The sequence below is a fragment of the Pseudomonas sp. NPDC087358 genome (assembly GCF_044900785.1).
Classification (GTDB): Bacteria; Pseudomonadota; Gammaproteobacteria; order Pseudomonadales; family Pseudomonadaceae; genus Aquipseudomonas.
Map to the genome: position 1 here is coordinate 583,109 of NZ_JBJDOA010000001.1, position 108,999 is coordinate 692,107.

Annotated in this window: 103 protein-coding genes, 1 tRNA gene and 1 pseudogene; 31 read left to right on the forward strand and 74 right to left on the reverse strand. The window is 60.1% G+C overall.

The features are described from left to right. The 4 genes from trmD to ffh all read right to left on the reverse strand — a co-directional run. A partial coding sequence (trmD, locus tag ACI2KS_RS02585; protein ID WP_404616877.1) for a tRNA (guanosine(37)-N1)-methyltransferase TrmD occupies positions 1-580 on the reverse strand: 580 nt, incomplete at its 3' end. A gap of 3 nt (positions 581-583) precedes the next feature. Beyond that, positions 584-1,120, reverse strand: coding sequence for a ribosome maturation factor RimM (rimM, locus tag ACI2KS_RS02590; protein WP_404616879.1), 537 nt, complete (start codon positions 1,118-1,120; stop codon positions 584-586). 5 nt (positions 1,121-1,125) lie between these two features. After that, positions 1,126-1,377 carry a 30S ribosomal protein S16 gene (gene rpsP, locus ACI2KS_RS02595; RefSeq protein WP_037012442.1) on the reverse strand — a complete coding sequence of 84 codons (252 nt, stop codon included), beginning with the start codon at positions 1,375-1,377 and terminating at the stop codon, positions 1,126-1,128. 248 nt (positions 1,378-1,625) lie between these two features. Beyond that, positions 1,626-3,002, reverse strand: coding sequence for a signal recognition particle protein (gene ffh, locus ACI2KS_RS02600; protein WP_404616881.1), 1,377 nt, complete (start codon positions 3,000-3,002; stop codon positions 1,626-1,628). Positions 3,003-3,243: 241 nt separating this feature from the next. On the opposite strand from ffh, the gene ACI2KS_RS02605 reads away from it, so the two are divergent. From ACI2KS_RS02605 to ACI2KS_RS02615, 3 genes are all read left to right on the forward strand, one after another. Further along, a complete protein-coding gene (locus ACI2KS_RS02605) occupies positions 3,244-4,056 on the forward strand; it encodes an inner membrane protein YpjD (protein WP_404616883.1) in 813 nt (270 codons plus the stop codon). 12 nt (positions 4,057-4,068) lie between these two features. Next, positions 4,069-5,307, forward strand: a complete 1,239-nt coding sequence (locus ACI2KS_RS02610; protein ID WP_404616885.1) for a CNNM domain-containing protein — start codon at positions 4,069-4,071, stop codon at positions 5,305-5,307. A gap of 303 nt (positions 5,308-5,610) precedes the next feature. Then, positions 5,611-6,933, forward strand: coding sequence for an MFS transporter (locus ACI2KS_RS02615; protein WP_404616886.1), 1,323 nt, complete (start codon positions 5,611-5,613; stop codon positions 6,931-6,933). A 164-nt stretch (positions 6,934-7,097) separates the two neighbouring features. Here ACI2KS_RS02615 and purT read toward each other — a convergent pair whose 3' ends face one another. The 4 genes from purT to ACI2KS_RS02635 all read right to left on the reverse strand — a co-directional run bounded on the left by purT (position 7,098) and on the right by ACI2KS_RS02635 (position 9,946). Continuing rightward, positions 7,098-8,279, reverse strand: a complete 1,182-nt coding sequence (gene purT / locus ACI2KS_RS02620; protein ID WP_404616888.1) for a formate-dependent phosphoribosylglycinamide formyltransferase — start codon at positions 8,277-8,279, stop codon at positions 7,098-7,100. Between the two features lie 239 nt (positions 8,280-8,518). Continuing rightward, the gene (locus ACI2KS_RS02625; protein WP_404616890.1) at positions 8,519-8,737 is read right to left on the reverse strand and encodes a DUF1289 domain-containing protein; all 219 of its coding nucleotides are present in this window, start codon (positions 8,735-8,737) and stop codon (positions 8,519-8,521) included. Next, on the reverse strand, positions 8,737-9,261 hold the full coding sequence (locus ACI2KS_RS02630) for a gamma carbonic anhydrase family protein (RefSeq protein ID WP_404616892.1): 525 nt from the start codon (positions 9,259-9,261) through the stop codon (positions 8,737-8,739). Before ACI2KS_RS02630 ends, ACI2KS_RS02625 begins: the two co-directional genes overlap by 1 nt. 73 nt (positions 9,262-9,334) lie before the next feature. Further along, on the reverse strand, positions 9,335-9,946 hold the full coding sequence (locus ACI2KS_RS02635) for a CoA pyrophosphatase (protein WP_404616894.1): 612 nt from the start codon (positions 9,944-9,946) through the stop codon (positions 9,335-9,337). A gap of 148 nt (positions 9,947-10,094) precedes the next feature. Between ACI2KS_RS02635 and ACI2KS_RS02640 the strand changes: the two genes are divergently transcribed. The 7 genes from ACI2KS_RS02640 (at position 10,095) to nagE (ending at position 18,855) form a co-directional block, all read left to right on the forward strand. Further along, the gene (locus tag ACI2KS_RS02640; RefSeq protein ID WP_404616896.1) at positions 10,095-10,646 is read left to right on the forward strand and encodes an NUDIX hydrolase; all 552 of its coding nucleotides are present in this window, start codon (positions 10,095-10,097) and stop codon (positions 10,644-10,646) included. A gap of 49 nt (positions 10,647-10,695) precedes the next feature. Further along, the gene (locus ACI2KS_RS02645) at positions 10,696-11,259 is read left to right on the forward strand and encodes a murein L,D-transpeptidase family protein (protein WP_404616898.1); all 564 of its coding nucleotides are present in this window, start codon (positions 10,696-10,698) and stop codon (positions 11,257-11,259) included. 402 nt (positions 11,260-11,661) lie between these two features. After that, positions 11,662-12,393 carry a GntR family transcriptional regulator gene (locus ACI2KS_RS02650; protein WP_404616900.1) on the forward strand — a complete coding sequence of 244 codons (732 nt, stop codon included), beginning with the start codon at positions 11,662-11,664 and terminating at the stop codon, positions 12,391-12,393. Between the two features lie 51 nt (positions 12,394-12,444). Continuing rightward, complete coding sequence (gene nagA, locus ACI2KS_RS02655) at positions 12,445-13,554, forward strand: N-acetylglucosamine-6-phosphate deacetylase (protein WP_404616902.1); 1,110 nt, start codon at positions 12,445-12,447, stop codon at positions 13,552-13,554. Further along, entirely contained in the window at positions 13,532-14,554 is a 1,023-nt protein-coding gene (locus ACI2KS_RS02660) for an SIS domain-containing protein (RefSeq protein WP_404616904.1), read from the forward strand. Before nagA ends, ACI2KS_RS02660 begins: the two co-directional genes overlap by 23 nt. A gap of 38 nt (positions 14,555-14,592) precedes the next feature. Further along, entirely contained in the window at positions 14,593-17,139 is a 2,547-nt protein-coding gene (gene ptsP, locus ACI2KS_RS02665) for a phosphoenolpyruvate--protein phosphotransferase (protein WP_404616906.1), read from the forward strand. A gap of 30 nt (positions 17,140-17,169) precedes the next feature. Further along, the gene (nagE, locus tag ACI2KS_RS02670; protein ID WP_404616908.1) at positions 17,170-18,855 is read left to right on the forward strand and encodes an N-acetylglucosamine-specific PTS transporter subunit IIBC; all 1,686 of its coding nucleotides are present in this window, start codon (positions 17,170-17,172) and stop codon (positions 18,853-18,855) included. Positions 18,856-18,885: 30 nt separating this feature from the next. On the opposite strand, the gene ACI2KS_RS02675 is transcribed toward nagE, so the two are convergent. Then, the gene (locus ACI2KS_RS02675; RefSeq protein WP_404616910.1) at positions 18,886-19,197 is read right to left on the reverse strand and encodes an NGG1p interacting factor NIF3; all 312 of its coding nucleotides are present in this window, start codon (positions 19,195-19,197) and stop codon (positions 18,886-18,888) included. A gap of 6 nt (positions 19,198-19,203) precedes the next feature. Further along, entirely contained in the window at positions 19,204-23,103 is a 3,900-nt protein-coding gene (gene purL, locus ACI2KS_RS02680; protein WP_404616912.1) for a phosphoribosylformylglycinamidine synthase, read from the reverse strand. 214 nt (positions 23,104-23,317) lie between these two features. Between purL and mltF the strand changes: the two genes are divergently transcribed. Beyond that, positions 23,318-24,778, forward strand: a complete 1,461-nt coding sequence (gene mltF / locus ACI2KS_RS02685) for a membrane-bound lytic murein transglycosylase MltF (RefSeq protein ID WP_404616914.1) — start codon at positions 23,318-23,320, stop codon at positions 24,776-24,778. A 127-nt stretch (positions 24,779-24,905) separates the two neighbouring features. On the opposite strand, the gene tadA is transcribed toward mltF, so the two are convergent. Together tadA and ACI2KS_RS02695 are read right to left on the reverse strand one after the other, a co-directional pair. Then, a complete protein-coding gene (tadA, locus tag ACI2KS_RS02690) occupies positions 24,906-25,388 on the reverse strand; it encodes a tRNA adenosine(34) deaminase TadA (RefSeq protein WP_404616916.1) in 483 nt (160 codons plus the stop codon). Continuing rightward, positions 25,388-26,761, reverse strand: coding sequence for a multicopper oxidase family protein (locus ACI2KS_RS02695; protein ID WP_404616918.1), 1,374 nt, complete (start codon positions 26,759-26,761; stop codon positions 25,388-25,390). Before ACI2KS_RS02695 ends, tadA begins: the two co-directional genes overlap by 1 nt. A gap of 205 nt (positions 26,762-26,966) precedes the next feature. Here ACI2KS_RS02695 and ACI2KS_RS02700 point away from each other — a divergent pair, with 205 nt between their 5' ends. Then, a complete protein-coding gene (locus ACI2KS_RS02700) occupies positions 26,967-29,666 on the forward strand; it encodes a dermonecrotic toxin domain-containing protein (protein WP_404616920.1) in 2,700 nt (899 codons plus the stop codon). A 148-nt stretch (positions 29,667-29,814) separates the two neighbouring features. Here the strand turns inward: ACI2KS_RS02700 and guaA are convergent, their stop codons facing one another. The 4 genes from guaA to ACI2KS_RS02720 all read right to left on the reverse strand — a co-directional run bounded on the left by guaA (position 29,815) and on the right by ACI2KS_RS02720 (position 34,493). Further along, the gene (gene guaA / locus ACI2KS_RS02705) at positions 29,815-31,392 is read right to left on the reverse strand and encodes a glutamine-hydrolyzing GMP synthase (protein WP_404616922.1); all 1,578 of its coding nucleotides are present in this window, start codon (positions 31,390-31,392) and stop codon (positions 29,815-29,817) included. Positions 31,393-31,492: 100 nt separating this feature from the next. Beyond that, positions 31,493-32,962: an IMP dehydrogenase gene (guaB, locus tag ACI2KS_RS02710; protein ID WP_404616924.1), complete on the reverse strand. Its 1,470-nt coding sequence runs from the start codon at positions 32,960-32,962 to the stop codon at positions 31,493-31,495. 126 nt (positions 32,963-33,088) lie between these two features. Next, positions 33,089-33,637 carry a sugar ABC transporter ATPase gene (locus tag ACI2KS_RS02715; RefSeq protein WP_404616926.1) on the reverse strand — a complete coding sequence of 183 codons (549 nt, stop codon included), beginning with the start codon at positions 33,635-33,637 and terminating at the stop codon, positions 33,089-33,091. A 70-nt stretch (positions 33,638-33,707) separates the two neighbouring features. After that, a complete protein-coding gene (locus ACI2KS_RS02720) occupies positions 33,708-34,493 on the reverse strand; it encodes a sulfite exporter TauE/SafE family protein (protein ID WP_404616928.1) in 786 nt (261 codons plus the stop codon). Between the two features lie 228 nt (positions 34,494-34,721). On the opposite strand from ACI2KS_RS02720, the gene xseA reads away from it, so the two are divergent. The 3 genes from xseA (at position 34,722) to leuA (ending at position 39,088) form a co-directional block, all read left to right on the forward strand. Next, positions 34,722-36,101 (forward strand): exodeoxyribonuclease VII large subunit, encoded by a 1,380-nt coding sequence (gene xseA, locus ACI2KS_RS02725; RefSeq protein ID WP_404617254.1) that lies wholly within the window; start codon positions 34,722-34,724, stop codon positions 36,099-36,101. A 3-nt stretch (positions 36,102-36,104) separates the two neighbouring features. After that, positions 36,105-36,947 carry a peptidoglycan DD-metalloendopeptidase family protein gene (locus tag ACI2KS_RS02730; protein WP_404616930.1) on the forward strand — a complete coding sequence of 281 codons (843 nt, stop codon included), beginning with the start codon at positions 36,105-36,107 and terminating at the stop codon, positions 36,945-36,947. A 455-nt stretch (positions 36,948-37,402) separates the two neighbouring features. After that, positions 37,403-39,088, forward strand: a complete 1,686-nt coding sequence (leuA, locus tag ACI2KS_RS02735; RefSeq protein ID WP_404616932.1) for a 2-isopropylmalate synthase — start codon at positions 37,403-37,405, stop codon at positions 39,086-39,088. 191 nt (positions 39,089-39,279) lie between these two features. Here leuA and ACI2KS_RS02740 read toward each other — a convergent pair whose 3' ends face one another. From ACI2KS_RS02740 to trmJ, 23 genes are all read right to left on the reverse strand, one after another. Beyond that, the gene (locus tag ACI2KS_RS02740; protein WP_404616934.1) at positions 39,280-39,684 is read right to left on the reverse strand and encodes a hypothetical protein; all 405 of its coding nucleotides are present in this window, start codon (positions 39,682-39,684) and stop codon (positions 39,280-39,282) included. Positions 39,685-39,802: 118 nt separating this feature from the next. Continuing rightward, the gene (locus ACI2KS_RS02745; protein WP_404616936.1) at positions 39,803-40,249 is read right to left on the reverse strand and encodes a hypothetical protein; all 447 of its coding nucleotides are present in this window, start codon (positions 40,247-40,249) and stop codon (positions 39,803-39,805) included. 58 nt (positions 40,250-40,307) lie between these two features. Beyond that, positions 40,308-41,099: an amidohydrolase gene (locus ACI2KS_RS02750; RefSeq protein WP_404616938.1), complete on the reverse strand. Its 792-nt coding sequence runs from the start codon at positions 41,097-41,099 to the stop codon at positions 40,308-40,310. Then, the gene (locus tag ACI2KS_RS02755; protein ID WP_404616940.1) at positions 41,087-42,235 is read right to left on the reverse strand and encodes a pyridoxal phosphate-dependent aminotransferase; all 1,149 of its coding nucleotides are present in this window, start codon (positions 42,233-42,235) and stop codon (positions 41,087-41,089) included. Before ACI2KS_RS02755 ends, ACI2KS_RS02750 begins: the two co-directional genes overlap by 13 nt. Before the next feature lie 118 nt (positions 42,236-42,353). Beyond that, entirely contained in the window at positions 42,354-43,823 is a 1,470-nt protein-coding gene (gene der / locus ACI2KS_RS02760) for a ribosome biogenesis GTPase Der (protein ID WP_404616942.1), read from the reverse strand. Between the two features lie 152 nt (positions 43,824-43,975). Continuing rightward, positions 43,976-45,127: an outer membrane protein assembly factor BamB gene (bamB, locus tag ACI2KS_RS02765; protein WP_404616944.1), complete on the reverse strand. Its 1,152-nt coding sequence runs from the start codon at positions 45,125-45,127 to the stop codon at positions 43,976-43,978. After that, the gene (locus tag ACI2KS_RS02770; protein ID WP_404616946.1) at positions 45,120-45,761 is read right to left on the reverse strand and encodes a YfgM family protein; all 642 of its coding nucleotides are present in this window, start codon (positions 45,759-45,761) and stop codon (positions 45,120-45,122) included. Before ACI2KS_RS02770 ends, bamB begins: the two co-directional genes overlap by 8 nt. Before the next feature lie 36 nt (positions 45,762-45,797). Next, entirely contained in the window at positions 45,798-47,087 is a 1,290-nt protein-coding gene (gene hisS / locus ACI2KS_RS02775; protein ID WP_404616947.1) for a histidine--tRNA ligase, read from the reverse strand. 21 nt (positions 47,088-47,108) lie between these two features. Continuing rightward, entirely contained in the window at positions 47,109-48,218 is a 1,110-nt protein-coding gene (gene ispG / locus ACI2KS_RS02780) for a flavodoxin-dependent (E)-4-hydroxy-3-methylbut-2-enyl-diphosphate synthase (protein ID WP_404616950.1), read from the reverse strand. Positions 48,219-48,221: 3 nt separating this feature from the next. Next, on the reverse strand, positions 48,222-49,250 hold the full coding sequence (locus ACI2KS_RS02785; protein WP_404616952.1) for a RodZ domain-containing protein: 1,029 nt from the start codon (positions 49,248-49,250) through the stop codon (positions 48,222-48,224). Next, positions 49,250-50,008, reverse strand: coding sequence for a type IV pilus biogenesis/stability protein PilW (gene pilW / locus ACI2KS_RS02790; RefSeq protein ID WP_404616954.1), 759 nt, complete (start codon positions 50,006-50,008; stop codon positions 49,250-49,252). The genes ACI2KS_RS02785 and pilW overlap by 1 nt, the downstream gene beginning before the upstream one ends. 26 nt (positions 50,009-50,034) lie before the next feature. Beyond that, positions 50,035-51,183, reverse strand: coding sequence for a 23S rRNA (adenine(2503)-C(2))-methyltransferase RlmN (gene rlmN, locus ACI2KS_RS02795; RefSeq protein ID WP_404616956.1), 1,149 nt, complete (start codon positions 51,181-51,183; stop codon positions 50,035-50,037). A 27-nt stretch (positions 51,184-51,210) separates the two neighbouring features. Further along, positions 51,211-51,636 (reverse strand): nucleoside-diphosphate kinase, encoded by a 426-nt coding sequence (gene ndk / locus ACI2KS_RS02800; protein ID WP_074752836.1) that lies wholly within the window; start codon positions 51,634-51,636, stop codon positions 51,211-51,213. Between the two features lie 90 nt (positions 51,637-51,726). After that, on the reverse strand, positions 51,727-51,927 hold the full coding sequence (gene iscX, locus ACI2KS_RS02805; RefSeq protein ID WP_404616958.1) for a Fe-S cluster assembly protein IscX: 201 nt from the start codon (positions 51,925-51,927) through the stop codon (positions 51,727-51,729). 13 nt (positions 51,928-51,940) lie between these two features. After that, complete coding sequence (fdx, locus tag ACI2KS_RS02810) at positions 51,941-52,282, reverse strand: ISC system 2Fe-2S type ferredoxin (protein ID WP_404616960.1); 342 nt, start codon at positions 52,280-52,282, stop codon at positions 51,941-51,943. Positions 52,283-52,285: 3 nt separating this feature from the next. Then, entirely contained in the window at positions 52,286-54,148 is a 1,863-nt protein-coding gene (gene hscA / locus ACI2KS_RS02815) for a Fe-S protein assembly chaperone HscA (protein ID WP_404616962.1), read from the reverse strand. Between the two features lie 45 nt (positions 54,149-54,193). Then, positions 54,194-54,712, reverse strand: a complete 519-nt coding sequence (hscB, locus tag ACI2KS_RS02820) for a co-chaperone HscB (RefSeq protein ID WP_404616964.1) — start codon at positions 54,710-54,712, stop codon at positions 54,194-54,196. A gap of 8 nt (positions 54,713-54,720) precedes the next feature. Then, positions 54,721-55,044, reverse strand: coding sequence for an iron-sulfur cluster assembly protein IscA (gene iscA / locus ACI2KS_RS02825; protein WP_404616966.1), 324 nt, complete (start codon positions 55,042-55,044; stop codon positions 54,721-54,723). 51 nt (positions 55,045-55,095) lie between these two features. Beyond that, positions 55,096-55,482 carry a Fe-S cluster assembly scaffold IscU gene (gene iscU, locus ACI2KS_RS02830; protein WP_062383507.1) on the reverse strand — a complete coding sequence of 129 codons (387 nt, stop codon included), beginning with the start codon at positions 55,480-55,482 and terminating at the stop codon, positions 55,096-55,098. Positions 55,483-55,579: 97 nt separating this feature from the next. After that, positions 55,580-56,794: an IscS subfamily cysteine desulfurase gene (locus ACI2KS_RS02835; protein ID WP_404616968.1), complete on the reverse strand. Its 1,215-nt coding sequence runs from the start codon at positions 56,792-56,794 to the stop codon at positions 55,580-55,582. Between the two features lie 44 nt (positions 56,795-56,838). Then, on the reverse strand, positions 56,839-57,330 hold the full coding sequence (gene iscR, locus ACI2KS_RS02840; protein WP_404616970.1) for a Fe-S cluster assembly transcriptional regulator IscR: 492 nt from the start codon (positions 57,328-57,330) through the stop codon (positions 56,839-56,841). Between the two features lie 173 nt (positions 57,331-57,503). Continuing rightward, the gene (gene cysE / locus ACI2KS_RS02845) at positions 57,504-58,295 is read right to left on the reverse strand and encodes a serine O-acetyltransferase (protein ID WP_404616972.1); all 792 of its coding nucleotides are present in this window, start codon (positions 58,293-58,295) and stop codon (positions 57,504-57,506) included. Further along, complete coding sequence (trmJ, locus tag ACI2KS_RS02850; protein ID WP_404616974.1) at positions 58,295-59,068, reverse strand: tRNA (cytosine(32)/uridine(32)-2'-O)-methyltransferase TrmJ; 774 nt, start codon at positions 59,066-59,068, stop codon at positions 58,295-58,297. The genes cysE and trmJ overlap by 1 nt, the downstream gene beginning before the upstream one ends. 236 nt (positions 59,069-59,304) lie before the next feature. Here trmJ and suhB point away from each other — a divergent pair, with 236 nt between their 5' ends. After that, positions 59,305-60,120 carry an inositol-phosphate phosphatase gene (gene suhB, locus ACI2KS_RS02855; protein ID WP_404616976.1) on the forward strand — a complete coding sequence of 272 codons (816 nt, stop codon included), beginning with the start codon at positions 59,305-59,307 and terminating at the stop codon, positions 60,118-60,120. A 310-nt stretch (positions 60,121-60,430) separates the two neighbouring features. Here suhB and ACI2KS_RS02860 read toward each other — a convergent pair whose 3' ends face one another. The 6 genes from ACI2KS_RS02860 to queA form a co-directional block, all read right to left on the reverse strand. After that, complete coding sequence (locus ACI2KS_RS02860) at positions 60,431-60,976, reverse strand: glycine zipper 2TM domain-containing protein (protein WP_404616978.1); 546 nt, start codon at positions 60,974-60,976, stop codon at positions 60,431-60,433. 119 nt (positions 60,977-61,095) lie between these two features. After that, positions 61,096-62,007 carry a protein translocase subunit SecF gene (secF, locus tag ACI2KS_RS02865; protein ID WP_404616980.1) on the reverse strand — a complete coding sequence of 304 codons (912 nt, stop codon included), beginning with the start codon at positions 62,005-62,007 and terminating at the stop codon, positions 61,096-61,098. A 9-nt stretch (positions 62,008-62,016) separates the two neighbouring features. Then, positions 62,017-63,885: a protein translocase subunit SecD gene (gene secD, locus ACI2KS_RS02870; protein ID WP_404616982.1), complete on the reverse strand. Its 1,869-nt coding sequence runs from the start codon at positions 63,883-63,885 to the stop codon at positions 62,017-62,019. Between the two features lie 62 nt (positions 63,886-63,947). Continuing rightward, the gene (yajC, locus tag ACI2KS_RS02875) at positions 63,948-64,286 is read right to left on the reverse strand and encodes a preprotein translocase subunit YajC (protein WP_404616983.1); all 339 of its coding nucleotides are present in this window, start codon (positions 64,284-64,286) and stop codon (positions 63,948-63,950) included. Positions 64,287-64,341: 55 nt separating this feature from the next. Further along, positions 64,342-65,457 carry a tRNA guanosine(34) transglycosylase Tgt gene (gene tgt / locus ACI2KS_RS02880; protein WP_404617256.1) on the reverse strand — a complete coding sequence of 372 codons (1,116 nt, stop codon included), beginning with the start codon at positions 65,455-65,457 and terminating at the stop codon, positions 64,342-64,344. Positions 65,458-65,471: 14 nt separating this feature from the next. After that, the gene (gene queA / locus ACI2KS_RS02885) at positions 65,472-66,536 is read right to left on the reverse strand and encodes a tRNA preQ1(34) S-adenosylmethionine ribosyltransferase-isomerase QueA (RefSeq protein ID WP_404616985.1); all 1,065 of its coding nucleotides are present in this window, start codon (positions 66,534-66,536) and stop codon (positions 65,472-65,474) included. Between the two features lie 108 nt (positions 66,537-66,644). Between queA and ACI2KS_RS02890 the strand changes: the two genes are divergently transcribed. Then, positions 66,645-66,729 (forward strand) — tRNA-Leu (locus ACI2KS_RS02890). Positions 66,730-66,858: 129 nt separating this feature from the next. Here the strand turns inward: ACI2KS_RS02890 and ACI2KS_RS02895 are convergent. The 5 genes from ACI2KS_RS02895 to ACI2KS_RS02915 form a co-directional block, all read right to left on the reverse strand. Continuing rightward, entirely contained in the window at positions 66,859-67,362 is a 504-nt protein-coding gene (locus tag ACI2KS_RS02895) for a Bro-N domain-containing protein (protein WP_404616987.1), read from the reverse strand. A gap of 864 nt (positions 67,363-68,226) precedes the next feature. After that, positions 68,227-68,586, reverse strand: coding sequence for a hypothetical protein (locus ACI2KS_RS02900; protein WP_404616989.1), 360 nt, complete (start codon positions 68,584-68,586; stop codon positions 68,227-68,229). A gap of 19 nt (positions 68,587-68,605) precedes the next feature. Beyond that, complete coding sequence (locus ACI2KS_RS02905; RefSeq protein WP_404616991.1) at positions 68,606-69,451, reverse strand: RNase A-like domain-containing protein; 846 nt, start codon at positions 69,449-69,451, stop codon at positions 68,606-68,608. Positions 69,452-70,143: 692 nt separating this feature from the next. Beyond that, positions 70,144-70,515, reverse strand: coding sequence for a hypothetical protein (locus ACI2KS_RS02910; protein WP_404616993.1), 372 nt, complete (start codon positions 70,513-70,515; stop codon positions 70,144-70,146). 7 nt (positions 70,516-70,522) lie between these two features. Beyond that, positions 70,523-71,368 (reverse strand): RNase A-like domain-containing protein, encoded by an 846-nt coding sequence (locus ACI2KS_RS02915; protein ID WP_404616995.1) that lies wholly within the window; start codon positions 71,366-71,368, stop codon positions 70,523-70,525. Positions 71,369-71,717: 349 nt separating this feature from the next. Here ACI2KS_RS02915 and ACI2KS_RS02920 point away from each other — a divergent pair, with 349 nt between their 5' ends. The 4 genes from ACI2KS_RS02920 to ACI2KS_RS02935 all read left to right on the forward strand — a co-directional run bounded on the left by ACI2KS_RS02920 (position 71,718) and on the right by ACI2KS_RS02935 (position 75,125). Further along, a complete protein-coding gene (locus ACI2KS_RS02920; protein ID WP_404617258.1) occupies positions 71,718-72,365 on the forward strand; it encodes a substrate binding domain-containing protein in 648 nt (215 codons plus the stop codon). Positions 72,366-72,615: 250 nt separating this feature from the next. Then, positions 72,616-73,278 carry a hypothetical protein gene (locus ACI2KS_RS02925; protein ID WP_404616997.1) on the forward strand — a complete coding sequence of 221 codons (663 nt, stop codon included), beginning with the start codon at positions 72,616-72,618 and terminating at the stop codon, positions 73,276-73,278. A gap of 116 nt (positions 73,279-73,394) precedes the next feature. Then, on the forward strand, positions 73,395-73,985 hold the full coding sequence (locus tag ACI2KS_RS02930) for a DedA family protein (RefSeq protein ID WP_404616999.1): 591 nt from the start codon (positions 73,395-73,397) through the stop codon (positions 73,983-73,985). Positions 73,986-74,129: 144 nt separating this feature from the next. Beyond that, positions 74,130-75,125 carry an ATPase gene (locus ACI2KS_RS02935; protein WP_404617001.1) on the forward strand — a complete coding sequence of 332 codons (996 nt, stop codon included), beginning with the start codon at positions 74,130-74,132 and terminating at the stop codon, positions 75,123-75,125. A 24-nt stretch (positions 75,126-75,149) separates the two neighbouring features. Here the strand turns inward: ACI2KS_RS02935 and ACI2KS_RS02940 are convergent, their stop codons facing one another. From ACI2KS_RS02940 to hmpA, 11 genes and pseudogenes are all read right to left on the reverse strand, one after another. After that, a complete protein-coding gene (locus ACI2KS_RS02940; protein ID WP_404617260.1) occupies positions 75,150-76,013 on the reverse strand; it encodes a methyl-accepting chemotaxis protein in 864 nt (287 codons plus the stop codon). Beyond that, positions 76,005-76,787: pseudogene (locus tag ACI2KS_RS02945) on the reverse strand (MCP four helix bundle domain-containing protein); the annotation flags it as partial. The gene ACI2KS_RS02940 and the pseudogene ACI2KS_RS02945, both read right to left, overlap by 9 nt. Before the next feature lie 182 nt (positions 76,788-76,969). Then, positions 76,970-77,593 carry a CatB-related O-acetyltransferase gene (locus ACI2KS_RS02950; RefSeq protein WP_404617003.1) on the reverse strand — a complete coding sequence of 208 codons (624 nt, stop codon included), beginning with the start codon at positions 77,591-77,593 and terminating at the stop codon, positions 76,970-76,972. 45 nt (positions 77,594-77,638) lie between these two features. After that, complete coding sequence (locus ACI2KS_RS02955) at positions 77,639-78,496, reverse strand: glycosyltransferase family 2 protein (protein ID WP_404617005.1); 858 nt, start codon at positions 78,494-78,496, stop codon at positions 77,639-77,641. 288 nt (positions 78,497-78,784) lie between these two features. Continuing rightward, on the reverse strand, positions 78,785-79,675 hold the full coding sequence (cyoE, locus tag ACI2KS_RS02960; protein ID WP_404617006.1) for a heme o synthase: 891 nt from the start codon (positions 79,673-79,675) through the stop codon (positions 78,785-78,787). A 10-nt stretch (positions 79,676-79,685) separates the two neighbouring features. Then, positions 79,686-80,018: a cytochrome o ubiquinol oxidase subunit IV gene (gene cyoD / locus ACI2KS_RS02965; RefSeq protein ID WP_404617008.1), complete on the reverse strand. Its 333-nt coding sequence runs from the start codon at positions 80,016-80,018 to the stop codon at positions 79,686-79,688. Continuing rightward, on the reverse strand, positions 80,019-80,651 hold the full coding sequence (locus ACI2KS_RS02970; protein WP_404617010.1) for a cytochrome o ubiquinol oxidase subunit III: 633 nt from the start codon (positions 80,649-80,651) through the stop codon (positions 80,019-80,021). A 3-nt stretch (positions 80,652-80,654) separates the two neighbouring features. Continuing rightward, complete coding sequence (gene cyoB, locus ACI2KS_RS02975) at positions 80,655-82,673, reverse strand: cytochrome o ubiquinol oxidase subunit I (RefSeq protein WP_404617012.1); 2,019 nt, start codon at positions 82,671-82,673, stop codon at positions 80,655-80,657. A gap of 3 nt (positions 82,674-82,676) precedes the next feature. Then, complete coding sequence (gene cyoA / locus ACI2KS_RS02980; protein ID WP_404617014.1) at positions 82,677-83,612, reverse strand: ubiquinol oxidase subunit II; 936 nt, start codon at positions 83,610-83,612, stop codon at positions 82,677-82,679. A 469-nt stretch (positions 83,613-84,081) separates the two neighbouring features. After that, entirely contained in the window at positions 84,082-84,591 is a 510-nt protein-coding gene (locus tag ACI2KS_RS02985) for a disulfide bond formation protein B (protein ID WP_404617016.1), read from the reverse strand. A 393-nt stretch (positions 84,592-84,984) separates the two neighbouring features. Further along, positions 84,985-86,166, reverse strand: a complete 1,182-nt coding sequence (gene hmpA / locus ACI2KS_RS02990) for an NO-inducible flavohemoprotein (RefSeq protein ID WP_404617018.1) — start codon at positions 86,164-86,166, stop codon at positions 84,985-84,987. Positions 86,167-86,456: 290 nt separating this feature from the next. Here hmpA and ACI2KS_RS02995 point away from each other — a divergent pair, with 290 nt between their 5' ends. The 4 genes from ACI2KS_RS02995 to ACI2KS_RS03010 all read left to right on the forward strand — a co-directional run bounded on the left by ACI2KS_RS02995 (position 86,457) and on the right by ACI2KS_RS03010 (position 89,291). After that, a complete protein-coding gene (locus tag ACI2KS_RS02995) occupies positions 86,457-87,353 on the forward strand; it encodes a chemotaxis protein CheV (protein WP_404617020.1) in 897 nt (298 codons plus the stop codon). A gap of 41 nt (positions 87,354-87,394) precedes the next feature. Beyond that, on the forward strand, positions 87,395-87,856 hold the full coding sequence (locus ACI2KS_RS03000) for a GNAT family N-acetyltransferase (RefSeq protein ID WP_404617022.1): 462 nt from the start codon (positions 87,395-87,397) through the stop codon (positions 87,854-87,856). A gap of 54 nt (positions 87,857-87,910) precedes the next feature. Further along, on the forward strand, positions 87,911-88,234 hold the full coding sequence (locus tag ACI2KS_RS03005; protein ID WP_404617024.1) for a hypothetical protein: 324 nt from the start codon (positions 87,911-87,913) through the stop codon (positions 88,232-88,234). A 94-nt stretch (positions 88,235-88,328) separates the two neighbouring features. Next, a complete protein-coding gene (locus ACI2KS_RS03010) occupies positions 88,329-89,291 on the forward strand; it encodes a GlxA family transcriptional regulator (RefSeq protein ID WP_404617026.1) in 963 nt (320 codons plus the stop codon). 13 nt (positions 89,292-89,304) lie between these two features. Here ACI2KS_RS03010 and ACI2KS_RS03015 read toward each other — a convergent pair whose 3' ends face one another. The 7 genes from ACI2KS_RS03015 to ACI2KS_RS03045 all read right to left on the reverse strand — a co-directional run bounded on the left by ACI2KS_RS03015 (position 89,305) and on the right by ACI2KS_RS03045 (position 96,210). Further along, the gene (locus ACI2KS_RS03015) at positions 89,305-89,541 is read right to left on the reverse strand and encodes a hypothetical protein (protein ID WP_404617028.1); all 237 of its coding nucleotides are present in this window, start codon (positions 89,539-89,541) and stop codon (positions 89,305-89,307) included. Between the two features lie 108 nt (positions 89,542-89,649). Further along, the gene (locus tag ACI2KS_RS03020) at positions 89,650-90,642 is read right to left on the reverse strand and encodes a fimbrial protein (protein WP_404617030.1); all 993 of its coding nucleotides are present in this window, start codon (positions 90,640-90,642) and stop codon (positions 89,650-89,652) included. A 2-nt stretch (positions 90,643-90,644) separates the two neighbouring features. Further along, positions 90,645-91,406, reverse strand: coding sequence for a molecular chaperone (locus ACI2KS_RS03025; RefSeq protein WP_404617031.1), 762 nt, complete (start codon positions 91,404-91,406; stop codon positions 90,645-90,647). Next, the gene (locus ACI2KS_RS03030; RefSeq protein WP_404617262.1) at positions 91,403-93,847 is read right to left on the reverse strand and encodes a fimbria/pilus outer membrane usher protein; all 2,445 of its coding nucleotides are present in this window, start codon (positions 93,845-93,847) and stop codon (positions 91,403-91,405) included. The genes ACI2KS_RS03025 and ACI2KS_RS03030 overlap by 4 nt, the downstream gene beginning before the upstream one ends. A gap of 295 nt (positions 93,848-94,142) precedes the next feature. Beyond that, positions 94,143-94,895, reverse strand: a complete 753-nt coding sequence (locus tag ACI2KS_RS03035) for a molecular chaperone (protein ID WP_404617033.1) — start codon at positions 94,893-94,895, stop codon at positions 94,143-94,145. 60 nt (positions 94,896-94,955) lie between these two features. Then, the gene (locus tag ACI2KS_RS03040) at positions 94,956-95,540 is read right to left on the reverse strand and encodes a fimbrial protein (protein WP_404617035.1); all 585 of its coding nucleotides are present in this window, start codon (positions 95,538-95,540) and stop codon (positions 94,956-94,958) included. 340 nt (positions 95,541-95,880) lie between these two features. Next, positions 95,881-96,210, reverse strand: a complete 330-nt coding sequence (locus tag ACI2KS_RS03045) for a hypothetical protein (RefSeq protein ID WP_404617037.1) — start codon at positions 96,208-96,210, stop codon at positions 95,881-95,883. Positions 96,211-96,511: 301 nt separating this feature from the next. On the opposite strand from ACI2KS_RS03045, the gene ACI2KS_RS03050 reads away from it, so the two are divergent. The 4 genes from ACI2KS_RS03050 to ACI2KS_RS03065 are packed head-to-tail and all read left to right on the forward strand — an operon-like array spanning position 96,512 to position 102,860. Next, positions 96,512-97,684 carry an efflux RND transporter periplasmic adaptor subunit gene (locus ACI2KS_RS03050; RefSeq protein WP_404617039.1) on the forward strand — a complete coding sequence of 391 codons (1,173 nt, stop codon included), beginning with the start codon at positions 96,512-96,514 and terminating at the stop codon, positions 97,682-97,684. After that, positions 97,681-100,818 (forward strand): multidrug efflux RND transporter permease subunit, encoded by a 3,138-nt coding sequence (locus tag ACI2KS_RS03055; protein WP_404617041.1) that lies wholly within the window; start codon positions 97,681-97,683, stop codon positions 100,816-100,818. Before ACI2KS_RS03050 ends, ACI2KS_RS03055 begins: the two co-directional genes overlap by 4 nt. A 10-nt stretch (positions 100,819-100,828) precedes the next feature. After that, complete coding sequence (locus ACI2KS_RS03060) at positions 100,829-101,506, forward strand: heavy metal response regulator transcription factor (RefSeq protein WP_404617043.1); 678 nt, start codon at positions 100,829-100,831, stop codon at positions 101,504-101,506. Continuing rightward, entirely contained in the window at positions 101,496-102,860 is a 1,365-nt protein-coding gene (locus tag ACI2KS_RS03065; protein WP_404617045.1) for a heavy metal sensor histidine kinase, read from the forward strand. The genes ACI2KS_RS03060 and ACI2KS_RS03065 overlap by 11 nt, the downstream gene beginning before the upstream one ends. A gap of 334 nt (positions 102,861-103,194) precedes the next feature. Here ACI2KS_RS03065 and ACI2KS_RS03070 read toward each other — a convergent pair whose 3' ends face one another. Next, positions 103,195-103,533, reverse strand: a complete 339-nt coding sequence (locus ACI2KS_RS03070) for a zinc ribbon domain-containing protein YjdM (protein ID WP_404617047.1) — start codon at positions 103,531-103,533, stop codon at positions 103,195-103,197. Positions 103,534-103,687: 154 nt separating this feature from the next. Between ACI2KS_RS03070 and ACI2KS_RS03075 the strand changes: the two genes are divergently transcribed. Next, the gene (locus tag ACI2KS_RS03075) at positions 103,688-104,128 is read left to right on the forward strand and encodes a DUF1810 domain-containing protein (RefSeq protein WP_404617049.1); all 441 of its coding nucleotides are present in this window, start codon (positions 103,688-103,690) and stop codon (positions 104,126-104,128) included. A gap of 90 nt (positions 104,129-104,218) precedes the next feature. Here ACI2KS_RS03075 and ACI2KS_RS03080 read toward each other — a convergent pair whose 3' ends face one another. The 5 genes from ACI2KS_RS03080 to pmbA form a co-directional block, all read right to left on the reverse strand. Beyond that, positions 104,219-105,106: a ZIP family metal transporter gene (locus ACI2KS_RS03080; protein ID WP_404617051.1), complete on the reverse strand. Its 888-nt coding sequence runs from the start codon at positions 105,104-105,106 to the stop codon at positions 104,219-104,221. A gap of 27 nt (positions 105,107-105,133) precedes the next feature. After that, positions 105,134-105,745: a superoxide dismutase gene (locus tag ACI2KS_RS03085; protein WP_404617053.1), complete on the reverse strand. Its 612-nt coding sequence runs from the start codon at positions 105,743-105,745 to the stop codon at positions 105,134-105,136. A gap of 1 nt (position 105,746) precedes the next feature. Then, entirely contained in the window at positions 105,747-106,208 is a 462-nt protein-coding gene (locus ACI2KS_RS03090) for a hypothetical protein (protein ID WP_404617055.1), read from the reverse strand. A gap of 64 nt (positions 106,209-106,272) precedes the next feature. After that, entirely contained in the window at positions 106,273-106,668 is a 396-nt protein-coding gene (locus ACI2KS_RS03095; protein WP_404617057.1) for a FagA protein, read from the reverse strand. 245 nt (positions 106,669-106,913) lie between these two features. Further along, positions 106,914-108,260, reverse strand: a complete 1,347-nt coding sequence (gene pmbA, locus ACI2KS_RS03100; RefSeq protein ID WP_404617059.1) for a metalloprotease PmbA — start codon at positions 108,258-108,260, stop codon at positions 106,914-106,916. Between the two features lie 107 nt (positions 108,261-108,367). Here pmbA and yjgA point away from each other — a divergent pair, with 107 nt between their 5' ends. After that, positions 108,368-108,889 carry a ribosome biogenesis factor YjgA gene (gene yjgA, locus ACI2KS_RS03105; RefSeq protein ID WP_404617061.1) on the forward strand — a complete coding sequence of 174 codons (522 nt, stop codon included), beginning with the start codon at positions 108,368-108,370 and terminating at the stop codon, positions 108,887-108,889. The last annotated feature ends 110 nt before the right edge of the window (positions 108,890-108,999 follow it).

Sequence of the window (108,999 nt, forward strand, 5' to 3'; positions counted from 1 at the left end):
GCTGATCCGCATACACCTCCGGTCGGGTGTAGTGCGGGCAATCCAGCAGACCATCCGTGAAGGAATCTTCCTCCGCGGAATCCGCATGCCCTAAAGCTCCAGGCAGCAGTCGCGTAACCGCATCGATCAGGACCATGGCTGGCAGCTCGCCGCCAGACAACACGTAGTCTCCAATCGACCACTCTTCATCGACATGAGCTTCTATGAAACGCTCGTCAATGCCTTCATAACGACCGGCAATCAGGATCAGTGCCTGTTCCTGAGCCAATTCGCGTACCGCAGACTGATCCAGCTTGCGGCCTTGTGGCGACAGGTAAATTACCTTCGCCGCATCCCCGGCAGCCTGCCTGGCCTGAACCAGTGCATCTTCCAGAGGCTTGATCTTCATCACCATGCCAGGGCCACCGCCAAACGGGCGATCGTCCACAGTGTGATGCCGATCCGTGGTGTAGTCCCGCGGATTCCAACAAGTGAGCTGCAACAGCCCTTGTTTCACCGCACGGCTGGTAATGCCGTATTCGCTGATGGCGGAAAACATCTCGGGAAACAGACTGATGACTTCTATGCGCAGGCTAGCCATTGCTTAGAAATCCGCGTCCCAATCCACCTTCATCTCGCCTGCAACCAGGTCGACGGCCAACACGCATTGCTCCGTATAGGGCAACAGGCGTTCGCGATCATCCAGACTGCCAGCGCAGGGCTTGACCACCATTACATCGTTGGCGCCGGTTTCCAGAAGATGATCGACTTTCCCGAGCAACTGCCCGAGTTGATCAATGACCTTCAGACCTTCGAGCTGGTACCAGTAGTACTCGCCGTCGGTCAATTCAGGGAACAGGTTGCGTGGCACGCAGATCTCATAACCGGCCAGAAGACGAGCTTCTTCACGATCATCGAGACCCTTGAGCTTCGCGACCAGGAACTTATCGCTCCCACGTCCGCTGACCAGCTCAACCTGCTTGACATTGCCTTCGCGCTTGAGCGTCCAGGTTTTGTACTGCAACAGGTTTTCAGTCGGATCAGTAAAGGAATACACCTTCACTTCGCCGCGAACGCCATGTACAGAATAGATTTTGCCGATAACGATCAAGTCATCAGCAACGGCTGGCGTCGCGTTCATATTGCTCAGGCCGCAGCCTTAGCAGATTCCTTCAACAGCGAAGCAACACGCTCAGAAGGTTGTGCACCAACGCTCAGCCAGTAAGCCAGACGCTCTTGGTTCACGGACAGACGGATTTCCTGACCACGGGCAACCGGGTTGAAGAAACCGATTTGTTCCTTGTGCGAACCGTCGCGTGGGTTACGGCTGTCGGTCACAGTCAGGTGGTAGAACGGGCGCTTTTTGGAGCCGCCAAGGGCAAGACGGATTGTTAGCATTGAACAAAGTTCCTGTAGTCGGTGCTGCAAATCTAAGATGCACAGCGGGCATGGGTGCCCGAAAGGCCGCATATTCTAAGGAATATCCGGACTTTTGCAAATGACTTTTTCCGGCGTGAGCCGCAAGGCCATCAAGATTTGCCATGGAGCCGTCATCAACAACGGCCAGTGAGCGCCTGCGCAAGCAGGCCAGTGGGACAGTTGCCCCAAAGAAGGCCGCGCGGGAGAAGGCTCCCGCGCGTTGCAAATCACATCTTGGGCATGCCACCGCCGGGCAACATTCCGCCCATCCCGCGCATCATTTTGGCCATGCCGCCTTTGGTGGAGAACTTCTTCATCATCTTCTGCATCTGCTTGTGCTGCTTGATCAGACGCCCGATGTCCTGCACCTGGGTACCCGAACCCATGGCGATACGGCGCTTGCGCGAACCGCTGATCAGCTCAGGGTCGCGGCGCTCGGCCGGGGTCATGGAGTTGATGATGGCTTCCATCTGCTTGAATTGCTTCTCTGCGGCATTCTGCGCGTTACCCATCTGCGACAGGTTGACGCCACCGATGCTCGGCAGTTTGTCCATGAGCCCGCCGAGGCCGCCCATGTTTTTCATCTGTTGCAGCTGATCGCGGAAGTCTTCGAGATCGAAGCCCTTGCCCTTCTTCAGCTTCTTGGCCAGTTTGTCGGCCTTGTCCTTGTCGAGGGTCTGCTCGGCCTGTTCGATCAGGCTGAGTACGTCACCCATGCCCAGGATGCGCGAGGCGATACGATCAGGGTGGAAGGGCTCCAGCGCGTCGCTCTTCTCGCCCATACCGATGAACTTGATCGGCTTGCCGGTGATGGCACGCACCGACAGCGCGGCACCACCGCGGGCGTCACCGTCGACCTTGGTCAGGATCACGCCGGTCAGTGGCAACGCATCGCCAAAGGCCTTGGCCGTGTTGGCGGCGTCCTGGCCGGTCATGGCGTCGACCACGAACAGGGTCTCGGCCGGCTTGACAGCTGCGTGCAGGGCCTGGATCTCGCCCATCATCTGGGCGTCGATGTGCAGACGACCGGCGGTGTCGAGGATCACCACGTCGATGAACTTGAGCCTGGCTTCGCGGATGGCGGCTTCAGCGATGTCCACCGGCTTCTGGCTGATATCGGACGGGAAGAACGTCACGCCGATGTCGTTGGCCAGGGTTTCCAGCTGTTTGATCGCCGCAGGACGGTAGACGTCCGCAGACACCACCATCACGGTTTTCTTTTTGCGCTCTTTGAGAAATTTCGCCAGCTTGCCCGCAGTGGTGGTCTTGCCGGCACCCTGCAGACCCGCCATCAGGATGACCGCAGGCGGCGTGACGTTGAGGGTCAGCTCTTCGTTGGCCGCCCCCATCATTTCTTCGAGCTCGGCCTGGACGATCTTCACGAACGCCTGGCCCGGCGTCAGGCTGCGCGACACCTCGGTGCCGACGGCGCGTTCCTTGATGCGGTTGACGAAGTCTTTGACAACCGGCAAGGCGACGTCGGCTTCAAGCAACGCCATACGCACTTCACGCAGAGTGTCCTTGATGTTGTCCTCGGTCAGCTTGGCTTTGCCGGTGACCTGGCGCAGCGTCTGCGAGAGACGATCTGTCAGATTTTCAAACATGCGTGATCCTTTAGGTTCGTTCTGAACCCCGGTTGATACGGCACGGCCCTGTTCCGTGTGCGCCGTGGGCAGCACATCTATATAGGCAGAACAGCGCTCGGCGAGCCTGTGGCGTGAGCAGGTCGCGGATTATAGCGAAGAGTCCGGCGCACGGACACCACGGCGTCTGCTTCTGTGGTCTTTCGTGAAATGTCGGTTCTATGCCAAACTCAGCGGCTTTCGGGCACGCCCAACAGGATCTATGTTCCCCTTGTCACCGAGTTTGCTGTTCAGCCTCGCCGCCGCCGTCCTCTACGCCGCTGCGACCCTCTATCAAGGCACTCGCCTGCGTCAGGGCAAGAAGGCCGACAAATGGCTGCTGTGCCTGATCGGCACCTTGGCTGTCGCCTGTCAGGCCAGTGCGCTTTTCGGCCAACTGGTGCGTCCCATCGGCCTGGGTCTGGACTTTTTCAGTGCCGCCAGCCTGATCGCCGTCGCGGTGATTATCGTGACCATGCTGGCGTGCATCCGCATTCCCGTCGAAATTCTCCTGATACTGTTATTCCCGCTCGGCCTGCTGACCACCCTGATGGCGCAATTCGCCCCCAGCGGCACGCTGCAGCCGATCATGGCCGAGCAAGGGCTGATCGGCCACATCCTGCTGTCGATCCTGGCCTATGGCATGTTCACCATTGCGGTGTTCCAGGCCCTGCTGCTGCTCGTGCAGAACCGCCAACTGAAGAACAAGCACCCCTCGGGCCTGATCCGTAACTTCCCGCCGCTGCAAACCATGGAAAGCCTGCTGTTCGGCTTTCTCTGGGCCGGCTGGACGCTGCTGTCGATGTCGTTGATTTCCGGCTGGCTGTTCGTCGAAAACCTGTTCGCCCAGCATCTGGTACACAAGACCTTGCTGTCGATCCTGGCCTGGGTCGTGTTCAGCGTCCTGCTGTGGGGACGCAATCGTCTGGGCTGGCGTGGTCACAAGGCCATTCGCTGGACACTGGGCGGCTTCCTGCTACTGATGCTGGCCTATTTCGGCAGCAAGCTGGTACGCGAATACATTCTGCACATCTGACCGGCGCTAATCATGGATAACCTGCCCATCGGCACGATGCTCGCGCTCCTGGTACTGCTGACGCTGTGGTCGGCGTTGTTCACCGCCGTCGAAGCGGCCCATTACAACCTGCGCGCGGTGCGCATCAACCCGCGCTCGAGCGAGCCGGCCAAGCCGGTCCTGGCGTTCAACCTCAACAGCCTGGTGCTGGGCAATACCCTGCTCAAGGTGCTGATCACCATCATTGCCACGCTCCTGGCGATCAGCCAGTGGTATTTCCACGGGCCACTGATTGCCTGGATCGGCGTTGCCAGCCTGCTGGTGGTGGTGACCGAGTTCATTCCACGCAAGCTGGCCGCCCGCCGCCCCGAAGCCATCCTGCTGCTGGGCAACAACGTGCTGCGCATTCCCATGCGCCTGCTGCGACCGCTGACCTGGCTGTACAAGAACATCGCCAAACTGCTGCTGCGCCCATTCCTGTCCAGGCGTCGTCCGGACAACGCCGCCGATGACGACGACATGGGCGCCACGATCTTCCAGGACAACGAAAGCCACTTCGGCCGCGCCCAGGTCATTTCGGGGATTCATGCGCTGGACAGCATGACGGTCAATGACATCCTGGTGCCGCGCAGCGAGGTGGACGGGATCAATCTGGACGACACCATCGAAGAGATTGCCGACAAGCTGATCATTTCGCGCCATACCCGCCTGCCGGTCTATCACAACGACATCAACCAGGTCGAAGGCGTGCTCAATACCCGGATGATCAGCCATCTGCTGCCTCGTGGGCAGTTGACCAAGGAAACGCTGAAGGCCGCCTGCTACGAGCCTTACTTCGTGCCGGAAAGCACCCCGTTGCAGATGCAGTTGCTGAACTTCCACAAGCAGCAGCGACGCATGGGTGTGGTGGTCGACGAGTACGGTGAAGTGCTCGGCATCGTCAGCCTTGAGGACATCCTCGAAGAGATCGTCGGCGAGTTCGAGAGCGAGCAGTCGCTCGACAACCCGCATATTCATCCGCAGCCGGACGGGCGTCTGGTGGTCGATGGCGCGGCGTCCATCCGCGACCTGAACAGAACACTGGGCTGGCACTTGCCGGCGGATGGGCCCAAGACCCTCAATGGCCTGGTCACCGAGGCACTGGAGACCATTCCTGCCAGTTCGGTCTGCCTGAAGATCGGGCCGTATCGCCTGGAAACCCTGGAGACCGAGGACAATCGGGTCACCAAGGTACTGATGTGGCAGAACACCCGGACCCGCGACGTCACCTGAAGCGCGCCTTGCTCGTCTGAAACACTTGTTTCTGCGCGGGCGCCCTTCCTATAATCGATGCGCTTACCCAGCCCCGCCGATCCGCGTGCTACCCGCACAATGCGCGAGTCGGCCAGTCAATCAGCCTGACGTCTTCACGCGACTCCCCTGGCGCCCGCTCCCATCCCGAGCACTGCCAACGCCCTCGCCCGCATCCGGGCTAGTCTGTTCAGCGCTGTACCCACAATAATTAACGATTGCCCCAGCGCGCGTAAGACTCTTCGCCGCCCGCTGACAGGCAAGATGACTGCCAGGGATACCCGCATGACCAGTACTTCCGCCTATCAATCGAGCGACGAGCGCACGGTACGTCCGGCCAACTCTGCCGCCCGGGTGGCCACCGCAAGCTTCATCGGTACCGCCATCGAGTTCTACGACTTCTACGTCTACGCCACTGCCGCCGCGCTGGTCATCGGGCCGGTGTTCTTCCCGCAGACCTCCAGCACGGCACAAATGCTCTCGGCGTTCCTGACCTTCGGCATTGCGTTCCTGGCCCGGCCATTGGGCTCGGCGCTGTTCGGTCATTTCGGCGACCGCATCGGGCGCAAATCAACGCTGGTCGCATCCCTGCTGTTGATGGGCATCTGTACCACGCTCATCGGCGTGCTGCCGGGCTACCAGGCCATTGGCTCATGGGCGCCGATCCTGCTCTGCGTCCTGCGCTTCGGCCAGGGCCTTGGGCTGGGAGGCGAATGGGGCGGTGCTGCATTGCTGGCCACCGAGAACGCGCCCAAGGGCAAGCGCGCCTGGTTCGGCATGTTCCCGCAGTTAGGGCCTTCGATCGGCTTTCTGGTGGCCAACGGGCTGTTTCTGACCCTGGCCATGACCTTGACCGATGAGCAATTTCGCTCATGGGGCTGGAGAATCCCGTTCCTGCTCAGCGCGGTGCTGGTGGTGATCGGCCTGTACGTGCGCCTGAAGCTTGAAGAAACGCCGATTTTCGCCAAGGCCATCGCTCGCCACGAGCGGCTGAAAATGCCGATCGTCGAGTTGTTCTCGCAGTACTGGGTGCCCATGCTGCTGGGCGCAGCGTCGATGGTGGTGTGCTACGCGCTGTTTTATATCTCGACCGTGTTTTCCCTGAGCTATGGCGTAAAAACGCTGGGCTACAGCCGCGAATCCTTCCTCGCCATGTTGTGCTTTGCGGTGCTGTTCATGGCCCTGGCTACGCCGCTGTCGGCCTGGGCCAGTGACCGCTTCGGGCGCAAGCCGGTGCTGATCATCGGCGGCGTGCTGGCCATTTTGTCAGGCTTTTTGATGGAGCCATTGCTGACTCATGGCACCACGTGGGCGGTGACGCTGTTCCTGTCCATCGAGCTGTTCCTGATGGGCGTGACCTTCGCCCCGATGGGCGCGATGCTGCCTGAACTGTTTCCGACACGCGTGCGCTACACCGGCGCTTCGGCGGCCTACAACATCGGCGGCATTGTCGGCGCGTCAGTGGCACCGTTCTTCGCCCAGCAATTGGTGGAGATGGGCGGTTTGAGCTGGGTCGGCGGTTATGTATCGGCCGCAGCGCTGATCAGCCTGATTGCCGTGCTGTGCCTGAAGGAAACCCGCCACGCCGATCTGGACACCATCAGGTGATGCCTGATCAGCAGGAGTGAGCTTGCTCGCGATTGCGCTGTGTCAGGCACATGAAGCATCACTGACAGATTGCATCGCGAGCAACCTCACTCCTACATGAAGGTGGTATTCAGCGTACAAAAAAACGGCGCCACTGAGGGCGCCGTTTTTTTATGCCGGGAAAGTTACAGCTGAACCTTCACCGCCATCGATGCACGCATTGCTTTGCTTCGCGCCGCTTCAACCGATTCGTCGCGGGCCAGGGCCACGCCCATGCGCCGCTGGCCGTTGACTTCCGGCTTGCCGAACAGGCGCAGCGCAGTGTCGGGTTCGCTCAGGGCCTGCTCCAGGTTGGCGAAAGCGGTCTGAGTCGACTTGCCTTCCACCAGAATCACCGCCGAGGCCGAGGCACCAAACTGACGGATCAATGGAATCGGCAGGCCGAGAATGGCGCGGGCGTGCAGCGCGAACTGCGACAGGTCCTGCGAAATCAGGGTCACCAGACCGGTATCATGCGGACGCGGCGACACTTCGCTGAACCAGACCTGATCGCCCTTGATGAACAGCTCGACGCCGAACAGACCACGGCCGCCCAATGCTTCGGTGACCGCCTTGGCAACGCGCTCGGACTCAGCCAACGCCACCGGGCTCATGGCCTGTGGCTGCCAGGACTCCTGGTAGTCGCCCTTCTCCTGACGGTGACCGACGGGCGCGCAGAAGGTGGTGCCGCCGACATGACGCACGGTCAGCAGGGTGATTTCGTAATCGAAATCGATGAAGCCTTCGATGATCACCCGACCCTTGCCAGCGCGGCCGCCTTCCTGCGCGTAGTCCCAGGCTTTCTGGATATCGGCGTCGGTTTTCAGCAGGCTCTGGCCCTTGCCCGAGGAACTCATGACCGGCTTGACCACGCACGGGAAGCCCAGGTCTTCAACGGCCTTCTTGTAGTCTTCGAAGGTGTCGGCGAAGTGATACGGCGAGGTCGGCAGATCCAGCTCTTCAGCGGCCAGACGACGAATGCCCTCGCGGTTCATGGTCAACTGCGCGGCGCGGGCCGTCGGGATCACGGTGAAGCCTTCGGATTCCAGCTCCACCAGCGTCGCGGTGGCGATGGCTTCGATTTCCGGAACGATGTAGTGCGGCTTCTCGGCCTCGATCACTGCACGCAACGCTGCGCCATCGAGCATGTTGATGACATGGCTGCGGTGCGCTACCTGCATGGCCGGGGCATTGGCGTAACGGTCGACGGCAATCACTTCAACGCCCAGGCGTTGCAGTTCGATCACCACTTCCTTGCCAAGCTCGCCGCAACCGCAGAGCAAAACGCGGGTCGCGGTCGGCGACAGTGGAGTTCCGATTTGAGTCATCTCAGGTCCTCGTGGAGCAGATATCAAGGCCAGCCCGTCATGTGCAGGCAAGCGCAGGGAAGAAAGGCGCGCAATTTACCACGAAGACCGGGGATGGGGTGTGGCGACGGACAGGCGATCCGGCGATTTGGCGCAACCACTGTAGGCGTGAGCTTGCTCGCGATTGCGGTGTGTCATTGAACATTGATGTCTCTGAATGATTGCAATCGCGAGCAAGCTCACTGCTACAGGGGATGGGGCTACTTCCCACCCACCGAAAACATCATCCCGCCTGCCTGCGCCCGCTCACCGCACAGCAGAAGCACCGCACGTCGCTGATCGTTGCTCATGCGACTCCAGCCGGTGATCTCGGCGACTGTGCGCTGGCAACCGACGCAGATGTCGGCGTCGTCCAGCGCGCAGATGTTCACGCAGGGCGAGCGTACGGGTTTTTCGTGGGAGAGGTTATCGCTGGACATCAGTCTTCCTGGGGCGCCAGATCGCGAGCGTAGCGCTGTGCGTTGAGGACGTAATGGGCAGCGCTGGCCTCGAGCATTTTCTTCTGGGCGTCAGTCAGCTCCCGGATGATCTTGCCGGGGGAGCCCATGACCAGCGAGCCATCGGGGATCACCTTGCCTTCGCCGATCAGCGAATTGGCGCCGATGATGCAGTACTTGCCGATCTTCGCGCCGTTGAGGATCACCGAGTTGATGCCAATCAGCGTGTTGTCGTCCACCGTGCAGCCGTGCAGCATGACGTTGTGGCCGATGGTGACGTTCTTGCCGATGGTCAGCGGCGAGCCCATGTCGGTGTGCATCACCGTGCCGTCCTGGACGTTGCTGTTCTCGCCGATGTCGATCAGTTCGTTGTCGCCGCGCAACACCGCGCCGAACCAGACACTGGCGTTGGCTTGCAGCCTGATCCTGCCGATGAGGGTCGCGGTGGGCGCGATCCAGCTTTGCGGGTGGGCTTCGACGCGGGAATCACCCAGACGGTATTTCATAGTGTTTTCCTCATGGCTCGGCTCTGCGGCCGTGGGTCGAGCACTAGGCTCACGGTGGGTGGAAAGGCGTCTGTCAGGACTTGAGCGTGTGGATGATCGAGCGTTTGGGCGGCTCGTTCAGACTGATATTGCTGTCGAACAAGACGTTCATCAGCTCAACGATCATGATCGCCGTCAGGCCCCAGATCTTGTACTCGCCAAAGCGGTAACTGGGGACGTACCAACTGCGGCCCTGATAGTCGATGCGGTGCGTATGCTCACGGGCGTCCTGGCGGAAAAACTCCAGCGGGACGCTGAACACGGCGGCGATTTCGCCATCATTGGGCCGGTATTCGACAAAATCGGGAATGATGCCCACGTACGGCGTGACCTTGATCCCGTGCTTGGAGATCAACGGACTCAGAGGGCCCACCACCTCGACCAGTCCCGGCGGCAAGCCTATCTCCTCCTCGGCCTCGCGCAATGCGGTGAACACCAGATCAGGGTCTTCGGGGTCGCGTCGCCCGCCGGGAAACGCCACTTCGCCACCATGAGTCGACAGCCCGCTGGCGCGCAGGGTCAGCACCAGCTCGGGCTCGTCGCTGCGGGTGATCGGCAGCAGGACTGCGGCCTCAGGATAGCGTGCGTCGGTCTCAAGGGTGCCCGGCGTATGGCTGCTTATACGGCGAAGTAACTCGTCCAGCATGAGAAGTCTCGGTCTGTTGCCTGTCCGGCATCATGCACCAAAGCGGCGATGCGCCCAAGCCCTTGTCCGACGGCCCGGTACGCACCCCTTGCCGACCACCCGCGTGGCGCGCCAAGATAGCCGCTGACTTCAGGGACCCGATCCAATCATGAAATTCTGCAGCCATTGCGGCGAACAGGTCAGCCAGCGCATTCCCGAGGGCGACAGCCGCCCGCGATACGTGTGCGACCACTGCCACACCATTCACTACCAGAACCCGAATATCGTCGCCGGTGTGCTGCCGGTCTGGGGTGACAAGGTGCTATTGTGCCGCCGCGCCATCGAACCCCGCCTGGGTTACTGGACGCTGCCAGCCGGCTTCATGGAGAACGGCGAAAGCGTTGATCAGGCGGCCCGCCGGGAAACGCTGGAAGAAGCCTGCGCGGTACTTGAAGAGTTGCATCTGTATGCGATGGTCGATGTGCCGCACATCAATCAAGTGCATATCTTCTACCGCGCAAACATGGCCAGCGCAGACTTCGCCGCCGGCGTCGAAAGCCTTGAGGTCAGGCTGTTCGACGAAGCAGACATTCCATGGTCGGAGCTGGCGTTCAACACCGTCAGACGAACCCTTGAATGGTTTTTTATCGACCGGCGGCATCAAGAATTCCCGGTGCATACCGATTGCCTGACTATCACTGCTCCCCTTAAAACCACTTGATCAGATGACCACGCGCGGTTGACGCGCAGGCTTCAGGGATACCGTTGAAATGCGTTGGTTGCTTGCTGTTCTATGTCTGTCGTTCGTTCCGCTGTCGCAAGCTGCGTTCACCCAGACCATCGTACCCAAAGGCAGTGAACAGAAGTTCATTGGCGGCAAGGTGGTCGACACACAAGATATAGCCGAGCGCACCATCGACAAGATTCTGGTGCTCAAATCCGCGCACCAGTTGCAGTTGATGAGCAAGGGCGAGGCGCTGAAGACCTATCGCATCTCCCTGGGCAAGGCACCCAAGGGGCAGAAACTGCAAGAAGGCGATCAACGCACGCCGGAAGGTTTCTACTGGCTGGACTATCGCAAGACCAGCGACGCCTACAACCTGTCGCTGCACATTTCCTACCCCAACATCTCCGACTCCGCCCGCGCCCGCCGCGAGAACGTGAATCCCGGCAGCATGATCATGATCCACGGCACCCCGATCGATGAGAATTACCCTGAGTGGTATTTCCAGACCCTCGACTGGACCAATGGCTGCATCGCGATGAAGAACAGCGACATTCGGGAAGTCTGGGATCTGGTCAAGGACGGCACGATGATCGAGATTCGGCCGTGAGTCCGATGTAATACCAGTTAGAGCCAGATTGCCCACAGCCTTTGTGCGCCGCAGAAGGCTTGATTCTGGGCGCAGCCCGTGTGACCGCAGCTTTCTCGCGATCTGCTGCGAAGCAGTAGCAAAACCCTCCACTGCGGTGCTGTCAGAGATACCGTATTCACCGGCACTGCTGCCGGTTCCCGGCAGATCGCGAGCAAGCTGGCTCCTACGGGCTGCGCCCAGAATCAACAGCTGGTTGCATGATGACCAAGGCACTGCGCGCTCCAGACACGCCCTTCCCAGTCACCATCTCGTGACAACAAATCCCCCTCGACAATACCAATTCCATTGACGTGGTATGCAAGTGGTATTACTTTCGGCAAACAGTCCGAGAATAATTTCAAATCACTTCGGAACACGTCCATGAATTCGATCCTCGCTTTGCGCCCCGACGACACCCAGCCGACGCCGCTTTATCTGCAACTGGCGCGCAATCTGGAAGCAGCGATCCATGCCGGTCTGTGGAAGGCCGAGCAGGCGCTGCCGTCCGAGCGCAGCCTCAGCGAGACCCTGAACATTTCCCGGGTCACCGCGCGCAAGGCATTCGAGATATTGCTCGAACAGGGGCTGATTCGCCGCAACCAGGGTTCCGGCACGTTTATCACCCCGCGCCTGGAACAACCGCTTTCACGTCTTTCAAGCTTCAGCGAAATGCTCCGGGTCAAAGGCTTCACCCCAAGCTCGCAATGGCTTGAGCGTGACATCGCCCTGCCCACCCACGAAGAACTCATTCGCCTGAGCCTGTCCCCGACCGAAAAGGTCGCCCGGCTCAAACGCCTGCGCAAGGCCGACGGCATTGTCATGGCCGTGGAGTTCAGCGCCCTGCCCGCCAGCCTGCTGCCCAATCCCGAAACCATCGGCGATTCGCTGTATGCCCATCTGGATGCGATGGGTCGCCCGGTGGTTCGCGCGCTGCAGCACATCCGCGCCATCAACGCCTCGGCAGAAATGGCCGAGCTGGTCGGCATCCAGACCGGCACCGCCATGCTGTTGATGACCCGTATCGGTTATCTGGCCGACAACACGCCGATCGAGCTGACCGATACCTATTGCCGCGACGATTACTACGATTTCGTTGCCGAGTTACGGCGATAGCGCCGGGCTGATAAACCGCGTCTTTGCGCCTGCCTCAAACACGGAGCCTGTATGTCCGATTTCAACATCCTCACGCCTGACGGTTGGGTTCGCGGCCAGTTGCAGCATCGTGACGGTCGAGTCACCCAGATTCAGGGCGTCCCCTGCGAACCGCAGGACAACGACCTGCCCTACCTGCTGCCGGGTTTCATCGACCTGCACGTTCACGGCGGCGGAGGCAGCGATGTCATGGAGGGCGCCGGCAGCTTCGCCACCATCGCCGGCACTCACCTGCGCTTCGGCACCACGTCAATGTTGGCCACGACCATGACCGCACCTGCGCAGGAGATCAGCCAGGTGCTCGAGCAGCTGGGGGGTTATTGTCAGAGCCGGCCGTCAGGCACCGCCCGCGTGCTGGGTGTGCATCTGGAAGGCCCCTACATCAATCCCGGAAAACTCGGCGCACAACCCAATCATGCGCATGCCGCATTGCTCAGTGAGGTAGAGGCTTACCTGGCGCTGGCACCGATCAAGGTCATCACCATCGCCCCGGAAATCGCCGGGCATGTGCAGCTGATCAAGGCATTGTCGGCACGCGGTGTACGCCTGCAGATTGGTCACACCCTGGGCAGCTATGAAGAAGGCGTCAAAGCCCTGGAGGCTGGCGCAAGCAGTTTCACTCACCTGTACAACGCCATGAGCCCGTTGCACCACCGCGAGCCAGGTATCGTCGGCGCGGCGCTGGCCCACGCCCGTTACGCCGAACTGATCCCGGACCTGTTGCATGTGCATCCGGGGGCGATCCGCGTCGCCCTGCGCTCGATTCCCTGCCTGTACTGCGTCACCGATTCCACTGCGGCCACCGGCATGCCGGATGGCGAATACAAATTGGGCAGCCACACCGTGACCAAGTGCCTGGGCGGCGTACGCCTGGCGGACGGCACCCTGGCCGGCAGCACGCTGACGATGGATCAGGCCTTGCGCAATCTGGTGAAGATCGGCCTGCCGCTGGCCGAAGCCTCACAACGCCTGTCGCAATTTCCTGCCGATTTTCTGGGTATCGACGAACGCGGCCGCCTTCAAGCGGGCAGTTTCGCCGATGCCGTGTACCTGTCTCGCGATCTGGCACTCACTGCCGTTATGGTTGAAGGAGAAACCATTGAACTCAAAAATGCTCGATGAGGCCCTTGCCTCTGCCGACGTGGTCCGGCGCCAGCTGGATATCCTGGAGCCGCGGCTGATGGAAGTCGCAGAACGCCTCCGGCGGTCCGATCCAAGGGTCGTTCTGACGGTGGCCCGAGGCAGTTCCGATCACGCTGCCAGCTACTTCGCCTACCTGACCATGCAACATGCAGGCGTGCCGGTGGCGTCACTGCCGATGTCGGTGGTCACCCTGCATGACTCGCCAATGCAGGTCAAAGGCCAACCCGCCCTGGCTTTTTCGCAATCAGGGCAAAGCCCTGATCTGGTCGGCAGCCTGCAAAAACTGCGCGAGCGTGGCGCCTTGAGCATCGCCTTGGTCAACGCGCAGGATTCCCCGCTGGAACAGGCTTGTGAGTACACGCTGCCCCTGAGCGCAGGAGCAGAACTCAGCGTGGCCGCCACCAAGAGCTTCATTGCCACCTTGAGCGCCAGCGCCCGCCTCGTCGCCCACTGGCAACGGGATGCACAGCTGCTTCAAGCCGGCGCGACCCTGCCTGATCAGCTTGACCAGGCGGCACGCCAGGACTGGTCGGTCGCCATCGAGGCCCTGCGCGATTGCCAGCGATTGATGGTCATCGGCCGTGGCACCGGTTTCGCCATCGCTCAGGAAGCAGCGCTGAAGTTCAAGGAAACCTCGGCGATTCAGGCCGAAGCCTTCAGCAGCGCCGAAGTGCGCCACGGCCCGATGGCCTTGGTGGACGACCATTACCCGATGCTGATTTTCGCCACCCGCGGAGCCGAACAGGCCAGCCTGCTGACGCTTGCCGCCGACATGCGCGAGCGTGGCGCCAGAGTGCTGCTGGCCGCGCCCGATGACGTGGCCGAACGCGACCTGACGCTGACCGTAGCCGACCATCCGGCCCTTGATCCGATCCTCGCCATCCAAAGCTTCTACGTGATGGCCGCCAGCCTGGCTCAGGCGCGCGGGATGGACCCGGACCAGCCGCGCCATCTGAGCAAAGTCACCCGAACCCATTGACCCCCGCCGCTTTGGCCGACGCCTGCAAGGACGATGTCATGCATAACAATAAACAAATGACGTTCAGCGCCCCGTTCAGTGGAGCCGTGCTGACCCTGGCCAATATCCCGGACCCCGTGTTCGCCAGTGGCGCCATGGGTGAGGGCCTGGCCATCGATCCGCTGGATGACGTGCTGCACGCCCCGTTCGCCGGCGTGGTCATCAACGTCGCGCGCACCCGCCATGCGGTCAACCTGCGCGCCGACGATGGCAGCGAGTGGCTGCTGCATGTCGGGATCGACACGGTCGAACTGGACGGCGCCGGCTTCCAGGCGCTGGTCAGCGACGGCCAACGCGTCAAGGAAGGACAACCGTTGCTGCGCCTGGACCTGGATAATGTGGCACGCAACAGTCGCAGCCTGGTCAGTGCGTTGATCCTGCTCAACGGTGATCGCTTCAGCCTGACGCCGCTGCGCACATCAGGCACGGTGAATGTGGGCGAGCCCTTGCTGCAGGTGATGGCGCAGTCCGCTGAGCCCAGTCCAGCGGCGAGCGTCGAGGCAGGCGCCAGACTAGCCCGTGGCAGCATGCGCGTGGCGCACAACGGCGGCCTGCATGCGCGCCCGGCCGCGCTGCTGCGTCACACTGCTCGCCAGTTCGACAGCCAGGCGCAGTTGCATTTCGCCGGGGCCAGCGCCTCGACCGACAGCGTCACCGGGCTGATGGGGCTGGGCGTGGCCGAGCAGGACGAAGTGGAAGTGGTGTGCTGGGGGCACGACAGCGAGGTGGCGCTGCAGGCACTGCTGAGAGCCCTTTCCACCCCTGCGGCGGATGAAAGACCTCAAACAACGCCTGCCAGGGTGGCGCGCCAGATGAGCAGCGCGGCGGAGCTTGAAAGCGGCGTGCTGGTCGGCGTCAGCGCCGCGCCGGGGCTGGCCACGGGCCCGCTGTTCCGGCTGGACGCCATCGAACTGGATGAAGACCTTGGCGGCCATCGTGCCGATGAACAGCGGCAGATGCTCGACGAAGCGTTGCGAGTGCTTCGCGCCGACATCAGCAGCAGCCTGAACCCGACACAGCACGAGCAGAACGCGATATTCGCCACTCACCTGGCGATGCTCGAAGACCCGGCCCTGCTCGACGCCGCTTATGCCGCCATCGACTCGGGCCGAGGCGCGGCACATGCCTGGAGCCAAGCGGTACTGACGCAATGTGCGGTGCTGGAAAAACTGGGCAACAGCCTGCTCGCCGAACGCGCCACCGATCTGCGCGACCTGCGTCAGCGCGTGTTGCTGAACTTGCTCGGCGAGGCCCGCAACGTCGAATTCCCGCCGGGCGCCATTGTCGTCGCCCGCGAGCTGACGCCTTCCGATCTGCTGATGCTCGAGCAACGCGGTGTCGGGGGTATCTGCATGGCTGAAGGCGGCGCCACTTCTCACGTGGCCATCCTGGCGCGCGGCAAGGGCTTGCCGTGTGTGGTGGCCATGGGCAGTGCGCTGCTCGATGTCGTCACCGACACGGCGGATCAGCCAGTAGTGCTGGACGCCGCCCACGGGCGTCTTGAGCTCACGCCGGATGCACCTCGGCTGCAGCAGGTTCATACCTTCAAGGCGCAGCACTTCGAGCACCGGCAACGTCAGCAACAACATGCGCATTTACCCGCGTTGACTGCCGATGGCGTGAGCATTGATATTGCCGCCAACGTCGCCTCACGGGCCGATGCCGAAAACGCGCAGCTCAACGGTGCCGACGGTGTGGGCCTGTTACGCACCGAATTCCTCTTTGTCGATCGCAGCATCGCGCCCACCGAAGACGAGCAATTGTCGGCCTATCAATCGGTGCTCGATGCGATGCCCGACAAGCCTGTGATCATCCGCACCATCGACATCGGCGGCGACAAGCAACTGGCATACCTGCCCTTGCCTGCCGAAGCCAACCCGGTGCTGGGCCTGCGTGGTATTCGCCTTGGCCAGATGCGCCCCGAACTGCTCGACCAACAACTGCGCGCGCTGCTGCGGGTCAAGCCGCTGGGGCGTTGCCGGATTCTGCTGCCGATGATCACTGAAGTTGGCGAGCTGCTGGCGGTACGCAAGCGCATCGACGAGCTGGCCAGCGAAGCCTGCATCAGCGAACGCCCGCAACTGGGGGTGATGATCGAAGTGCCCTCGGCAGCATTGTTGGCCGAGCAACTGGCCGAGCATGCGGACTTCCTTTCCATCGGCACCAACGATTTGTCCCAGTACACGCTGGCGATGGATCGGGACCATGCAGGCCTGGCCGCTCGCGTCGATGGCTTGCATCCGGCACTGCTGCGCCTGATCGCCATGACTTGCACGGCGGCCGCCGCCAAAGGCCGCTGGGTCGGTGTGTGTGGCGCCCTGGCGTCGGACCCTCTGGCCACTGCGGTGCTGATCGGTCTGGGCGTTCGCGAGCTGTCAGTCAGCCCGCCGCAGGTTGGCCAGATCAAGGCTCGGGTACGCGAACTGGACGCACGCCAGTGTCAGGCGCTCGCCCGGCATCTGCTCAAGCAAAGCAGCGCCGCTGAGGTGCGAGCGGCTTGCAGCACCTTTCAAAGCCAGGTCCTGACGCCGGGCGTCAGTGCCTGAATAACAAGAACAACATCGAGGAGAGACGCCGTGTATCAACACTTCATCGAAGGACTACAGCGATTGGGTCGCGCACTGATGCTGCCCATCGCGATTCTGCCGATCGCCGGCCTGTTGCTGCGTCTGGGCGACACCGACCTGCTGGACATCGCGATCATCCACTCGGCGGGCAACGCGATCTTCAGCAATCTGGCGCTGATTTTCGCCATCGGCATCGCCGTCGGTTTTGCCCGCGACAACAACGGGACTGCGGGGCTGGCGGGGGCCATTGGTTATCTGGTGATGACTTCGACGCTCAAGGTGCTCGATCCGCACATTGACATGGGCATGCTCGCCGGAATCATCGCCGGCCTGCTCGGCGGCGCGATGTACAACCGCTTCAAGGACATTGCCCTGCCCGAATACCTGGCATTCTTCGGCGGCCGGCGTTTCGTGCCGATTGTCACGGGTTTGTCTGCGGTTGCTCTGGGCTTGCTGTTTGGCCTGGTCTGGCCGACGGTACAGGCCGGCATCAACGCACTGGGTCAGTTGATGCTGGAGAGCGGCAGTATCGGCGCGTTCTTCTTCGGTGTGATGAACCGCATTCTGATCATCACGGGTCTGCATCACATCCTCAATAATCTGGTGTGGTTCGTCTTCGGCACCTTTACCGACCCGGACACCGGGCGCGTCGTCACCGGCGATCTTGCGCGTTACTTCGCCGGTGATCCAAACGCCGGACAGTTCATGACCGGCATGTTTGCGATGATGATCTTCGGTCTGCCTGCGGCGTGCCTGGCGATGTATCGCAACGCATTGCCCGAACAACGCAAGCTCATCGGCGGCATTCTGCTGTCGATGGCACTGACCTCGGCGTTGACCGGCGTGACCGAGCCTATCGAGTTCGCGTTCATGTTCCTGGCGCCGATGCTGTACGTGCTGCATGCCTTGCTCACCGGGCTGTCCATGGCATTGGCCAATATGCTGAACATCCATCTGGGTTTCACCTTCTCCGGCGGCGCGATCGACATGGCGCTGGGCTGGGGCAAGTCCACCAATGGCTGGTTGGTGTTCCCGTTGGGGCTGGCGTACGCAGTGGTCTACTACGTGGTGTTCGATCAATGCATCAAGCGCTTCAACCTCAAAACACCGGGTCGTGAGCAGGTGCTCAACCGCTCGGCCGACGTTCCTAAAAGTGATCGCGCGGCAGCGTATATCAGGGCATTGGGTGGCGCAGAAAACCTGCTGAGCATCGGAGCCTGCACCACGCGCTTGCGACTGCAACTGGCTGATCGCAGCAAGGCCCAGGACAGCGAATTGAAAGCATTGGGCGCCATGGCGGTGGTGCGTCCAGGCAATGGCGGCAGTCTGCAGATCGTTGTCGGACCACTGGCCGACAGCATTGCCGATGAACTGCGCGATGCCCTGCCCGTTGCCGCTAAATCACCGGCCACCGAAACGATTGCTGCCGTGCAGCCACCCGCACCGGTCGATGTCGCTCAAGCCGCGCAGTGGTTCAAGGCGTTGGGCGGTAAAGGCATGCTCGATGTGGAATGCGTGGCACTGACCCGACTGCGGGTGCAGTTAAAAGACGGCGAGTCGCCCGCCGTCAGCCAGCTCGATGCGCTGGGGTGCCAGGGCGTGCGCAAGCTGGGCGATAACGTCTGGCATGTGTTGGTGGGCGATAGTGCCCAGGGGTTGAGCGAGGCGTTGCGGGGCATGGTGAAGCAGCCGTGAAAACACGGCCCGGGTGACCAACTGTGTGCCTTAGAAATCCGCCAGCTTCCACACTTCATAAGCTGGCGTCTCATAGGGGTGGCTGTGCTTGAGCGCAGCCACTGCCTGTTGAATCAACTCATCGGCGACCACAAGCTCGACCTTCCACTCTTCGACCTGCTCGATCTCGCCGGCCTGCCCGATGAACGGCTGGCTGCCGTCCAACGGGCGAAACTGACCTTGACCCAGCACCTGCCATGAGCAGCTGTCATATGCCCCGATTCGCCCCGCGCCGGCGGCGAATAGCGCATTTTTGACCTGCTCCACATGGCTGGGTGGAACGAAAAACGCGAGCTTGTACATCAGCGATCAGTTAACCCAGACGCGGGCGTTGCGGAACATGCGCATCCACGCGCCGTCCTCTGCCCACTCATCCGGACGCCACGAGTTGCTCACTGCCCGGAACACGCGCTCAGGGTGCGGCATCATGATAGTGACGCGACCGTCGCGGGTGGTCAGGCCGGTGATCCCGCGCGGCGAGCCGTTCGGGTTGGCAGGATAGGTTTCGGTGACCTTGCCGTGGTTGTCGACGAAGCGCATGGCGACGGTGCCGGACAGATCGGTTTCCAGCAGTGCCTCAGGGGTCTTGAACTCCGCATGACCTTCGCCGTGCGCGATGGCGATCGGCATGCGCGAACCGGCCATCCCTTGCAGGAAGATCGACGCCGACTTCTGGATTTCGACCATCGCCACGCGCGCTTCGAACTGCTCGGAGCGGTTGCGCACGAAGCGTGGCCAGAACTCGCTGCCTGGAATCAATTCGCTGAGGTTGGACATCATCTGGCAACCGTTGCACACACCCAGGGCGAAGCTGTCGCTGCGTGCAAAGAAGCCCTGGAAGGCATCCCGTGCACGGCTGTTGAACAGCGCCGACTTGGCCCAGCCTTCACCGGCGCCGAGGACGTCGCCGTAGGAGAAACCACCGCAGGCGACCAGCCCCTTGAACTCGTTCAGATCGACGCGACCAGCCAGGATATCGCTCATGTGCACGTCGACCGAGGCGAAACCGGCGCGGTCGAACGCGGCGGCCATTTCTACCTGACCGTTCACGCCCTGCTCGCGCAGGATTGCCACTTGTGGGCGAACGCCTTTCTTGATGTAAGGCGCGGCGATGTCGTCGTTGACGTCGTAGCCCAGCTTGACGCTCAGGCCCGGGTTATCCTCTTCGAGCAGGGCGTCGAACTCCTGATCGGCGCAGTCGGCGTTATCGCGCAGACGCTGGATCCGGTAGCTGGTTTCGCTCCACTGACGTTGCAGCAGACGACGATCGCCCTTGAACACGTGCTCGCCGTTCAGGCTGATGGTCACTTCGCTGTTATTGATCGGCTGGCCAATCACCGCCACGCAATCGTCGCCCAGGCCGGCGGCGCTGAACTGCGCCAGCACATCCGGTGTGTCGTCGTGACGAACCTGAATCACCGCACCCAGCTCTTCGTTGAAGAGGATGGCCGCGACTTTTTCACGCTTGCCGGTCAGGGTGTCCAGTTGCAGATTCAGACCGCAGTGACCGGCGAAGGCCATCTCCAGTGCGGTGGTCAGCAGGCCGCCGTCGGAACGGTCGTGATAGGCCAGGATATGGCCGTCGGCGTTGAGGCCCTGAATGACAGCGAAGAACGCCTTGAGGTCTTCGGCGTCGTCCACGTCCGGGGCAACGTTGCCCAGCTTGCCGTGGGTCTGCGCGAGGATCGAGGCGCCCATGCGGTTCTGACCACGACCCAGGTCGATCAGGATAAGGTCGGTAACGCCTTTATCCATACGCAGTTGCGGGGTCAGGGTGCCGCGAATATCGGTGACGGGTGCAAAACCGGTGACGATCAACGACAGAGGCGAGGTAACGGTTTTTTCCGTGCCTTCGTCACTCCAGCGGGTCTTCATCGACATCGAGTCCTTGCCCACCGGAATGGTGATGCCCAGCTCCGGGCACAGCTCCATGCCGACGGCCTTGACGGTGTCGTACAGACGCGCGTCTTCGCCTGGGTGGCCGGCTGCGGACATCCAGTTGGCCGACAGTTTGATGTCGGAAATCTTGCCGATGCGCGAGGCCGCGATGTTGGTCAGGGTCTCGCCGATCGCCATGCGGCCGGACGCCGGGGCATCCAGCAGGGCCAGCGGTGTACGCTCGCCCATGGCCATGGCTTCACCGCTGTAGACGTCGAAACTGGTTGCGGTGACAGCGACGTCAGCCACCGGCACTTGCCAGGGGCCGACCATCTGATCGCGATTGACCAGACCCGTGATGCTGCGGTCGCCAATGGTGATCAGGAAGTTCTTGCCCGCGACCGCCGGGTGATGCAAGACGCGCTGTACGCTTTGTGCGATGTCCAGCGTGCTCGGATCGAAATCGTCGCCCTGCTCCGCTTCACGGCTGGCCGAACGGTGCATGCGCGGCGCCTTGCCGAGCAACACTTCCAGCGGCATGTCCACCGGGCTGTTGCCGAAGTGGCTGTCGGTCACGGTCAGTTGTGGCTCTTCGGTGGCTTCGCCGACCACCGCAAACGGGCAACGCTCACGTTCGCAGATGGCTTTGAAACGTTCGAAATCAGGAGCGCTGACGGCCAGAACGTAACGTTCCTGCGACTCGTTGCTCCAGATTTCCAGCGGCGCCATGCCCGGCTCGTCGTTGGGCACGTTGCGCAATTCGAAGCGGCCACCACGGCCACCGTCATTCACCAGTTCAGGGAAGGCGTTGGACAGACCGCCGGCGCCGACGTCGTGGATGAAGGCAATCGGGTTGGCATCGCCCAGCTGCCAGCAGCGGTCGATGACTTCCTGGCAACGGCGTTCCATTTCAGGGTTTTCACGCTGGACCGATGCGAAATCCAGGTCCGCCGAGCTGGTGCCGGTGGCCATGGAAGAGGCAGCGCCACCCCCCAGACCGATCAGCATCGCCGGGCCGCCGAGCACGATCAGCTTGGCGCCGACGGTAATTTCGCCCTTCTGCACGTGGCCTTCACGGATGTTGCCCATGCCGCCAGCCAGCATGATCGGCTTGTGGTAGCCACGCACTTCATCGCCGTGCGGGGTACTGATGGACTGCTCGAAGGTACGGAAATAGCCGGTCAGCGCCGGACGACCGAATTCGTTGTTGAACGCGGCGCCGCCGAGCGGGCCCTCGATCATGATGTCCAGCGGGGTGACGATACGCTCAGGCTTGCCGTAGGGCTTTTCCCAAGGCTGTTCGAAACCCGGAATGTTCAGGTTGGAGACGGTAAAGCCGGTCAGGCCAGCCTTGGGCTTGGCGCCGCGACCGGTTGCGCCTTCGTCGCGGATCTCGCCACCGGAACCGGTGGAAGCACCCGGGAATGGTGCGATGGCGGTCGGGTGGTTGTGAGTCTCGACCTTCATCAGGATGTGCACCGGCTCCTGCACCGCGCCGTACTGGCGGGTTTCAGGATTCGGGAAGAAACGCCCGGCCACGCTGCCGACGATCACCGAGGCGTTGTCCTTGTAAGCGGACAACACGCCTTCGTTGTGCATCTGGTAGGTGTTCTTGATCATGCCGAACAGGCTTTTTTCCTGGCTCTGACCATCGATGTCCCAACTGGCGTTGAAGATCTTGTGACGGCAGTGCTCGGAGTTGGCCTGGGCGAACATCATCAGTTCGATGTCGTGCGGGTTGCGCGCAAGACCCGTGAACGCATCGACCAGGTAATCGATTTCGTCCTCGGCCAGGGCCAGGCCCAGCTCGACGTTGGCTTTCTCCAGTGCGGCACGACCGCCCGCCAGTACATCGACGGCAGTCAGCGGCTTGGGCTGGGCATGGCTGAACAGGCCGGCAGCCTGCTCCAGTGCGCCGAGCACCAACTGGGTCATGCGGTCGTGCAGGACGTCGGCGATGATCTGCGCCTGGGCCTCACTGATATCACCCTCGACGTAGAAGGCGATGCCACGCTCAAGCCGCTGGACCTTGGTCAGGCTGCAGTTGCGGGCGATGTCGGTGGCCTTGCTGGACCATGGCGAGATCGTGCCAAAACGCGGCAACACCAGGAACAGACGGCCACGAGGCTCTTGAACCGGCACGCTCGGGCCGTACTTGAGCAGACGGGCGAGGACTTGCTGCTCGTCGTCTGTCAGGACGCCGGTAACCTCAGCGAAGTGGGCGAATTCAGCGTACAGGCCACTGACAGCCGGAACTTTATCGTTCAGCTGCTCAAGTAATTTCTTGTGGCGGAAGGCAGAAAGGGCGGGAGCACCACGCAAGATCAACATCGTCGGGACAGCCTCGGGGAAGGGGGTGTGCTTTGAGGCCGTGCATTCTAGCCTAAACCGGGACTTTCGGCACCCGAAACGACGGCCCGAACGCACCCGAATGTCGGCGTTCGTAGATATCCTATAGAGATCGGTAAAAAATCTGACCGCTCTATCAGACGCGATCATCGCTGTCGAGATATGGCGGTCAGCCTGCTTTGCGTATACTGCACCGATGTTTTCCCAATCAGATTTCCGCCCACGCTGTGCCAAGTGGCTCATCGCAACCGGAATCTTCCTGCTGCTCGGCGCCTGTGTTGAGAAACCCAACACGCTGGAACGAGTCAAGGAGGATGGCGTTCTGCGCGTCGTCACCCGCAATAGCCCGGCGACCTACTTTCAGGATCGCAACGGTGAAACCGGTTTCGAGTACGAACTGGTCAAGCGTTTCGCCGACGATCTGGGCGTCGAACTCAAGATCGAAACCGCCGACAACATCGATGACCTGTTCGACCAGATGAACAAACCCGGCGGTCCCGTGCTGGCGGCGGCAGGGCTGGTCAGCACCGAGAACCGCGCAAAACAGGTGCGCTTCTCGCACTCCTATCTTGAAGTCACCCCTCAGGTCATTTATCGCAACGGGCAGAATCGCCCGACCGATCCTGGCGATCTGGTGGGCAAGCGCATCCTGGTGCTCAAGGGCAGCAGCCATGCCGAGCAACTGGCGGCGCTGAAGCTCAAGTATCCGGGCATCAGCTACGAAGAGTCCGACCAGGTCGAAGTCGTCGACCTGCTGCGCATGGTCGATGAAGGCCAGATCGACCTGACCCTGGTCGACTCCAACGAACTGGCGATGAACCAGGTGTACTTTCCCAACGTGCGAGTCGCCTTCGACCTTGGCGATGGCCGGGATCAACGCTGGGCGGTGGCGCTGGGCGATGACAACAGCCTGCTCAACGAGATCAACACGTTCCTCGACAAGATGCAGAAGAACGGCATGCTGCAGCGGCTCAAGGATCGCTATTACGGGCACGTGGACGTACTCGGTTATGTCGGTGCCTACACCTTCGCCCAGCATTTGCAGGAGCGCCTGCCCAAATACGAAAAGCATTTCCAGACCGCCGCCAAGCAGGAACAGGTCGACTGGCGCCTGCTGGCCGCCATCGGCTATCAGGAATCGCTGTGGCAGCCGGCCGTGACGTCCAAGACCGGCGTGCGCGGGCTGATGATGCTGACCCAGAGCACCGCCCAGGCCATGGGCGTGTCGAACCGGCTCGACGCCCGGCAAAGCATTCAGGGCGGCGCCAAGTATTTCGCCTACGTAAAGGATCAGCTCGACGACTCGATCCAGGAACCGGACCGCACCTGGCTGGCGCTGGCCTCCTACAACATCGGCACCGGCCACCTGGACGACGCGCGCAAGCTGGCGGAAAACGAAGGGCTGAACGCGAACAAATGGCTGGACGTGAAGAAGATGCTGCCACGCCTGTCACAGAAGAAGTGGTACAGCAAAACCCGCTACGGCTATGCCCGGGGTGGCGAGCCGGTGAGTTTCGTCGCCAACATCCGCCGCTATTACGACATCCTCACCTGGGTGACCCAGCCGCAACTGGAAGGCAGTCAGGTCGCCGAAGGCAGCTTGCACGTGCCGGGCGTCGACAAGACAAGGCCGCCGGAAGAGAAAGCGCCGCTCTGACCCTGTAGAAGTGAACTTGCTCGCGATGACAGTTGTTCGGGCGGTCCGCATGCTCCAGACCTACCGCTATCGCGAGCAAGCTCACTCCTACAGTGTCATGCACTAACCTTCCCTAAAGTGCCATGCACTAACCCTTGGCCCTTCTCATCCTGAAAAACTCGCTCAACATCGTGCCGCACTCCTCCCCCAGCACCCCACCTTCGAACAGCACTCGATGGTTGAGAAACCCTTGGGTGAAGAATTGCCCCTGGCTCTGCACCACGCCCGCCTTGGGTTCGGCGGCGCCATACACGACCCGGCTGATGCGTGAATGCACGATCAGCCCAGCGCACATGCTGCACGGCTCCAGCGTCACGTACAGCGTGCTGCCCGGCAGGCGATAGTTGCTCACCGCCTGCGCAGCGTTACGGATGGCGACCATCTCTGCATGAGCACTGGGGTCGCTGCCACTGATCGGGCAGTTGTAGCCGCCGCCGATGATCACCCCGTCCTGAACCACCACCGCCCCCACCGGGACTTCACCCAAGAGCGCGCCTTCGGCGGCCAGCGCCAGGGCTTGACGCATGAAATGCTGATCACGACTGCGATCAATGATTTGCGGCTGGCGCATTACGAAACCTCGATAGCTGCCATAAGACCGGTTTCCATGTGATCGATCACATGGCAGTGGAACATCCACACCCCGGGATTATCCGCTACCAGCGCGATGCGTGCGCGCTCGTTGCGGCCCAGCAGGTAGGTATCGGTGAAATACGGGATCACCTTTGTACGGTTGGAGGCGATGACCTTGAAACTCATGCCGTGCAAGTGAATGGGATGCTGATACTGGGTCATGTTTTTCAGCTCGAACAGGTAGCTCCGGCCCTTCACCAGCCTGGCAATCGGGCGATCGGCGCAGGTCCTGTCGGTGATGTCCCAGGCCTGGCCGTTTATCTGCCACAGGCTCGGCGGCTTGCCGTTGTCGACATTGACCGACACCGCGCCCGCCCACTCGAAGTTGAAATTGAGTTTTTCGGCATTGGCCAGATCCGGTTCTGCCAGTGGGTTGGCGGGCAGCGCCGGCGGCCATGGTCCCGATGATCCCGAGCTTGCGACCGAGCGCAAGGTGCCCAGGCGCACAGGCCCGTTACGCAAGGCCAGCTCCTCACCCACGGGCGGTGCCTTGATCGCCAGACAGATGCGCATGCCCGGGCCCAGCCAGTAATCCTTGCCTAAAGCACGGGGTTCTACAGGGTTGCCGTCCAGTGCATAGATCATCGCCTCGGCACCCGGCAGGTTGAGACGGTAGGTCACGGTGTTGTCGAGATTGAGGATACGGACGCGAGTGATCTGCCCGGCCGGCAGCTCAATCACGCCTTGCGGCACACCGTTGATGGTCGACAGGCGCCCGGCCGTGCCCTCACGCGCGGCTTCGCGAATCACGCTGAAATCGGTAAACGCGCCCTGCTCGTCCACATGCCAGCTCTTCAGGCTGATGACCCGCTCGTGGGCAAAGCCGGTCGGCTGGCGCTCCTCGACGATCAACGGCCCGACCAGCCCCCGCCCCAGCTGCTCACTGCTGCTGACATGCGGGTGATACCAATAGCTGCCTGCGTCGGGTACGCGAAAGCTGTAATCGAAATACTCGCCCGGCTTGACTGGCAGTTGCGACACATAAGGCACGCCGTCCATTTCCAGCGGCAGACGGATGCCGTGCCAGTGAATGGTGGTCTCGACCGGCAGCTGATTGATGAAGCGCACCCGCAGCCAGTCCCCCTGACGGACCCGCAATTCAGTGCCAGGCGCAGAGCCGCCGAACGCCCAGGCCGGGGTCTGGTGACCGGCTACCAGCTCTACCTCCAGCGGCGCGGCAATCAGCTCGTAATCATGCCCTGCTCCGGGCCCGCGCTTGCCTAGCCAATAACGCGAACTGGCGCCAGCGCCCAGCCCGACCACGGCAAGACCGCTCAGGCCCGCGAGAATCTGTCGACGAGTGAAGGACATCAGGCATGGCACCTTTTTCAAACCAGGCAGGGACAAAGCGCTTAACGAGAGACTTTGCGAGGGGCGAATACGATACACCTGCGTTTGGGGAAAAATAAACGCGCGCAGGCTGCGGTACATATTTAGTACCAATTGAATAATGCCGACCGGGAAGCTCAAGGCTCACTCATCAAGGATGACGACCATGCCTTCCTCTACTGCTGACATGACCGACCGCGACGCCGACAGAAAATCACTGCACGCCATTTGCAGAAAGCTGGTAGCGAACTGCCCCGACATGCGCGAGATGGCGCGCGCTGCGGCCAGCGAGTTGCTGCGCCGGCACTACATTGACCACCTGGAGCCGGATGCCGTGTACTGGCATCGCTTCGACGTCACGCAAAGCAGCTCGCGGACGTTCAACGGCTGGCAGCACCTCGACAGACCCATTGCATCGCTGACCCTGCCGCAACTGGTGCTGCATCGTTTCAATGCAGCCGACCAGGACAACGGCGACTCTTTGCAAGCGATGAGCGGGTTCTACACCGCAGGTCCCGACGCCGGGGTTTTCGATGAAACCAACGAAGTACGCCTGCTTGCGCAAGATGCGTTAAGTGCGTTCTGGGCCCTGGATTTCAAAAGCCAATTCAAGCGCAAGATGAACGCTTTCTGGCGCGACCGGACGGACGATTTCAGGACGCTGGCCAAGGCAAGCTTCATCGCCAGGGCTGTGGAAGATCATTACAGCGGCACCCTCGACCGCGAACACTTCATGGTGCTCATGGCCGCCGCGGGCGTGCCTGCTGGAGAACCGATCACCTTGGCGATGCTGCAATCCGAAACGCCGCCAGCGGCCGGCCTGCGCATCTCCACGCTGGACATCGCCGGATACGTGGCCAGTGACATTCTGCGCATCGTCGAAGACAGCGGTCGGCAGTTCCTCTATGTGCCCGGCGAGGTCGATGCCTTCCATGTTTTCGATCACCCGGACGATCTGAAATGGTGGCTGATGATGCGCAGCAGTGAGATCAGGAATCGTGCGCGGTTCCTGTCGCACTTCCCCTTGTCCGCTCATTCGCAGGGCGCTGCGCAGGGCGGGTTGAACCACGCATTGGATGTTCTGGTCAGCAGTCAGGGTCCGCACGCTCTGTCCGTGATCAACCGGGATGACCATGCCATAAAGGGCGACCCGTTCACCCATCTGCGCGATGCCGCCCGCACGCGTATGCAGGCCGATGCCGAATTCGCGCTGTACTCCAACAACGAACTGCGCAAGCAGATGTGGATCGGCTACCTGCGCGCTTTCAGTCAGAGTTTCGGCGCCCTGGCTGCGCTTGACTGGCCGATTGCCTTGGCAGCGGTGGGCGCGGGGCTGGCCGACGTCGGTTTGAACATCGATCAGGCGGTACACGGCCACACCACGGCAGATCGCAGAAGCGGCGTGGTCGGCGCCATCCTGGGCGGCATCGATGTGCTGTTCAATGGTCTGTTTCTGCTGCCGGAAGCTGCCCCGCATATTGCCGAAATCGCAGCTGAAGGCGAGCCGGCCGCCTTGCCGGACGCCCCGCCAGAAACGCCAATCGCAGCCCCATCCGTAGAGCTGCAAATCGCGACGCCAGAGCCAACGTACACGGACGAGTTGTCCGAACTGCTGGCGCCCTTTGAAACCAACGAGATACTTGACGACTATCCGCCACCGCCAACGACCGGGCGGATGCGCGGCGTTTACCAGACCGGCACCGGCACCACCCTCATCTCGATTGACGGGCTCGCCTATCAAGTCCGCTTCGCCAACGAGCTGAACAGCTGGATCATCGTCGACCCGCAGGCGCCCTTCTCGTTCCAGCGCAACCTTCCCGCGCACTTGAACGCAGCTGGAGAGTGGAAACCAGTCGCTCAAGGTCTCAAGGGGGGTGGCGGGGCATTGCGCACCTTATCGTCGCAGCGATCGGCGGCCTCTGGCGCAGCGCTGGCAAGCCCCTACGACCTGCCGCCACCCTTGCGAGAACCCTTACGCGCCCGCGTGGAAAACCCCAGTAACAGGCCCTTTGACGGCAATTATGTCTCGTTCGACCCGAACGACCCGATTGAAGATTTCTTCACCCTGCGTGACCGCCTGTTGAGCGATACGCAGACGTTTTACGTAAACCCACCCACACCCGCGCGCCCGCCCATGCCGGTCATCGCGTCGAAATCGCCACCCAAGCTTGCGCTCAGGCAGCTCTATGAAAAGGCCCCTGGCCTGGTGATCGCGGAGAGCCACAACTGCGTGGCCAGCAAACAATTCTTGATCAACAACATGGCGCAACTGGCCAAACAAAAGGTCAGGACACTGTATATGGAACACCTGCTGACCGACTTGCATCAGGCCGACCTGGACACCTTCGCCAACACCGGGACCATGCCCGAAAAGCTGCACAGCTACCTGGAAGACCTGGACCGCGGCCATCTCACCGATTCCACCGGCCGCTATACCTTTCTCAACCTGGTCAAAACGGCCAACAGGCAGGGCATGCGCATCCGCGCCATCGACTGCATGGCCAGCTATCGAGTCGCAGGGATACCTGACCCAGACCGCACAGTGCGCATCAAAATGATGAATTATTTCGCCCGCACCGTCATCGATGCCGATCAGGCAGCGCTGGGCGGCGGGAAATGGATAGCGCTGGTAGGCAATGCACACGCGAACACGTACAGACAGGTCGTCGGCCTCGCAGAACTCGAGGGCGTCATCGGCCTGCGCGTCATCGACGTCGACCCCGGCCAGGCAACGGGTTTCGACGTGGACCAGGGAGACCCAGTGAACGATGCGATGGGCAGACCTGCCGGGAGAGTCAAAAGCGATTTCATCCTGCGCATGGCCGTCACGGGACGCAGAACCCATCTGATCGAAACCCCCGACTCATTCGATCCTCCGCCGCTTTGACGCCCTCGAACCAATGACGGCAGCCCAGCAGCGGATGGGCATCAAACCGACCCCTTGAAACGACGAAGCCGGATGAGTCATCAAGACTGCATCCGGCTCGTGTCATCAATCGCTGAAGCCCTGGGCGGGGCTTCGGTCGATCAGTCGATCATTCCCACTCAATCGTCGCTGGCGGCTTGCTCGACACGTCGTAGGTGACGCGGGAGATGCCTTCGATCTCGTTGATGATGCGCCCGCTGACGGTTTCCAGCAGTTCGTAAGGCAGGTGCGCCCAACGTGCGGTCATGAAGTCGATGGTTTCGACGGCGCGCAGGGCCACGACCCAGGCGTAACGACGGCCATCACCTACCACGCCCACCGATTTCACCGGCTGGAACACCACGAACGCCTGGCTGACCTTGTGGTACCAGTCGGCCTTGCGCAGTTCTTCGATGAAGATGTGGTCGGCACGACGCAGCAGGTCGGCGTACTCCTTTTTCACTTCACCAAGGATGCGCACGCCCAAACCCGGACCCGGGAACGGGTGACGGTAGACCATGTCGTATGGCAGGCCCAGTTCCAGGCCCAGACGACGGACTTCGTCCTTGAACAGTTCGCGCAGAGGCTCGACCAGTTTCAGGTTCATCTCTTCCGGCAGGCCGCCCACGTTGTGGTGCGACTTGATCACGTGCGCCTTGCCGCTCTTGGCGCCGGCGGACTCGATCACGTCAGGGTAGATGGTGCCCTGGGCCAGATACTTGATGTTGTCCAGCTTGGTCGACTCGGCATCGAACACGTCGATGAAGGTGCGGCCGATGATCTTGCGCTTCTTCTCTGGATCGCTCTCGCCGGCCAGGTTGCCGAGGAACTGCTCTTCGGCGTTGGCGCGGATGACCTTGACGCCCATGTTCTCGGCGAACATGGCCATCACTTGCTCGCCTTCGTGCAGGCGCAGCAGACCGTTGTCGACGAAGACGCAGGTCAGTTGATCACCGATGGCCTTGTGCAGCAGCGCCGCGACCACCGAGGAGTCGACACCGCCGGAAAGGCCGAGCAGTACGTTGTCGGTACCGACCTGGGCACGCACCTGAGCGATGGCGTCTTCAGCGATCTTCGACGGGGTCCACAGCGCTTCGCAACCGCAGATGTCGAGGATGAAGCGCGACAGGATGCGACCGCCCTGCTTGGTGTGGGTCACTTCCGGATGGAACTGCACGCCGTAGTAGCCACGGGTATCGTCGGCCATGCCGGCGATCGGGCAGCTTGGGGTGCTGGCCAGAATGTGGAACTCAGCCGGCATCTTGGTGACCTTGTCACCGTGGCTCATCCACACGTCGAGACCGAACAGGCCGTCAGCGTCGATATGATCTTCGATGCCGTCGAGCAAGCGGCTCTTGCCGACCACGTCGACACGGGCATAACCGAATTCACGCAGTTCGGAACCTTCGACCTTGCCGCCCAGTTGCTCAGCCATGGTTTGCATGCCGTAGCAGATACCGAAGACCGGAACACCCAGGTCAAATACGGCCTGCGGGCAGCGCGGGCTGTTGGCTTCGTGCACGGACTCGGGGCCACCGGCGAGGATGACGCCTTTAGGGGCAAATTCGCGAATCGCTTCGTCGTCCATGTCGAACGGGTGCAGCTCGCAATACACACCGATCTCACGCACGCGGCGGGCGATCAGCTGGGTGTACTGGGAACCGAAGTCGAGGATCAGGATGCGGTGGGCGTGAATGTCGAGGGCCATGAGTCATTCTCGTCGAAAATCAGAAACAAGACGGGGCTGTAATGAACAGCCCCGCTACACAATGCTTGAAAGACGCCTGAAACATCAGACGCCTCTCGGATCAACCTACGCGGTAGTTCGGCGCTTCCTTGGTGATCTGCACGTCGTGGACGTGGGATTCAGCCATGCCGGCGCCGGTGATGCGGACGAATTCAGGCTTGGTGCGCATTTCCTGAATGTCGGCGCTGCCGGTGTAGCCCATGGACGAACGCAGGCCGCCCATCAGCTGGTGAACGATGGCGCTCAGCGAGCCTTTGTAGGCAACACGGCCTTCGATACCTTCAGGTACCAGTTTCTCGGCGCCTTCGGAGGAGTCCTGGAAGTAGCGGTCCGAAGAGCCCTGGGCCTGGGACATCGCACCCAACGAACCCATGCCGCGGTAGGCCTTGTACGAACGACCCTGGAACAGTTCGATTTCGCCTGGCGCCTCTTCGGTGCCGGCGAACATCGAGCCCATCATCACGCAGTAGGCACCGGCGACGATGGCCTTGGACAGGTCACCGGAGAAACGGATGCCGCCATCGGCAATCAATGGAACGTCGGTGCCTTCGAGGGCCGAAGCGACGTTGGCGATGGCGCTGATCTGCGGCACGCCGACACCGGCAACGATACGGGTGGTGCAGATGGAGCCAGGACCGATACCGACCTTGACCCCGTCAGCGCCGGCTTCGACCAGTGCGCGAGCAGCAGCGCCGGTGGCGATGTTGCCGCCGATGACCTGGACGTCCGGGAAGTTCTGCTTGACCCAGCGAACGCGGTCGATCACGCCTTTGGAGTGACCGTGTGCGGTGTCGACGACGATCACGTCAACGCCGGCAGCGACCAGGGCACTGACGCGCTCGCCGGTGTCCTTGCCGGTACCGACCGCGGCGCCGACGCGCAGACGACCCTGGTCGTCCTTGCTGGCCAGCGGATAGGCCTTGGATTTCTCGATGTCCTTGACGGTCATCATGCCCTTGAGCGCGAAGTTATCGTCGACGATCAGGACTTTTTCCAGACGGTGCTTGTGCAGCAGGTCGCGCACTTCGTACTTGTCGGCGCCTTCACGGACGGTGACCAGACGCTCTTTGGGCGTCATCACTTCACGGACCGGGACATCCAGACGGTTTTCGAAGCGCACATCGCGCGAGGTCACGATGCCGACGAGTTCACCGTCATGCAGGACCGGGACGCCGGAGATATTGTGTTGACGGGTCAGTTCGAACAGATCACGAACAGTGGCGTCAGCCTCGATGGTGATCGGATCCTTGACCACACCCGCTTCGAACTTCTTGACCTTGCGCACTTCGGCAGCTTGCTGCTCGACGGTCATGTTCTTGTGGATGATACCGATGCCACCTTCCTGAGCCATGGCGATTGCCAGACGGGCTTCGGTCACGGTGTCCATAGCGGCGGAGACAAGGGGGATGTTCAGTTCGATGCCACGGGTCAATCGGGTTTTAAGACTTACTTCGTTGGGAAGCACCTCGGAATAACCGGGCACAAGGAGGATGTCGTCGAATGTAAGGGCTTCTTGGCTGATACGCAGCATCGCTGGGCTCCCGAGCGGGAAAATGGAAGCGCGCCATTATACCCAGAGAGGTGCCCTTGCTCAATGTAAAGATCAGCCTATTTAATAATCAGTTCGATGCAGAAGAACTATGGCGCTGCGGTGCTTTTATAGCCGGACTTTGACGAAGGCCACCGGACGATCCAGACGTTCGCCGAACTCTTCGACGAAACTGGCCTTGAACCCGGCCGCCAGCCAGTCGTTGAAGATAAACCCCAGGTTGGAAAAGCCGCACGGATCGAGAAACAGAAAGCCATTGATGTCGTCCTCATGACGGCATTCCGGACAGATGAAGTTGTCGGTATGGCCCGGCATCCATTCCTCCAGGCTGTCGAACAATGCCTCGCCGATTTCACGCCGACATTCGGGGCAACCGGCCTCCTCCTTGAAACCCTGCTGGGGCGTGTAGATGCAGCGTTTGAGCACGATCTCCAGGCCGTTGACCGGCTGACCGTAGGGCAACGCGTCAGGGTTTTCGACCACGCGTCGCGCACCGGGGCCGATCGCGTAGGCCATGCGATTGAAACTGCGCCCGCAAGTGGTCAGTGCCTCTTCCACCACGTCCAGCTTCACCAGCCAGCGCAGGACCGCCCGCGCCTTCGCTTCACGCGCAGGGAAGCTGGAGATTTGCGGGACGATGATGCTTTGGGTGTTCATGACGGGCCTGACTGCGGTTTGATCGGGGGCGGCAGCTTAATACCACCGCTGTAGACGTCAAGTATGGCGTTCAGCCTGCCAGGTAGCGACCGATGAGCGTGATCCCGCTGATCAGCACCATCCAGGTCACCAGACGCACGAACGTCTCTCGTGACAGGCGCATGACCAGGCGGCGGCCGATCCACGAGCCAACGATCATCGCCGGCAACAGGCAGACGGCCAGCAGCAACAGCGAAACCTGCGCATAGACGCCGGTGATCACGAACAGGCTCAGGCGCACGATGGTGCTGCAACTGATCAGCGCGTTCTGCGTGGCCCGCGCCTGGGTCTTGTCGGTCAGGCGGCCATTGAGGTAGATCGCATATAAAAAGCCGCCACTGCCAAACAGCGCACCGAACAATCCACCCAGAGTCCCCATCGGCACCGACCAGGCGGCTGCCAATTGGGTAGGACGCACCTTTACCGCCAGGCTGTACAGCGAGTAGCTGACCAAAAACAGGCCCATCAACAACAGAAGAACATCGGATTTGAGGTTGAGCAGGAACAGCACCCCGATCGTGCAGCCCACCGCCATGCACGGCACCATGCGCAGCAGTTCCGAGCGCACCACCGATTGCCTTGACGGCAGCAGATGACTGAAGGCGGCGAGGAAGTCCAGCATCACCAGCAACGGAATGATGCGCGACAACGGCATGAAATGGATCAGTACGGGACCTGCCACCAGCGCTGTACCGAACCCGGCAATGGCAAACACCAGATAAGCGGCAATGACCCCGCCCTCGATGAACAACCAGTCCAGCGGCGTCAGACCCAATTGACTGAAGACGCCCGACAATTCGCTGATGGTGGTGAGCATTTTTCCGTTCCTTGGATCATTTAGTGGTGGCGCAAGATACTATAGGAGCGCGCTTGCCCCGATAATCCCTGTAGGAGTGAGCTTGCTCGCGAGGGGGTCGGGTCAGTCATTGGTGTGAAGTCTGACACCCCGCTTTCGCAGTCGCCGTAACCTCCGACTGTTCCTACAGGTTCGGCGGTGACCTGCTGATGCACGACATCGCCCCCCAATGCCTTTATCATGCCCGCCATGATCAAAGACCCCTTCGCAAGACTCGGCCTTGACCGGGAAGTCCTCACTGTCAGCCAACTCAACGGCCGCGCGCGCGTGTTGCTGGAAGATGTGTTCGCCAACATCTGGGTGGAGGGGGAAATCTCCAACCTGTCGCGCCCGGCGTCCGGCCATGTCTACTTCACCCTCAAGGACAGCGGCGCCCAGGTGCGTTGCGCACTGTTTCGCAGCAATGCGGCGCGGGTCCGTCAGGCGCTCAAGGATGGCCTGGCGGTCAAGGTGCGTGGCAAGGTCTCGCTGTTCGAAGGGCGCGGCGATTACCAGCTGATCCTCGACACTGTCGAACCCGCTGGCGACGGCGCGTTGCGGCTGGCCTTCGATGCACTGAAGGAAAAGCTCAGCGCTGAAGGGCTGTTCAGCGCCGAACGCAAGGTTGCGCTGCCGTTGCATCCACGGCGCATCGGCATCATCAGCTCGCCCACTGGCGCGGTGATTCGCGACATCATCAGCGTATTCCGCCGCCGTGCCCCTCAAGTCGAACTGACGCTGATCCCCACGGCGGTGCAGGGTCGCGAAGCGATCAATCAGATCGTCCGCGCCCTCAACCTGGCGGACAGCCGCGGCTTTGACGCGCTGATCCTGGCCCGTGGCGGTGGCTCGCTGGAAGATTTGTGGTGTTTCAACGAAGAGGCCGTGGCCCGGGCCATCGATGCCTGCGTAACGCCGATTGTCAGCGCCGTCGGTCACGAAACCGATGTATCGATCAGTGATTTTGTCGCCGACGTGCGCGCTCCCACGCCATCGGCTGCCGCCGAATTGCTGGCCCCTGATTCCAGTGACCTGCACCGCCGCGTCGACAGTCTGCAACGCCGCCTGATCAGTCGCATGCAGGATCGCCTGATGCGCGAACAGCTGCGCCTGGATGGCATCTCTCGCCGCTTGCGTCACCCCGGTGAGCGCCTGCGTCAGCGTGCGCAGCGCCTCGACGACCTGGACATGCGCCTGCGTCGGGCTTTCGAGCAGCAGATGCACAAGCGTCAAGTGCGCATGGGCCACCTGCAGAGTCGCTTGGCCGCGCAACACCCCGGGCGCACCCTGGCGTTTCTGCGTCAGCGTCTGGAGGTGCTGGCCGAACGCCTGCCGCGGGCAATAAAGGAAAACCTCAAGACCCGCCGCCTGCACCTGCAAGGCCAGGTTCAGACGCTCAACGTGGTCAGCCCGTTAGCGACCCTCGGCCGTGGCTACAGCATCTTGCTCGATGAACGTGGCAGGGCGATCCGCACGGCCGAACAGACCCACACCGGTCAGCGCCTTACGGCAAGACTGGCCGAGGGCGAACTGCAAGTGCGGGTCGAGGACAACCATCTCACCCCCGTGACCCTTTCTCTACTGGATTGACCGATGCTGCCTTTTATCTCGCGCTCACTGGCCGGTGCCGCTCTGGCCATGTGCCTGGCCCTGCCGGCGCATGCCGACAGCTACATCTCGCGTCTGCTCAACAAGCCTGTGCCGGGTGGTGTGGCAGTGGTCGACCTGGGCCCCGCAGCGCAAGCCCCGAAGGCGACATGGCAAGGCAAGCCGGTACTGGTGGTCAAGGATCAGGACGCACGCTGGCTGGCGATTGTCGGCATCCCGCTGAGCGTCAAACCCGGCAGTGCCCAACAAGTGGCCAGCGGCGGTCGTAGCCTGCCATTCAGCGTCGGCAGCAAGCAGTATCCCGAGCAGCGCATCACCCTCAAAAACCAGCGCCAGGTCAACCCGAATCCGGATGATCTGAAACGCATCGAGGGGGAACTGGACGTTCAGGTACGCGCCTACCGCAGCTTCAGCGCCGGCACGCCGAGCAACCTGATGCTGGACAAACCGGTGGACGGGCCGCTCTCCAGCAAGTTCGGCGTGCGGCGTTTCTTCAATGGCGAGGAGCGCAATCCCCACGCCGGCCTGGATTTCGCGGTACCGGCGGGCACTCCGATCAAGTCGCCGGCTGCGGGCAAGGTCATCCTGATCGGCAATTACTTCTTCAACGGCAACACGGTATTCGTCGATCATGGCCAGGGATTCATCAGCATGTTCTGCCACATGTCGAAGATCGAGGTGAAGGTCGGCGATAGCGTGCCCCGCGGCGGCGTGGTCGGACGCGTGGGTTCGACCGGACGCGCCACGGGCCCGCACATGCACTGGAACGTGAGCCTGAACGACGCGCGGGTCGATCCGGCGATTTTCATCAATGCGTTTCAGCCGTGATGTGAATCTGTAGGCGTGAGCTTGCTCGCGATGCGGTGATGCGGTGATGCGGTGATGCGGTGATGCGGTGACATTGGTACCGACTGACACAAAGCATCGCGAGCAAGCTCACTCCTACAGTTGAGCAGTTGCGCAGAAGTTGATCGAGTTGCGCAGACCGAAATAGCCTGGCAATAAAATCTCGTAACCCAGCGATAAAGCGCCGATAAATATCAATATTGAGCCTCTATCGAAAATTTCTCTCAATTTTTTGCAACTGCTTGCCAGCTTTCACCCCATTGGTTACGGTTGGACACATGAAAGCCTCTCAAAACCTCATCTTGCTGCGTCAACACCGCTGCCTCAGCCTCGTCAGTGCACGACTGCCTGGGTAAATCGCGGTGCCTCGACCCTGTCTCTCGATTTAATCGGCTGGCCGCCTCTTCTCGGCCCTGAATACAAAAAGGATTATCCACATGACCATGCTCAAAGATCCCTCGACCAAATACCGCGCGTTCCCTGTCATCGATCTGCCTGATCGCACCTGGCCTTCCAAGACCATTACCGAGGTGCCGATCTGGTGCAGTTCCGACCTGCGTGACGGTAACCAGTCGTTGATCGAGCCCATGGATGCGGTCAAGAAGCTGCGTTTCTGGAAAACCCTGGTGCAGGTCGGCGTGAAGGAAATCGAAGCCTCGTTTCCGGCCGCATCGCAGACCGACTTCGATTTCGTGCGCACGCTGATCGAAGACGGACACATCCCGGACGACACCACCATCCAGGTGCTGACCCAAGGCCGCGAAGACTTGATCGAGCGCACCTTCGAATCACTGCGCGGCGCCAAGAAGGCCATCGTTCACCTGTACAACGCGACCTCCCCCTCGTTCCGGCGCATCGTCTTCAACCAGGACAAGGAAGGCATCAAGGCCATCGCGGTCAACGCTGCCAAGCTGTTCGTCAAATACGCAGCCAAACAACCGCAAACCCAGTGGCAGTTCGAGTATTCGCCTGAGACCTTCAGCGCCACCGAGCTGGATTTCGCCAAGGAAGTCTGTGACGCGGTAATCGAAGTCTGGAATGCCACCCCGCAGAACAAAGTGATCCTCAACCTGCCAGCCACCGTTGAAGTGGCCACGCCGAACATTTACGCCGACCAGATAGAATGGTTCTGCCGCAACATCAGCCGTCGCGACAGCGTGATCATCAGCCTGCACACCCACAATGACCGTGGCACCGGTGTCGCCGCTACCGAACTGGGCCTGATGGCTGGCGCAGACCGTGTCGAAGGTTGCCTGTTCGGCAATGGCGAACGGACCGGTAACGTCGATCTGGTGACGGTTGCACTGAACATGTACACCCAGGGTCTGAACCCGCAACTGGACTTTTCCGACATCGACGGCGTGCGCAAGGTCGTTGAAGAGTGCAACCAGATTCCGGTCCACCCGCGTCATCCGTATGTTGGCGACCTGGTGCACACCGCGTTCTCCGGCTCGCACCAGGACGCCATCCGCAAGGGCTTCTCGCAGCAGAAAGAAGGCACCCTGTGGGAAGTGCCTTACCTGCCGATCGACCCGGCAGACATCGGCCGCAGCTACGAGGCGGTGATTCGCGTGAACAGCCAGTCCGGCAAAGGTGGCATCACCTATCTGCTGGAACAGGAGTACGGCATCTCCTTGCCGCGTCGCATGCAGATCGAGTTCAGCCAGGTGGTTCAGGGCGAAACCGACCGTCTGGGCCTGGAAATGACCGCGCAGCAGATCTACTCGCTGTTCAAACGCGAATACCTGCAGGCCAATAAACCTTATGCGCTGGTCAGCCATCGTCTGCAGGAAGAAAACGGTCACAGCGCGGTGGAGGTCGAAGTCACCGGCAAGGGCGACGGCGAAAGCAACCTGCACTGGAAAGGCCGAGGCAATGGTGCGCTGGAGGCATTGGTTGCCGGCCTGCCGGTCAAGGCGGAAATCATGGACTACAACGAGCACGCCATCGGTGCAGGCACCACGGCCAAGGCTGCGGCTTATATCGAACTGCGTGTGAACGGCGACCGTGCGGTGCATGGCGTGGGCATTGATGAAAACATCACCACTGCCAGCTTCAAGGCATTGTTCAGCGCGTTGAATCGCGCACTGCTGCAGGCCGAGGATGCCGCCAAGGCCGCCTGACCAAAGCCGGCGTGCCCGACCGCTACTGCGTAGTAGTCGAGCTTGCCGGCGGTAACGTCCGCAAGATCGCTACCGTCGGCAAACCGGACCGCCGCAGAGAACGCATAAAGGTTGCCGGTATCCACGCATCGGCGCTACAAAAAAGGCCCTGCAGCGAAAGCTTCAGGGCCTTTTCGTTGGCGCCGATCCAGTCAGGCAGTGGTGCTGACCGTACCTTTCATCAACTCCAGCAACGCCGCCTGTTGCGCGGTCAACTGTGCCATGGTTCCGGCGATCTGTTGCTGGATGGCCATGACCTGAGCCGCTTTTTCCTGATCCGACGCTTTGCTGTTCATCGCGACGGCCAGTTGTTGCTGCTGTTGCGTGAGGATCTTCTGCGTCTGTTTGATCTGTTCCTGCAGCTGCTTGATCATCTGCTCGCGAGGCGAAGCAGGTGCTTGTGTCTCCCCGACCTTGGCGCCAGGCTCTTGATACACGTTGCCGCGCAGGCTTACGTTGGCCGTGGTGGCGTCGCTCTTGGTGGACTCGTTGTTCTTCAATCCAGCCGTGAAAACGCTGGAGTAGGCACTCAACGAACTCGTATTGATTGTGGTCATGGTGAACTCCTGTTCTGTGCACTTTGTATCGGCCAGCTTACAAAGAACTGAAGGTCATTGTTTTACGCGCACGAAAACGCCCCACGACCGGGTCATGGAGCGCTTTCGGATCGGAGGATCAAGCGGTGGTATTGATGCTTCCGGACTTCTGCAACTGCACCAGTGCTGCTTCCTGGGTCGCCAGGCTTGCGGTGGTGGTGGATATCTGGCCTTGGATGGCCATTACGCGTTGCGACTTTTCTTCGTCCGAACCTTTGCTGGTCTGCGCGGCGGCCAGTTGCTGTTCCTGCTCTTGCAGACGCTTCTGGGTTTCCTTGATCTGCTCCTGAAGCTTCTCGATCGCCTGCTCGCTTTCGCTGGACGAATCAGTGGAGCCGCCCGCTGCGCCAGCGCCACCGGCACCCCCTGCGGCGCCTGTGGGCGAGGCGGAAGTCGATGCTGCGGCAGCGTCGGTCGAAGTGTCGCTGTCGGCCGCAGCAGCCGTGGTAGCCGAGGTGTCTTTCTTGACTGCGACGGTGAAGCTGCTGGAGTAAGAACTCAATGAGGACGCGTTGATGGTGGTCATACCGATCTCCTGTTTTGGTACAACGCTATCGACCGACCACCCCGCAAACTCCATGACTTTAGTGTATCTCGAATGTATCAGCGTCGAGATATGCCGGAAATTTCTGCCGGTAGGCCGCGAGGCTCTCGGCGGACAGACTGACATGGAACACGCCGTCGGCCTCGCCGATGTTCAGCAGGCTCTCGCCCTGAAAATCCAGCACCTGACTGTCGCCGGTGTACGCGAAGCCCTTGCCATCGGTGCCGATGCGATTGACGGCAGCCACGTAGCACAGGTTCTCGATGGCCCGCGCCGGCAACAGGCGGTTCCAGTGCTGGCGGCGGGCCCCGGGCCAGTTCGCCGTGTACAGCAGCAGATCTGTGTCCTGGGCGCCGCGACTCCAGACCGGGAAGCGCAAGTCGTAGCAAATCAACGGACGAATGCGCCAGCCCTTGAGCTCGAACTGCACCTGGCGCTCGCCGGGACTGTAATGCTCGTGCTCACCGGCCATACGAAACAGATGGCGCTTGTCGTAATGCAGCAGCTCGCCGTCCGGGCGCGCCCACAGCAGGCGATTACGGTGGCTGCCATCGGCGGCGCGGATGATCACGCTGCCGGTCACCACGGCGTCGATGCGCCTGGCCTGACTCAACAGCCATGTCGAGGTCATGCCGTTCTCAGGCTCGGCAAGGACCTCGGATTCCATGGAAAAACCGGTGGTGAACATCTCCGGCAGAATCACCAGATCGGCGCCACGGGCCTGTTCCAGCAATTCTTCAAAGTGGGCATGGTTGGCCAGGCAGTCGTGCCAGACCAGGGTTGTCTGGACCAATGCGATGTTCAGGCTGGGCAACTCACTCAGATCGCGCATAGTTTTTCCGCTGCCTGACGCAACGTCTCCTCACGCTTGGGAAAGCACAGGCGAATCAGGCGCTGGCCTTCGGGTGGGTTCTGGTAGAACACCGACGGTGGAATGCTGGCCACGCCGTGCTCGCGGGTCATCCACAGCGACATCTCGACGTCGTTCAGATCCGGGCGAATCTGTGAATAATCGACCAGCTGAAAGTAGGTGCCGGCAGCGCGGGTGAATGTGAAACGAGAAGACTCCAGGCGGTCGCAGAAGAAGTCGCGCTTGGCTTGATAGAACGCCGGCAATTGCTCGACATGCTGCGGACACTCGGCCATGAAATCGGCCAAGGCCCATTGCAACGGGGTCACACCACAGAAGCCGACGAACTGGTGAATCTTGCGCATCTCGGCGCTCAGCGCAGGCGGCGCCACCAGATAACCGGTCTTCCAGCCTGTCACGTGGTAGGTCTTGCCGAACGAGCTGACGACAAAAGCGCGCTGATACAGCTCCTCGTGGGCCAGGATGCTGGCGTGCTTGACCCCATCGAACACCAGATGCTCGTAGACCTCGTCGCTGACGATGTAGATGTCGCGATCACGGATCAATGCCGCCAGCTGGTCCAGCTCGCTGCGGGTGATCAATGCGCCGCTGGGGTTGTGCGGCGAGTTGATGATGATCATGCGCGTGCGTGGGCTCAGGGCCGCACCGAGCTTTTCCCAGTCGATGGAGAAGTCGCCATCCTTGAGTTGCACATGCACGCAGCGACCACCCGCCAGTTCCACCGAAGGCTCGTAGCTGTCATAGCTTGGGTCGAAGACGATGACCTCATCGCCGGCGCGAACCACGGTCTGGATCGCGCAGAAGATGGCGTGGGTGGCGCCGGGGGTGATAGTCACCTCGGTGTTCATGTCGACCTGACGCCCGTAAGAACGGGCGATCTTGGCCGCGACCTGTTCGCGCAACGCCGGCAGGCCGGTCATCGGTGCATATTGATTGTGGCCGTCCATGGTGTGACGGCAGAGGGCCTCACGCAGTGCGTCGGGCCCATCGAAATCAGGAAAACCCTGAGACAGATTGATCGCCCCGGTTTCAGCTGCAAGCTGGGACATCACGGTGAAGATGGTGGTGCCAACGTTCGGCAATTTGCTGGTGATCATAGGGTTTTCCTGCTCCACACCCGGCTCCAGAACGGCGCGGGGACCCGCAGGATAGCCCAGACGACGCCCACAAAAAAAGGCGCCATTGGCGCCTTTTCGAAGAAAGTCCGTTACACGATCAGCGCTTGTCGCGGCGCTTCTTGTCGGCTTTCTTGTGGTGCGACATCATCCGACGCTTCTTGTTGACCTGACGGTCGGTCAGCGTGTTCTTGTTGCCTTCGTACGGGTTCTCGCCGCCTTTGAATTCAATGCGGATCGGCGTACCGACCAGCTTGAGCACACGGCGATAAGTGTTTTCCAGATAGCGCACATACGACTTCGGCACTTTCTCGACCTGGTTGCCGTGAATCACGATCAGCGGCGGGTTCGCACCACCCAGGTGAGCGTAGCGCAGCTTGATGCGGCGACTGCCGACCATCGGTGGCGCGTGCTCGCCGACTGCGTCTTCGAGGATCTGGGTCAGACGGCTGGTCGGCCAACGGGTCACGGCAGACTTGAACGAGTTCTGTACCGACTGATACAGGTTACCCACGCCAGTGCCGTGCAGCGCCGAGATGAAGTGGATGTCGGCGAAATCGACGAAGAACAACCGGCGTTCAAGCTCGGTCTTCACGTAGTCGCGCTCGCTCGGCACCATGCCGTCCCACTTGTTCAGTGCGATGACCAGTGCCCGGCCTGCTTCCAGCGCAAAGCCCAGCAGATTGAGGTCGTGATCGACCACGCCTTCGCGGGCATCCATCACGAAGATCACCACGTTGGCGTCTTTGATCGCCTGCAGGGTTTTGACCACGGAGAATTTTTCGACTTCTTCGTGGATCTTGCCGCGCTTGCGCACACCGGCGGTGTCGATCAGCGTGTACTTCTCCTCGTTGCGCTCGAACGGGATGTAGATACTGTCGCGGGTGGTGCCGGGCTCATCGTAGACGATGACCCGGTCTTCCCCGAGCATGCGGTTGACCAGCGTCGACTTGCCGACGTTGGGACGACCGATGATCGCGATCTTGATGCCGTCTTTTTCGCTCGGGCCGGGAATGCGCTTGGCTTCCTCGCCTTCGGCAACGTCTTCCTGCTCGCCTTCTTCCAGCTCGTCGGCATCCTTGGGGAATTCGCGCAGGGCGATTTCCAGCATCTGCGTGATGCCGCGACCGTGGGCACCGGCGACCGGGATGGCGTCGCCCATGCCCAGTGGGGCGAACTCTGCGCGGGCCATGTCAGGGTCGATGTTATCGACCTTGTTGGCGACCACGTAGGAGGTCTTGTTGCGCTTGCGCAGGTGCTCGCCAATCATCTGGTCGGCAGCGGTGAAGCCGGCCTTGGCGTCCACCAGGAACAGCACGACATCGGCTTCTTCGATGGCCAGCAGCGACTGCTCGGCCATTTTTTCGTCCATGCCGTGCTCGTCACCGGAGATACCGCCGGTGTCGATCAGGATGTAGGTACGCCCTTGCCACTTGGCCTCACCGTATTGGCGATCACGGGTCAGACCGGACAAGTCGCCGACGATGGCGTCGCGAGTCCTGGTCAGGCGATTGAACAAGGTGGACTTGCCGACGTTCGGTCGACCCACCAGGGCGATTACGGGAACCATGCGGCTCTCCACTTCGTTATTTCAGAAAATACAAAAGCCGCTGCAAGGCAGCGGCCGGAGTTCGGAGCGGCACCCGAAGTGCCGCAGGCCCCGTCAATGCGGGGCCGCCCAAGGAAAGCCGTAACGCTAGCCTCCTCAAGCATAGACAGCCACTACTTGATCGTCAGGGCTTCCAGCTTGCCGCTGTTGCCGAAGACGTAAATGGTATTGCCCGACACCAGAGGGCGTGCGCGCAGGCCATCGCTGTCGATCTTTTCACGGCCGACGAAGTGACCGTCAACCTGGCTCAGCAGGTGCAGATAGCCCTCCATGTCACCGACCGCTACGTAGCTGGAGAACACCTCAGGTGAGCCCAACTGGCGACGGGCCAGCGAATCATTGCTCCACAACGCGGTGGAAGAGCGCTCATCGACGCCTTCCACGGTGCCGTTGGCCAGCGAAACATACACACTGCCAAAACCTTGCGCGACACCCGAGTAACTCGAGGCATCACGCTGCCACAGCACGCGGCCGCTCTGCAGTTCCAGACCCGCTACGCGGCCCTGATAGGTGGCAACGTACAGCGTGGTGCCGGACAGCAGCAGGCCGCCATCGATATCGACCACACGATCGAGTTCCGAGCGACCTTGCGGGATCGCAACCCGTTGCTCCCAGACCGGCACGCCGTTGCTGGTGTCCAGTGCCACGACCTTGCCGGTCGACAGCCCTGCAACAGCCAGCTGGTTGGTGACGATAGGAGCACCGGTGCCACGCAGAGTCAGCACCGCAGGGCTGCTCTCGTAAAGCCAGCGCTGGGTACCGGTTGCTGCATCGTAACCGATGACCTTGTCGTCCTGGGTCTGGGCAACCACCACGTCGCCGTTGGTGCCTGGCGCGGACAGCACTTCACTGGTGGCCTTGGCCTTCCACTTCTGCTCGCCAGTAGCCTGGTCGAGGACGATCACTTCGCCACGCAGGGTGCCGAGCATGACCATGCCGAAACCTACGCCGACGGCGCCGGAGACAGGCTGTTCAAGCTCTTTCTTCCAGACCACGTCGCCGTTGCCACGGTTGATCGCCATGACCAGACCGTTGGCGTCGGCAGCGTAGATGTTCTCGCCGTCGATGGCCGGAACCAGCATGTTGTAGATATCGCCCTGGCCGTCACCGACCGAGCGGCTCCACAGCTTCTGCAGAACCACTTCTTCTTTGAAGTCGGTCAGCTCGGCCGGGGGCAATTCCTTTTTGCTGTTGCTGCTGCAACCCGCGGCCAGAATGGCCAGAGCCAGCAATGCTGCATGTTTCCAACGAATCACGTCACGCATCCCCTTTGGCCAGATCGTCGAGCTTCATTTGCAGGCCACCGACAGCCGATTCCTCGGACAGCGCAGCCTTGGCTTTCTTGTATGCAGCGTAGGCATCATCGGTCCGACCCAGCTGGACCAGCAGATCGCCGCGCAGCTCTTCACGGCTGGCCGCGAATGCCTTGTCGACCTGGCCGTCAAGCAGCTTCAGCGCGTCTTCTGCCTTGTTCTGTGCCGCCAGCACGCGAGCCAGACGCTGACGGGCGATTTCGCCCAACGTCGGCGTGGCTGGCTTGTCATTGACGGTTTTCAGCTCGGTTGCCGCATCGTCCAGCTTGCCGGTATCGACCGCGACCTTGGCCACGAACAGGCTGCCGTACTGGGCGTATGCGGTACCGCCAAACTCGCTCTTGAGCTTGCCAGCGATTTCGGCCACACGACCGGCATCCGCCTGGCCGCTTGGGGCAAGAGCAGTTTCCAGCAATTGCTGGTACAGGGCCGAAGCACCTTGTGCCTGGTTGTTCTGATAGCGGTGCCAGGCCTGCCAGCCCAACACCACGATCACCGCGAGCAGACCGCCGGTGACCAGAGGCTTGCCGTTACGCTGCCACCAGTCCTTTACCGCAGCCAGCTGTTCATCATCGGTACTCGACACCCCAATACTCCTATCTAATTCGGCTGTTTATCAGCTTCAACCCTGCACGATGCAGGCGGCCAGGTGCTCGGACAGAGCATCCCAGGCAATATTTTGTTGTTCGCCCTGGCCGCGCAGAGGCTTGACGCCCACTTCCTTGCGAGCCAGCTCTTCGTCACCGAGGATCAGTGCATACAGCGCGCCGCTCTTGTCGGCTTTCTTGAACTGGCTCTTGAAGCTGCCAGCCCCGGCATTGACCTGCAGGCGCAGCATCGGTGCCTGGTCGCGCAGACGCTCGGACAGAGCCAGTGCGGCCAGTTCGGCAGCTTCACCGAAGGCACAGACGTAGACGTCGACGGTGCGCGAGATTTCTTCCGGGATCTTTTCAAGGGTTTCGAGCAACAACACCAGACGCTCGATGCCCATGGCAAAGCCCACACCCGTCGTCGGCTTGCCGCCCATCTGCTCGACCAGACCGTCGTAACGGCCCCCGGCACAGACAGTACCCTGGGCGCCGAGCTGATCGGTGACCCACTCGAAAACGGTCTTGCTGTAGTAATCCAGACCGCGGACCAGTTTCGGGTTGATCACGTACGGAATCCCGACAGCATCCAGCCGCGCCTTCAGGCCTTCGAAGTGCAGCCGCGACTCTTCGTCCAGGTAATCGGCCAGCTTGGGTGCGTCGACCAGCACTGCCTGGGTTTCAGGGTTCTTGGTATCGAGCACGCGCAACGGGTTGGTCTTCAGACGGCGCTGGCTGTCCTCGTCCAGTTGCTCGCGGCGCGCCGAGAGATACTCGACCAGCGCTTCGCGATAACGGCCGCGGGCTTCACTGGTGCCCAGGCTGTTGAGTTCGAGTTTGACTGCACTGCGAATGCCGAGCATTTCCCACAGGCGCCAGGTCAGTACGATCAGCTCGGCGTCGATATCCGGACCATCGAGGTTGAACACCTCGAGACCGATCTGGTGAAACTGGCGATAACGGCCTTTCTGCGGGCGCTCGTGACGGAACATCGGCCCGATGTACCAGAGCTTCTGAACCTGACCGCCACCGGTGATGCCGTGCTCAAGCACCGCACGCACGCACGCCGCCGTGCCTTCAGGGCGCAGGGTAAGCGAGTCGCCGTTGCGGTCGGCGAAGGTGTACATCTCTTTTTCGACGATGTCGGTGACTTCGCCGATGGAGCGCTTGAACAGGTCGGTGAACTCAACGATCGGCATGCGGATCTGGCGATAGCCGTAGTTATCCAGCAAACGCGATACGGTGCCTTCGAAATAGCGCCACAGCGGCGTCTGGTCCGGCAGGATGTCGTTCATGCCACGAATGGCTTGCAGAGACTTACTCACAAAAATTCCTTGGAAACTGGGTTAGCCGCGAACGATCAACGCTGCGTCGGCCTGGACCTTCTCGGCCGCTTTCTGGCGGATCAAGCGTTCCAGCTCGTCCACAAGATTGTCATTGGTCAGCTTTTGCGCCGGCTTGCCATCGATGTAGATCAGGTTCGGGGTGCCGCCGGTGAGGCCGATATGCGCCTCCTTGGCTTCACCAGGACCGTTGACCACACAACCGATCACCGCGACGTCCAGCGGGACCAGCAGATCTTCAAGGCGCCCTTCCAGCTCGTTCATGGTCTTGACCACATCGAAGTTCTGCCGCGAGCAGCTCGGGCAGGCGATGAAGTTGATACCACGGGAACGCAGGTGCAGCGACTTGAGGATGTCGTAACCGACTTTCACTTCTTCGACAGGATCGGCGGCCAGCGAGATACGGATGGTATCGCCGATTCCTTCGGCCAGCAGCATACCTAGGCCGACGGCCGATTTCACTGTGCCTGATCGCAATCCACCGGCTTCGGTGATGCCCAGGTGCAGCGGCTGGACGATTTCCTTCGCCAACAGACGGTAGGCCTCGACCGCCATGAACACGTCGGAGGCCTTCACGCTGACCTTGAAGTCCTGGAAATTCAGGCGTTCGAGGTGCTCGACATGACGCAGCGCCGACTCGACCAGCGCTGCCGGGGTCGGTTCGCCGTATTTCTTCTGCAGGTCTTTTTCCAGGGAGCCGGCATTGACGCCGATCCGGATCGGGATGCCACGATCGCGCGCCGCATCGACCACGGCACGCACACGGTCTTCACGGCCGATGTTGCCCGGGTTGATGCGCAGGCAATCGACGCCCAGCTCAGCCACGCGCAGGGCGATCTTGTAGTCGAAATGGATATCGGCGACCAGCGGCACCTTGACCAGTTGCTTGATCCGCCCGAACGCCTCGGCGGCATCCATGTCCGGGACGGAAATACGAACGATGTCCACGCCTGCGGCTTCCAGACGGTTGATCTGGGCGACAGTCGCGGCCACATCGTTGGTGTCGCTGTTGGTCATGCTCTGTACCGCGATCGGTGCATCACCACCGACCGGCACGGAGCCGACCCAGATCTTGCGGGATTCGCGACGTTTGATCGGAGATTCGCCGTGCATGACTTATTGCCCCAGCTTCATGCGAGCCGTCTGGCCCGAAGTGAAAGGTGTGACGTCCACCGGCTGACCGTTGTAGCTGACCTGCGCGGCATGGGCCACACCCAGGCGCACTGCCAGGGGCGGCTTGCCGCTGACGTCGATGCTATCGCCCGCGCGCTTGAGCCCGCTGGTCAGTACCTTGCCGTTGCTGTCTGTGACCTGGAACCAGCAATCGGCGGTGAACTGCATCTGTACCCGACCAAAACCGGCCGGAGTCGGCGCAGCTTCAGTGGCAACCGGCGTCTGAGCGGGTGCCGGCGCAGGGACTGCCGCCGTGGCTGGCGCGGCTGGAACAGCTGTGCCGTGCGCAGGTGCAACCGGGGTCGCGGGCGTGCCGTGGGCAGGCGAGCTGGCCGAAGCAGCGCTGGACGGAGCAGGCGCTGCGGGGGTGGCAGGCGTTGTCGGAGCAGCAGTCGAAGGTTCGGCGTTGTTCAGCGGCAATGGCGCGCTCGTGGCGCTCTGTGCCTCGGCAACGGCCTGATCTTCCGGCTCGTCCAGAGGATGGATCTGAGTGGTGCCATCGGCGCTTTCGACCTCCACGTGCTCCATGCCCAGGTTGGTCGGTTCCTTGCCACGCAGGGTCGCCTGATCCTGCCACCAGACAAAACCACCGCCGATCAACGCCACCAGCAGCAGCAAACTGACAATGCGCAGGATGTTATGAGACAGACGCACCGGCTCTTCGATGCGGCCAAGGGCGTGCACGTTGCTGCCCTTGCCGTCGGTGCCGGTGTACTGATCGAACTGGCTGACCAGTGCTGCCTGGTCCAGGTCCATCAGTTTCGCGTAGGCACGGATATAGCCCCGGGCAAAGGTATGCCCCGGAAGCTTGTCAAAATCGCCCGATTCCACATAGCCCAGGGAAGTCGCGGTCAGGTTCAACCGCAAAGCCACATCTGGCAGCGACCAGTCTTTACTCTCGCGAGCCTGACGCAAGGTGACACCAGGATTCATGCGAGTGGCTGCTACAACTTCGGGATGCGCCGCTTTCATCATTGCTCCGACAGGTATTGCTGATATTCCGGCGTACCGGGATAGAGTCTTTTTAGTTGCAGGCCATAACTGGCTGCCTTGTTGCGATCGTCATAGATTTTCGCCAGGCGCGTGCCCAGCAACAGACTACGTGCATTCTGCTCGCTAAGCTGGCTGAAACGGTCGTAATAGTCACGCGCCGGCACATAATGCCTGTCTTCGTAAGACAACTCAGCCATTTCCAGCAAAGCACGCGGCTGTTGACGGTCCAGCCTCAAGGCTTTGTTGAACTGTTCACGGGCGGCATCGCGATCACCCAGCATCAGCGAGGTCATGCCCAAGTTCTCGAAGACCCTGGCGCGCTCGGAATAGAGGTTATCATCGGCGGCCTGTTCGAAGCGCTCGTAAGCTTCCTTGTAGCGCTTCTGCTCGTAAAGAAAACCACCGTAATTATTGAGGATCCGAGCATCGTTGGGGCGGGCCGACAGCGCCTTGGCGTAATACTGCGTCGCCAGTTCAGGCTCAAGCTCGGCCTGAAACACCAGGGCCAGCGCAGCGTTGGCATCGGCATCGGAGCTGTCCAGCTCCAGTGCTTTCTTCAACGGTGCCTTGGCACGTTCCATCTGCCCCTGCTGCAGATAACCCAGGCCCAATTGCACATAAGCCTGACGAGCTTCATCACGTCCCTTGCCGGTACTCAGCGGATCGACGTTGCCAGTGGAAACACAACCCACCAGCAGCGTGGCAAAACACAGCAGCAGCGCAGCGCGCAGGGACATAGAGATCCTCTCAGTCAAATTCGCAGTCAGGTGCGGCCCGCAACCACCTGAGCCCCTTCGGTCTCGGCGTTGAGCTCGCGTACAGCGATGTAACGTTCGCTGCGACGAGTGCGATCCATGACCTGTCCGACCAACTGGCCACAGGCAGCATCGATGTCCTCACCGCGCGTGGTACGCACGGTGACGTTGAAGCCCGCCTGGTGCAGCAGATCCTGGAAGCGACGGATCGCGTTGTTGCTCGGACGCTCATAACCGGAGTGCGGGAACGGGTTGAACGGAATCAGGTTGATCTTGCAAGGGGTATCCTTGAGCAGCTCGATCATCTCGATCGCATGCTCAGGCTTGTCGTTGATGTCCTTGAGCAGCGTGTACTCGATGGTCAGCACGCGCTTTTCGCCCAGCGCCGACATGTAGCGGCGGCACGACTCGAGCAACATCTTGAGCGGGTACTTCTTGTTGATCGGTACCAGCTGGTTGCGCAGCGCATCGTTGGGTGCGTGCAGCGAAAGCGCCAGCGAGACGTCGATATGCTTGGCCAGCTCATCGATCATCGGCACCACGCCGGAGGTGGACAACGTCACCCGGCGCTTGGAAATGCCATAGCCCAGGTCATCCATCATCAGATGCATGGCCGACACGACATTGTCGAAGTTCAGCAATGGCTCGCCCATCCCCATCATCACCACGTTGGTGATGGCACGGTCGATGGTGGCCGGGACACTGCCGAAGGATTTGTTGGCAATCCAGACCTGGCCGATGACTTCGGCGGCGGTCAGGTTGCTGTTGAAGCCTTGCTTGCCGGTAGAGCAGAAACTGCAATCCAGCGCGCAGCCCGCCTGGGACGAGACACACAGTGTGCCGCGCTTGCCCTGCGGAATGTAGACGGTCTCGACGCAGCTGCCGGACGCCACACGCACGACCCATTTACGGGTACCGTCGGTGGAGATGTCCTCGCTGACGACTTCAGGACCACGAATTTCGGCACGGCTGGCGAGTTTCTCGCGCAGGACCTTGCCGACGTTCGTCATGGCCTCGAAATTATCGACGCCAAAGTGGTGAATCCACTTCATGACCTGACCGGCACGGAAGCGTTTCTCCCCGATGGACTCGAAGAATTTTTCCATTTCCGGCTGGGTCAGACCCAACAGGTTGATTTTGCCAGTTGTCTCAGTCATGGATTCACCCTCACTCGCAGCAGCAGCTTAGCGAGCGGTTACCTCGGTAGCAGCGAAGAAGTAAGCGATTTCGCGAGCAGCAGCAGCTTCGGAGTCCGAGCCGTGAACAGCGTTGGCGTCGATGGAATCAGCGAAGTCAGCACGGATAGTGCCGGCAGCGGCTTCTTTAGGGTTGGTAGCGCCCATCAGCTCGCGGTTCAGAGCGATAGCGTTTTCGCCTTCCAGGACCTGAACGACAACCGGACCTGAAATCATGAAGGCTACCAGGTCACCGAAGAAACCACGGGCGCTGTGCTCAGCGTAGAAACCTTCTGCTTCGGCCTTGGACAGTTGCTTCAGTTTCGAAGCCACAACACGCAGACCGGCTTTTTCGAAGCGGGTGGTGATTTCGCCGATTACGTTTTTAGCAACGGCGTCAGGCTTGATGATCGAGAAAGTACGTTGAACAGCCATGGTGTAACTCCAGAAACAGTGATTATTGCGAAAAATTAAACCCGCGAATTATACGCGGGTTCTGGTGTATTGCCTAACGTGCAAAGATGATCAGTCTATTTCATCGGCCCAAAGGGTCTGGACCGCCTCAAGCACCTTCTCGCCGACCCGGCCGGAGGTGTCGTCGAAATCCGGCAGCGCCTGGATCATCTGTTGCAGTTTGACGAAGCCCACCGAATACGGATCGATGCCCGGATGGCTCTCGGCCAGTTCTTCAGCGATGCGTTGTACATCATTCCAACCGTAGCTCATGACAATCCCTCGGTCAGTGCGGCGCTTCGGCGGCATGGTTAAGCGAATATTTCGGGATCTCGACGGTCAGGTCTTCAGTCCCGACCTTGGCCTGACAGGCCAGACGCGATTGCGCTTCCAGGCCCCAGGCACGATCAAGAAAGTCCTCTTCCAGCTCGTCGGCCTCTTCCAGCGAGTTGAAACCCTCGCGGATGATGCAATGGCAAGTGGTGCAGGCGCAGACACCGCCGCAGGCGCTCTCGATTTCGATGTGATTGTCGTGCGCCACTTCAAGAATCGACTTGCCGACCTCGGCCTCGACAACCATACCGTCCGGGCAATGCTCGGCGTGTGGCAGAAAAATGACCTGCGGCATCAGTTATTCCTCAATCTCATTCAGGTTGCGCCCCGACAACGCGGCTTTCACCGTCGAGTCCAGGCGGCGGGCGGCGAACGCGTCGGTCACCTGCGACAGACGCTTGGTCTGCTGCTCGATGGCCCCACCGTCGGTGCCCTTCATCAATTCACGGAGTTCATCAACCTGCATGTCGATGACCATGCGCTCCTCGGCATCGAGCAAACGCTCGCCATCAGCCTGCAGCGCACCTTCAACGGCTTCGATCAGGCGCTGGGCGTCGACCTGCTGCTCGCGCAACACCCGAGCGACCTTGTCGTCGCCTGCATACTGGAACGAATCCTTGAGCATGCGAGTGATCTCGCCATCGGTCAGGCCATAGGAAGGCTTGACCTGGATGCTCGATTCCACGCCGCAAGCCAGCTCGCGAGCAGAAACGCTCAGCAGCCCGTCGGCATCCACCTGGAACGTGACACGAATCTTTGCCGCACCGGCAACCATGGCCGGGATACCCCGCAAGTCGAAACGCGCCAGTGAGCGGCAGTCGCTGATCAACTCACGCTCGCCTTGCAGCACGTGAATCATCATCGCCGACTGGCCATCCTTGTAGGTCGTGAACTCCTGCGCGCGCGCCACCGGGATCGTGGTGTTGCGCGGGATCAGCTTCTCCATCAGCCCGCCCATGGTCTCAAGACCGAGCGACAGCGGGATCACGTCCAGCAGCAACAACTCACCGCCATCACGCTTGTTGCCCGCCAGCGTGTCGGCCTGGATCGCCGCGCCGATCGCGACCACCTGATCCGGGTCGATCTCGGTCAATGGCTGGCGACCGAACAATTGAGCGACAGCTTCACGCACTCGTGGCACACGAGTGGAGCCGCCGACCATGACCACCGCTTCGACTTCGTCCAGCTCGATGCCGCAATCACGTACCGCACGGCGGCACGCCTTGAGGCTGCGTGCAATCATTGTCTCGATCAGGGAATCAAAGGCAGCGCGGGTCAGCACGCCGGTCCAGGCACCGTGTACCACATCGACCGAATCGGTATCGGTGAGCGCTTCCTTGGCCGCGCAAGCCGTCTGCATCAGACTGCGCTGGGCAGATGGATCGAGATCGTCGGACAAACCGGCTTCAGTGATAATCCAGCTGGCGATCGCATGGTCGAAATCGTCGCCGCCCAGGGCGCTGTCGCCGCCGGTGGCCATGACTTCAAAGACGCCGCCGGTCAACCGCAGAATCGAGATATCGAACGTACCGCCGCCCAGGTCATAGATCGCAACGACACCCTCGGCGTTCTGGTCCAGACCATAAGCAACGGCAGCGGCAGTCGGCTCATTGAGCAGACGCAGCACGGTCAGCCCTGCCAGCTTGGCAGCATCCTTGGTGGCCTGGCGCTGGGCGTCGTCGAAATAGGCCGGCACGGTAATCACCGCACCCACCAGCTCGCCACCCAATGTCGCTTCGGCGCGCTGACGCAGCACCTTGAGAATGTCGGCGGAGACCTCGACCGGGCTTTTCGGGCCCTGAACGGTCTCGATGAACGGCATGTGCGACTCGCCGCCGATGAAGCGGTAAGGCAGCTGCTCACCCAGATGCTTCACGTCGGAGATGCCCCGCCCCATCAGGCGCTTGACCGAGATGACGGTGTTCAGGGGATCGGTGGCGGCAGCGTCTTTGGCCGACTGGCCCACTTCCACGCGGTCGGCATGGTAGCGAACCGCGGACGGCAGGATGACCTGCCCGCTCTCGTCGGCCAGCGGTTCACTGATACCGCTGCGCAGCGCAGCAACCAGCGAGTTGGTGGTGCCGAGGTCGATCCCGACGGCCAGACGACGCTGATGGGGTTTTGGACTTTGGCCGGGTTCGGCGATCTGCAGTAGAGCCATTGCTTTTCTGATATCACTGGCGCGCCGCCCAAGGGCGGCGCGGGGTTAATCGTCGAGGCGCTCTTCGAGCTGGCGCACTTCGTAGGAGAGCTTGTCGAGGAACTGCATGCGGCGCATCAGCCTTTCGGCCTGCTCACGCTGTGCAGCATCGTCCCAACAGGCCGCGAAGCTTTCGTTCAGTTGTTCCTGGGCCACCTTCAGCCGGCGCTTGAATACCGCCACACCGTCCAGATCCGCCTCATCCTGCAAGTCCTCGAGCTCTTCGCGCCATTGCATCTGCTGCATCAGAAAATCGGGGTCCTGCACGGTGACTTCAAGGGGAACTTCACCCTTGAGCGCCAACAGGTAACGCGCCCGTTTAGGCGCGTTCTTCAACGTCTGGTAGGCATCGTTCAGGCTCGCCGAGCGCTCCAACGCAACGCGCTGCTCACGCTCGGGAGCGTCAGCGAAGCGGTCGGGGTGCACGCTACGGGCAAGCTCGCGATAACGCGTCGCCAGCACATCGAGGTCCAGGCGAAAACCCGGCTGCAGATCGAATAAAGCGAAATGACAAGGAGTACCCACGGTCAGCCTCAAACGTTGAAGCTTTCGCCGCAGCCACATTCACCGCGCGAGTTGGGGTTGTTGAACTTAAAGCCTTCGTTCAACCCTTCCTTGACGAAATCAAGCTCGGTGCCGTCCAGGTAGACCAGGCTCTTGGGATCGATGATCACCTTGACGCCGTGGTACTCGAACACCGTGTCTTCGCTTTCCGGCGCGTCAACGAACTCGAGTACGTACGCAAGGCCAGAACAACCTGTGGTGCGAACACCCAGACGAATGCCATCACCCTTGCCGCGCCCTTCAAGGGAACGACGCACATGGTTGGCGGCAGCTTCGGTCATGCTGATAGTCATCGGGACTCCTTAACCTCACAACAAGTTACTGACAAGCGAGACGCGCTCGAATCAGAGCAGGCCTTTTTTCTGCTTGTAGTCGCGAACGGCCGCCTTGATGGCGTCTTCAGCGAGTACCGAGCAGTGGATTTTCACCGGCGGCAGCGCCAGTTCTTCAGCCAGCTGAGTGTTCTTGATGGTCTCTGCTTCGTCCAGAGTCTTGCCCTTCATCCACTCGGTCGCAAGCGAACTGGAAGCGATCGCCGAACCGCAGCCGTAAGTCTTGAACTTGGCATCTTCGATGATGCCCTGCTCGTTGACCTTGATCTGCAGGCGCATGACGTCGCCACACGCTGGAGCGCCGACCATGCCGGTGCCGACATCCGGATCTTCCGCGTTCATCTTGCCGACGTTGCGCGGGTTCTCGTAGTGGTCAATGACCTTTTCGCTGTAAGCCATGATATCTGTCCTTTCATCATCAGGTGAGTCGCTCTTGCGACACTTCAAAAACTACCGCATCAGGTTTTCAAAGCGCCGCTCATGTGGCGACTTTAAATTAGTGCGCCGCCCACTCGATCTTGGAGATGTCGACACCGTCTTTGAACATGTCCCACAGCGGCGACAAAGCGCGCAGCTTGGTGACGGCCTCGCAGACTTTCTGCGCGGCGTAATCGATTTCTTCTTCGGTGGTGAAACGGCCGAAGGTGAAACGGATCGAGCTGTGTGCCAGCTCGTCGTTGCGACCCAGGGCGCGCAGCACGTAGGAAGGCTCCAGGGATGCCGAGGTGCAGGCCGAACCGGAGGAAACCGCCAGGTCCTTGAGCGCCATGATCAGCGACTCGCCTTCGACATAGTTGAAGCTCAGGTTCAGGTTGTGCGGTACACGGGCGCTCATGCTGCCGTTGATGTACAGCTCTTCCAGATGCTCGACCTGCTTGTAGAAGCGGTCGTTCAACGCCTGGATACGCACGTTTTCAGCGGCCATGTCTTCTTTGGCAACACGGAACGCTTCGCCCATGCCGACGATCTGGTGAGTGGCCAGGGTGCCCGAACGCATGCCGCGCTCGTGACCGCCGCCGTGCATCGTGGCTTCAATGCGCACGCGTGGCTTGCGGCTGACGTACAGCGCGCCGATACCCTTTGGACCGTAGGTCTTGTGGGCCGAGAAAGACATCATGTCGACTTTCAGTTTCGACAGATCGATGTCGACCTTGCCGGTGGACTGAGCCGCATCGACATGGAACAGCACGCCGCGCGAACGGGTCAGTTCACCGATCGCAGCGATGTCGTTGACGGTGCCGATTTCGTTGTTCACGTGCATGATCGAAACCAGGATGGTGTCGTCACGCAGAACAGCTTCGATCATGGCTGGAGTGATCAGGCCATCAGTCGTCGGCTCAAGGTAGGTGACTTCGAAACCTTCACGCTCCAGTTGGCGCATGGTGTCGAGGACAGCCTTGTGCTCGATCTTGCTGGTGATCAGATGCTTGCCTTTGGAGGCATAGAAGTGCGCAGCGCCTTTGATTGCCAGGTTGTCCGACTCGGTCGCACCGGAAGTCCAGACGATTTCACGCGGATCGGCGTTGACCAGATCGGCGACCTGACGACGGGCATTCTCAACCGACTCTTCAGCTTTCCAGCCGAAAACGTGGGAACGCGAAGCCGGGTTGCCGAAGTTTCCGTCAACCAGCAGGCAATCGCTCATTTTCTGCGCAACACGCGGATCGACCGGGGTCGTCGCGGAATAATCGAGGTAAATCGGCAATCTCATTGAATATCTCCTATCGGGCAGGCGCGCCGCGCGTTCATCTGCGTTCACTCAACGGCGGATGTTTCAATCTTGTCCAGAAGCTGGGCCTTGTTGTTGCAACGACGCAGATCCTGACGTTGGGCGACTTCCTGCACTTCACGGCGAGTGACGAGGTCGGCCAGGCTGATACCGCTTAGAAATTCGTGGATCTGCTGGCTGAGGTCGCACCACAAGTGGTGGGTCAGACAGGTATCGCCGGCATGGCAATCACCCAGGCCCTGGCAACGTGTCGCATCGACCGACTCGTTGACCGCATCGATGACCTGCGCCACCTGGATCCCCTGCATGTTGCGAGACAGCTGGTAACCGCCGCCAGGCCCACGCACGCTGGACACCAGATTGCTGCGGCGCAGCTTGGCGAACAGTTGCTCGAGGTAGGAAAGGGAAATCCCCTGCCGCTCGGAAATATCGGCCAGAGACACTGGCCCATGCTGCGCGTGCAATGCCAGATCCAGCATGGCAGTGACGGCGTATCGGCCTTTTGTAGTCAGTCGCATGACGTGTACCGCGCAGGTTCGGAATGAGAGCGAGTATGCTATTCCCGAGTATTTAAGTCAACTATAAGACCTAGTAAAACAGTCGGGATTACTCGCAAAACAGCGGCCGTATCATAGCAAAACCGGGCCCCAAATGGCACGCCCGCGTTTTATCCCAGGCGCCGCCGGTTTTTTCAGTCCTGGACCGCCGGGGTCTCGCTGCGCTCCTTGATGCAGTCGAAAACTTCCTTATGCAGCTGCGGAAGCTCCTTTTCCCGGTACTCGCAGCCAAGGCTCTTGAGCGCCTTGCCCATGTCTTCCATGCGCACATCGACTGCCTGCAAGTGATCGAGCAACTGCCCGATCGCCCTGGCGACCGGGTCGGGCATGTCTTCGCCGACGCCGTAGGCATCGAAGCCAATCTTCTCGGCCATGGCCTTGCGCTTGGCTTCGGTGGCGTCCGCCTCGTCGCTGGACTTGACGATGATTCGCCCCGGAATCCCCACGACAGTCGCGCCTGCCGGAACCGGCTTGGTCACTACCGCATTGGAGCCGACCTTGGCCCCGGCGCCGACAGTGAACGGACCGAGCACCTTGGCGCCCGCCCCCACTACCACACCGGCCTCCAGGGTCGGATGGCGCTTGCCTTTATTCCAACTGGTGCCGCCCAGGGTCACGCCCTGATAAAGCGTCACGTCATCGCCGATCTCGGCGGTCTCGCCAATGACGATGCCCATGCCGTGATCGATGAAAAAACGTCTGCCGACCTTGGCGCCGGGATGGATTTCAATACCGGTCAACCAGCGGCCAAAGTTGGACACCATGCGCGCCGGCCATTTCAGTTCCTTGCGCCACAACCAGCCAGAGAGCCGGTGCAGCCAGATCGCATGCATGCCGGGGTAGCAGGTCAGCACTTCGAACGCGTTGCGCGCTGCCGGGTCACGATGAAATACGCTTTGAATGTCTTCTCGCAGACGCTCGAACATCACTGATCCTTCCGCTTGTAGGGCTCGCCGTTGGCCGCTTTCTGGGTCTCGGTGAGGATGCCACGCAAAATGCTCATTTCAGATCGGTTAACCGCCGAACGCCCGTAAAGCCGGCGCAGCCGCGCCATCAGATGACGAGGCTTTTCCGGGTCGAGGAAGCCGATGTTGACCAACGTGGCTTGCAGATGCTCATAGAATTTTTCCATCTCATCCATGGTCGCAAGCTCGGTACTGCGCACCGAATTGACTTCGAACTTCTCGACCTTGCTCGCCTGCCCCTCTGCGGCAAGCCACGACATGCGGGTTTCATAGCTCAGGACCTGAACGGCGGCGGCAAGATTCAGCGAGCTGAACTCCGGATCCGACGGGATATGCACGTGGTAATGACAGCGCTGCAACTCTTCGTTGGTCAGGCCGGCGTATTCACGACCGAACACCAAGGCGATTTCCTCGCCGAGCGCCGCGTGTTCCACGGTCTTGACCCCGGCCTCTCGAGGATCGAGCAGCGGCCAGGGAATGCGCCGATCCCGCGCGCTGGTGCCCAACACCAGGTTGCAACCCACCAGCGCATCTTCCAGGGTCGCCACCACCTGGGCGTTTTCCAGAATGTCGCCGGCGCCCGAAGCACGGGCATCGGCTTCGTGATGCGGAAACATGGCCGGGTCGACCAGCACCAGACGCGAAAGCCCCATGTTTTTCATGGCACGAGCGGCGCCACCGATATTTCCCGGATGGCTGGTGCCGACCAAAACAACACGAATTTTTTGCAGCACTGGTGAAGTCTCGCAAGCTGGGTAAAAGGGGGGCGAATGTTACAGAAGCACCGGGCTCAAGGCTATGAACCCTTGCGCCACAGGATCTACATACACCGTCAGGCGCCAGCAGGCCAGACCGCATGCATGCGGCGTGAGGCGACCGGACGCATGGCAAACCTGTCACTCGCGCTGGAAATCATCGGCAAGAACCCATAGAATGCCCGGCTCTCTTTAACGACCTAGGTGATACATCCATGCAGCCCATGCTGAATATCGCGCTGCGCGCCGCCCGCAGCGCCAGCGAATTGATCTTCCGCTCCATCGAGCGCCTGGATACCATCAAGGTCGACGAAAAAGACGCCAAAGACTACGTAACCGAAATCGATCGCGCAGCAGAAAAAGTCATCATTGACGCGCTGCTCAAGGCCTACCCGACTCACGGCATCCTCGGTGAAGAAACCGGTCTGCGTGAAGGCAGCGGCGAAGGCGCTGATTACCAGTGGATCATCGACCCGCTGGACGGCACCACCAACTTCGTACGTGGCGTTCCGCACTTCGCAGTCAGCATCGCCTGCAAATACCGCGGTCGCCTGGAACACGCAGTGGTTCTGGACCCGGTTCGCCAGGAAGAATTCACCGCCAGCCGTGGTCGCGGCGCTCAGCTGAACGGTCGCCGTCTGCGCGTCAGCTCGCGCAAGAGCCTCGAAGGCGCATTGCTCGGCACCGGTTTCCCGTTCCGCGACAATCAGCTGGATAACCTGGAAAACTACCTGAACATGTTCCGCTCGCTGGTCGGCCAGACTGCCGGTATTCGCCGGGCTGGCGCAGCAAGTTTGGACCTGGCCTACGTGGCAGCCGGGCGTTTCGACGCATTCTGGGAGTCGGGCCTGTCTGAATGGGACATGGCCGCCGGCGCTCTGCTGATCCAGGAAGCAGGCGGTCTGGTCAGCGACTTCAACGGTGGCCATGAATTCCTCGAGAAGGGCCACATCGTTGCCGGCAACACCAAGTGCTTCAAGGCCGTACTGACCTCGATCGCCCCGTTCGTGCCGGCCTCGCTGAAGCGCTAAGCCTCAGCCAGCTGCAAAAAAAACCGGCCATGTGCCGGTTTTTTTTACGCCTTTAGAAAACCGCCGTACTTCCCGCCGACGCCGAATACACGGCAGAACACAGCACAACTGTGCGAGCGGCTCGCTGGCGAAATCAGTGTGTTAGTCAATATCATATGACGCACCATGCGACCGCCGGCAAGCCGGACTGCTACAGATCACTCTCCATACCTGATCCAGATAATCACTGATGGAAGAACTCCCGATAAACCGCAGACAAAAAAACACCCCTGCTCGAGGGGTGTCTTTTTCAGGGTCAGACCCGGGCGGCTTATTGTCCCGCCTGGCTCAACTCCAACTGACCATCCTTGTTGACCGGAATCTGGCTGCCTGGATCGCGATCCATACGCACCTGGCCAACCTTGTCGTTGAGCTTGTACTTGACGTTGTAGCCGACAACCTTGTCGCTGATGTCGTTGACCGTGTTGCAACGACTCTCAGTGGTTGTGTAGGTGTCGCGGTTCTGCATGCCTTCCTGCACTTTGTTACCGGCATAACCACCACCAACAGCGCCGGCGACGGTCATGACTTTCTTGCCGTTACCGCCACCAATCTGGTTACCGAGCAGGCCACCTGCCACGGCACCAAGGACGCTACCGACGATCTGGTGCTGGTCCTTGACCGGAGCGCGGTGGGTGACCGCAACGTCCTTGCACACTTCGCGAGGGGTTTTGATTTGTTCTTTAACAGGCTCGACGGCGAGAACATCTGCGTACTCTGGGCCGTTTGATTTTACGAGGCTATAGGTGGCCAAAGCACCACCGGCGGTTACACCGACAGCACCCAATACTGCACCGACTAGCAACGACTTGTTCACGTGAACCTCCTGACGATATTCAGCGCAACTGCTCGCGCTACTCCCAGCCTTGGAGCATAAAAAAAGGCGCGAGTTCATACTCGCGCCTTTTTTACAGGATGACCGGTCGGCAGAGATCGTTATGGACGATCGTCAACCTTCTCGGTTGTCACCGGTGGCAGCAGGTCTTCGGAGCGCAGGTTCAGCCAGATCAGCACCACGTTGGCGATGTAGATCGAGGAGTAAGTACCGGCCAGGACACCGATGAACAGCGCCACCGAGAAACCATGCAGGCTGTCGCCACCGAAGATCCACAACGCAACGATCGCCAGCAGCGTGGAGATCGAGGTCGCCATGGTCCGCAGCAGTGTCTGGGTGGTGGAGATGTTGATGTTCTCGATCAGCGAAGCCTTGCGCAGCAGACGGAAGTTCTCACGAACCCGGTCGAATACCACGATGGTGTCGTTGAGCGAGTAACCGATGATCGCCAGTACCGCAGCGAGTACGGTCAGGTCGAACGTCACCTGGAAGAACGACAGGATACCCATCGTCACCACCACGTCGTGGATCAACGAAACAATCGCGCCGACGGCGAACTTCCACTGGAAGCGGAAAGCCAGGTAGATGAGCACGCCGCCCAGTGCCAGCAACATGCCGATGCCACCCTGGTCGCGTAGCTCCTCACCGACCTGCGGGCCGACGAACTCGACGCGCTTGACCGTTACCGGGTTGTCGGCACCCGTCTTGCGCAGCGCCTGGGCAACCTGAGCGCCCAGTTGTGGATCTTCACCCGGCATGCGCACCAGCAGGTCGGTGGTGGCACCGAAGCTCTGCACGATGGCCTCGTGATAACCCGAGGAAGCCAGCTCCTCACGAACCTTGCCCAGATCGGCAGGACGCTCGTAGGTCAGCTCGATCAGTGTACCGCCGGTGAAGTCCAGACCGAAGTTGAGCCCTTTATGAAACCAGCTGAACAACGCCAGCACAGTCAGGAGCATGGTGATGGCGAACGCAACGTTGCGAACGCCCATGAAGTTGATGGTACGTTTCATGGCAGCCCCTTAAATCCACAACTTCTTGAAGTCACGACCGCCAAAGATCAGGTTGACCATTGCGCGGGTCACCATGATGGCTGTGAACATCGAGGTAAAGATCCCGAGCGACATGGTCACCGCAAAGCCCTTGACCGGGCCGGTGCCCATGGCGAAGAGAATGCCACCGACCAGCAGCGTCGTCAGGTTGGCGTCGAGGATCGCGGTGTAGGCGCGGTCGAAACCTTCATTGATCGCCCGTTGCACAGTCATGCCGTTGGCTATTTCTTCACGGATACGCGAGAAGATCAGCACGTTGGCGTCCACCGCCATGCCCATGGTCAACACGATACCGGCGATGCCTGGCAAGGTCAGCGTCGCACCCAGCAGCGACATCAGCGCCAGCAGCATGACCATGTTCAGCGCCAGTGCCACCGTCGCGATCAGACCGAAGAAGCGGTAGATGGCGAGGATGAACAGCGAGACAAACAGCATGCCCCACAGCGATGCGTGGACACCCTTGGTGATGTTGTCGGCACCCAGGCTTGGACCGATGGTACGTTCTTCAGCGAAGTACATCGGTGCAGCCAGACCACCGGCACGCAGCAGCAGCGCCAGCTCGGACGATTCGCCCTGGCCATTGAGGCCGGTGATACGGAACTGAGCACCCAGCGGCGACTGGATAGTCGCCAGGCTGATGATCTTCTTCTCTTCCTTGAAGGTCTGTACCGGCACGTCTTTCTCGACACCATCCACAACCTGTTTGGTGTAGGTGGTGGTCGGTTTCTGCTCGATGAAGATCACCGCCATGCTGCGACCGACGTTGGCGCGAGTCGCGCGGCCCATCAGATCGCCACCATGACCGTCCAGCTTGATGTTCACCTGCGGACGGCCGTGCTCGTCAAAGCCGGCCTTGGCGTCCGTCACCTGGTCACCGGTGATGATCAGGCCACGCTCCACCGGTGCCGCAGGGCGACCGCCTTCGCGGAACTCGAACATTTCGGTGGTGGCCTTGGTGTCATCCGGGCCTGCACCCAGACGGAACTCAAGGTTGGCGGTCTTGCCGAGAATACGCTTGGCTTCGGCCGTGTCCTGCACGCCTGGCAGCTCGACCACGATGCGGTTGGCACCCTGACGCTGAACCAGTGGCTCGGCCACGCCCAGTTCGTTGACCCGGTTACGCACCGTGGTCAGGTTCTGCTTGATCGAATATTCGCGGATCTCGGCGACCTTGGCCTGAGTCATGGCCAGGCGCAGGATCGGCATCTCGCCACGATCGCTCATGGTGATGTCGAAATCAGTGTAATCCTTGCGGATCAGGGCACGGGCCTGTTCGCGGGAATCGGTGTCACTGAAGCCCAGCTGAATTGCATTGCCATCTTGCGGCAGGCTGCGATAGCGCAGTTTTTCCTTGCGCAGCAGGCTTTTGACTTCGCCTTCGTAGACATTCAGACGGGCGTTGAGCGCCTTGTCCATGTCGACTTCAAGCAGGAAGTGCACACCACCGGAAAGGTCCAGACCCAGTTTCATCGGGCTTGCGCCAATACCGCGCAGCCACTTGGGCGTGGTTTGTGCCAGGTTCAGTGCAACGACGTAATCGTCACCCAGCGCCTTGCGCGCGACATCCTTGGCTGGCAGCTGGTCTTCCTGTTTGGTCAGACGCAACAAACCGCCCTTGCCATTCTCGGCCAGAGACGCGCCCTTGACCGCGATGCCAGCATCGGTAAGCGCTTTGCTTACGCGATCCAGATCAGCCTGATTGACTTGCAGCGCGGTGCTTGCGCCGCTGACCTGAATAGCCGGGTCATCAGGGTAGAGATTGGGTGCGGAATAAATAAAGCCGATCACCAGCACTGCCAGGATCAGGATGTATTTCCACAGAGGGTATTTGTTCAACATCACGCCGCCTGCTTATAACGCGGGGCGCCTTGCGCGCCCCGTCGATTGGTAAAAGACTGGAATCAGATGGCTTTCAAAGTGCCCTTGGGCAGGGTGGCAGCGATGGCGCCCTTCTGGATCTTCAGTTCTACGGTGTCGGAAACTTCGATGACCACGAAGTCGTCGGTCACTTTGTTGATCTTGCCCGCGATACCACCGGAAGTGACGACTTCATCGCCCTTCTGCAAGTTGCCCAGCAGGTTTTTCTGCTCTTTGGCGCGCTTGGCCTGTGGACGCCAGATCATCAGATAGAAGATAACCAGGAAACCGACCAGGAAGATCCACTCGAAACCACCGCCCATTGGGCCTGCGGCAGCAGGTGCAGCCGCATCCGCGAACGCGGAAGAGATGAAAAAGCTCATTTAACACTCCAGTTGCATATTTTTAATAATAAGAAGCGGTAAGACCGGATGTCAGTCAGTCCAGCGGCGGCGTCGCAAGCCCGCGTTTGGCATAGAACGTGTCGACAAAGGCGGCCAATGTACCCTGTTGAATAGCCTCGCGCAAACCAGCCATAAGCACCTGGTAATGCCGCAAATTGTGGATCGTATTGAGCATGCTCCCCAGCATTTCGCCGCACTTGTCCAGGTGATGCAGATAAGCACGCGAGAAGTTCTTGCAGGTGTAGCAGTCGCAGGTCGGATCCAGCGGCGAATCATCATGACGATGAAACGCGTTACGAATCTTCAGCACACCGGTATCGATGAACAGATGACCGTTGCGAGCGTTGCGCGTTGGCATGACGCAGTCGAACATGTCGACCCCGCGGCGCACACCTTCAACCAGGTCTTCGGGCTTGCCTACACCCATAAGGTAACGAGGTTTGTCAGACGGCATCCGTCCTGGCAGATAATCTAGGACCTTGATCATTTCGTGCTTGGGTTCGCCGACCGACAGACCGCCGATGGCCAGCCCGTCGAAATCCAGTTCACTCAAGCCCTCGAGCGAGCGCATGCGCAGGTTTTCATGCATGCCACCCTGGACGATGCCGAACAGCGCCGCGGTGCTCTCGCCATGGGCCACCTTGGAGCGCTTGGCCCAGCGCAGCGACAGCTCCATGGAGGTGCGCGCAACGTCTTCGTCGGCTGGGTACGGGGTGCATTCGTCGAAGATCATGACAATGTCCGAGCCCAGGTCGCGCTGAACCTGCATCGACTCTTCCGGCCCCATGAACACCTTGGCGCCGTCGACCGGAGAGGCGAAGGTCACGCCCTCCTCCTTGATCTTGCGCATGGCGCCTAGGCTGAACACCTGGAAACCACCGGAGTCAGTCAGAATCGGGCCGTTCCACTGCATGAAATCGTGAAGGTCGCCGTGACGCTTGATCACTTCGGTGCCAGGACGCAGCCACAGGTGGAAGGTATTGCCGAGGATGATCTGCGCACCCGTGGCCTCGATATCCCGAGGCAGCATGCCCTTGACCGTGCCGTAGGTACCAACCGGCATGAACGCCGGGGTCTCGACCACACCACGGGGAAAGGTCAGACGACCACGACGAGCCTTGCCATCAGTGGCCAGCAGCTCGAAAGACATACGACAGGTGCGACTCATGCTTGATCCTCTGGGGCCGAGTCCTTGGGGGCTGTCGGCGCGGGATTGCGGGTGATGAACATGGCATCCCCGTAACTGAAGAAGCGGTAACCGTGCTCCACCGCAGCCGCGTAGGCCGCCATGGTCTCGGGATAACCGGCGAATGCCGAAACCAGCATCAACAGCGTGGATTCAGGCAAATGAAAGTTGGTCACCAGGGCATCGACCACGTGAAACGGGCGCCCCGGGAAGATAAAGATGTCAGTGTCGCCGCTGAAGGGTTTGAGCACGCCATCACGCGCGGCACTCTCCAGCGACCGCACGCTGGTGGTACCGACGGCGATCACCCGGCCACCGCGAGCGCGACACGCCGCCACGGCATCGACCACTTCCTGAGTGACTTCCAGCCACTCATTGTGCATGTGGTGATCTTCGATACGCTCCACGCGCACCGGCTGGAACGTGCCAGCCCCGACGTGCAGCGTGACGAATGCGCTCTCCACGCCCTTCTCGGCAATCGCGCTCATCATCGTCTGATCGAAATGCAAACCCGCCGTCGGCGCCGCCACCGCACCGGCACGCTGGGCGTACACGGTCTGGTAACGCTCGCGGTCGGCGTCCTCATCAGGGCGGTCTATATAAGGTGGCAATGGCATATGCCCGACGCGGTCGAGCAGCGGCAACACCGGCTGGGCAAAACGCAGCTCGAACAACGCATCGTGCCGCGCGACCATCTCGGCCTCGCCACCGCCATCGATGAGGATCGTCGAACCCGCTTTGGGCGACTTGCTCGAGCGCACATGCGCCAGCACGCGATGCTGATCGAGCACCCGCTCCACCAGAATCTCCAGCTTGCCGCCCGAGGCTTTCTGCCCGAACAAACGCGCCGGAATCACCCGGGTATTGTTGAAAACCATGAGATCGCCGGGACGCAAATGCTCCAGCAAATCAGTGAATTGGCGATGCGCCAACGCGCCGCTGGGCCCGTCGAGGGTCAGCAAACGACTGCCGCGCCGCTCGGCCAGAGGATGGCGAGCGATCAATGAATCAGGGAGCTCGAAGGTAAAGTCAGCGACACGCATGATGGGGTTCGTCTAGCAGGGCCGCGAAGTTTAGCCGAAATAGTGAAAATTGACCATGAAACATGATTGACCAACGGTAGGCTCGTCTCTATACTTCGCCGCCATTGAGCCCTGATGGCGGAATTGGTAGACGCGGCGGATTCAAAATCCGTTTTCGAAAGGAGTGGGAGTTCGAGTCTCCCTCGGGGCACCAAACAGCAGCACCTTCAAGTGGTTACCTGACTTGAAGCACAAAGAAACCGGCCAGATTTGAGCCGGTTTTTTTGTGGGTGGGATTTGCCAAACATCAGGTTGAGGTGACGTTGTGCGGTTAAGACGTCGCTCAAACGCCGCGCCAACGAGCGCATAGCCTCGACCACATACTCGCCCTCGGCTCCCGATCAGCGGGCTTGCTCATCACCTGCGGCAAGTCCCTGAGCCTTACCCAGTAATCACTCTGCCACTCCAGCAACCCCACTGAACTTCCCGCCCATTTTATCGAACTGAAGCTGGGCGCTTGCGGCTGCGCCCTGTCGTGCAATGCTGGCAATACCTCATGGGTCAACCAGTGCCTCAGCGCACGGTTCTCGGGAACGTAATGATGGACGAGCATCGCAAAGAGTCCGGATTCGCTGATGAGCAGTTGCTTGCTCCATCGGCCATCATTTTTCAGCCATGCGCTGCGGTGCTGGTCGGGGTCGAGTTTCCAGGTGGCGCGTTCGTCGAGGGGTTTGCCCATGAGGCGGGCCGTATCCTGAAGGCAGAACCAGGCCTGGTTTTCGAGCGTAAGGGCGCGTAGTTGGCGATGGTGGCGGATGAAGGTTTTGGGTTCGTAGCAGTCGGTCATTGCCTCGTCCTCCCATGGCCGGTGAATGAGACGCGTCCTATCAGACGGGCGTGCAATGCCTGCATAAGTGAAGCTCCTGAAAAATAGACTGTCACCCATCGTCGCTAAACGAATAAGGGTGGCGGCTGTGCGAAGGTTAGCGAACCGGTTCCAGGAACCCGGCAGACCCGAGGATCTCCGACGCACAGCCGCCATAACGCGAGGCTCAAGTGTTCAGCTTGAGCCTCGAGAACAGCGTTGATGCGACTGGAAATCGGATCGCTAAATCCGGTCGCTGATACCAACGACGGAGCGAAGATTAGCGGGGGCTTTTTTGCTGTACAACCCGTTAAAGGGAATTCAGACATGTCCTACAGGGCGGCGCAATCTCAGGACCAGAGCCCCCATTAATGCCAGGCCAGTATCGCCCGCATGCTACGGAATCGTCTGGTTTTGCTGCCGGTGCCCGGCAGATCGCGAGCAAGCTTGCTCCTACGGCCTCCGGCCAGAATCAAAGGCCGATTGGAGGTGGAAGTCGGTCTTCGCTTGGCCAGAATCGAAGCCGATGGGAGGTGGGAGTTTAGCCGCGCAGGGTCAGCGTCAGAGCCGATTCGAGGTGTGAGCTAAGCGTCGTTCATCCAGCGTTAAAAGCTGACTAAAGGATTTAATTGAGTCTCGATTCAGCAGAGGTAAAAAAGCGGACTGGGGGGGGGTGGGTTAGAGCCACGTCCAACCTGAATAACGAAGGGATCGTTCGGAACTGAATAGCGCAAGACCTGTGGGAGCGATTCAGTCGCGAGACCGAGGTACAGCCGAAACATCTCCTGAAACTGGAGTCATTTTCGCTAATGAATCGGCTGCCCCAGGAGCAACCATGGTGATCCGCTATTTGCGCTTCAGCCACTTCCGGAAATCATCCAGCACTGATCGCCTGTCTTCGATGACTCGCTTTTTTATCATTGACAGAACGGTGAGTAGTAACTCTGACTCTTCGCAATCGAATCGCTCGGGTATAAACAGCAGGTCATACCAAGAAAGTACCTCGTACACAGAATAATCCTTGGCATTATCCTTTTTAACATAGGACAGGATATCTTTTTCTAGAGACTTTATTTTCATGCATGATTTCTTTTCGACCCAATTATTTACAATCTCTTCAAGCGTAAGCTGAGAGGTACGCTGGTCCTCAGGAAGGTGGTCTTGTATCCCATCTCCAAGATCACGCAAGAAGTCGATAAGCTCCATATATCCACGCATGATAACCTCACAAGATTGGGTAAGCCGAAACGATATAGGCAGGCATATAATTGAACTCAGTAAACTCTACGACAACAAGAACACTTTTCATACCTACTGGAGTGTCAGGCGCAGCTCTTGTAATTCCCCACCCTATGTCATCTGCGAAGCTCATCTTCAATACCACCCGATTATTCGTGCGGAGCAGGCTAACCTTGGAATATGCCAACACCTTATATCGGTGCGCTCTGAGAGCCTGGCTTACGGCCCATTCCGCCTGTTCGATACTGCTGAAAGTGGACATTACGTCGGCTTTTCTTTTACGCTTCATCCTTTTCTGCAATGCCACGATGTCTTTTGATACATGAAACCTTATCGTATGCCCGCCCGGTCCATTACTAGGAGCATGCAAACGCACCTCGCTCACCACAACGGTCATTCTCCCGGCCCGAACGGAAGATACCCTGGCGGCGTTATATAAAGATGCAGTGGTCAGAGGAACTAGAAATTCGGTAGCTAACCCGATAACGCGACCAGTGGCCCGTGACGCCCCCATGACCTCGGAGGCAGAAGCCCCAGCTTTGAATGCATAGGAGTCAGTTGCCCTACCCGTCACTAGCTGGTTAGTTGCCGCAGCCAATTGATCGGAGGCATGCACACCCATCGCGATGCAGCCGACTTTGGAAATCATCGTCGGCTCAGGTAAAGCACAGAGAACCGTGGATCCGGCCAACTCGACAATTCCACCAAGCAGTCGGAGACTACCAAATATCCGATTGGATCTAATCTCTGTCTCAGACAGCGACTCATGTTCTAGAATTGCTGCCATCTGAGCGTAACTAAGCATGACCCGAAAGTCATCTTGTTCAGGCATATCATTCCCTTATCAAAAAAAGCAGAGCAAGACGCGATTATGGAGAGCCGCCTTAAGAGCAGTAGCAACTATTGACAACGACCGTCGATAACAATGCTCCCGAATGTTAGCGTCAATGTTTTTTACATCAGTGCGACACTATCAAGGACGACAAAGACAGTGGGAAGCTAACTGGAGCACACTGATAACACAACCGACAAAAGCGGCAGGGAACTCTTTCCATACGCTTCTTACTTATATCTCCGAACATTCCTACAAGATTTTCGCGACACACAATCCCGAGGAACGCCAATTCGCACCCACATAATCATGTGTGGTGCAAATACGCCTGATTTGATAAGGATTTATGGAGGATGGTTGGGATGTGACAGACCGAGCAATTTGCTGCCGGTGCCCGGCAGATCGCGAGCAAGCTTGCTCCTACGGCCTCCGGCCAGAATCAAAGGCCGATTGGAGGTGGAGGGCGGTCTTCGCTTGGCCTGAATCGAAGCCGATTCGAGGTGGGAGTCTAGCCGCGCAGGGTCAGCGTCAGAGCCGATTCGAGGTGTGGGCTAAGCGTCGTTTTTCCAGCGTTAAGAGCTGACCAAAGAATTTAATTGAGCCTCGATCCAGCCTGATTAAAAATTCAAAAGACTCAGTTAAACGCTAATCTTAAGTCTCGGGCTCTGTATCCGACCCCCAGTATCCCAAGGCTATTTAAACCTAAACCATCTCGTATAAGAACTGATCAAATGCCACTTCCTGTCATTAATACCGGTGTTCAGAAGCTGTAGGGTTTCTGCTAGCAATTGAGCATCATCGCAGCCAAACCGCTCTTGCACAAACCCAATGTCATAGTCATAAAAAAGCTGATCTACAGAATAATCACCAGCCATATGCTTATTTAAATATGATTTTATATCACTTCGAAAAATGTACAGATCCAACAGAGACTTACGCCATGTCCAGTCGCGCACCACATCTTTCAATGTCAACGGATTCACCCTTTGCTCTTCCGGAAGATAATCCTGAATAGCAGTCCCAAGGTCGAGCAAGAAATCAATCAATCTACCGTACTCGCGCATATCTGCCTCATGGAATTGGATAGGCGGTGAGTACATAAAAAGGCATATTATTAAATTCATTAAATTCCACCACCACCCTAACGCGACTCATACTGACAGGAACATCAGGCGCTACCCTTTTTACCCCCCACCCTATTGAGCTATTTAACTCCATTACCATAACCAGCCTTCGCCTCTTTAATATAAAAGGCACCTTGGAAGCCAGTTGCACTTTCAATCTATTTGTTCTCAAAACCTGGCCAACTGCCCATTCAGCCAGCTCCAAGTTAGTAAACGTTGACATCGCATCTGTATTTTTAAACCTTTTCAACCTCTTTTGTAGTGCCGGAATGTCTTTATCCAGATGCAGTTTCTTCGTATGGCCGCCAATGCTGTCATTAGGAGCGTGCTTCGACTGGTCACTCACCTCAACCGTCATCCTTCCCGCCCGCACCGAAGACACCCTGAGCGCGTTGTAAAGGGAGGCTGTCGAAAGCGGAACAGCAAACTCGGTCGCCAGCCCGATCACTTGACCCGCTGCGTGCGATGCGCCCAGTGCTTCTGCAGTAGAGGATCCTGCTTTGAACGCAAAGGAGTCGGTCGCCTGTCCGGTGACAACCTGCGTTGTCGCTGCGGACAGCTGATCGGCGGCATGCACGCCCATGGCGATACAGCCTGCCTTTGAGATCATGGTCGGATCGGGCAAGGCGCACAGTACGCCTGCGCCAGCCAGCTCAATGATGCCGCCCACTAGCCTCAGGCTTCCATATATACGATTGGAGGCTATTTCAGAGGGGGACAGTGACTCATGCTCTAACACGGCTGCCATTTGCGCGAGGCTGAGGGCGACGCGGAACTCATCCTGGTCGGACACAGGCATTTCCTTATGTAATGGATCAATTGCTCGGTTACTACGACTAATGAAGATCAATGATTCGGTATGAACGTGGGTGGCAATCTTCAGTGCACCGCCGATTCAGCGGAGAGAGGCGAAAACTAGCGCGGGGAAGTTGTGCGAACAAGGGGACAGAGCGTCGAAGGATATGATCTAGACAGGTCCTGCGAAAGTTTCGGACTTGTCCTACGGCCGCCATTCAACAATCGCACTCAGTAATCATGACCTCGGATCAATAAGCAGAGAAAAGCTGGTCTAACAGTCAGCAGGCCGGCTTTTAATCAGCGATCAACTGTTCGTCTCGCATTCCGGGTCACAGAACGCCGATATTGTCGGACGCGTCGGAATTACCGCGCCGCGTGCCATCGGCAGGCTATATCTGACCGAGTACCTCAAGCCGCTGATGCAGCGAAATCCGGGGTTGCGGGTAGAGCTGAGCCTTGATGACCAATTGACCGACGCCGTGGCGTCCAGAGTTGATATCGGCATTCGAATTGGTGCCGTACGCGACAGACGCTACATCGCCAGAGCGATCGGCAAGGTGCCGTTGAAGATTGTTGCGGCGCCTTCGCTGATTGAGTCGGCAGGCGCTCCATGCAGCGTTGAAAGTCTCAAGGGTCTGCCGCTGTCAGTGCTCATTGACCGCAACCATGGCCGGCCTTGGCCGTGGTTCTTCGCCGACGGCCAGAGCTTTTCGCCGCCCTCCCCGGCCTTCAGCTGTGACGATCCCGAAACCGAGCTGCGATTCATCCTGGCGGGTCTGGCGTTCGGGCAAGTGCCGCATTATCTGGCCGAGCCTTACTTGAGCGAAGGTCGACTGGTTGAAGTACTGGCCCACAGCGCGCCGCCGCTCACGGACCTGATCATCTACCGCACGCAGTCAGGTCCGGTGCCGCCCAGGGTTCGGCTGGTGTATGACCACCTGATGGCGTGTTTTTCGGATGAGCAGATGTTTCCTCGGCAGGTCCACCCTTGATCGGGGTCGCGCGAGTGATGAAGTCAAAACGCACACCTGGTCAGCTTCGGCGCGCCCTCGCTGACCGTTGACCTGCAGTAGCACACCTGCCTCACATCACGTCGGCGCAGGCCGGCGTGATGCAACATCCTTCCCTGCGAATTTTCATCCCCCGCCCTGCAAAACCCCAGTTCTCAACTAGCCTGAAAATTGACTGATCCAAAGCGAATTCAACCGTGTGCTCCAACTCGCTGATCGGATAAAAATAAAAATGAAAGATCCCTATGCGTTCGGTTTCTATTGCGCCCTGTTCGCTCTCGCAGCGATGACCGGCGCGGTGTTCTACGAGTCCTACACAGGCGCCGGAGTTTCAGGCTCGGCGCGGGCGTACGACGTCATCAATTCCTGTTCGGCGCTGGTCCAGGCGCTGGCAGCCATAGGTCTGGTAGGGCTGGCGTTCAAGGCGTATCGCGCCTGGAAGAACGAGCTTATTCACAATAAGGCGCTGGGTATCATCTGGGACGCGAACGTGGCGTTTCGCGAGATCGAGCTCAGTTTCAACGAATGGTTCTTCGGCCCCAATGCGGTGGACAAGGCCAACAGCGAGGGCTCGCGGATTACCTCGTTGCTGGCGGCCAGCCCGTTTGGTGCCAGCCTGCGCAGCTTCAAGAAGCAGTGCATCCTCATCGACAAAGTGGTGATCAAGGACAACTGGCAATGGGTCAACCACGCCACCGAGCTGGATATGCTGGCCCGCGTGCTGAGCATGGACGCGTTCCGGCCGACCACCAAGGCCAAGGAAACCGCCAACATCATCGACTTTCTCTACTCGCGCGAAGGCGAGGCACTCAAACGCACCCAGGGCGAGTGGGAAATGCTGATGAAAGTAATCGAGAAGGACCTGGCGGCGCTGGAGGCTGAGTACAACGAATGACCCGCAGCAGGCATGGTCGCATAGCGATAGAACTGTTCGGCTGCTGATTTTGTCGAACGCATGCCTTCCGCCGGATGACCCTGCGGCTAACCCCCTTATCGAGGCCGCTGGTTCCCATGTTCGAACACGTCGACATCAATTATCTGCTGGTCAACTACGGTTACTGGGCAGTGTTCATCGGCTGCCTGATAGAAGGCGAGACCATTCTGATCCTGGGTGGGCTGGCCGCGCACCAGACGTCCTTGCGGCTGTTGCATGTGATCCTCGTCGCCACGCTGGGCGGGATGCTGGGCGATCAGGCGCTGTTCTGGATCGGTCGTTATTACGGCCCCAGGCTTTTGCCCAAGCTGCATCGTCAGCAAGCGACCATCGACCGTGTTTCCGGATTGATCGAGCGCTATCCGACGGCATCGATCTTTTCTGTGCGATTTCTCTACGGCATGCGTCTGATCGGGCCGCTGGTGATTGGAGCGAGCCGTCTGTCACCCCTACGTTTCTCGGTGATCAATCTGCTGGGTGCGGCGGTCTGGGCGACGCTGTTCGTCATGGCCGGTTATTGGGCGGGGGAAGCGTTGGAAAATCTGCTGGGCAACCTCAAGCCGTACCGCTTACCGATCTTCATAGGGGTGGTGGTCGTTGCCGCGGGCGTGGCGTTGTTCCGGCATCATCGGGCCAAGGTTCGGGTAAAGCGCTCATTGGTGAAGTGAGGAAAGCACATCCGGGCCAGAACAAGTCGTTAGCTGGCACTCCATATGTTCCACCAGCAAAGGCGGATGCAGGGGTTGTGCAAGCAAGTGGCGATTGCGCATCATGGCCTGCATGTCACTTCGGCAAAGGACCCGTCCGCGTTCATGAAAACCAGCAAGAGCATCACCCGCGCGTTCTGTGTCGAGCTGCAGCAGGAGCTGTCGATCGTCGCCGCGCGGCGTGAGTATTTCTCCCAGGAGCCGCCGCGGACGCGATTCAGTTTTCTGTGTTCGAGCGAGGCCTGTCGTGCGCAGCGGGTGAAGATTACCGGTGTGCGCTACGACGTGAAGCCGCAGGAGAATCCGACATTCGTTGCGGCTCATTTTCGCGCCAATCCCAACTATGAACATCACGTCGACTGCGAGTGGGTCGATGAGGCCGAAGCCGTCGAGGACGCGCCTGAGATCGAGGAATCCGCAGCAGAAACGGCGCTGCGCAAAGCCAAGCGCAAGCTGGATGATTACATCGATGTATTCGACCCAGCGCTCAAGGAACGCACGAAATCAGAATCTGCTGCGGTTAAACCTGACGCGCTGGCGGAGGCAAAGCCTGCCAACGTCACACCCGCGTCCGACACGGCCAGGAGCAAGCAGCCTGCACAAACCCGGACTAACAATCTGGAGCGTCTGGTCGACAGCTTCCGTCAGGCTCAAGCCCATTTGAGCAAGGAAGAGTTCGCCCTGTTGACCCTGAAAATTCCGGGACAGGGCGAGGTTACGTTGCGTTCGTATTTCCGCCACATCAAGTTCGCCCAGCTCGGTGACGAGCAACGAGTGCTCTACGGCGGCGGGCTGGTGGAGCGCTACGGTGCGGGCTTCAAGTTCAAGTTCTTCGATCGGTTGCAGGGCAAATTGGTGACGCTGTATGTGTCACCCGCGCAGATGCAGGCCTATCGTTCCAGCCGCTATATCAGCGAGTTGCTCAGCCATGCGGATGAGGTGCGGTTTTTCACCGTGTTTGCCCTCGGGACGCTGGCCGCCAGCCCAACCGGTAAAAGCATCAGCGTCGAGATAGAAGACTTGCGGCATCTGGCGATTGTCTTGGGGCCGGGCAAGGAGGCGGCGCCATCAGGCACTGACGGCGCCACTCAAGCGCAGTGATCCACACGGCCTGCCGGGTGTGGCTCAGACCCGGAATACCTGGACCATGCCGTTGAGCCCGACCGCCAGTTGCGAAAGCTCGCCACTGGCCCCTGACGTCTGGCTGGCGGCGGCGGCCGTCTGATTGGACAGGTCGCGGATACTCGTCAGGCTGCGGTCCACTTCACGAGCGACCTGAGCCTGCTCTTCGGTGGCTGCCGCGATGCCCAGGTTGCGCTCATTGATCAGAATGATCGCTGCCGTGATTTCCGCCAACGCCTGCCCGGCGGCTTCAGCCACTTGCAGACTGGCCTGAGCGCGATCGCTGCTGTTGCTCATGGCAGTCACCGCCTTACCCGCGCCATTCTGGATGGAGGTGATCATCCGTTCGATTTCCGCGGTGGACTGCTGAGTGCGATGCGCCAGCGCCCGGACCTCGTCGGCCACCACCGCAAAGCCACGCCCCGCCTCCCCCGCTCGTGCGGCCTCGATGGCGGCGTTGAGTGCCAGCAGGTTGGTTTGCTCGGCGATGCCGCGAATGACGTCCAGCACACTGCTGATGCCCTTCACCTGCCCGGCCAGGCCGTCGATTTCGCTAGCGGTCAAGCCTACGGCACTGTGCAGTTCGGTGATGACGCTGACGGTCTCCTCAACTCGACGACGACCATTCTCGGCCGACTGGCTGGAGTCGCGCGCCGCTACAGAGGCCTGCGCTGCGTTACGGGCGACTTCTTCGACCGCTGCGCTCATCTGGTTGATGGCGGTAGCGGCCTGATTGATTTCGTCGTTCTGCCGCTGGATGCCTTGCATCGCGTCCTGGGTGACGGCCGACATTTCTTCGGACGTCGAGGCCAGCTGATTGGATGAGTCACTCAACTGCATGACCGTGCGCCGCAGATTGTCCTGCATGATCGCCAGCGCGTTGAGCAGGCGACCCGGTTCATCCTGGCCATCGGCCTGAACCGGCTGGCTGAAGTCGTTGGCTGCGATACGTTCGGCGACACTCAGCGCCTTGGCGATAGGCGCGCTCAGGCTGCGGGTGAACAGACCGGCCAGGGTAAAGGTGGCCAGCAACGCAACGACGATGGTTGCAACGGTGATGTTGCGGGCCTGCACATAGGTCGCGTCAGCCGCCAGTGCCGTGGCTGTGACTTTCTGATCGGTGAGTTGCGCGGCCTGCGCGATGACCTTGTTCAACCCCTCCGCGGCGAGGGTCATCTCGCCGCTGGCCGAAACCAGCGAGTTGACGACATCGTTGCGCTGCTGCTCGACCGCATCGAGGAAGCGCGCGTGTACGCCAAGGTAGAGGGTGAGCGCGGCTTGCAGGTCCGTGTAGACCTTCTCGCCCTCGACCGTCGTCAGCAGCGGGCGAAGCTTGTTGACGTTGCCCTGCAGATCCTCACGCGACTGACCGACTCGTTGCCGGGCCTGCTTTTCGGTGTCGGCATCCGGCGCAGTGCGTGCCACCGAGTTCCAGAGGCGGATGGATGTCAGGTTGTTGCCGATATCACCGATGCGTTGCACGGTCGGCAGCACGGTGGTTTCGACGACTTCCTGGGCCTGTTTGAGGTCTGCCGATTGCCAGAGAGAAAACACGCCCTGCACGGTCACCAGCAGTGCAAAAAAGCCAAAGCACAGCAACGCTCGCGGCGCGATGTTCAGGGATCTGAGATTCATGGGCATACCTTTGAGTCAGTAACGGGCATTTAGAAGAAACGTTTCAGCTACTATGCAAGAAACGATATCAAAATGCCTCTACTACTCAAACTTACCGACGTGGAGCACCCAGTGGAGCCCCAGGCGGGGCCATTCGCAGCGCAGCTGCCCAGACAGCATCGACCTGAAAGGCCCCCGTGATGCTCAGTTCATGCGCGCTGTCGTGACTGGATGTACGCGAGAAAGGCATCCAGGTCCGATCCGCACAGATTTCGTGCCACGGACTTCACCTCCTCCATCGGCCAGTCCCACCAGGCTGCCTGCAGCAGCTGCTCACGCACCGCTTCTTCAAAGCGCCAGCGGATGAACTTGCATGGATTGCCCCCTACCACGGCAAACGGTGGCACATCGCGCGCGACCACTGCACCAGCGGCGACGATGGCCCCATGCCCCACCGTCACACCAGACAAAATCGTCGCGTCTGCGCAAATCCAGCAATCACTGCCGATCACCACGTCGCCCTTGCTGGGCGCGTAATCCTTGATGTCATCCAGGCCCTTCATCATGGCCGGAAAAGGGTAAGTCGTGAGCCAGTCGGTGCGATGCTCCCCGCCCAGCAGGATCTTCACGCCCGCGGCGATCGAGGTGTAGGAGCCGACGCGCAGAATGGTGTCGTCGCCGAATTCGAACACCTCCGGAATGCCGTAAGTGCCAGTGCCAACCACGTAATGCGGATACCGCAGGCGAATCTTTTCCGCCGCCCGTTCGAGTTTGTCCAGGCTGCGCAGGTGCTTTCTGGTTTTTCTGGTTTTCAGCAGTTCGAGGAATTTCATGCAGGTGTCCGTGAACGAAAGCGGGCGCGACAGGAGCCGATCAGTTCAACTGCTCTGCCGATGCAGCAGGAGGCGCTTGACCCGGCGCAGGGTGGTTTTGTTGAAATGGCGCAACGGGATCGAACGCAGCAGGGTCCAGGCGTATTTCTTGTCGCTGACGACCGCGTATTTCAAAGCCTTGTTGATGATCGCGGTCAAACCTCGGCTGTAGGCCGGGTGCGCGCGATAAGGGGCGATGGTTCGCATGTCGGCGTCGAGCAGGACCTTGTAGCGGCGCGAGAGGTTGTTCGGGTGCCGGCGATAGCGTGTGACGCTGACGGGCAGCACATGCACCTCATAGCCTCTGCTGGCGATTTTCAGGGTCATCTGAAAATCCTGGACCTTGATCTCGGGATCGTAGAAATCCACGGTTTTGAGCGCATCCATCCGATACAACGAAACCGGCGCGCCGACGACGATGGCATCGCCCAGGATTTCATCGAAGCTCAGCTTCTGGATGCCGGCGAGTTTCTGCGTCTTGGTGTCGTTGCCGTCGGAGTCCATGTAGATGATCAGCGCACCGACGCAGCCGACTTCCGGGTGCTGATTGAGGTATTCGGCTCGCAGCCGCACCGAGGAAGGCAACATGATGTCGTCCAGGTCCGGGGTACAGACGTAATCGCCGCGGGCATATTTCAGACCATGGTTCAGCGCAGCGCTGACCCCCTGATTGGCCTGAGAGTAGAGTTGAAAATCGTATCTGGCCTGCAGGGTGCGAAGCATTGCCACGCTGTTATCGCTCGAGCCGTCATCGATGATGATGACTTCGAAGTTCTGATAGTCCTGGGCGAAGATGCTTGCTATGGCGACATCCAGATACTTTTCTGCGTTGTAGCAGGGCGCGATGATCGATACGAGGGGCATCGAGTCATTCATGGGCCGGATTTCTGGAGTGATTTGGGCAGTCATAATTCTGTTTGTTGTTTCTCTACGACTGGATCGAAGGTATTTCGCTACGATCCTTGTACAAAACAGACACATGATGCGGCAAAGTAGGGACCTTTGTCATGGGCTGATCAAGCTCGGAAGGCCAAAACAGAGCATTTCCCTACACGGCCGTAGGCAGAACCTTACGTCAAACCGGGATCATCGCCCAATAAAAAACCCCGCGACTCTGAAGAGCAGCGGGGTTTTTTGTTTCAGCTCAGGTGATCAAGGAGCAGCGTAAGTAACCAGCAGCTCTTTGGTGACCTGAAAGTCCAGCGACATCGCCACGCTCAAAGCCGTGATGGTGAAGATGGAGAACACGAACAGCTTGCGTGCCCAAACGGTGTCGTCCTTGGCTTTGTAACCTGTCCAGGCCATGTACAACCAGTACATGCCCATGGCGGCGGCAACGGCCAGATAGTTGAGCCCGGCATAACCGCCGAAGGTCAGCATCAAGGTCGCCAGCAGGAAAGCCACGATGTAGATCAGGATATGCCGCTTGGCGACGCGGATACCACGCTTGACCGGCAGCACCGGAATCGAGGCAGCCAGGTAGTCGTTGAAGCGGAAGATGGCGATGGCATACGAATGCGGCATCTGCCACAGGCTGAACATGACCAGCAAGGTCAGCGCTGCGAGGTCGAAGCTATTGCTGACCGCGACGTAACCAATGACCGGTGGCATGGCCCCTGACAGGCTGCCGACCAGCGTGCCATGAACGGATTTGCGTTTCAGGTACAGGCTGTAGAAGCCGACGTAAATCACAAAGCCAATCACCGCAAACAGTGCCGCCAGTGCGTTGGCCTTGAAGTACAGCAGGCCAACACCGATCACACCCAGAACCGTGGCGTAGGCCAGTGCCAGTTTCAGCGAAACCAGCCCTTGCACCAGCACACGGTTCTTGGTGCGTTCCATCTTCAGGTCGATATCGCGGTCGATGCAGTTGTTGAAAACACAACCGGATGCAACGACCAGCGACGTACCGATCATCGCTACCAGGAACAGGCCGAAATCGACATGCCCCTTGGACGCCAGAAAAAAGCCACCCGCCACCGAAAGCACGTTACCGAAAATGATCCCCGGTTTGGTGATTTGGATAAAGTGCTTCAGTGACATCAGGTTTTCCTCACTTCGCCATCATGGCGGTGTGAATGCTGAACATGATCCAGGTGCTCAAGCCGACCAGCAGCACGATCACGAGGCCAGCAAAGGCGAAAGCGATCACGTTGTTACGCTGCGCCGCGGAACGGTCCAGGTGCAGGAAGTACACCAGGTGAACCAGAACCTGGACGACCGCGAAGACCAGCACGATCCACAGGGTGGCGATTTTCGAAATGGTCGGGAACATCACCAGACCGAACGGAATCGCGGTCAGGATGATCGACAGTACGAAACCGACCATGTACGACTTGAAGCTGCCGTGACTGGAATCGTCGTGGGATTGATGTGAATTTGCCATTTAGATCGTCCCCATCAGATAGACAACGGTGAACACGCAGATCCAGACCACGTCCAGGAAGTGCCAGAACAGGCTGAGCATGCTCAGGCGGGTCTGGTTGGTCGCTGTCAGGCCGTTCTTGCTGACCTGGTACATCATGATCGCCATCCAGATCAGACCGCTGGTCACGTGCACACCGTGGGTACCTACCAGCGTGAAGAACGCCGACAGGAAGCCGCTGCGATTAGGACCGTAGCCTTCGGAGATCAGCATGTGGAACTCGTTGACCTCCATGCCGATGAAGCCCAGGCCGAACAGGAAGGTCACGAACAACCAGCCCAGAACGCCAGACTTGTTACCTTTGTGCATCGCCAGCATGGCGAAGCCGTAGGTGATCGAGCTGAGCAACAGGCAGGCGGTTTCGCCGAGCACGTATGGCAGTTCGAAGATGTCGTGGCCCGAAGGACCACCGGCAACGTTGTTCACCAGCACTGCATAGATTGCGAAGATCGACGCAAACAGGATGCAGTCGGTCATCAGGTAGATCCAGAAGCCGTAGATCTTCATCTCGCCGGCGTCATGGTGACCATGGTCGTGCTCGTGGTCATGACCGTGGTCGTGACCCTTGGCACCTTCAAATACTAAGTTCGACATTGTTTATGCCTGCTCCAGCTTGTTGACAGGAGTGTTCGCCTGGGCGTCACGCACCGAGGCCAGGATCTTGTGTTGCTCGCCTTCGATGCGGGCCACTTCGGATGCTGGAACCATGAAGCCCTGATCGTCACGTGCAGCGTGAATGACGAAGTAGACGATGGTGCCAACCAGGCAGACGCCTGCCAGCCAGAAGATGTGCCAGATCATTGCGAAACCGAAGACGGTGAGCAGTGCGCCCATCACCAGACCGGTAGCGGTGTTGTTCGGCATGTGGATGTCGGTGTACTTGGCCGGAACCGTGTACGCCTCGCCATCACGCTTGGCCGCATAGAACGGATCGATCTCGTTCGCCTTCGGCAGTTCTGCGAAGTTGTAGAACGGAGGTGGCGACGAAGTGGACCATTCCAGGGTATGGCCATTCCATGGGTCACCGGTCAGATCGCGGTTCTGTTCGCGGTCACGGATACTGACGTAGATCTGGATCAGCTGGCAGGCGATACCGGCCATGATCAGCACTGCACCCCAGAACGCGACGTGCAGGTATGGCGTCCAGTCCGGGTTATCAGTGGTGTTCAGACGACGGGTCATGCCCATGAAGCCGAGCGCGTACAACGGCATGAATGCCACGTAGAAACCCGAGATCCAGAACCAGAACGCTGCCTTGCCCCACTTCTCGTTCAGCTTGAAGCCGAACGCTTTAGGGAACCAGAACGCGAAGCCGGCGATGTAACCGAATACCGCACCACCGATGATCACGTTGTGGAAGTGCGCGATCACGAACAGGCTGTTGTGCAGAACGAAGTCAGCACCCGGGATAGCCAGCAGAACGCCGGTCATGCCACCGATGGAGAAGGTAACCATGAAGCCCAGGGTCCAGAGCACTGGCGCGGTGAAGCGCAGACGACCCTGGTAGATCGTGAACAGCCAGTTGAACAGCTTCACACCCGTCGGGATGGAAATCAGCATCGTTGCCAGACCGAAGAAGGCGTTGACGCTGGCACCCGAACCCATGGTGAAGAAGTGGTGCAGCCAGACCATGAAGCCCAGTACCGAGATCGCGCCGGAAGCGTAGATCATCGAGTGGTGGCCGAACAGGCGCTTGCCGGTGAACGTCGAGATGACTTCGGAGAAGACCCCGAACGCCGGCAGAATCAGAATGTAAACCTCGGGGTGACCCCACGCCCAGAACAGGTTCACGTACATCATCGGGTTACCACCCAACTCGTTCGTGAAGATGTGGAAGTCCAGGTAACGGTCGAGGGTCAGGAACGCCAGGGTGCCGGTCAGGATCGGGAACGAAGCCACGATCAGGACGTTGGCCCAGGTGCAGGTCCAGGTGAAGATCGGCATGTCCATCAGTTTCATGCCAGGTGTACGCATCTTCAGCACGGTAACCAGGAAGTTCACGCCCGTCAGTGTCGTACCCAGACCCGATAGCTGCAGGGCCCAGATGTAGTAGTCGACACCCACGCCAGGGCTATAGCCAAGCTCCGACAGCGGCGGGTAGGCAACCCAGCCGGTACGTGCGAATTCGCCGACACCCAGGGACACGTTCACCAGGACCACGCCGGAGATCAGCAGGTACAGGGACAACGAGTTCAGGAACGGGAACGCAACGTCGCGAGCACCGATCTGCAGCGGCAGAACGATGTTCATCAGGCCGGTGAAGAACGGCATCGCCATGAAGATGATCATGATCACACCGTGGGCGGTGAAGATCTGGTCATAGTGTTCAGGCGGCAGATAGCCAGGCGAACCCTCGGTGGACAGGGCCAGCTGGGAACGCATCATGATGGCGTCGGCGAAACCACGCAGCAACATGACCATGGCGATGACGATGTACATCACGCCGATTTTCTTGTGGTCGACTGACGTCAGCCACTCGGTCCACAGGTAGGTCCACTTCTTGAAATACGTGATCAGACCGAAGACCGCTGCACCGCCGATAGCGATCATGGCGATCGTGATCATGACTATCGGTTCGTGGAACGGAATCGCGTCCAGACTTAATTTACCAAACATCGTTTACTCCTCTGCCTGCGCAGCTGAATGCTTACCCATGTCCATCCCTTCCATACCGGCCACTTCTTTCTTCTCGTGGACAATCTTGCCCGGCTTCATACCTTCATACTTGTCGATGATGGTCTGGAACAGGTTCGGAGTGACCGTGGAGTAGAGTTCAACGGGGTTACGTTCGCTAGGTTTGGCCAGAGCGGTGTATTCAGCCGTTGCCAGCTGTTTAGGTGAATTCTTGACTTCGGCAACCCAGGCGTCGAAATCAGCCTGCGAGGTTGCGGTCGCCTTGAATTTCATGCCGGTGAAACCTGCGCCGCTGTAGTTGGCGGAGATGCCGTCGAACTCGCCGTTTTCATTGGCGATCAAGTGCAACTTGGTCTGCATGCCGGCCATGGCGTAGATCTGGCCGCCCAGTGCAGGGATGAAGAACGAGTTCATGACCGAATCAGAGGTGATGCGGAAATTGATCGGGGTGTTCGCCGGGAAGACGATCTTGTTGACGGTGGCGATGCCCTGTTCCGGGTAGATGAACAGCCATTTCCAGTCAAGTGCGACGACTTCGATGGTCACAGGCTTCACATCGGACTCGAGCGGACGGTAAGGGTCCAGCGCGTGGGTGGACTTGTAGGTCACGTAGCCCAGTACGATGATGATCGCCAGAGGAACCAGCCAGACCACCAGTTCAATCCTGGTCGAATGTGCCCAGTCGGGGGTGTAGGTTGCGCTCTTGTTCGACGCGCGATACTTCCAGGCGAAGATGATGGTCATGAAAATGACCGGCACCACCACCAGCAGCATCAGCAGGGTAGCGGTGATGATCAGATCACGCTCTTGTACGCCGACATGGCCCTTGGGATCCAGCAGCGTGTAATCGCACCCGCTGAGCAGGAGCATGCTGAAAAGGGCCAAGAAGCCAAAAAACCTGGGGTACCTTTTTTTACTCATCTCACGACCTCTAAAAGCAGCTTTCGCATCGCAGTTGGGTTTCGACCGCCAACACTTCACCCTGCCAGGTGCTGGCAAATTTTTGGATTGAACAGGGGCCTGTCAGGAAGCTTATGGCCTCGTAACAAATCCGGGTTTAGCTGTGGTTTCTTATTCGAATGGTGGCAACCGCTAATGCGGTCCAAATCCCTTGGCGCAGACATTCTGAACTTGACGCAAGAGGCCATCCAAACGGCGTCTACAAAGGCGTAAAAACGCTTGCTGACCTCGATTTCCGCCGACCATCAAGTGACAGGGGCGTTAAGTGGGGGCGATTGTAGATACGTAAAGTTTTATTGACTATGAGTTATTGCGCAACAGTTAATTTCCGAATCGGTAAGAATGCGGTCTTATGTCGCACCCCCGAAAGCCGTGATAGCCCCAAATTTCTTAAGGAATTCGGGGCGATTTTTTACGCAACACTTTGTAATCAGCGCGCTTTCGATCGGTTCCGGATGACGCCCAGCGGTACCAGAATTACCGTGAGAACAAAAGCGATCAGTGCCCACTGCGCGAGCGACAGTCCGAAAACTGGCGGATATGGCGTCTCGCAGAACCCCCCTACCTGAAAACCCAACGGAAACAACGAAGCCAGCGGCAGCCCATCGACGATCGGCTGCAGGATATCGATACCGCAGCTCTCGGTCGGGTGGGTCTGGATGTACACGTGACGCCCGGCCGCGACGACCCCGCCGACAGCGCTGAGCGTCGCCAATGTTTCGCAGACGGTCAGACTCAGGCGGCCCGGCATGGCTGCGCCGATGAAGGCAAACACGGCGATGAACAACAAGGCATAGCGCTGCAGGATGCACAGGGGGCAAGGCGCCTCGCCCAATACGACCTGCATGTACAAGGCTCCGCCGATCAAGCCCAGGCAGACAACGCCCAGCAGGACCAGGAACTGTTTCTCGCGGCGCAGGTAAAACATGTCTTCGGTCATTCACATACCCTTTGAATTGAAGTCCATCCAGATCGACAGATCTGCGTTGTCGCGTGCCCCGGCTGCCCGGAAAGCCGGCAATTCTACCATCGTCGCGCTAGCTCGCTGGCGCAGAAGGTGAGCATACGAGCATTACCCGAAGATTAACCCTGACACGTAACAATCGACCCCTTCCTACAAAGCCCTTCTATATATATGGAGGCGTGCGACGCTATGCCGCAGGCCTGACCACGACGACCCTTCTATATATATAGAAGGATGCGTCTATTTGTCGCAGTAGCTACTGCCACCCGGCAGCCGTCTGGCTTGCCGGAGGTGGTGTTCAAACCGCTACCGCCGGCAAGCCGTGCTCCTACAAACGCCAATCATCGGCCCAAGGTTTGCAACGCGACATCACTCCAGGGCCGACGCCGGGCCGAAGAACTCGTAACGCGCCTGCTTGTCCGGCACACCTGCCGCCTTCAGTTGCCGCTTGATCGCCGCCATGAACCCCTTGGGCCCCAGGAAGTAGGCGTCCAGGTCGCGCTCCTCGGGCAACCATTGCTCCAGTTGTGCCTGATCCAGCAAGCCAACCGCATGCGCCGCAGGGCTCAGGCCGTCGTCCTCGCTGTAGCAATAGAAGCGCTTGAGCTGGGGATGTCTGGCAGCCAGGCTCTCGATCCAGTCACGAAAAGCGTGAACCGAGCCATTGCGCGCACAGTGAATGAAATGGATGGGACGCTGGGTGGCCAGGGCAGCTTCGAGCATCGCCAGTGTCGGGGTGATGCCGACTCCACCACTGATGAGCACCAGCGGCTTGTCGCTGTGCGCCAGAGTAAATTCGCCCGACGGGGTAAACAGGTTGATGCTGTCGCCGACGTGCAGTTGATCGTGCAGATAGTTGGAGGCGCGACCGCCGGGCTCGCGCTTGACGCTGATACGGTACTGGTTGTTGCCCGCCAGCGCGGAAAGCGAGTAGTTGCGACGGATTTCGTCACCATCGAGGAACAATTGCATGCCTATGTACTGGCCGGCGGTGAACTCAAGAATTGGCTGGCCATCGGCCGGGGCAAAGTGGAAGGAGGTGATTTCCGCGCTCTCCGCCACCTTGGCTACCACCTTGAACTGGCGCGCACCACGCCAGCCGCCAGGGGCTTGGGCTTTGTCGTCGTAGATGGTCTTTTCCGCGCCGATCAAGATGTCGGCCAGTTGCTGATAGGCCTGGCCCCATGCGGCGATGACCTCGTCGGTGGCGATCTCTTCGCCCAGCACTTCACGAATCGCTTCGAGCAGGCACTCGCCCACCAACGGGTAGTGTTCTGGCAGGATCTGCAAGGCGACGTGCTTGTTGATGATCTTGGCCACCAGGTCGCCCAGTTGCTCAAGCTGATCAATGTGACGGGCATACATCAGCACGCCGTTGGCCAGCGCGCGAGGCTGGTCGCCACTGGCCTGGTGAGCCTGGTTGAACAGCGGGCGCACTTGCGGGTATCTATCGAGCAGCTTCTTGTAGAAATGAGTGGTGAGCGCCTCGCCGCCACTTTCCAGCAGAGGCACGGTGGCTTTGACGATGGCACGATCGGAAGCATTCATCATGTGGACTCCTGAGACTGATTGAGTAAGGACTACCTTGGGTATATCAGGAACCGTGCCAGAATTAATTACGTTGTAAATCAATAGCTTGATTATTAGGTGTCAATTTGACCAAGCCCAGCCTGCGGTCAAAAAGACCTTCGACAGGTCATTTTGACCATGCGCGAAACGGGACATGAAACGCCACCACCTGGCGAATGGGCTAAAGCCTGCCTGCATGGGGTCGATAAACCGTCATCGAAAGCTGTTTGCTCGTTCAGGGGCAAGCAGAGACCGCATGACAGAAGGTTCATATGTCCAAAAACGTCCGCGCAGACTCACTCTCGCTTCTGCTGTTCACGTTACGCAGCGGAAAGCTGATGGCGATCAACCTGCTCAAGGTCAGTGAAATCATCCCCTGCCCTGCCCTCACGCGCCTGCCGGAATCTCACCCTCACGTCAAAGGCGTTGCTACCTTGCGCGGCAACTCGTTGTCGGTGATCGACCTGAGCCGTGCCATCGGCGAACGGCCACTGGTGGACCCGGACGGCGGCTGCCTGATCGTCACCGATGTCAGCCGCTCCAAGCAGGGCCTGCATGTCCAGGCGGTGAGCAAGATCGTGCATTGCCTGACCACTGACATCCGCCCGCCGCCCTTCGGCTCCGGCACCAAGTCGTTCATCACCGGCGTGACCCAGGTAGACGGCACGCTGGTTCAGGTACTGGATATCGAAAAGGTGATCCATGGCATTGCCCCTGCGCGAATCGCTTCCGTAGCCACTGAGCTCAGTCCTGAAGAGGTCGAGGTATTGACCAAGGCGCGCATTCTGGTGGTCGATGACAGCCAGGTGGCGCTGCAGCAGTCGGTCATCACCCTGCGCAATCTGGGCATCGAATGCCATACCGCACGCAGCGCGCGGGAAGCCATCGATCAGCTGCTCGACTTGCAAGGTACGGCGCAGCAGATCAACGTGGTGGTCTCCGACATCGAGATGTCCGAGATGGATGGCTACGCGTTCACCCGCACCCTGCGTGAGACGCCCGACTTCCAGGAACTGTACGTGTTGTTGCACACTTCGCTGGACAGTGCGATGAACGCCGAAAAGGCCAAGGCCGCAGGTGCCAACGCCGTACTGACCAAATTCTCCTCGCCCGAGCTGACCCGATGCTTGATCGAAGCCGCCCGTACGGTCCAGGCCCAAGGGATCTGAAGCCCGCTGCCACGGATCAATCAACCGGCCATTATTGGCTGATGCGTCGCGATCCTCTCCGGCCAGGCCGGTCTGTTGCCTGGCCGCAGGCGCTGCGCGACGTCGCATTCACTGCCGCCAATGCCGCAGCGGTTCACCGGTTGCTGGTAGAGGGCCGGCAGCATGGGGGCGGCCGCGTCGACGATTTGCAGACATGGCTGGACGGCTTCCAGAGCGACCCGGAGTTTGACCGGCGACTGTGCTTCGTCGTTGAAGACGCACAAGGGCCGGTAGCGGTCGCGCAATGCTGGACCAGCGCTTTCATTCGCAACCTGGTGGTCGATCCTCGCGTGCAACGGCGTGGCGTCGGTCTGGCACTGCTGGAGCGAGTATTCGAGGCGTTTGCCGAGCGCGGTGAAAGTCACGTCGATCTCAAGGTGATGGAGAATAACCTGGCGGCCCGCCATCTCTATGAGCGCGCCGGCATGCACTATGTGCAACGTTACGAACTGGAACCGCGCTGAGCTACTCTAAGTCGCTGTCACTTTCCCCCGATTTCGACGACGATGGAGATCCGCATGAACCGCAATACCCTGCTGTTGCTTGCCCTGACTGCGATGGCCGGGCAGGCCAGCGCATCCAGCCCTGACGCCTGGAAGGCATTCGACAAGACACTGGTCGACCGCTGCGTGGCCGCCAGTTCGCTGAAAAACGCCAGACCTGCCGGCACCGACGCGGCATTCGATGACAGCGTCGGCTTCAACGCGTTGCTGATCAAAGGTCAGTACAAACAGGCATTCATGAAGAACAAGGCCGGCACCGAACTGTGCCTGTACGACCGCAAAAACAAGAAAGCGCTGATCACTGAGTGGGACAACGTCACCTCCTTGCCGAAGAAATAGGACAGGCGCCCGTATCGTGCCTCCCGCTCCACTGCACATCACGCAGGCGATGAGCTATATGTTCATCCCTTTGCAGAGCGCCTGAGATGCATCGATGAGAAGCGTTGCGATCGTGCTGTTCCCCAATGTCCAGTCACTGGACGTCGCTGGCCCGCTGGACGTGTTTGCCGAGGCCAATCGTTTCGTGGCAGACGGCGATGGCTACCGGATTGTCACCCTGGGCGCGGCGCCCTACCCGATTTTCGCCTCCAACGGCATGCCACTGGGGGCGCAGTACGACCTCGCGGACGCGCCCAGACAGTTCGACATCCTGCTGGTGCCCGGTGGCCCGTTGCTGCCCGAGAGCGAGGAGATGCCGCATATCACCCGGTGGCTGTTGCAAGCCACCCCGCTGGCCGGGCGCTATGGCTCGATCTGCACCGGTGCGTTCATTCTCGGACATGCAGGATTACTCGACGGCAAGCAGGCCGCCACGCACTGGAGCCACGCGCAACAACTGGCTGATCGGTTTCCCGAAGCGCTGGTCGAGCCGGATCGAATCTATGTCCGCGATGGCAAGTTGATGACCTCGGCCGGGGTCACCGCAGGCATCGACATGGCCTTGGCGCTGGTCGCCGAAGACCATGGCCCGGGGATTGCGCTGGCGGTCGCCAAGCGTCTGTTGGTGGTTGCACAGCGTCAGGGTGGACAGTCGCAGTTCAGCCCGTACCTCACGGCATCGGTGGACGACGACTCGCCGGTGGCGAAAATCCAACGCTACGTCATGGAGCACATCAGCGAGCCATTCTCGGTGGAGCGACTGGCCGAAGTGGTGTCCATGAGTCCTCGCAGCTTTGCCCGCGTGTTCGCCCGGGATGCGAAAATCACCCCGGCCGAGTTCGTCCAGCGGGCAAGGATCGACGCCGCCCGGCATTTGCTGGAGGGCAGCGAAATGGTGATCAAGGCGGTTGCGTATCACTGTGGGTTCGGCAGCGCGGCGCGCATGCGGCTGATCTTCAGTCAGCGTCTGGGAGTGACGCCGACGCAGTACCGCGAAAGCTTTCGCAAGCAGGGTTGAAGCAGCATCCCGATCAGCGTTTGCCCATCGACCGGCGGGTGCCCGACGGCGCAGCGCCTGGACGCTTCTCGTGACTGGATTTGCCCGACTTCTGATAGTAAGGCTGATCCTTCTTGGCCTGCGCCAGCTCACCCGGCTTGAACGGGAAAGTGAACGCTGGAATCACCGGTTTACTGGCGTCGGCTGAGGCGTTGGCATCGACCGACTCGATGGCGAGGTCGGGAGCTGGTGGGTGTTCGGGGGTGGTCATGAAAAGCTCCGTAATCGCGAAAGGGTCGGTGAGTGGGCAGGCGGTGCCCGCAAGCCGCGCAGCATACCTGAATCACCAGGCTACTGCCTGTGACAACCGAGCAACGGCCTACTTGTAGAACAGGTCCACCAGCACCTCTGCCGAAAACGGACCCGGCGTCGGCGCATTGGTCTGCCACACCAGCTCGGCATAAAAATCGGCCGTGGCGGAGTAGTTATCACCCAGCAGGTCGGTGGCGGGAAAGGGTTCGTTGTAACGGACCAGGCTGTCGTCCAGCACGTTGGCGATACGAATACCGACACTGTCGTTGTTCACCGGCACCAGCACATCGCCAGACAATGTGCCGGACACGGGTGTGAACCGCGCGTTGAGGCTGAATGGCGAATCACATATACGGCTGGTGGCCAGTGCGAACCGGTGAAAGGCCGCAACCTTGCCGATGCGCACGTCCTTGATGGGCACTTCACCGAAATCGATGGTCTCCGGCATGACCCTCAACTCGGCGTTACAGGCAACAAAACGCAGGCCTGCGAGGTTGTTGATCAGGTAATTGAGGTTGTTATCCGGCACCGGGTTCATCGCGCTGCCGCTGTCGACCTGAAACATGCGGTAATCGAGCAGATCGCTGGCAACGCCGGAGGGCGGCGTCGGTCCGTATTTCTGGATGAACACGGAAAACGGCAGATTGAAACTGACCGTGGCACAGGCCGTCAGGTTGTCGGCAGACTTGCTGCAGGCTGGCACTACTTGTTGCGTAGGAACTCGTCCGCTGGTCTGCAGGTAGTCGATGCCATTGAGTGTCATGCCGGCGCGAATCCCCTGGCCAATCTGCAGATTCTCAGGGTTGAGGTACAAAAACACCTCTTCGGCGTCACCGGGTTGATCCCGGGCACATACGACACCGATGTCCAGCCGCTCCGAGCGCCACACCACGCTGCCGTCCGGCAATGTCGCGGGAATCGCGACGCTGCTGCTCAAATCACCGCGAACCACGGTCTCACCTGAGCCCTGCGTCTTGCAGGTCATGGCCACGCCGGTGGCCGGAAGCATCAATGCGACAAGGAAAATCGCACACCAACGGTGGAAGGAAAAGGTGCTCATGGTCAGCATTTCCGTACGGATGAATGAGCGCCGGGCGTTTGAAGCCGGGCGTTGAAAGGCTCGCTGCTGCTGATTGGCCCGCAAAAGTCACGCTGCCCGCCGTAATCGGTCAGCGCCTTGAAGCTCAAATGCCCAGATGCAGGTTCTCGATGCAGACCTGCCGGCAGGGCCAGAGCACGCTGCGAGAGCGGTCCGAGCATCAGGTCTTCGACGACCTCGATGCCGTTGATGGCGAGGTTGTGCAGCGACACATGAAACGGCGTCGGATTGCGCACCCACAACGCCGAACGATGCTCCGCCGTCCATTGCCAGGCAACACGTTGCGCAGCCTCGGCTGGATCTCCCGGCAAGCCTTTGGGGCGGTAAAACACGTTGATGCGCTGGCGTACCGCAATGCTCAACTGCTGCCTGGCCTCGCTGCGACGCGGCACCTCCAGCACGTACAAATGCAACATCGACTCTCGGTCGCTCGGCATGCCGACCCCTTCATAAAGAATGCGCAACGTCTGTCTGCCGCGGCCTGGTAATTGCGCCAGATGGGGCGTGACCACAAAAGGTAAATCCGCAGGGATCACCGGCTCAGCCCGGGCATCCTTGAGCCAGGCCTGGATCAGCACCGGAGCATCGCCGGGGTTGCTCAGCTCGATGGTCGCCTCCTGGTAACGACCCTCGAACACCAGGCGCGTGCCCGCCAAAGCAACCACCGCCTGCGCGTCCAGGCTGAAAAACAGCAGCATTGCGCACACCACAGCCGTCCAATTCATTGGCAAATCACCTTGAGACGGTCGTAGGTCAGCTGTGGGTTTCTGGGCGGCAGATCAAAGCGTGCCCGGCACTGCTGATCGGACCATTTGACACTCAGCTCGCCACTGTCCTGCTCGCTCAGAACCAGCGCGCGACCGGTCGGATCAACCGCCGCCAGCAGCTTGCCGTCCTGTCCTTCAACCACGGCGCCGAGGGGCAGTCGGCTGCCGTCAGGGCGCACCAGTTCAAACTGCACCCTGCGACCGACGACGGCGTTGAAACTGGCCAGCGGCACGGCGCCCCGACGCGGTACGACCTGAGCCACCGCGTTTTCCAGCTCGACATCGGCGCCCAACTGACGAGTGTCCAGGCTGACCCAGTTGGCGCGATACGGCTGGGCATAAGGCAAAATCGCGTAACCGTTCGCCGCGGTCTGGACATTGCTGTAGCTGGACAGCCTTGCCCCAGCGACATCCTTGACCTGCACCAGCGCGAAGGTCTCACCCAACGGCTGGCCGAAATTCAAGCCTCCTGCGTGCCCCACCACTGAACCGGCGGCGCCGACACTCAGCGCTCGATAATCGCGGCCCTGACCATATCCGGCGTCGAAACGGCCGTAGGGGGTGGTGGTGTTGAGCTTGCCGAAACCGGCGGAACCGGAGCGGTTATCGTGTCCGGCCTGTACCGAATAAAACGTATTGCGATCATCGAACACCTGGCCGTTGAGGCCAGACTGCACCGCGTAGGCGCCGGAATTGTCACGCACGCCGTTGAAGAACGCACGCGAGGCGCCGGGGCTGTTGCCAAGCGGCAGGCTCAGGGTCAGGGCGATGCGATTGTCCGTCTGGCTGCGGCCATTGCGCTCGAAGGTCTGATTGCGCTCCAGCGCAAGGCTGTAACTGAGGCTGTGCCAGGCGGCGTTCCATGACAGGTTCAACTGCCGGGTCTTGCCGGTCATGTTCCAGTAACGTTGTTCGGACCCGGTAAGGCTCAGCGACGCCGATTGCTCCGACAGCGCCTGGGTCAGGTTGATTTCCACGCGATCGCGCGCCCGGCCGATGCGCGTCCCATCCCGATATTGGCCCTCCTGGACATGTTCATCGAGGGTGCGGTATTGATCGGTGGAGTATCGATACCCGGCGACCGCCAGGGTCGTGTCGGTCAGGTCCAGGGTGTTGGCGTAGCGCAGTCGCAGGCTTTGCCCGCTATGGGTCTGCCGTGGCTGCCGGCTCACCGACTGCGTGAGGTCCAGCGAAACTGCGCCCAGCCCGGTGTCGACCCCGGTACCGATATTCCCCGCCTGATAGTCCCCAGCGACCTGCGCGCCACCGGCTGCGGTCAGCCGTTCCGTCAGGCCATAGATGAGCGTGGCGCTGGCAAAACCGGGCGACTGACCGCCGTCGACGTTGCTGTCGTACTGCCCCGCCGCCAGGCTGTAGCGCAGCGCGCCCTTGGGCACCATGATCGGTAGCGATGCATACGCTTGAGTGAACACGCGCTCGCGACCATCGGCCTCGATCACCGTGATTTCCAGATCGCCATTGGAACCGCTGGGGTAGATGTCGGCGATTTCAAAAGGGCCGGGCGAGACATTGCCGCTGTACAGCACGAATCCACTCTGGCGCACTTGCACCGTCGCGTTGGTTTCGGCGATGCCTCGGATCACCGGGGCATAGACCCGCTCGCTGTCCGGCAGCATGCCGTCGTCGGACGCAAGCGTTACACCGAGAAACCGCACACTGTCGAAGACCTGCGAATCGGTGAAGGTTTCGCCCAGAGTCAGCTGACTCTTCAATGCGCTGATGTCGCGCTGAACGAACGTCCGGTTGCTGCGAAACCGGTAAGGCTGCCCGTCGCCGTAGACCAGCGAGGACTCGTTGCGAAGACGCCACGCGCCAAGATTCAGACCGTTGCGCAGGCCCAGGTAATACTGGTCCTGGCTCTGATTGCTGCGCGTACGCCGCGCGCCACTGAAACTGTAATTGATGAAACCGACCGCCTGCCCTTGGTCCCAAAGCTCCGGTGCCACGTAACCACGAGCGCTGCGCGACATCATTGCCTGCGGGATGCTGATGTTCAGCCGCAGATTGGCCGGTTGATATTCGACGCTGGCAAATTCCACATTCGCCGACAAATCGAAACAGGGCTTTGACGCGGCGTCGGTCTGATCCAGTGCCTTGGTGTCCATCCCGAACTGTTGCAGCATGTCCAGGCTCAGGCAGGCTTCGATCGTGCCACTGAGCGCATTGGCGGCAAAACTGATGTCACGTCTTGCGCTCAGCGCCCGGTTGACATACACATCCACGCGATAGGTGCCGGGCACCACACTGTTACCTTGCAGAAAGGTCTCGAGGTCCGCTGGCTGGTCCGATCCCTGAATGAATGCCGTATTGAATTTCACCCCGGCCAACGCCGTTGCATAGCCGCTGCTGCCGACGCTACTGCTGCTGCCGTCGGTCATTGCCATGGCGCTGGAACCGACCATCCATGCGGTAGTGGCTGCGATGCAGGTGGCCAGTCGATGACGCTTGTGCGTGTCGTGCCGCCCGGCGCTGCGTCGGTGGGCGCAAGGAGGCGCAGGCTCTGGCACAGGTTCCCTGTTGTTCTTGTCTCGCCGTTCCATTAGCTGATTTCACTCGTACGCTGAGTCTCGATGCGCTGCCGATTCCTGTCGGTGGAGCGCGCGACGCTGCAGCCGGGAATCCGTCCGGCTGAAAAAAACAGGTCAATGAAAAGTCCTGGCTACGGGTAGCAGGCTATCGGGGAGGTGGCTCGATCCGGCTGGCCTGGCTTACTTGCTCACCGGACACACTGGCGTGATAGAGCTCCTGCGCGCCGAAGTCGTTGATGCTGATGAATTTCAATTCCACAGCGCCGTCCCTGGTTTGACTCAAAGGCAGTCGTACCCGCTGCAAGGGAGCGAGCATCCGGCTGTCCTCCTGAAACAGCTCGCGCCCGCGCTGACTGGCGGCAAGCTTGATCATCGAGACGTGATAGGACCCCGGATTGTTGACTTCGAGCTGCCCGTCAAGCACCCGCCATTGCAGGGCCTGGGCTGCTTTCAATGGATCGCCGGCCAGGCCCTGCGGGCGATAGAACACCTTGATGCGCTGGCGAATCGCGATTTGCAGTTCGTTTTCACCAGGGGACTGGGGGATCTCCTGGACGTTGAGCCACAGCACCGACTCACGATCGTCGGCCATCCCTTCGCCCGCATAGATCACCCTGATCAGCTGTTTGGCGTTACCCGCCATTCGCGCCAGCGCCGGAGTGATGGCGAACGGCAGGCTAGCCGTCGACGGTTTCTGGATATCACCCTCCAGCCATGACTGGGCAAGGATGTCGCCCGTCCCGGTGTTATGCACCAGCAGACTGACTTCCTTGTCCTGCCCCGGATAAATGAGGCGCGTGGTGTTGAGCACGATGCCGGCATGCGCCTGGACCGCGAGCGTCATCAACAGCCCCGGCCACGCCAGGCGCGCGATGAAACGAATAAGGGTAGAGAACATGGGGGATCGTCTTCAGTTCAGAGGCTGGCAGGGCAGGCAGCGCCTGCCCTGCCTGTTGCATCACAGATAGTCCATCACGAAGGGCAGGAAGCCGTCGGCGTTACCAGGATTGGTGGCTGCACCGTTGAGTACATACACCGCGCCAAAGTTGATTTCAGCCGTGGCACCGTCAGCCGCATCCTTGATCAGCGGGGTATCGATGGTTTCGCTGCCGCTCAGGTCCATCAGCACGTTGGAGGCATTGAGCAAGCCGATGCCCACACCGTCGGCGGCGCCGGTGGTACGCAACAGCTGCTGGTCAAGATTATCCAGGCCGCTGCCCTGACGAGCGATGAAACGCATGCTCACCGTGTTGTACTGCGCCGCGCCGCCGGTGCAGGTGACCAGCAACTGGATTGGCGATGCGGTTTCCAGCTTGCTTTGGGCGAAGGTGCCGATATCCGAGAACGATACATTGCCCATGTCGACGTTTATTTCACCCGGGTTGGCGCCAGGGCTTGCGCCCGCCCCGGCACCGATGTCGCAGGTGATGTTGGTCAAGGTGCCGTTAAAGACCAGCCTGCCGTTGTTCGCTGCGGTGGCGGCACCCGCCACGCTGAGACTCATTGCGGCCACGAGAGCCAGAGTAAGAGAAATCATTTTCATGTTAGCGACATTCCTTGTGTCAATTCGCGTGTGCCCAACTGGACGGAGCGAATCATAAGCGCACCGCTGCCCGGCGGATGTCAGGCTATCTACCTGGAACTTGCAGAAATGACAGTTTGGCTTGCCAGAACTTTCTGTAGGAAATGTCGGAGCAGTTGTTAAGCGTAGGAAAAACATGGCATTGCGATGAATGAGCGAAAAAAAGCTTGGCCGAACCTTTGCCACCCATTTGTAAGCAATGATCTTCAGCCAGGATTAAACGCCAATGAAAAAGCCGCCCTCGCCGGAATCGGCAAGGGCGGCTCATCGCTTCTGAAAAAAGGGGGTGCTGCCGACGCTGCTACTGATAGGTCAGCGTCACGATGCCATTGTGTGCACCGACGATGATCGAGGCCCGCTCGGCATACGCCGTGGACACCGGCAAGGCTGCGCCTTCGCAGGCGTCATCATGACTGGCCAGGCTCAGGCTAAGGGTGGTGCTGACTTTCAACGACTTGAGTTCGTGGTGCTGAGCTGGAGCGCTCAAGACCTTGGCATCGCACCCGGCATTGACCAGCTGGCCGTGCAACATCAGGGAGTTGGCCATCACCAGGGGAACCGATCCCGGAACAACGCAGGCCCCGATAAACGCGATCGAAAAAAACACCGAGACTGTCTTTTTGCATTTCATCGCCATACTCCGGAGTAAAGACTCGCTGATCGCAGTCAAGTCGAGGCAGGGACCGTCGACGCCCCGTATCCACGAGCGTTCTCTGCAGCAATTGCTACCAGGTTTTGAACCCACTCATCGAAGATCGTGCCCCTTCCTTATTTATCGCCCTGTTCGGTGTTTTCTTTATTCAACTTCATCTTCCGCTCTTATCAAGCTGACAATATTGACAGGTAGCAGTCATTTTGCTGACCGGATGCAGGGGTTATAAAGGAGGCTGTCGATTATCTGCCTTTCTTACTTTCGCTGGCGTTATCCCTGTATGCACAAAAAGAAAAATTCTGTGATAGCCATTGCCGTACTGGTCGCGCTGATCGCCATCGGTAGCTGGTTCTTCAGCCGTCCCACTGAAAAGAAAATCAGTGCACCCACCGCCGTGCCGGTTCAGGTCATCAAGGTGGTAGAGGAGGACGTCCCGCGCTATGTCACCGGCATCGGTTCGGTGTTGTCACCGCAAAGCGTAGTGATTCGCCCACAGGTCGATGGCATTCTGACCAAGCTGATGGTCAAGGAGGGACAGCAGGTCAAGACAGGGGATTTGCTGGCTACCATCGATGACCGCTCCATTCGCGCAGCGCTGGAACAGGCCAAGGCGCAGTTGAGCCAGAGCCAGGCGCAGCTGGATGTCGCAGAAGTCGACCTCAAGCGATACAAGCTGCTGACCGTCGACAACAGCATCTCCAGGCAGCAGTACGATCAGCAGCAGGCGCTGGTCAATCAGCTGAAGGCCACGGCCCTGGGCAATCAGGCTTCCATCAACGCCTCGCAAGTACAGCTTTCCTATACTCAGATTCGCTCTCCAGTGACCGGTCGCGTCGGCATCCGCAATGTCGACGAGGGCAATTTCCTGCGCGTCAGCGATGCAATCGGTTTGTTTTCGGTGACCCAGATCGACCCGGTCTCGGTGGTGTTCTCCCTGCCGCAACAAATGCTTCCGACCCTGCACGAGCTGTTGGCGGCGAGCACTGCGGCCAAGGTCGATGCGTATCTGGGAGAAGGTGCCACCGGTGCCTTGCTGGGCGAAGGCAAGCTGACGCTGATCGACAATCAGGTCGCGGCAACCACCGGCACCATCAAGGCCAAGGCCCTGTTCGACAATGCCGCCGAAAAGCTATGGCCCGGCCAACTGGTCACCATCCGCATTCAGACGGCCCTGGAGCGCAATGCATTGAAGGTTGCGCCGCAGGTCGTGCAGCGCGGTATCGATCAGCACTTTGTCTATCGGGTCAAGGGTGACAGTGTCGAAGTGGTACCGGTCAAAGTGCTGTATCAAGACAGCGACCTGATGCTGATCAGCGGCGTCAACGTCAACGACGTGCTGGTCAGCGACGGTCAGTCGCGGCTCAAGAACGGCGTGCGCATCGAAGTGGTCAAGGCCGATGCCGCCGACACCTTGGCACAGACCGCTACGGCGCCGGCCGGGGCCGCCAAATGAAAGGCCATGGATCCCTCTCGGCATGGTGCGTGAATCATCCGATCGCCACCGTGCTGCTGACCTTCGCCTTGGTGCTGCTGGGCTGCATCGCCTTCCCTCGGCTGCCGGTCGCGCCGTTGCCAGAGGCCGAATTCCCGACCATTCAAGTCTCGGCGACGCTGCCCGGCGCCAGCCCTGAAACCATGGCGTCATCGGTGGCGACACCGCTGGAAGTGCAGTTCAGCGCAATTCCCGGCATGACCCAGATGACTTCCAGCAGTGCCCTGGGCTCGACTAACCTGACGCTGCAATTCACCCTGACCAAAAGCATCGACACCGCAGCCCAGGAAGTGCAGGCCGCGATCAACACCGCCTCCGGCCGCCTGCCTGCCGACCTGCCCACCGCGCCGACCTGGCGCAAGGTCAACCCCGCCGACAGCCCGGTACTGATCCTGAGCATCAGCTCCGATCTGATGCCGGCAACCGAACTGAGTGATATCACCGAGTCGCTTCTGGCGCGTCAATTGAGCCAGATCAACGGCGTCGGCCAGGTCGCCATCACCGGCCAGCGACGCCCGGCCATTCGCGTGCAGGCGGCGCCGGAAAAACTTGCGTCCATTGGACTGACCCTGGCCGACCTGCGCGAATCGCTGCAACAGACCAGCCTCAATCTGGCCAAGGGGGCGTTGTACGGCAAGGACAGCATTTCCACCCTGGCCTCCAACGACCAGTTGTTCCAGGCCCGGGACTACGAGCAACTGATTGTTTCCTACAAGGATGGCGCACCTGTTCATCTGCGCGATGTCGCACGAGTCATCAACGGTTCGGAAAACGCCTACGTCAACGCGTGGTCCGGCGAGCAGCAGGGCGTGAACATCGTGGTGTTCCGCCAGCCCGGCGCCAACATCGTCGACACCGTCGATCGCGTATTGGGCGAACTGCCACGCCTGCAGGAAATGCTCCCGGCCTCGGTGGATGTCTCGGTCCTCAGCGACCGCACCAAGACCATTCGCGCGTCCCTGCATGAAGTGGAAATGACCCTGATGATCGCCATTGCGCTGGTCATCGCGGTCATGGCGCTGTTCCTGCGTCAGCTTTCGGCCACCCTGATCGTGACGGCCGTGCTGGGTGTCTCGCTGGTGGCCAGTTTCGCCCTGATGTACGTGCTGGGGTTCAGCCTCAACAACCTGACGCTGGTGGCGATCGTGGTGGCCGTCGGCTTTGTGGTCGACGATGCGATTGTCGTGGTGGAGAACATTCACCGCCATCTGGAAGCCGGTGAAAGCATGCGCGATGCCGCCATCAAGGGCGCGGGCGAGATCAGCTTCACCGTGGTGTCCATCAGCTTCTCGCTGATCGCGGCGTTCATTCCGCTGCTGTTCATGGGCGGCGTGGTCGGGCGTCTGTTCAAGGAGTTCGCCCTGACCGCGACCTCGACGATTCTGATCTCGGTGATCGTGTCCCTGACCCTGGCGCCAACCCTGGCCGCGCTGTTCATGCGTGCGCCCAAACACGACGCCCATGCCAACCCCGGATTCGGTGAAAAGCTGCTGGCGCAATACGCCCGAGGCGTGCGCTTTGCTTTGGCCCATCAGCGCATGATGCTGGGGATTTTCGGCTTGACGCTGATCCTGGCCGTGGCCGGCTATGTGCTGATCCCCAAGGGCTTCTTCCCGGTCCAGGACACCGGCATGGTGCTGGGCACCAGTGAAGCGGCTGCGGATATCTCCTACCCCGACATGGTCGAGAAGCATAAACAGCTGGCGAAAATCATCGCCGCCGATCCTGCCGTCAAGGCCTTCTCGCATTCGGTGGGGGTCAGCGGCAGCAACCAGACCATCGCCAACGGCCGGGTCTGGATCGCGCTCAAGGACCGCGCCGATCGCGACGTTTCCGCCAGCCAGTTCATCGACCGCATCCGCCCCAAGCTTGCGAAGATTCCGGGCATCGTCCTGTACCTGCGCGCAGGGCAAGACATCAACCTGAGTTCCGGCCCGAGCCGTGCGCAATATCAGTACGTGCTCAAGAGCAACAACGGCGCACTGCTCAACGAGTGGACGCAAAAGCTCACCGAGAAACTGAAATCCATCGCGGCGTTCCGCGACCTGTCCAACGATCTGCAACTGGGCGGCAGCGTGACCCATCTGGACATCGATCGCAGCGCCGCCGCGCGGTTCGGCCTGACCACCGCTGACGTCGATCAGGCACTGTACGATGCCTTCGGGCAACGCCAGATCAACGAGTACCAGACCGACATCAACCAGTACAAAGTCATTCTGGAACTCGAACCCCAGCAACGCGGCAAGGCCGAAAGCCTGAACTACTTCTACCTGCGATCACCGCTGACCAACGAGATGGTGCCGCTGTCAGCGCTGGCCAAGGTCGGCGCGCCAAAAATGGGCCCGCTGTCGATCAGCCACGACGGGATGTTCCCGGCGGCCAACCTGTCGTTCAACCTGTCGGCGGGAGTGGCGCTGGGCGATGCGGTACTGCTGCTCGATCAGGCCAAGAACGAGATCGGCATGCCGGCGGCGATCATCGGCAACTTCCAGGGCGCAGCCCAGGCCTTCCAGAGCTCGCTGGCCAACCAGCCATGGCTGATCCTTGCGGCGCTGGTGGCGGTGTACATCATTCTGGGTGTGCTCTATGAAAGCTTCGTGCACCCGCTGACCATCATTTCCACGCTGCCCTCGGCCGGTATCGGCGCGCTGTTGCTGCTGTGGCTGATGGGCCAGGATTTCTCGATCATGGGCCTGATCGGTATCGTGCTGCTGATCGGCATCGTCAAGAAGAACGGCATCCTGTTGGTGGACTTCGCCCTGGAAGGCCAGCGCCATCGCGGCCTGACCCCGCAGGAAGCCATCTATGAGGCGTGCCTGACGCGCTTCAGACCCATCATCATGACCACCCTGGCGGCATTGCTCGGTGCCTTGCCGCTGATGCTCGGCTATGGTGTCGGGGCCGAACTGCGTCAGCCGTTGGGCATTGCAGTGGTAGGCGGGCTGCTGGTGAGTCAGGCGCTGACGCTGTTCACCACGCCGGTGATTTACCTGCAGCTTGAACGAATTTTCCACCGCAGGCATCCGACGGCTACACCTGCACCCGGCAAAAAACCTGCGGTCGTACCGGCAACAGAAATGAGCACCGAAAAGTGAGAGTGGACCGATGCGTGTCCTGATTATCGAAGACGAAGAGAAGACCGCCGATTACCTGCACCGTGGTCTGACCGAGCAGGGTTACACCACCGACGTTGCCCGCGATGGCATCGAAGGTTTGCACATGGGGCTGGAAAGCGAATATGCGGTGATCATCCTCGACGTCATGCTGCCCGGCCTTGACGGCTATGGTGTGCTGCGTGCCCTGCGTGCACGCAAACAGACGCCGGTGATCATGCTCACCGCGCGTGAGAACGTCGATGATCGCATTCGCGGCCTGCGTGAAGGGGCCGATGATTACCTGGGCAAACCGTTTTCATTTCTGGAGCTGGTGGCTCGCCTGCAAGCGCTGACCCGCCGCAGTGGCGGGCATGAGCCGGTGCAGATCAGCATCGCTGACTTGTGGATCGACCTGATCAGCCGCAAGGCCACGCGCGCCGGTGGCCGTCTGGACCTGACGGCCAAGGAGTTTTCGCTGCTCAGTGTGTTGGCCCGTCGCCAGGGTGAGATCCTTTCCAAAACCTCGATCGCCGAGATGGTCTGGGACATCAATTTCGACAGCGATGCGAACGTGGTCGAGGTGGCGATCAAACGCCTGCGCGCCAAGCTCGATGGCCCGTTCGAGCAGAAACTGCTGCATACCATCCGCGGCATGGGCTATGTGCTGGAGAGCCGGCGTGTCGAGTAATTCGATCGCCCTGCGTCTTAGCGGCATGTTCGCGCTGGTGGCGCTGTTGGTGTTCCTGCTGATCGGCTGGGCCCTGTACCTGCAGGTGGACAAGGGGCTGGGCCTGCTGCCGGCGGCCGAAGTGGATGCCCGGTACAGCGTGCTCGAATCGGCGGTGCAGCGTTACGGCACGCCCGAGCACTGGGTCAAGATCAACGCCAAGCTCAAGCTGCTCAGCGAGGAAGACAAGCGTCTGCGATTCTGGGTCGTCAGCGACAATCCGACCTATGAGTTCGGCCATCCCGATGCCGAGATCCGTGCCTTCGCCAACGGCCCGCTGGGTATGCGCGACCTGAATCTGAGCGATCACGACTACCCGTTCAAAGTCCGCGTCAGTCAGTTCCCGGCCAAGGATCAGCGCCCTCCCCTGCGCTTTCTCACCGCCATCGACACCGAGACCTTCTGGCAGACCCAGCATTCGCTGTTGATCGCCCTGATCAGCCTGGCCGCGATAGGCATCGCGCTGGCCTCGGCGCTGGGTTATTGGGTCGCGCGCATCGGCCTCAAACCCTTGCTCGACCTTTCGCTGGAAGCGCGCAAGCTGGCGCCGCCGCGGTTGTCTGGAAGGCTGCGATTGTCTTCGCTGCCGCCTGAACTGGATCAGTTCGTGACCTCGTTCAACTCGACCCTGGAACGGGTTGAGCAGGCTTACTCGCGACTGGAGTCATTCAATGCAGACGTCGCCCACGAACTGCGTTCGCCGCTGACCAATCTCATCGGCCAGACCCAGGTCGCGCTGACGCGAGGACGCTCGGCCGAGCATTACTTCGAGGTGCTGCAGTCGAACCTGGAGGAGCTGGAGCGGTTGCGCTCGATCATCAACGACATGCTGTTCCTGGCCAGCGCCGACCAAGGCAGCAAAGCCACCGAACTGACCCAGGCGTCACTGGCCGAAGAGGTGGCAACGACCCTGGATTATCTGGATTTCATTCTGGAAGACGCGCAGGTCCAGGTCCAGGTGCGCGGCGACGCCAGCGCGCCCATCGAGAAAGCCCACCTGCGCCGCGCGCTGATCAACCTGCTGCACAACGCTGTCCAGCACACGTCGCCCGGCCAGATCATCCATGTCGATATCAAGGAAGAAGCCGACCACGTCAGCATCGGCGTCACCAATCCCGGCGCACCGATTTCCGGCGAGCACCTGCCCAAATTGTTCGAGCGCTTCTATCGGGTCGATGCCTCACGCAGCAACAGCGGCGCCAACCACGGACTGGGCCTGGCCATCGTCAAGGCCATCGCCCTGATGCACGGCGGCACGGTATTCGCCCGCAGTGAACACGGGGTGAATACGTTCGGGATCAATTTGCCGTGTTGAGGTTGGGGTAACAGCACAGGTCATGTGCAAGACACTAGGGCTACAAACAAGCTCCTCACGCAGCTTTGTCCCGCGACCTGCCGGGTATCGGCAGTAGAATCAGACGGCGCGGTGGGTCAGGTGCCCAGCGTTCGCAGGTTTTGCTGACGCTTCGCGCCAGATCGTTGGCAAGCCAAGCTCCCACGCCCTGCGGGCAGAAGCGATCGACATCTATCGCCTTGCGAGCAGAGGCAACCGACATCTATTGCGCCGCCTGTCTTTGATTCAGGCCGAAGGCCATGGGAGCCGGCCTGCTGGCTCCACAAGGTAATGCATTGAGCGCTGACTGCAGTGATCAACCCTTCTTCACGAATTCGGACTTGAGCTTCATTGCGCCGATGCCGTCGATCTTGCAGTCGATGTCGTGATCGCCGTCGACCAGACGAATGTTCTTGACCTTGGTGCCGACCTTGACCACCAGCGGCGAACCCTTGACCTTGAGGTCTTTGATCACGGTCACCGTGTCGCCATCCTGCAGGGTATTGCCGACAGCGTCCTTGATGACTTTCACATCGTCGCCCGCTTCAGCGGCGCCGTCGGCGGACCATTCGTGGGCGCATTCCGGGCAGATGAACTGGGAACCGTCTTTGTAGGTGTATTCGCAATTGCATTTCGGGCACGGCGGTAAGCTCACGGCGGATCTCGCATCAGTCTGGAATAGGCGCAGGATTATAAGGGTTTTTATGAAAGCGCGGGAACGGCGTTGAACCGGGGTGAACCTTGCAGGCACAGGAAGTCATAACCCTTATCCGTTGCCTACAACCGCACCCGTTAAAAGGGGACAAGCAATGAACGCTCACCATGACTTGCAACGCTTCCTCACCGCGCAAGAACCGGTCTTCGAAAACGCCCTGGCCGAGCTGGAAGACGGCCGCAAACGCAGCCACTGGATGTGGTTCGTCTTTCCTCAGCTCAAGGGCCTCGGTCACAGCGAGATGGCGCAGCGCTTCGGGATTGGCGGGCCGGATGAGGCGGTTGCCTATCTGGCTCATCCGACTCTGGGTCCGCGTCTAGAACGTTCCTGCCGCGCCCTGTTGAAATGGCGCCATCGCAGCGCGCTGGACATTCTGGGGTCGCCGGATGACATGAAGCTGCGCTCAAGCATGACCCTGTTCGCCGCCGTTGCTCCCGACAACCCTTTGTTCCAGGAAGTGCTCGACGGATTTTTCCAGGGCAAGCCGGATAGCACGACGTTGTCCATGATCAGCCAGGCAACGGATCACCTGTAGCAGTCCGGCTTGCCGGCGGTGGACTCATTGAGATCCCGACCGCCGGCAAGCCGGGCTGCTACAGAAACCCATCTGGCTGACCTGATTGACTCATGCCAGCGCCGTATCCATCACCATCATCAGACAGAAGCCAACCAGCAGCCCGAAGCTGGCCACTTTGTCATGTCCGTTACGCCGCGATTCGGGGATGATTTCGTGGGTCACCACCAACAGCATCGCGCCTGCCGCCAACGCCAGACCGAGCGGCAGCAGCAGCGCGGCGATTTCCACCAGCCAGGCGCAGAGCACGGCAAAGACCGGCTCCACCAGACCCGATGCGGCGCCGATCAGAAAAGCATTGAGCCGCGACATGCCCGCCGCCGCCAGTACCAGCGCAATCACCAGGCCTTCAGGTACATCTTGCAGGGCGATGCCCATGGCCAGACTGTCGGCATGCGCCAACCCACCGCCAGCCGAAACGCCCACCGCCATGCCTTCGGGAATGTTGTGAGCAACGATGGCGATGACGAACAGCCAGATGTTCGACGCGATTGCCGGTTTTCCCGCGACGTCCGAAAGATGCGGACCTCGCGAGACCAGCGTGTCCACGACGAACAGCCCGACGGCTCCCATCAGAATCCCGAAACTGATCAAGGCCCCGGCGCCCCACGGCGTGAAGCCCAGGCCTTGAGCGGCGCTTAAACCTGGCACGATCAGGGAAAAGGCGGTTGCCGCCAGCATGATGCCGGCGCCGAACCCCAGTAATGCGTCAGACACCGCGACCGGCATCCCTCGGATCACCAGCACGGGCACCGCCCCCAACGCGGTGCCCAGGGCGCAGATCGCGCCGCCTTCCAGCGCCCGTAACATCCGTGGTTCAAGGCTCAACCAGGTGAGCCCCTGGACGATCAGTAACCCCGTACCCACCAGTAGCAGGATCGAACCCAGAGCCAGACGAAACAACCGTCCGCTGCTGATAGTGAGAAATTCCGAGCGCATAGATCGCCTTATTGCTGACAGATGAAATTAACTGAGAGCGGCCTGATAACGCTCGGCGACGGCGGCCCAGTTAACGACGTTGTAGAACGCGGCGATGTATTCCGGGCGACGATTTTGATAACGCAGGTAGTACGCATGTTCCCAGACGTCGAGGCCCAGAAGTGGCGTATTGCCGTGCATCAGCGGGCTGTCCTGATTGCCGCTGCTCTCGACGATCAGTTTCTTTTCCGGGGTCACACTCAGCCAGGCCCAGCCACTGCCGAAGCGGGTCAGCGCAGCTTTGGTGAACGCTTCCTTGAAGGCTTCGATGCCGCCCAGTTGCTCATCGATGGCCTTGGCCAGCGCACCCGTCGGCAGACCGCCGCCCTTGGGACTCATGACCTCCCAGAACAGTGAGTGGTTGGCGTGGCCGCCGCCCTGATTGATCACCGCAGGGCGCAGTTTCTCCGGCAACTGACCGACACTGGCGACCAGCTTTTCGATTGGCCACTCGGCGTATTCGGTACCCTCGACGGCGGCATTGAGGTTGTTGATGTAGGTCTGGTGGTGCTTGGTGTAGTGGATTTCCATGGTTTGCGCATCGATGTGCGGTTCCAGGGCATCGTAGGCGTATGGCAAGGCAGGCAAGGTATACGGCATATCAATGGACTCCAAAGGACAAAGTGCCGGCGGCTGCAGCGTTATGCTCAGGTGCCGAGCGTGAGTGTTCGCCGCTGCTGTCGAGCAGGCGGTGGGTACGCGGGTATTCACCGTGTTCACTGATAAAACCCAGCAGTTCGCTGTAGGTCTTGTTGCTATGGCGCAACGCAGCCTGGCGCAGCGTAGGGGTCAGACTCGGGTTCTGGATCATCTGCAACAACCGCTGGTGGGCCGAGCACAGGTACTCGGCGCTCTCCTCCGGTTGATGCAGGCTCAGGTGCAGATCGGCGAGGTTGTGATGGGAAATCACCAACGCCGCCACCGCCTCATCGGCATCGCTCCAGCGCTCAAGCAGCACCTGCGCCAGCGCCAGTGCCTGCAGATAGAGCTCCCGGGCCTCGATCAGATCACCACGGTTGAAACAGCTATTGCCTTTCACAATGGTGCTTTTCCAGTGCTCCATGGGCGACTCTCCTCAATCAACAGCGTGAGCGAAAACAACTGCGGTCAGATGCCGCCGCCATGCACTACTCATCGAAACACCCTTGCATCAGTTCAGCGGGTGAAATCGAGGGCAGCAGCACGCAGGTCGCCAGTTGACGGGCGAAAACCTGCCAGCGTTGATGCTGGCAAGGGGAATGCGCCAGGGCTTGCAGGTCGCGCAAAGGGCGCCAGGCCTGATCCAGACACAGGGACCGCCAGTGCCAGGGCAGCGCGGTGTCGCGGGCGGTGTCGATCAGCAGGCGGAAAGTGCTTTCGGCGATCAGCGCCTGCGGTGTGGCGGTGAAACGCGCCAGATACCGGCCCTCGGCCAGGTAGTGGTCGATGACCCGTGGCTCGTCGGAATCCAGCGCACAGCGGATCCGCAGACTCAGCGCGCGCCAGTTTTCCATGTAGGGCGACTCATGCAGGACAGTACCCATGACCCGGGCTCATTTAGCGAATGATATTCATTATTAAATGAGTTTAAGAATCAAAACAACCCCCGGCGTTTTGGCCGATCAGTCCGGATCCCTGATAGCGGTATGTCTGCGACTCACTCAGCACCTGATGCACCGCTATCGCGAGCAAGCTTATGCCTGCAGTGGATCTGGCTTCGGGTGTTCTGGTGGGCATAAAAAAGGCCTGCACATGGCAGGCCTTGGAAAACGCTGCGAAGCGGGCGAAATCAGCTCCCCGCCACCGTCATTTTTTCGATCAAAACGGAACCGGTGCGGATGTTGCTGCGCAGCTCAAGATCGCTGCCAACGGCGACGATCTGCTTGAACATGTCGCGCATGTTGCCGGCAATGGTGACTTCCTGCACCGGGAACTGGATTTCGCCATTCTCGATCCAGAAACCCGCCGCGCCACGGGAATAATCGCCGGTGACCATGTTCAGGCCGCTGCCCATCAGCTCAGTGACCAGCAGGCCGCGTCCCATACGGCGGATCAGCGCCGCCTGGTCTTCGGTGCCGTGAGAGACGAACAGGTTATGCACGCCTCCGGCGTTCGCCGTACTCGGCAGGCCCAGTTTGCGTCCCGAATAAGTGCTGAGGATGTACGACACCAGATCGCCGTTCTCCACAAACGGCTTGGCGTACGTGGCCAGGCCGTCACCGTCGAATGCCGAGCTGCCCATCGCACCGATCAGATGCGGACGTTCGTCGATGGTCATCCACTCGGGGAACAGGCGTTGGCCCATCGCGCCTTCCAGGAAAGACGACTTGCGGTACAGGTTGCCGCCGGAAATTGCGCCAAGGAAGCTGCCGAACAGACCGCCCGCCAGCTCAGCGGCGAACAGCACCGGCACCTCGCAGGTTGGCACTGGCCGCGCGCCCAGGCGGCTCGCAGCGCGCTCGGCGGCTTTCTGGCCGATGAGCCTTGCGTCCATCAACAACTCGCCCTGGCGATTGACGTCATACCAATAGTCGCGCTGCATCTGGCCGTCTTTCTCGGCGATCATCACGCAGCTCAGGCTGTGCCGGGTCGAGGCGTAACCGCCGATAAAGCCGTGGCTGTTGCCGTACACGCGGCAGCCTTGATGCACATTGAGCGTGGTGCCATCGGCGTTCTTGATCCGGGGGTCGGCATCGAAGGCGGCCGCTTCACAGATCAGCGCGCGCTCGATGGCCTGCTCAGGTGTGATGTCCCACGGGTGGAACAGATCAAAATCCCGCACATCCTTGGCCATCAAGGCGGCATCGGCCAAGCCCGAGCTTTGGTCTTCGGAGGTGTGTTTGGCGATCGCCAGGGCAGCGGCAACGGTTTCGCGGATTGCCTCCGGGCCACTGGCCGAGGTGCTGGCCGAACCCTTGCGCTGGCCGACATACAGGGTGATGCCGAAGCCCTGGTCACGATTGAATTCGACGGTTTCAACTTCGCGCTGACGAACCGAAGTGGACAGGCCCTGTTCCAGAGAAACGGCGACTTCACATGCGCTGGCACCCTGACGCTTGGCTTCGGCGACGATTTGCTCGACCTGTTGTTGCAGTGCCGGCAAGGCCTGCGGGCCGACGCTTTCTGATGCACTCATGACTTTCTCCATCAAATTCGGATTCGGGCACTGACCAAGTGCCCACCGGGCCGGACAATTGGCCCCTGACTGGTTATCATGGCGGCGTTTATTTGCGGACGGCCCCCATGGTTGATTCTTACGACGACTCCTTTGACGGAGAAAAAAGCAAAACCCAAGTCAAACGAGAGCTTCACGCTCTGGTTGAACTGGGCGAACGCTTGACGACATTCAAGCCCGATGTGCTGGCCAAGCTGCCACTGACCGACGAGTTGCGTCGGGCATTGGCCGATGCTCCCAAGCACACCGCGCATATCGCGCGCAAACGCCACATTCAGTTCATCGGCAAGCTGATGCGCGATCAGAACCTGGACGAAATCCTGGTCCTGCTCGATCAGCTCGATGCTTCCACGCGCCAATACAACGAGCGCTTTCATAATCTGGAACGCTGGCGTGATCGCCTGGTTACCGGTACTGACGATGTGCTCGAGCAATTCGTCAACGAGTACCCGGACGCCGACCGTCAGCAACTGCGTTCGCTGATCCGTCAGGCCCAGCACGAAACCGCGCAGAACAAGGCTCCTGCCTCGACCCGTAAAATCTTCAAGTACATCCGCGAACTGGACGAAACCAAACGCGGGCTGCGTTGAACCTGTCGTGGGGGGGGGGGGGGGGGCGGGGGGGGGGGGGCGGGCGGGGGGGGGGGGGGGGGGGGGAGGGGGGGGGGGCCGGCGAGGGAGGGGGGGAGGGGGAGGGTGTG

Excerpts from the sequence above, each read along its gene's own strand:
- yajC (WP_404616983.1), bottom strand. The coding sequence starts at position 64,286 with ATGAGCTTTTTCATCTCTTCCGCGTTCGCGGATGCGGCTGCACCTGCT.
- ACI2KS_RS03000 (WP_404617022.1), top strand. The coding sequence starts at position 87,395 with ATGCGTCGCGATCCTCTCCGGCCAGGCCGGTCTGTTGCCTGGCCGCAG.
- cyoD (WP_404617008.1), bottom strand. The coding sequence starts at position 80,018 with ATGGCAAATTCACATCAATCCCACGACGATTCCAGTCACGGCAGCTTC.
- ACI2KS_RS02940 (WP_404617260.1), bottom strand. The coding sequence starts at position 76,013 with ATGCAGGACAATCTGCGGCGCACGGTCATGCAGTTGAGTGACTCATCC.
- ACI2KS_RS02615 (WP_404616886.1), top strand. The coding sequence starts at position 5,611 with ATGACCAGTACTTCCGCCTATCAATCGAGCGACGAGCGCACGGTACGT.
- ACI2KS_RS03085 (WP_404617053.1), bottom strand. The coding sequence starts at position 105,745 with ATGCCGTATACCTTGCCTGCCTTGCCATACGCCTACGATGCCCTGGAA.
- ACI2KS_RS02750 (WP_404616938.1), bottom strand. The coding sequence starts at position 41,099 with ATGCGCGATCTGAGTGAGTTGCCCAGCCTGAACATCGCATTGGTCCAG.
- purL (WP_404616912.1), bottom strand. The coding sequence starts at position 23,103 with ATGTTGATCTTGCGTGGTGCTCCCGCCCTTTCTGCCTTCCGCCACAAG.
- ptsP (WP_404616906.1), top strand. The coding sequence starts at position 14,593 with ATGCATAACAATAAACAAATGACGTTCAGCGCCCCGTTCAGTGGAGCC.
- ACI2KS_RS02985 (WP_404617016.1), bottom strand. The coding sequence starts at position 84,591 with ATGACCGAAGACATGTTTTACCTGCGCCGCGAGAAACAGTTCCTGGTC.
- mltF (WP_404616914.1), top strand. The coding sequence starts at position 23,318 with ATGTTTTCCCAATCAGATTTCCGCCCACGCTGTGCCAAGTGGCTCATC.
- secF (WP_404616980.1), bottom strand. The coding sequence starts at position 62,007 with ATGAAACGTACCATCAACTTCATGGGCGTTCGCAACGTTGCGTTCGCC.
- ACI2KS_RS02955 (WP_404617005.1), bottom strand. The coding sequence starts at position 78,496 with ATGCCCCTCGTATCGATCATCGCGCCCTGCTACAACGCAGAAAAGTAT.
- ACI2KS_RS02610 (WP_404616885.1), top strand. The coding sequence starts at position 4,069 with ATGGATAACCTGCCCATCGGCACGATGCTCGCGCTCCTGGTACTGCTG.
- ACI2KS_RS02645 (WP_404616898.1), top strand. The coding sequence starts at position 10,696 with ATGCGTTGGTTGCTTGCTGTTCTATGTCTGTCGTTCGTTCCGCTGTCG.
- tgt (WP_404617256.1), bottom strand. The coding sequence starts at position 65,457 with ATGTCTTTCGAGCTGCTGGCCACTGATGGCAAGGCTCGTCGTGGTCGT.
- rpsP (WP_037012442.1), bottom strand. The coding sequence starts at position 1,377 with ATGCTAACAATCCGTCTTGCCCTTGGCGGCTCCAAAAAGCGCCCGTTC.
- ndk (WP_074752836.1), bottom strand. The coding sequence starts at position 51,636 with ATGGCTGTTCAACGTACTTTCTCGATCATCAAGCCTGACGCCGTTGCT.
- ispG (WP_404616950.1), bottom strand. The coding sequence starts at position 48,218 with ATGCACGGCGAATCTCCGATCAAACGTCGCGAATCCCGCAAGATCTGG.
- ACI2KS_RS03030 (WP_404617262.1), bottom strand. The coding sequence starts at position 93,847 with ATGACCGACGGCAGCAGCAGTAGCGTCGGCAGCAGCGGCTATGCAACG.
- rimM (WP_404616879.1), bottom strand. The coding sequence starts at position 1,120 with ATGAACGCGACGCCAGCCGTTGCTGATGACTTGATCGTTATCGGCAAA.
- ACI2KS_RS02640 (WP_404616896.1), top strand. The coding sequence starts at position 10,095 with ATGAAATTCTGCAGCCATTGCGGCGAACAGGTCAGCCAGCGCATTCCC.
- queA (WP_404616985.1), bottom strand. The coding sequence starts at position 66,536 with ATGCGTGTCGCTGACTTTACCTTCGAGCTCCCTGATTCATTGATCGCT.
- ACI2KS_RS02755 (WP_404616940.1), bottom strand. The coding sequence starts at position 42,235 with ATGATCACCAGCAAATTGCCGAACGTTGGCACCACCATCTTCACCGTG.
- ACI2KS_RS02905 (WP_404616991.1), bottom strand. The coding sequence starts at position 69,451 with ATGCCTGAACAAGATGACTTTCGGGTCATGCTTAGTTACGCTCAGATG.
- iscX (WP_404616958.1), bottom strand. The coding sequence starts at position 51,927 with ATGAGCTACGGTTGGAATGATGTACAACGCATCGCTGAAGAACTGGCC.
- yjgA (WP_404617061.1), top strand. The coding sequence starts at position 108,368 with ATGGTTGATTCTTACGACGACTCCTTTGACGGAGAAAAAAGCAAAACC.
- ACI2KS_RS03010 (WP_404617026.1), top strand. The coding sequence starts at position 88,329 with ATGAGAAGCGTTGCGATCGTGCTGTTCCCCAATGTCCAGTCACTGGAC.
- suhB (WP_404616976.1), top strand. The coding sequence starts at position 59,305 with ATGCAGCCCATGCTGAATATCGCGCTGCGCGCCGCCCGCAGCGCCAGC.
- ACI2KS_RS03080 (WP_404617051.1), bottom strand. The coding sequence starts at position 105,106 with ATGCGCTCGGAATTTCTCACTATCAGCAGCGGACGGTTGTTTCGTCTG.
- ACI2KS_RS03015 (WP_404617028.1), bottom strand. The coding sequence starts at position 89,541 with ATGACCACCCCCGAACACCCACCAGCTCCCGACCTCGCCATCGAGTCG.
- hmpA (WP_404617018.1), bottom strand. The coding sequence starts at position 86,166 with ATGATGAATGCTTCCGATCGTGCCATCGTCAAAGCCACCGTGCCTCTG.
- ACI2KS_RS03075 (WP_404617049.1), top strand. The coding sequence starts at position 103,688 with ATGAACGCTCACCATGACTTGCAACGCTTCCTCACCGCGCAAGAACCG.
- der (WP_404616942.1), bottom strand. The coding sequence starts at position 43,823 with ATGGTTCCCGTAATCGCCCTGGTGGGTCGACCGAACGTCGGCAAGTCC.
- ACI2KS_RS02745 (WP_404616936.1), bottom strand. The coding sequence starts at position 40,249 with ATGACCACCATCAACGCGTCCTCATTGAGTTCTTACTCCAGCAGCTTC.
- ACI2KS_RS02675 (WP_404616910.1), bottom strand. The coding sequence starts at position 19,197 with ATGTACAAGCTCGCGTTTTTCGTTCCACCCAGCCATGTGGAGCAGGTC.
- ACI2KS_RS02970 (WP_404617010.1), bottom strand. The coding sequence starts at position 80,651 with ATGTCGAACTTAGTATTTGAAGGTGCCAAGGGTCACGACCACGGTCAT.
- bamB (WP_404616944.1), bottom strand. The coding sequence starts at position 45,127 with ATGCGTGACGTGATTCGTTGGAAACATGCAGCATTGCTGGCTCTGGCC.
- cyoB (WP_404617012.1), bottom strand. The coding sequence starts at position 82,673 with ATGTTTGGTAAATTAAGTCTGGACGCGATTCCGTTCCACGAACCGATA.
- ACI2KS_RS03045 (WP_404617037.1), bottom strand. The coding sequence starts at position 96,210 with ATGAAATGCAAAAAGACAGTCTCGGTGTTTTTTTCGATCGCGTTTATC.
- iscA (WP_404616966.1), bottom strand. The coding sequence starts at position 55,044 with ATGACTATCAGCATGACCGAAGCTGCCGCCAACCATGTGCGTCGTTCC.
- rlmN (WP_404616956.1), bottom strand. The coding sequence starts at position 51,183 with ATGACTGAGACAACTGGCAAAATCAACCTGTTGGGTCTGACCCAGCCG.
- ACI2KS_RS02605 (WP_404616883.1), top strand. The coding sequence starts at position 3,244 with ATGTTCCCCTTGTCACCGAGTTTGCTGTTCAGCCTCGCCGCCGCCGTC.
- ACI2KS_RS02895 (WP_404616987.1), bottom strand. The coding sequence starts at position 67,362 with ATGACCGACTGCTACGAACCCAAAACCTTCATCCGCCACCATCGCCAA.
- guaB (WP_404616924.1), bottom strand. The coding sequence starts at position 32,962 with ATGCTGCGTATCAGCCAAGAAGCCCTTACATTCGACGACATCCTCCTT.
- pmbA (WP_404617059.1), bottom strand. The coding sequence starts at position 108,260 with ATGAGTGCATCAGAAAGCGTCGGCCCGCAGGCCTTGCCGGCACTGCAA.
- ACI2KS_RS02910 (WP_404616993.1), bottom strand. The coding sequence starts at position 70,515 with ATGCGCGAGTACGGTAGATTGATTGATTTCTTGCTCGACCTTGGGACT.
- ACI2KS_RS02925 (WP_404616997.1), top strand. The coding sequence starts at position 72,616 with ATGAAAGATCCCTATGCGTTCGGTTTCTATTGCGCCCTGTTCGCTCTC.
- ACI2KS_RS02835 (WP_404616968.1), bottom strand. The coding sequence starts at position 56,794 with ATGAGATTGCCGATTTACCTCGATTATTCCGCGACGACCCCGGTCGAT.
- ACI2KS_RS02630 (WP_404616892.1), bottom strand. The coding sequence starts at position 9,261 with ATGAAATACCGTCTGGGTGATTCCCGCGTCGAAGCCCACCCGCAAAGC.
- purT (WP_404616888.1), bottom strand. The coding sequence starts at position 8,279 with ATGACTCAAATCGGAACTCCACTGTCGCCGACCGCGACCCGCGTTTTG.
- ACI2KS_RS03055 (WP_404617041.1), top strand. The coding sequence starts at position 97,681 with ATGAAAGGCCATGGATCCCTCTCGGCATGGTGCGTGAATCATCCGATC.
- fdx (WP_404616960.1), bottom strand. The coding sequence starts at position 52,282 with ATGCCGCAGGTCATTTTTCTGCCACACGCCGAGCATTGCCCGGACGGT.
- iscU (WP_062383507.1), bottom strand. The coding sequence starts at position 55,482 with ATGGCTTACAGCGAAAAGGTCATTGACCACTACGAGAACCCGCGCAAC.
- ACI2KS_RS02900 (WP_404616989.1), bottom strand. The coding sequence starts at position 68,586 with ATGGAGCTTATCGACTTCTTGCGTGATCTTGGAGATGGGATACAAGAC.
- ACI2KS_RS02635 (WP_404616894.1), bottom strand. The coding sequence starts at position 9,946 with ATGCTGGACGAGTTACTTCGCCGTATAAGCAGCCATACGCCGGGCACC.
- pilW (WP_404616954.1), bottom strand. The coding sequence starts at position 50,008 with ATGTCCCTGCGCGCTGCGCTGCTGCTGTGTTTTGCCACGCTGCTGGTG.
- cysE (WP_404616972.1), bottom strand. The coding sequence starts at position 58,295 with ATGTTCGAGCGTCTGCGAGAAGACATTCAAAGCGTATTTCATCGTGAC.
- ACI2KS_RS03035 (WP_404617033.1), bottom strand. The coding sequence starts at position 94,895 with ATGTTCTCTACCCTTATTCGTTTCATCGCGCGCCTGGCGTGGCCGGGG.
- ACI2KS_RS02695 (WP_404616918.1), bottom strand. The coding sequence starts at position 26,761 with ATGTCCTTCACTCGTCGACAGATTCTCGCGGGCCTGAGCGGTCTTGCC.
- ACI2KS_RS02740 (WP_404616934.1), bottom strand. The coding sequence starts at position 39,684 with ATGACCACAATCAATACGAGTTCGTTGAGTGCCTACTCCAGCGTTTTC.
- ACI2KS_RS02730 (WP_404616930.1), top strand. The coding sequence starts at position 36,105 with ATGCTGCCTTTTATCTCGCGCTCACTGGCCGGTGCCGCTCTGGCCATG.
- tadA (WP_404616916.1), bottom strand. The coding sequence starts at position 25,388 with ATGCGCCAGCCGCAAATCATTGATCGCAGTCGTGATCAGCATTTCATG.
- ACI2KS_RS02625 (WP_404616890.1), bottom strand. The coding sequence starts at position 8,737 with ATGTCCAGCGATAACCTCTCCCACGAAAAACCCGTACGCTCGCCCTGC.
- guaA (WP_404616922.1), bottom strand. The coding sequence starts at position 31,392 with ATGGCCCTCGACATTCACGCCCACCGCATCCTGATCCTCGACTTCGGT.
- ACI2KS_RS03040 (WP_404617035.1), bottom strand. The coding sequence starts at position 95,540 with ATGAAAATGATTTCTCTTACTCTGGCTCTCGTGGCCGCAATGAGTCTC.
- ACI2KS_RS03005 (WP_404617024.1), top strand. The coding sequence starts at position 87,911 with ATGAACCGCAATACCCTGCTGTTGCTTGCCCTGACTGCGATGGCCGGG.
- ACI2KS_RS03090 (WP_404617055.1), bottom strand. The coding sequence starts at position 106,208 with ATGGAGCACTGGAAAAGCACCATTGTGAAAGGCAATAGCTGTTTCAAC.
- ACI2KS_RS02700 (WP_404616920.1), top strand. The coding sequence starts at position 26,967 with ATGACCGACCGCGACGCCGACAGAAAATCACTGCACGCCATTTGCAGA.
- ACI2KS_RS02995 (WP_404617020.1), top strand. The coding sequence starts at position 86,457 with ATGTCCAAAAACGTCCGCGCAGACTCACTCTCGCTTCTGCTGTTCACG.
- cyoA (WP_404617014.1), bottom strand. The coding sequence starts at position 83,612 with ATGAGTAAAAAAAGGTACCCCAGGTTTTTTGGCTTCTTGGCCCTTTTC.
- ACI2KS_RS02650 (WP_404616900.1), top strand. The coding sequence starts at position 11,662 with ATGAATTCGATCCTCGCTTTGCGCCCCGACGACACCCAGCCGACGCCG.
- ACI2KS_RS02930 (WP_404616999.1), top strand. The coding sequence starts at position 73,395 with ATGTTCGAACACGTCGACATCAATTATCTGCTGGTCAACTACGGTTAC.
- ACI2KS_RS03095 (WP_404617057.1), bottom strand. The coding sequence starts at position 106,668 with ATGGGTACTGTCCTGCATGAGTCGCCCTACATGGAAAACTGGCGCGCG.
- ACI2KS_RS03050 (WP_404617039.1), top strand. The coding sequence starts at position 96,512 with ATGCACAAAAAGAAAAATTCTGTGATAGCCATTGCCGTACTGGTCGCG.
- ACI2KS_RS02935 (WP_404617001.1), top strand. The coding sequence starts at position 74,130 with ATGAAAACCAGCAAGAGCATCACCCGCGCGTTCTGTGTCGAGCTGCAG.
- hscA (WP_404616962.1), bottom strand. The coding sequence starts at position 54,148 with ATGGCTCTACTGCAGATCGCCGAACCCGGCCAAAGTCCAAAACCCCAT.
- ACI2KS_RS02785 (WP_404616952.1), bottom strand. The coding sequence starts at position 49,250 with ATGAAAGCGGCGCATCCCGAAGTTGTAGCAGCCACTCGCATGAATCCT.
- leuA (WP_404616932.1), top strand. The coding sequence starts at position 37,403 with ATGACCATGCTCAAAGATCCCTCGACCAAATACCGCGCGTTCCCTGTC.
- iscR (WP_404616970.1), bottom strand. The coding sequence starts at position 57,330 with ATGCGACTGACTACAAAAGGCCGATACGCCGTCACTGCCATGCTGGAT.
- ACI2KS_RS02715 (WP_404616926.1), bottom strand. The coding sequence starts at position 33,637 with ATGAACACCCAAAGCATCATCGTCCCGCAAATCTCCAGCTTCCCTGCG.
- xseA (WP_404617254.1), top strand. The coding sequence starts at position 34,722 with ATGATCAAAGACCCCTTCGCAAGACTCGGCCTTGACCGGGAAGTCCTC.
- ACI2KS_RS02720 (WP_404616928.1), bottom strand. The coding sequence starts at position 34,493 with ATGCTCACCACCATCAGCGAATTGTCGGGCGTCTTCAGTCAATTGGGT.
- cyoE (WP_404617006.1), bottom strand. The coding sequence starts at position 79,675 with ATGTCACTGAAGCACTTTATCCAAATCACCAAACCGGGGATCATTTTC.
- nagA (WP_404616902.1), top strand. The coding sequence starts at position 12,445 with ATGTCCGATTTCAACATCCTCACGCCTGACGGTTGGGTTCGCGGCCAG.
- ACI2KS_RS03025 (WP_404617031.1), bottom strand. The coding sequence starts at position 91,406 with ATGAATTGGACGGCTGTGGTGTGCGCAATGCTGCTGTTTTTCAGCCTG.
- ACI2KS_RS03020 (WP_404617030.1), bottom strand. The coding sequence starts at position 90,642 with ATGAGCACCTTTTCCTTCCACCGTTGGTGTGCGATTTTCCTTGTCGCA.
- ACI2KS_RS03060 (WP_404617043.1), top strand. The coding sequence starts at position 100,829 with ATGCGTGTCCTGATTATCGAAGACGAAGAGAAGACCGCCGATTACCTG.
- ACI2KS_RS02950 (WP_404617003.1), bottom strand. The coding sequence starts at position 77,593 with ATGAAATTCCTCGAACTGCTGAAAACCAGAAAAACCAGAAAGCACCTG.
- secD (WP_404616982.1), bottom strand. The coding sequence starts at position 63,885 with ATGTTGAACAAATACCCTCTGTGGAAATACATCCTGATCCTGGCAGTG.
- ffh (WP_404616881.1), bottom strand. The coding sequence starts at position 3,002 with ATGTTTGAAAATCTGACAGATCGTCTCTCGCAGACGCTGCGCCAGGTC.